Genomic DNA, 115,343 nt, shown 5'->3' on the forward strand with positions numbered 1-115,343 from the left:
CTGGATCTGCTGCATACCAGCCTGCTACAGTCAGACTCTCCCCATTAGCCAGACGAATCACAAAATCATTGCCGCTTCGTTCGCCGCCGTAGCCATTTCTGCCCACATTATAAAGATATAACGCATCTGCTCCGGCGCCGCTGCTGCGCCCGACTTCCTGTACTACATCATGTCCATCACCTTGGCCCCACCAGAAACCATTGCTGCCGCTGCCGCCAATCATACGGTCATCGCCGCCAGCCCCCCATAGTTGATTATTGCCACTACCGCCGTCAATCGCATTATTGCCGCCGTTACCGCGAAAGACATCATCCCCACTACCGCCCACAATATTGCGGCTCTGACTCCCGGTCAGATTCACGGTCTGCGGCATCGTAGTATCAGAAAAATTAAGTGTGACGTCCTGCGTTGGATCATGCGTAATGGATAACGTCTTGACTACACCGCTTGAAACAGATAGTCCATCTAAATCCGTAATGGTCACATAAAACATAACCTCGCGTGAATTAGCGTCAGCCTGCGGTATAAATTCAAGATTTGCCAAAAGAAGATTCACCTGAGGTACCGTAAGCAGGTTCTCGCAGGTATAAGTCCCAGTAGCACTGTCATAGTGATCAGAAATTCCTGCCAAACCAGCTGCATCCGCCACTTTCACCTGATCTCCTGGCAACAACTTTCCCATTAACGCTACAGTAACTGTGTCGCACCCCCCATTAGGATCGACCACATATAGCCCCTGGGAAAAAATATTCTTTATCTCGCTATCTTTCAAAGAATCCTCGGTTGAACCGCGTTGCGTAATCATCGGCCCAGCATCAACCGGCGGGTACTGAGCCGCTAGAACAAAACTTATGTTTTCGCCCATATCTAAATTTTGAAACATAAACTACGCCTCCCTGCACCGTCTATTCCCGGCTAACCAAAATGGGGCTGCGACATTAAGGAAATTTTCGCTTAGTGCCACAGCCCGATAAGATTTACCGTGAAATACATTCTCGTTTTAACATATCATAAATAGTTTAACTTGTACACTATCTATATGAATAGGGACTATTCTTACCTTGTTAGAATCTTACTTTGCTGACCAACTCTTGCCATCAGCCGCTACTTGATACATTTTACCGCCGATATTAAAAGAATTCAGCTGATAGCCGCCGCCCCTCGCCCAGTCTTGAATCGTCAGCGTGTCACTACTGCCATCTAGCGAAATAACTAGATCATTGCCGTTGAGCTGACTATGGATGCTACTTAGGGGTGTATTATAGAGCATCACGGCATCTTGACTATTATCAGAACGTCCCGTAATCACATCATGATCATCGCTCGATCCCCACCAGTACTCATCCTTGCCGCTGCCGCCAGTCATGACGTCACTCCCGGCGCCACCCCACATCTTACTGCCACCGGAACCTGCTGTCAAAACGTCAGAGCCGCTACTGCCGCGAAAGGTCATTGCACCGCTATCCGCCGCTGTAACTTGATGAATCCCATTTAAAGCATAGCAGGGATCTGATAATTCTACCGTCGCTGCCTGACCGTCATTCCAAGCTACGACCTCGCTGCCAAAGACCCAGCCTTGAATTCTCTCTTCCGGTTTAGCGCTATACCAGCCTTGTACTGTCAAAGTAGAGCCGTCGCCTGTTTTGATGACATAGTCATCGCCCTGCCGTTCGCCGCTGTAGCCGTTTCTTGCTACATTATAGAGATACAAGGCATCGCCGTCATTCACAGCCGCCTGACTGACCACATCCTGCCCATTGCCGCTGCCCCACCAGTAAGCCGTACTGCCGCTGCTGCCAGCCATACGGTCGTTGCCGCCAAGACCGCCCCAGAGCTGGCCCCCCATAGCGCCTTCCTCTAGTGTATCATCGCCATTTCCGCCGCGGACAATGCCTACTTGTCTGTCATCGACTACGACTTGATGAATATTTTCCTGCGCGTAAGCTGGCTGCGCCAATTCGACGGTAGCCGTTTGACCATCATTCCAGGCTACTACGGTATCGCCAAACACCCAGCCTTGAATTCGACTCGCCGGATCTGCTGCATACCAGCCTGTCACTGTCAAACTTTCCCCATTGGCCAGACTAATGACAAAATCATTGCCCTGTCGTTCGCCGCTATAGCCGTTCCGAACCACATTATAAAGATACAAGACATCGGCTCCAGCGCTACTGCTGCGTCCGCCTTCCTGCACCACATCATGACCATCGCCCTGGCCCCACCAGAAACCATTACTGCCGCTGCCGCCAATTAGCTTGTCGTCACCAGCCGCCGCCCAAAGTTGATTATTGCCGCTGCCGCCATCTAATACATTATTCCCGCTATTGCCGCGGAACACATCATCACCGGCGCCGCCTACAATATTGCGGTTCTCACTGCCTGTGAGATTCACTTCTTGCGCCGTCGTCGAACCAGAATAATTATCGGTCGGCGTAGAATCCGTTGAAGAGCCGCCGGAACCGCCGCTACCGCCACTACCGCCGGAATTTGCCGCTGCCATCGACACAATTACGTTAGCTACATTGGAAAGTTCATCCGATCCGTCTTCCATCTGTATTTTTACCGTTGCCGCACTAGTCTGCCCTGCCGCCGGCTGATAGACTAGTGAACGCAGGAGAGTCTGAGCGGCTGTAACCGTCATAGCATCCCAAGTATAGGTCGTCATCGCTGCCGCCCCAACACCGGTACTATTACTAGCACCTGCCGCTTGCGAAGCGCTTATCATGCCCTCACCCATTACAGTGACAGTAAGAGCTTCCGTCTCTTGAACGTCAGGATCAGTCAGTGTAGCCTGCGGACACAATGCTAAAGTTCCCGTATTCTGTACTGATTGCGTTGCAGTAATATTCCCTAGAACAGGCGTATCATCGACGGAAGTAATGGGTACCGTCATAATCTTGTACTGAAGTGGTGTATCACTTGAACTAAGAGTAATGGTATCAGTCGAAGTTCCAGTGACCGGCATCTGATTAGCTACAGGCGTAAATAAAATGTTTCCGATTTGCAAATCAGCTTGTATCTGGGCGCCTGTACCTTTAAGATGCAGCACACTCTGATTATCAATAGAAACCTGGGAGTGAAAAGATGCACCGCTTCTTAAGGAAAAAACGCCCTTTGAAAGATCAGGGTTAACAATAGTAAGCATGCTATTAGCCGAACCGCCGCTTAAGTGAACTCCAAAAAAGATATTGTTTTCTGGTACATTATCATATATTCCTAAAACATTTGTCATACTAGTAATCGTTAAGTCGTTCGTTGTATCGTGCGTGATAGAAAAACTTGCTACATTCGATTGCGTAACTGACTGGTTTTGTGAATCTGTAACAGTCACATCATAGGTAACAAGCCGCGAATTGGCGGAAGCTTGCGGCACAAATTCAAGATTGTTCAGAAGAGTCATTGCCTGAGCTGTCGTAAGATTACTGCAAGTATAAATTCCAGTAGTGCTGTCGTAGGTTCCAACATTTCCTGTCAACCCGCTCCCAGCAGCCAATTGCAGCTGATCTCCCGACAAGAAACCACTTAACCGTACCTGAACTGTTTCGGTATCGCCAGCGTCAGGGTCATTTACTGTCACGCCACCATTAAAAGGTTTCACTGTTTGACTATCTTGTAGCGATCGTGAAGTGTTGCCGCTAAAAGTTACCTGCGGCGCGTCATCTACAGGTGTAATCTTGACTGCCTGACTGGCCGTGGCAGTTCCGGGACCACTGTTGGTTGCCGAAATGTCGAAATAATCAATTTCTCTTGTACCAATAGAAATTGTATTCTCGGGAATCGACACTTGAATTTTGCTCCCCTGCAGATATGTCGTAATATCCTGACTAGTCCCAGTTAAAGTAATCGTGTTACTACTCGTCGTCTCGGTGCAGGAATTATCCGAATCAACCGCCTGAAAGCTGAAACCATGGGGAATGGTAAGTGTAACTGTCATCGCACCAGAGCCTGTAATCACTACATTGTGAAAAGGATCAATTATCCCTACGTTATCATTATAATCCAGTTCTGTATCCGTTCCTGAGATTCCTGGAGTGACATATGGCTCAGCAACCGAAATACTTGTTGTCACGACACCGCTTGCCAGCCCTAATGAGTCTGTAACAATTGCACTAATCGTTCGCGTGCCGAAACCAACGGCCGCTGCTGTAAAGGTTAGGTTTTCTAGTACAGTCCTAATTTGATCAGGCGTGCCTGAGTAAGTATAAGCATGCGTTGTAGAATTATAACTTCCCGCCGTACTTGCGATAACATCGCCGCTAGTAACATTACTGCCAATGGCAATATTCAGCGTATCGTTATCCCTATCAGAGATAGTATCATCAGTAAAATTCACATTATTAAATACTGAGGTCGCAGCACCACCTAAGATAAAAGTAGACGAGCCACCTATTCCGCTAAGACTTGGCGCCTGATTATTATGAATCGTAAGCTGATTTGACGCTGATTGCCCTGCCGCATCTGTTGCCCTAAGCGTAAGAACTGTATCTTGCGTCGAATCTACACTAATCGCCAAAGCTTGTAGCTGCGCTTGCACAGCAGACGCATTAGTGCCGCTCAAAGTAAGCGGCGTCGAACTATCCTTTGTATAAGTAGTACCATGATAAGTAAAGCCGCCAGAATTCACCGCAACAGTTACAATCATCGCATCATAATAGTTATTATCAGAAACAGCAGCCTGCCCCTGAGAAGAAAATACTTGATAAGTACTACCAGGATTTATTGCAATCTTGTTTGCCGCCAGTGTCAGAGTAGGAGCCGCCTCCGTCCACGTCGCCGTAGGTGAAATAGGTGTCTGCAGCCCTTGAGAGTCATATAAAGCACCATCGTAACTATCGCACTCGCCACCAGTTACCTGTAATGCTTGTGACAAAGATGTATTAGTATTATTCGTCCTTAGAAAGATCAATTGCTGCTGCAATAAATGATTCACAGCAGCAACCGTACCGACAAGTTGATACTCGGGAGCCCCCTGATTTGCAATGTAATATAATACAACACCAGTAGTATTTGTATCCCAAAGCGAAGTTTCATCCCCCCCATTGGCAATATCACTATATACAATTTTCCAATCCTCACTAAATCCACTATTAGCATTAGAAATAGTACAATAACTGCTAACAGGCTTCGTTGAAGTATCGAGCAGATTCCCACTAGAGTCAAGCACAGCCAAACTGCCAGCGCCATTTAACGCCCTCAGATCAATCTTAACTCCGACAAGATCATTTGGACCGTTATCATTAATTGAAACATTTCGAAAAGGATATTGAGCTGATAAATCAATCGGACTACCATTGGTAAGGTTTGTGAAACCCTGGAACATAATTACGCCTCCCTGTGTGATTTTCTCTTCCCTAGTTAAAAACTTTAGCTATCAAGACTGATATGATAGGCCCGCTATGACCTGAATATATTACTGGAACAATCCTATTTACCATATTGTCACTACTTTTTACCATATCATATTTAAAAATCGCGCACACTATCTAAAAGTATAGGATTAGGTCCCAATTCCATCAGGACTAAGGCCCTATTTTAAGTAAAGAAGCATCCCCTGCTACTATTAGCAAGGAATGATTCTTGTACTGTATCAAGCCCTAATCGCTTTACTTCGCTGACCAGCTCTTTCCGTCAGCTGCTACCTGATACATTTTACCGCCAATATTAAAGGAATTCAGCTGATAGCCGCCGCCCGCCGCCCAATCTTTAATCGTCAGCGTGTCACTGCTGCCCTCTAAGGAAATAACCAGATCATTGCCGCTCAGCTGGCTATGCACACTACTTAGCGATGTGTTGTACAGCATAATAGAGTCCTGGCTGTTGTCCGAGCGGCCGCTAATCACATCCTGCCCGTCTGTCTGGCCCCACCAGTACTCATCTTTGCCGCTGCCGCCAGTCATGACATCACTTCCGGCGCCGCCCCACATCTGACTGCCGCCGGAGCCTGCCGTCATAATATCATCGCCGCTGCTGCCCCGAAAGGTCATTTCACCGCTATCTGCCGCCGTAACTTGATGAATCCCATTTAAGGCATAGCAGGGATCTGATAATTCTACCGTTGCCGCCTGACCGTCATTCCACGCTACGACCTCGCTGCCAAAAACCCAGCCTTGAATTCGATCCTCTGACTTTGCACTGTACCAGCCTTGTACCGTCAAACTAGCCCCGTCGCCTGTCTTAATAACATAATCATCGCCCTGACGTTCACCGCTGTAGCCGTTTCTTGCCACATTATAAAGATACAAGGCATCGCCGCTGTTCACAGCCGCTTGATCAATGACATCCTGGCCATTACCAGAGCCCCACCAATAAGCTGTACTGCCGCTGCTGCCTACCATGCGGTCGTTGCCGCCAAGGCCGCCCCAGAGCTGACCGCCCATAGCGCCTTCCTCTAATGTATCATCGCCGCTGCCGCCGCGGACAATGCCGACTTGTCTGTCATCCACTACGACATGATGGATATTTTCCTGGGCATAAGCAGGCTGCGCCAGCTCGACGGTAGCCGTTTGACCATCATTCCAGGCTACTACTGTATCGCCAAAGACCCAGCCTTGAATCCGGCTCGCCGGATCTGCTGCATACCAGCCTGCCACTGTTACACTTTCCCCGTCAGGCAGACTAATCACAAAATCATTGCCGCTTTGTTCGCCGCTATAGCCATTTCTTGCCACATTATAAAGATACAAGGCATCGGCTCCAGCGCTGCTGCTGCGTCCGCCTTCCTGCACTACATCATGACCGTCTCCTTGGCCCCACCAATAGCCATTGCTACCGCTGCCGCCAATTAGCTTGTCATCGCCGGCAGCCGCCCAGAGCTGATTATTGCCGCTGCCGCCATCCAGTACATTATTGCCGCTGTTGCCGCGAAACACATCATCACCCGAGCCGCCCACAATATTGTGATTCTCGCTGCCTGTCAGATTCTCTTCCTGCGGCGTCGTCGAACTAGAATAATTATCGGTCGGCGTAGAATCCGTCGAAGACCCGCCGGAACTTGCCGCTGCCATCGACACTATTACGTTAGCCGGATTGGAAAGTACATCCGATCCGTCTTCCATCTGTATTTTTACCGTTGCCGCACTCGTCTGCCCGATCGCCGGCTGATAGACTAGTGAACGCAAGAGTGTCTGAGCGGCTATAACCGTCATAGCATCCCAAGTATAGGTCGTCATCGCTGCCGCCCCAACACCGGTACTATTACTAGCACCCGCCACTTGCGAAGCGCTTATCGTGCCCTCACCCATTACAGTGACAGTAAGAGCCTCCATTTCCTGAACGTCCGGATCAGTCAGCGTAACCTGCGGACACAATGCTAAAGTTCCCGTATTCTGTACTGATTGCGTTGCAGTAATATTCCCCAGAACAGGCGCATCATTGACGGAAGTAATTGTTACTGTCATGTTCTTCTGAGCTGATGTATCACTCGAAGTAAAGACAAGGGTATCACTCGAAGTCCCGGTGATCGGTACTAGATTGGCTACAGGCGTAAATATAATTTTACTGCTGTGCAAATCATCTTGTATCTGAGCTCCTGTACCAGTAAGATGCAGCGCCCCCTGAGCGTCAATAGAAACCTGGGACTGAAAAGAGGCACCACTCGCTAAGGAAAAAACGCCCTTTGTAGGATCATTGTTAGAAATAGTAAGCAAGCTATTAGCCGAACCGCCGCTTAATTGAACTTCAGAAAATATATCTCTTGCTGATGTATTATCATTTATTCCTAAAACAGCTGGCACGGCCTGAATCATCAAGGCATTATCTGCCACATGACTGACTGTAAAACTTGCTACATCCGATACCTGAAACGACTGTTTCTGCGAATCTGTTACTGTCATCTTAAAAGAAACATTTCGAGTACTGTCCGAAACTTGCGGTATAAATTCAAGATACTTCAAAAGAGTCGTTGCATCAATTGCTGTAAGGTGACTACAAGTATAGGTTCCAGTAGTGCTGTCGTAGGTTCCAACATCACCTGGCAAGCCACTTCCATCGGCTAACTTCAGTTTATCCCCTGGTAAAATATCACCTGAGCCTGCGCTGATCAACTGTACTGTAACTGTTTCTGTATCGCCTGCGTCTGGATCAGTCACGGTTACGCTGCTAGGAAAGAGGGGTACTGATTGACTATCTGATACCGTTTTTTCAGGGCTGACGCTATACGTTACCTGCGGCTTATCATCAACAGGCGTAATTTTTACGGTCAGACTACCTGTGGCATCATCGTCATTATCAAAATTTTTTACCAGTATTCCAAAAGTATCTGTTTGAGTTGTGCCAAGCGGAATTGTATTCTCTGGAATCATCACCAAAATACCATTATGCTGTAAATAGTCGGTAATATCCTGGCTAGTCCCAATTATCCTAACTCTAGTAAGATCTGTACTACTCTTTATCGAAAGTTTTTCATTGGTGGAAAAACTATAATGAAGGCCATTAGGAATGGTGATCGTAACAACAAGCTTATCAGAGCCAGTAATCTTCACTTTACCAAAAGGACTAATTCTCTTTACGGTATCCCTGACTTCGCTTTGTCCTATTCCTGTAATTCCCGGCTTGACATAAGCGTCGTCAACAGATAGATTTTGCGACAAACTCGCCTGCGGATTAATAGATAGCACTGTTACACTGGAAGAATCATCAGTACCAGAATTATAATTACACGTTGATAGAATACTTTCAGTAATATCGGTTGAGCCCTGGAACATAATTACGCCTCCCTGTGCGATTTTCTCTTCCCTAGTTAAAAACTCTAGCTATCAAGACTGATATGATAGGCCCGCTATGACCCGAATATATATAACTGAAACAATCTTATTTACTATATTGCCACTTTTTTTTACCATAGCATATTTTAAAATTATCCACACTATCTAAAAGTACAGGAAGCGGTCCTGATTTCATCGGGATTAAAGTCCCGATTTTCAATAAAAGAGCAGGTCACCTCCAGCTAGAATGCTGAAAGTGAACTGCCCTTTACTGTTATCTTGCCTGCAATTGTAGCAAATCCTCGGCCATAACCTTAAATACACTGTCCCATTGTCCCTCGTCGCTTTGACGATAGAGCTTCATGGTCGGATACCAGGGGGAATCGTTTCGATCGAGCAGCCAGCGCCATTCACTTTTCTTAGGCAACGCAAGCCAGGTTTGTCGTCCTAACGCGCCAGCAAGATGGGCTGCCGCCGTATCAACCGTAATAATAAGGTCCAAGTGCATCATCGCACCAGCCGTATCGGCAAAATCGGTCAGATTTGACGCTAAATCAATAATGCCGATTTGCGGCGATAAAGCTTGCAGTTCTTGTAGCTCGTGCCGTTCTTCGCCAAGCTGCAAGCTATAGAACGAAACCTCGTTCACTTGTAACAGAAGAAGCATATCCTGCAGTTGGCAAGAGCGATGGGCCATCGTTTCTTTTTTTCCTGACCAAACCAGTCCAACCTTATAGGAAGAGCCAGTAATTTTGCTGCGCCAAAAATCAATACAAGACTGCTCTGGTTTAATATAAGGAATCGGCGTTGGTATTGTGTTTAAGGTAGTACCAAAAATTCTCGGCAAACTCATAACAGAAACAGCTAGGTCAAAATCCTCTAAATTACAAGAATCAGCCACTGTGTCAGCACCCAAAACGGATTGTAACACCGTGACTAAGGGAGGATTACACAACACAAAGACAAAACCGCCCCGCGCCTTCACTTGCGGCAAATAGCGAATAAATTGTAATACATCGCCAAAGCCCTGTTCATAATGGACAAGGAGCTTCTTCCCATAAAAAAGCTCCCCTTGCCACGGCGTAATATGTTGAAAGGGTGCAAAAAACTCTCTAGCATAAGACAGTTCTTTGCGCCATTCGACTTTTTGAAACCCGCGATACAAATCACCTAAGCGCAAATAAATTTCCATAGCAGCACATTGCAAGGCAGGGTCCGTTGGATTATGCTGCAAACTTTGCTCATAAACGGCAAGAGCCTGCTCCAGCAGTCCCTGTTCCCGTAAAATACTACCTAAGGCAATGCAAGGTTCTATCGCGGCAGGACTGATTGCTAGCGCCTGTTGGTAAGCTGCCATGGCGTCTATCGGCTGGCCTATCTCTGCATATAAATCGCCAAGACCGTTGTATGCAAAAAAATGCTGCGCTTTATGAGCAATCGCTTGTTTAAAGTAAAGCTCACTGTGGGAAAACTCTTGCCTTTTTCTAGAAAGCACCGCTAAGTTATAGTAAAAATCAGCATTTGTTGCATCCATTTCGATAGTTTTACGAAAACAGACTAAGGCTTTATCAAGCTCACTCTGTTTATCATAATGAACGCCTAATTTTAGATAAAGCGAAATCGCCTGACCGCGCTTTCCAGCCTTCTCTAAAGCCATAGCCTGCAAAAACTCAGCATCCTGGAGCGTCACTTCCGCCATAAAGTTCCTCCTTAATTCCCATTATGCTAACCCTGCTTGTTATTCTTATCCCGCTACCTGCACTGGCGTAGCCTGTCGCAATTGGAACTCAGCCAAAGGATAACCAAAAGTTTCCGTAAAGGCCGCTTCCACGCCTGCTTGAACTGACAAACGGTAAAAAGCCAAAACCTTCGCAAAACCGTAATCATCCCAAAGCTGCAATACCATAAGCGCCGCCGTCCGATAGGTCACCTGCGCACCATAGTTCTGCAGCGCTTGCGCCCAGCCATCGCGACTAGCCATCATCGCCAGCGACGGCGAACCAGACTTAACCCCTGCTAGCATCGCCTGCCAGCGAGCTTTATATTGATCCACACTGCGCCGTCCCGTCTTTTCCGTAACATGAACAGCCACCGCATCAGCCATACCTTCAACTAACCAGACTGCATCCTTCGGAAAACCGATTTGATTTTGATATTGATGAACCATTTCATGCGACACAAGAAAAATTCGATCACTGTCACTATTGGCAGCGCCAGCATTCCGTAAAATCAAGTGCCCGCCTGACACCGCGTCTGTCGTTCGCGCCCACCGCGCCGCAGCCAGCTCATCCAAGTGAAAAGCTTGCTTTAGTTCCGCCATATATGCATTCTTATCCGTTACTAACAGCACCACAACAGGCTGAGCCAGAGAAAGGTCGAACAAATCGTCACAAAACTGATTTGTCATCTGAACTGCAACCGCTGTATCGTCAATCATTTCTTGACTCACACCTGGCTGCGCTTGCAGTGTATACTGCGCTCCAGCGGCAATCGCTAGGGAAGAAAGCAGAAATAATGAAATTATACAACCCCAAACGAATGACAAAGCTACTTTCTTCATACTCATATCTTTACCTCGCAAAATTCAGGTTCAAAAGGAAAAATCCACATCACCATTTTCATAATAATACCGCCGAATTAAATCATTAAATATCATCTTTTTTCGCATATTCCCTTGCTCGTCTTTCAACACAATCTCACCAGAAGAATGTATATCATATTCTCTATGACTTACACGCTCAGCAAATACTTCTGCCTGCGGATTGTATAACCAAGGTGCGTGAATAAGAACAAAATTGGCAACAGGGGAAAACCGCACATAATTATCAACATCAGTCCCATTTATACTTGTTTTCATAAGAGGAAACAAAATCGCGCCTGTAATCAGCAAATAGATTACGATACTTTTACGGATTTGAGAAAAGCCCATAAAAGAAAATGCTCGGTACGCGCCTATAATTAGCAAAGGCATAATCCATATGCAATATCGATTTATATACAGCATACCTGAGTTCCAATTTGCCTGACCGGCCATAGTTAAAGTAAGTGCTACAAGAAAAAGCAAGCATAATCCGGCGATAAAATCCTTTTTCATACAAGCTAAAAACAGCAGCACCATTAATACAGGAACATAAATAATAAAACCAAAATTCAGATCAAAAAACATGCTCCATACCTTATCTAAGGAAATAAATGCGGTATTATACAAGTTATACGTAGAAATCAAATTAAAAACATGAAAATGACTCCAATAAAAAGCAGGCTGAATAAAAACAAAACAACTGCATAAGCCTGCTTGCCACAAAGGCCGAACAGATCTTTCTGTGAAAAACATATATACTAAAATAGCAGGCGGAATAACCGCTAGAATAGCCGCCTGCATAGAAGCAATTGCGATATAAAGGCAGGCTAAAGCATATTTTTTTTCCAGTAATTCCAGTAATCCTGATAAGAAGAAGACAAAAATAAAAACTTCCGGGTGACTGGCAGGAATATAAAGTAGTGCTGGATTCACAAAACCAAATACCAAAAGAGCGATTTTACCAGTATGGTCACAAGAAGTTCTATATAAAATATTTCGAGCTAAAAAAGTCAGCAAAAGACAGTTAGTGAGCGCAAAGGCTCCTAAAACATCATAGTTAAATGAAGTTAAAATATGGTATGAAATTGCACACAACGCAGAATATGCACCAAAATGCCACGCATAGCGCTCTCCCGAATCAGTAGGGAAAAAGCCTAATGTCTCAAAGGTTTTATTGATAATATGTTCTACACCTATTTGATCCTCCGGTGTAAGTTGAAAAGACATATGATGAGCAACTGACAGGGTCATACCTAAATATTCCAAACCATCCCCAAACAACTGATACTTCACATTAAAGAAAATGCCCGTCAAAACAAAAATTACTGCCAATAATAAGCCACAGCAAAAATACCGGTTTAGAAAAAACAACTATATCACCTCACTCATCCAAATCGTTGTACTAAATAAGCCAGCAAAGCGCCTAGTACAAGCCCCCCCAACAGCTCATGATAAGAGTGTCCCATGCGTTCACGCAAAACAACAGTACCTTGTTCCTGCCTCATTTGAAGTCGATTCAGAATCTGTGCGTGCTGTCCTACTTTTTTCCGAAGACTGTGCGCATCAATAACGACTAGCAAAAGAATTCCCAGCCCCAAACCAAATACGGGAGTCTGAAATCCCTCCTGAAATCCGCAAAGAAATGTAACCGAAGAAATAATTGTCGTATGGGTACTGGGAAAGCCACCATAGCCAATTAAATTTTTAGCCTTCTTGCCAAATCGCAAATAATTAATAAGAAATTTTAAGCTACCAGAAAGAACCCAGGCCATAAACGGCAGTAGAATATATTTCATAACCCCGACTCCTGATGTTTTTTATAGTACTCATATGCTTCAAACAGCATATCTTCATCTGAAAATCCAGGCTTCCAACCCAATTCGGTTTCCGTAGCTTCAATATCAACAATATAATTTTCATCAGCAATTTCATATTGTTCTTTATATAGCAATTCTATTCCCAGCTTACCCAAGCAATATAAACTAAACTTAACAAAAGCCCCATTTGTTCTAACAAGACGAGAGTGAGATCCAATTCTTTTTATTACTTTTTGCAGTAAAAAATAGACATCTGGAGGATTCTTCGAGCCTAGATTAAATTCCTGGTTCGGAATCTGCCGTTCAACTGCCTTTAATATAGCTGAGACACAATCAAATACAGACACCATCTGGTAGCAATTATCGCCCCTGCCAATAAGAGGAACCGGCAACCCCAAATCCATCAATTTAAATAGTTTTTTTAGTACCCCCAACCGACCTGGGCCTAAAATCATTCTAGGTCTAAAAATGGTAATCTGAAAACCTTTACTGCGATACTCTCGGCATAAATCTTCTGATGCCTTTTTACTGGCGCCATATGGACCAAAAGGTTTCTGCTGATGGTGGGTATCAACAGGTAAATACTGCGGCTTGCCATAAGTCATATCAGTACTAAAATAAACTAAACGCCTCACACCTTTTTCCTGCATGACTTCCAGCAAGTTTCTCGTGCCTTCATAGTTCACATTAAAAAAATATTGCTCCCGCCCTTGGCGAGGAACCTTCGTATGATACTGGTTGGCAGCTAGATGAATCACCACATCTTCTGACGAAAAATTTATTTTTCTGATATCTTCAGGATTTCTGATATCTACCAATAAAAAATCAGCTTTTTGATAAATAGATATATCTGATTTTTCTATATCACAAATCAAAACCTTCTTATCCTGCTTTAATAATGCATCTGCCAGATATCTGCCGACAAAACCATTTCCTCCAACAATAACATATCGTTCCATCATTGTACCTCAAGAGTGATATAGTAAAACAATGCCCAAGCAAATCACTGTAATTCCGCTCATTTTATAAATACTCATACTCTCGCCAAAAAAATAATAGCCGATAAAAGCAGTCAAAATATACCCTATACTTAAAAAAGGATATGCATAACTGACTTCCACGCGAGATAAAACAATCAGCCAAATCAACACACTTACGACATAACAGGAAAGCCCTGTCCAAATATATAAATTCATAATTAATTTAGGAATAACCGCTATAAGCGCCTGATAATCAAGTTGAAGATTGCCTACTAACATCATACCTTTTTTTAAGCTTAACTGAGCTACTGCATTCAATAAAACCCCAATTAAAATCAAGATAAAATTCATAGTTTACTCCTTGTCAGCTTAGATATTCCGCATAAAAATAATTGCTGCTACATATAAAAAAACAGTGATTAAAATCGGCTTATCCTCTAACAAAACTTCTTCCGGCTTGCCACCAGCTTTCGTCATATGTACCAGATATAAATAACGAAACATTCCATAAACGACAAGCGGAATTGTAAAGACCATAAGCGGAACGCCTTGCCATGTCGTATCGGCATTTTCCTGCGAAGAAAAAACAGAGTAACTGGTAATCGCCATAGCAGTAACTACTGTAAGTAGTTGGTCGACTAACCGCAACGAATAAAATTGCAAAACCTTCCGTTGTAAAAGTTCGTTATCTTCAAATAGAAGCAATTCATGACGTCGCTTTGCCAACGCAAGAAAAAGCGAAAGCATAAAAATACAAAGAATAAACCAACTAGTCATGCCCACTTGCAGTACAACGGCACCGGCAAAGGCCCGTAAGACAAAACCAAAGGCAATCACCATAACATCAATAATCACCACATGCTTCAATCGCCAAGAATACAATACATTCATAATCAAATACGTACTAATCATTAAGGCAAAGTACAAATCTAATTGTAAAATTAGATAGACAACCAAACTAACTAAGAAAAACATTAAGCCAATTGCAGCAGAAATCGAAAGATCTCCTGCTGCAATTGGTCTTTTGCATTTTTCCGGATGCTGACGGTCTTTTTCAATATCTAAAATATCATTAAGAATATAGACAATGCTTGACGTAAAACAAAAAGCCAGAAAAGCCAAACTACTTTTCAAAAAAAGCGGCACACTAAATAACTTTCCCGCAAACAAAATAGCAGCAAAAACTAACGCATTCTTCGTGTATTGCCTGATGCGCATTTCTTTTATCATTGCACTGATCATCATAAGCAACGCAGCAACTTCTCCTTATAAAGAATCAATCAGGTCCAATAATTCTCTTGTTTTCTCTGCCATGAGAGCTTCATCGCCGCGACTTTCCACATTAAGGCGAAGTAGCGGCTCTGTATTGGACATACGGACATTAAACCGCCAGGTCTCATACTCGACGCTAAGACCATCCGTACGATCTACTGTAAGCGCTGCCGGAAGATACGTTGCTTCAATCTGGCGTAATACCGCCTTAGCATCCTTCACTTCCCGATTAATTTCGCCGCTTACAGGATAACGAGCAATCCGCTCTTTTACCAACGCCGACAGCGGCTGCCCACATAGAGACAAGCTCTCAACGATCAATAACCAGGGGATCATGCCGCTGTCACAGTAGAAAAAGTCTCTAAAATAATGATGCGCTGACATTTCACCGCCGTACACAGCATCTTCTGCGCGCATTCTTTCTTTAATAAAAGCATGCCCTGTCTTACTCTGCACCGGAGCCCCCCCTGCCTGCTGCACCAGTTCAATGGTATTCCAGGTCAGCCGGGGATCATGAATAATCTTGGCCTTAGGATAGCGGCGAAGAAAAGCCTCGCCTAAAAAACCGACTAGGTAATAGCCCTCAATAAAATGACCGGCTTCGTCAAAAAGAAAGCAACGGTCAAAATCACCGTCCCAAGCAATCCCTAGATCGGCCTTGTGAGCGCGAACGGCGTCGGCTGTCGCACTTTGATTTTCCTTTAACAGCGGATTCGGAATGCCATGAGGAAACGTTCCGTTCGGCTCATGATGTATTTTAATGAATTCAATCGGAAGCTCTTCTTGCAGCGCGTCAAGCACCGGACCGGCACAGCCATTGCCGCTATTGACGACAACCTTTAAAGGCCGTAGCGCCGTTTTATCAATATACCCAAGCAAATGAGCCACATAATCGCGCATAATATTTGTCTCAATGACCAGACCTTGCTGCTCTAACGGCAAAGGTTCCGCTAAAAAACGGCCTTGCACGACTCGATCTTCCAACTCGCGAAGACCCGTATCGCCGCTAATGGGCTTCGAATCTTTCCGTACCAGCTTCAGTCCATTATAATCCATGGGGTTATGACTCGCCGTAACCATAATGCCGCCGTCTAAGTGTAAGTGCGAAGTAGCAAAGTAAATCTGTTCCGTACCGCATAGACCAATATCAACAACATCACAGCCTGACTCAACGAGACCGCGGATCAACGCCTTGGCCAAAGGTTCGCTGGAAAGACGAACATCACGGCCTACCGCCACTTTCTTAGCGTCTAGAATCTCAGCAAAGACGCGACCAATTCGGTAGGTCATTGCTTCATTTAATTCAGCAGGCACGCGGCCTCGAATATCATAAGCCTTAAAGGCCTTACGCGAAAATTCCATCATATCCCCCTTATACCCGGCCATAACTGTCTTCAAAGCGAACAATATCATCTTCGCCTAAATAATCGCCATTTTGCACTTCAATAATCTCCAAAGGAATCTTCCCAGGATTCTCTAACCGATGCTTCGTCGAACATGGAATAAAGACGCTTTCATTCTTATGGACCATCTGCTCGGCTTCACCAACCGTTACCTTGGCGGTCCCGCCAATCACGACCCAGTGTTCGCTACGATGATAATGAAGTTGCAAACTCAGTTTCTGTCCTGGTGTTACAACAATCTTTTTCATCTTATAGCCAGGCCCTTCGCCCATGACAGTATAGCTGCCCCAGGGGCGATACATGGTCGTATGCTCTGTTGCTTCTTTGCGTTTTCGCTTTTTCAATTCCGTAACAAGATCCTTCACTTGCTGGGACTCCCCTTTACGGGCTACTAAAATCACATCATCGGTCTCTACTACCAGCAAATCCTCAAGACCAATTCCGGCAATCAGTCTGCTGCGAGACATCAGCAGCGAATTGGAACAATGCAGCGGCAGACAATCGCCCTTTATGGCATTTCCCGCTTCATCCTTCTCCATCACTTCATAGATCGCATCCCAGGAACCAATGTCATTCCAATAGGCCGTAAAAGGAATTACCACGACACGCTGTGATTTTTCGGCAACAGCATAGTCGATGGAAATATTCGGCATGTCCTCGAACCGATTCACAAGTTCGTCAAACGGTAGCGCCATTAGCGCCGAAATTTCCGTCTGATAAGTTTTAAATTCATCGCCAATGCAACTAGCGGAAAAAGCAAACATTCCTGAATTCCAAAAATAATTTCCTGACGCTACATAGGCTTTCGCTGTTTCACTGTCAGGCTTTTCCTTAAAGGCTTCCACCAAAAAAGCTTCGCCAAAAGCAGCGCCAGCTTGGACATAGCCATAACCCGTTTCCGGTTTATCAGGCCGAATACCAAAAGTTACAATTTTTCCTTGCTCTGCTAGCGTTTCAGCCTTCTGCACCGTTGCCAAGAAGCTCTTGGGCGAACGAATAATATGATCCGATGTGGAAATAAAAATCGTTTCATCCGCAGCAATCTTCAAAATATCAGTGCAGTAGCGTACTGCTAAGGCAATAGCTGGCGCCGTATTGCGAGCGACAGGCTCTAGCAAAACATGCGCTGCTTTCGCGTCACAGGCAGCCAGTTCAGACTGCACATGGTGCTGATAGGCGCTATTTGTGACAACTAAAAGATCTTCCGGTTGTACAATTTGCAAAAAGCGCTTTACTGTTTGAGCGAGCAGCGACTGCTCACTATCAATCTGCAAGAATTGCTTTGGATAGCATTCCCGCGATAAAGGGAAGAGGCGCGTACCGCCGCCTCCTGCCAAAATAACGACTTTCATAACCAACTGCCCCTTTTCAATGAATTATACCGTATGCTTACGCCACCATTGGAGCGTTTCTAACAGACTTTGCGAAAAATCATACTGGGCCTGCCAGCCAATAGTCTGACAGAGCTTTTGATTGTTTCCGACAAATAAAGGAACTTCCGAAGGACGAAACCGCTGTGAATCCACCTTGACCGTAATCGGCACAGTAGCATACGAAACAAGCTCTTGTAAAATGCTCTCAATGCTTCTGGCCTGACCGGAGCACACATTATAGATTCCCCGTGGCGCCGTCGTCTCTTCCACAAGGGCTATATACGCAGCAACGACATCACGTACATCAGAAAAATCCCGTTTCGCGCTTAAATCGCCCACATAGATCACAGGCTCTTTGCCGCGTTCAATCGCCGCAATTTGAGAACAAAAATCACTTACCACAAAGCCGAGCCGCTGCTTCGGTCCAAAATGATTAAAGGGACGCACATGAATCAGCGCTAAATCGTCCTTTTCCGCTAGCTTTACAGCAAGCTGGCCTGCTGCGAGCTTACTGATCGCATAAGGATTCTGCGGCAAACAAGGCGCCTCTTCCGTGAGGGCTTGGCCGCTTTTCGCGGTTAAGCCATATTCTTCACTTGTACCAATCGTTACAATTCGGCAGGCCGGACAAACGGCTTTCACGGCCATAACCAAATGAACCGTTCCTAAAGTATTCACAGCAAGCGTTGCCGCCGGCTTGTCCCAAGACAGCTTAACCATACTTTGCGCTGCCAGATGAATGATAGCATCAGGCTGAACCGTACGCAATGTCGTACAAAGCGAATCGTAGTCAGTAATATCAAAGAACAGAGATAGGGCCTCACCTAGCCCATTTTGTTCTTCGGCATCTTTTCCTGCCGCAAAAACCTGATGGCCTCGAGCCTGCAGACCTTGTACCAAATAATAGCCGACGAAGCCGCTTGCTCCCGTAACTAAAATTTTCATAATTCCTCCGCTATTCCTTGGCAACACGCGCCAGATCGGCATCAACCATCATATGAATCAACGCTTCGAGTGAAGTCTTAGCTTGCCAATTCAAAAGTTTATGAGCTTTTTCCGGATTTCCCAGCAATACTTCTACTTCCGCCGGACGATAGAATTTCGGATCAATTTTTACATACTCTTCATAATTTAGACCAACATGGTCAAACGCGATTTTGCACATATCGCGCACTGTTGTCGTTTTGCCTGTGGCCACAACATAATCATCAGCTTTTTCCTGCTGCAACATGAGCCACATTGCTTCAACATAATCACCGGCAAAGCCCCAGTCGCGTTTTGCATCAATATTGCCTAAACGTAGTTCATTCTGCTTGCCGAGCTTAATTCTAGCAACAGCATCAGTCACCTTACGCGTAACAAACTCAATACCGCGTAGTGGCGATTCATGGTTAAAGAGAATGCCTGTACACCCAAAAATATTGAAGCTTTCGCGATAATTAATCGTAATCCAATGACCATAGAGCTTGGCAACACCATAGGGGCTGCGCGGATAAAAAGGTGTTTTTTCACTTTGCATGGGTTCTTGAATCAAGCCAAAGAGTTCGCTGGTAGAAGCTTGGTAAAACTTAATGGAAGGATCGGTCAAACGAATCGCTTCCAACACATTGACCACGCCGACGCCAGTAACTTGAGCCGTTAAAATCGGCTGCTCCCAAGAAGTTCCCACGAAAGACTGCGCACCCAAATTATAAACTTCTGTCGGTTTTGCCATTTGAATCGCCCGAATCAGCGAAGATACATCCGTCAAATCGCCTTCAATTAATTCGACCTGATCGGCAACACCTAAAAATTGCAACCGCCAGTCAGACGGTGTACTGCGTCGCGCTACAAAGCCATAGACCTTATACCCTTTGTCTAATAATAACTTCGCCAAATAGGCGCCGTCTTGTCCCATAATTCCCGTAATTAACGCTGTTTTCATATAAACCGCTCCTCTACTATAGGTATTTTGACTTTTTCTCCGTAAAATTGTGCCATTTTTCTTCTACATAGCTTAAAAGTTCCGCATCAAACCGTTCAGGCCGAAACGATAATACATGGTCACGGCAGGTTTGCGGGTCAATGCGCTTGACTGCTTGCTCAAAATGAGCCACAGCTTCGATTAACGCCGGAACAGACTGTTCATAGAAAAAAAGACCTGTCGGCTTCGCTGTCGTAAGATCAGCCACAGTTTCCATCGCTCCACCCTTGCCAAAAGCAATAACTGGCGTGCCGCAAGCCTGCGCCTCTAAGGGAGCAATACCAAAGTCCTCTTCCGCAGCAAACACAAAAGCCTTCGCTCGTTGCAAATAGTCCTTTAATACGGCAAAAGGTTGATAGCCGAGCAAAGTTACATTTTTTCCTGCTTTTGCCTGTATTTTTTTATAATCAGGCCCTTCGCCAATCACGAAAAGCTGTTTATCAGGCATCTGTGAGAAAGCTTCTACAATTAAATCAATCTTTTTATAAGGAACCATGCGGGAAGCCGTCACATAGAACTCTTCCTTGGTCTCATACAAAGGAAAGTCCGCTACATTAACAGGCGGATAAATCACCGTAGCGGTCCGGCGATAGGCCTTATAAATCCGACGTTCAATAAAGTGTGAAATAGCAATAAACTCATCAACACCATTAGCAGTACGGACATCCCAATTTCGTATATAGTGCAAAATCCCTTTGGCAATCCAGCCCTTCAGCCCTTTATCAAGACCGCTTTCTCGCAGATACTGGTGCTGTAAATCCCAGGCATAACGGATCGGCGAATAGCAAAGACAGATATGCAGTTGGTCCGGGCCTGTTAAGATACCTTTGGCCACAGCATGGGAGCTGGAAATCACCAAATCATAACCTGACAAATCAAACTGCTCCACAGCCAGCGGCATGAGCGGCAAATATTGACGATACCGTCGTTTCGCCCCAGGCAGTTTTTGAATAAATGAGGTAACAACAGGCTTATTCTGAATAAAACCCCGCTTGTCTTTCGGTAGAAAGTCAACAAGACTATATAAATCGGCCGCCGGAAAGAGCTTTAACATTCGTTCTAAGACTCGCTCCGCGCCCGCGTAAGTTACCAACCAATCATGAATAATTGCAATACGCAAAGAAGAAGTCATTTTCCCCCTCCTTGCCAATCTGCTATATTCCGCCGATATATCTGGGCAGTAAGGTCAGCAGTCTTTTCCCAAGTAAAAGAATGAACTCGCTCTTTCCCTCTCGCCCGCAACTCCTGTTGCAAAGAATCATCAGCCAATAATTTCTGTATGGTTTGAAAAATTGCCTTTGGCTGATTCATATCAACTAAAAGTCCGGCATCGCCAACTACTTCCGGCAAAGAAGAAACGTCAGAAGCGATGACAGGAGTACCACAAGCCATAGCCTCCAATATAGGAAGGCCAAAGCCTTCATATCGCGAAGAAAAAACAAAAATTTTAGCCAGTTTATAAAAAGAAACCAGTTCTGCTTCACTGACTTTGCCAACAAAGTGCACGCGTGATCCGCTCTTATTGAGCTTTGTAAACGGAATATTTCGCCACATGCCGCCTACAACCACAAGATCACAAGCCATTGCCTCGGCAAACTCTTCATACATTTGCAATAAAGCCTGGACATTTTTCCGCGGCTCACTTCCGCCAATTGTCAAAATAAAAGGATTGTAAATCTTCCTGGCATTCACAATTGCCGCAGCCTGGTTTTGCGTAATATTAGCGCCGAAATTGGCATCGCCGCCTAAATAAACAACATCAATTTTTGATTTGACGCAAGGGAAAAATCTCACAATTTCATCACGGGAAAACTTAGAAATTGTTAAAATGTGATTCGATCGTTTCACAGCCATATTGATATAAAAATGATAATATAAGCGTTCCATTGGAGTAGGTAAATAATAGTTTGCCAAAACCAGCGGAATAATATCTTGAATCGTAGTCACGACAGGACAATCCATTTTATAGGGAATTCCATAATTCTTCGTACAATGAAACAATTTCACATCAAGATGATTCATTTGCTTCGGAAGTAAAACATTTTCCCACCACAATCGTTTGGCAGCTCTCCCCATTTTCGTAAAAAGGGACCGTCCGCCAAAATTACCCATTCCGTCATTTACCCTAACCATTTCGACATTAGGAAAATACTTAGGAACCCTTGTCGCTATTTCATGGGTATAGCGAGAAATGCCAGTATAGGGAATCGCTCGATCATCAATAGCAACTCTTACAAGACTATTGGGCAAAGTCATTACAAAACCCTTTCTCTTATTGCGCTTTTTTATAAAACAGTTCCATCACTGCTGATAAGTTCTTTAAAGTATTTTCCCAAAGCACCAAATCACTTAAATCTCGCTCCTGCTGCGATAAAGCAATGTTCGTATCTAGCTTTAATAAATCACGAACTCTGCATTTAAATGACAGCGGATCATCTTCAATAAAGACGTTAGGCAATGATAAATAAGACTCATAGCCGCGAAACGCCTTCGAGGTCGCAACAATCGGTTTGCCTGTAAGAATGGCTTCGGCTGTTTTTAAGTTAGATCCTTCGCCATGCGTAATCGGCAATACAATGACTTTTGCTAGAGCAAGCAAACTGCTAAGATCTTCCGGCTCTAACATTCCAACTAAGTCAAAGCTGCGTTGAAACATGCTCTGATAGCAGCTATATTTTTTATGGGACTGCAGTAAAGTTCCTACGCCGCCGCCAATAATAATTTTCATATCTGGTGCAAGATAGGCGCTGTGGGGTCCAAGCATAGTCATAAACCCTTCGGCATTAGGCGGAAACAGCGACCCGATAAAAAAGGCGCATCGATATTCGGCATACCGACTCTGCCATTGCAATAAATTCGCCGCTGGCGCCGGACGATGAATCCCATTAGGACATACAAACACAGAAACCTCTGGCCTAATTTGCCGAAAGTGATTGGCATTTTCATCGGTTACAGCAAGCAGCGCATCACAATGCTGCACAAAATCCGCTTCCATGGCCTGCGCTTTAGCATAAATTGCTTCGCAAAGCTTCTGTTCAGTGCCGTCAATCATCAAAACCATATGTAATAAGTCAGCTTCTATATTCTGCGAAGAATATACTAACGGGAGCGCTTGGAGCGAGGGATTTTCCTCGCGTACTTTTTTTATAAGCGGCCATAACCAGCACTGTTCAATCATAATCAAATCTGGTTTCAATTCCGTTAGCTGCCGCACAAACTGATTATAAGTTTTCTCGGAATAAGAAAAATACTCCGCACTATCCACATCAGTCGGCCTTAATCCCCGGCTTTGCGCCCACTCAAAATACTCTGGCGGAAGAATATAATCGCCGCTATCGGTCTTTCCGCCAGGATCAAAAAAATAAGGATAGACGGCAATATGCGTCACCTGATGACCGGACTTTCGTAATATATCCTGCATAGCCGCAACACGTAACTGTCCGCCATGCCTTGGCTTTCTTACTGGGTAAGTAGCTAAGTGAACAATATGCAACGGTTTCCCTCCTTAAAGAGCGCGAATATTTTCTATAAACTGCTGACAGCCTTCGTCCCATAAAAAAGGAACATATTCTTGCTTAATTCTTGCTTCTCGTTCTTTAAGAAGAGCGTCATCCTGCAAATAGCGTTCGAGAACCTCTACCCATTTCATCGTATCGACAGGATCTATAAACTCAGCAAAAGAAGCGCCAGCTTCCGTCAACGAAGCGGCATTCGATGAAATACATACCTTACCGTATGCTAAAGATTCGGCAACAGGAAGTCCCCACCCTTCATAGTGGGAAGGAAAAACGGTAAAGCGACAATTTTGATACAGCCAGCCTAATGCTTGATCAGATAACCCATGGCCCCAGCGAATATACTCTGGATATAACCGAAAGTCCAGTTCAATCCGTTTAAATAAATCATCAACAGTCCAGCCTTTCATTCCTACAAACACAACAGGCAGAAGACTGTCTTTACACTTACGATACAACTGACGCCAAGCTTGATAAATCAACTCATGGTTCTTTCGCGCTTCAATGGTGCTGACAAACAAAATAAATTTTCCAGGCTGTAAATCCTGAAACTGTGCAGGCAGTTCCTCTTGCGATCCGGCAGCTGTTGCCGCAATATCTGTTCCCAAGTGAATCCGTCGCAACACGCGTTGTTCAATTCCCATTTCCCGAATAAACTGATCAACATCTTTCAAGGTATGATCTGATATGCAATAAAGTTCATCAGATAGCCAGAGTAAATCCACTATCGAAGCTAAAAAAGTCTGATGCATGCCATTACAGAATTCAGGGATCAAGTAAGGAATTAAATCATAGACTACGCTACATACTTTAAAATGAAGTTTCTGTTTCTCTTGATATAATTTGCGAACAGGGAGAAAGTCCCACATCAAGCCAACATTAATATAAACATCGCCTTCTTGAAAGAAGTGCCAATGCTTTGATGGCTTGTGCGAAGCCTCAGTTTGTTGTTTGCTAGTAGTAAGCGGTGCTTGTTTTTTCTGCAAGCGATAGGTCTGAACCGCACGCAGAAATTGAACCGTCGTCAAAGCAAGCTGCTTAAAATGAGGCGCAATTTCCGGCGGAAGTTTATGATAAATCCGTTTCGCCGTAGCTTTCAGCGAGTATTTAATTCTACTTTTAAGCGATGGTTTCGCAAACTCAGGCACGCTCGCAGCCTGAGTAGGTTGCTTACCGGGAGTCTGACTTACGCCAATCGTCGATAGCACAAAGCGAATTTCATCGTGGCTTACTTTACAAAAACGCCCTTGGCCTATATCAAAACGGCAGAATTGAAAGTCTTCCATATTATGAGCTAAAAGGTATTTCGCTATCATATATTCTGTTCGTACAATTCCGACAGGCTGTCCGCCCTGAAAACGAAAGCAGGTAGTCACATCTAAATATTTTGTCGCCATTTACTAAATCCCTTTCCTCTGACTAACGGATGAACTTGCGGATGAATTGGCCCAATCTGCGAAGTGGGCGAGTCATGCGCCAAGAACGACTCATTGTCAGGCTATAATAATGATGATATACTTCGGCAGCAATTTTTTCGTTGCGCACTGCTCTTGCTTCCGCTTCCAGCGCTTTCGCTTCCACTCGATTGATATTTTCTTGCAAACGCATTTCCATCTGCAGCATTTTATTTGATAGACTTTCATCATAACGTTGCGCTAAAGCAAGGATCGACATACCATATTCTTTGGCAAAAAGGTCCTGCAACAGCGCCGTATCCTGGCCCTGCGAATCTTTTTGCGCAATAATTGCGCCATCAGGACTTACGCCAAGTAAAAAAGCCTGCAACGAAATATCTTCCCGTCCGACAATGGCTGGATCTTCCTGGAGCCGCAGCTCTTTGATCCGAGAAAAGCCACTATACGTTGCTAAAAATGTAAGTAACGATAACGGCAAGGGGCGCTGATGCGTCGGATCAAGATAAAAGCTATTCGTACCAACTAATAAATTTTCACAATTAGGGGTTTCCAAAATCAGCAAACCGCCAGGCTGCAACACCCGCAAAGCTTCCTTCATAAGAATCTGCAGTGATTCAAAAGAAATATGCTCGACAAAATGAAACGCCGAGATCACAATTCGGCTTGCATCAGGCTCTGCCTGCAAAAAAGCAATCGCATCAGCTTGCGAAACAGAATAAGACTTCTCCCGACAAGCTGCCAACATGCCTTCGTCCAGATCAACACCATGAGGCATAAAACCTTGCTCAAGCAGCAACTCCATCCATTCGCCTCGTCCGCAACCTAAGTCTAAAGCACTGCGACAAGAAGACAGTTCCGTCAGTTGCACTAGAAAAGGCAAATAAACGCTAAGACGTTTTTTGATAAGCTGTCGATCACCGCGATAAGTTTCTTCAAAAGCGCGATATATGGTCATGGCCTCTACCCCCGCTCAATGCGAAAAGCTGCATCTAAAAAATTAGTTCCAATAAAGGTATCTTTGTCAACATTCATTACATCAAAAACAATCAAATTATCAATCCACTCAAAATTACCTTCCAAGTGCGTATCGCCGCTAGTCAACGCCGCCGTAACCGAATAAGAACCTGGACCTAACGAGCAGGTAAAAGGAGTTTTAAATACAATCGTTTCCCCTGCTTTAGCATCCTCCACAACCTGCTTTGTATGCCAGGTATTCGTTCCCCAAACTACATGGCCCGTCCGATCTCGCAGCATATATCCCAAAACCAGGCGAGGAATATCTTCATTTATCTTCGCTTCTAATTCTAACATCACTTTTTCGCCGACAGGAACAGCTGCCATTTCTTCGCCATTTCGTACATTTAACAACCGAATCTTATGAATCACGGCTTGTAGCGTTCCCGAACGTGTTTGCAGCCAGCCATTCGAAGCAATGCGCTGTTCTACCGTAAAGCTTTCATTTTCCTTTTGGGCAAGTAGCGCATTATAGTAATCAACTACCTCATCAGGCTTACCATCCCGTAAAACCGTTCCCTTATCAAGTAAAATGACTCTGTCGCATAGTTCACGAACATCTCCCATATTGTGGGTAACAAATAAGATAGTGGAACCCGCTTGTTTAAACTGACGGATTCGGTTAAAGCTTTTATGTTGAAAATAGCTGTCGCCCACAGATAATACTTCGTCGACAATCAAAATATCAGGACGCATAGCTGTGGCCAAAGAGAAAGCCAATCTCGCCTGCATCCCGCTGGAATACGTTCGAAGCGGCTGGTCAAAATAACCGCCTAGTTCAGCAAAGTCTTCTATTTCCGGTAAAAGATCTGCTAACTGTTCGCGTGAAAACCCCATTAAACCGCCCGCTAAAAACACATTTTGCCGCCCTGTTAATTCCGAATTAAAGCCCATTCCTAGCTCTAAAATAGCACTGATTCTGCCGCAAAAAGAAATATTTCCCTTAGTGGGACGAACCGTTCCCGTGATTAATTTTAATAAAGTACTTTTTCCCGCACCATTTTGGCCAATTAAGGCTAAGGCCTCACCTTGCTGTAACGAAAAAGATACATCGCGAACCGCCCAATACTCTTTTTCTGGTGTAATAGCGACACCAAACCAATGCAAAAAACGATCGAGGGTGCGCTTATATTTACGATAAGCCTTACCAATATGATCTAACGTTAAAACTGTCGTACTCATAACTCATCCACCAATTCCGCGCTTGCCCGCCGAAATAAAAAGAACGCAAGCACAAACAAAAATATTGCCAAAAGAAATGGCATGACTAAGCCCTGCAGAGACGGCCAGCGATTAAATAAAAGAGCATCCTGATAAATGCCGACCAACGGAACCATCGGGTTTAAATGCATGAGCCATTGAAAGCGCGCTGGCACAACATCCGCTGTATAAACAATTGGCGTCGTCCAAAACCAGATTTGAAAAACAATGCCCATAACCTGACCAACATCGCGCCAAAATACATTTAAAATCCCTAAAATGACGCCTAAGCCAAATGCAAACAGCGAAATCAGTAAAACGCCCAAGAGCAAGGAAAGACAAGCTATTCCAGGAAAATGGCCAAAAAGCATAAAAATAAACGCCATCGCAATCAATAGCAAAATATGATTCATCAGCGCATTTCCCCATACAATAATGGGCAGACAAAGCCGAGGAAAAGAAATCTTCTTTAAGGTACCAGCATACTCCACGAAAATAGAAATACAGCGATTCGTAATTTCAGTAAACAATCCCCAGCCAGCACTCCCAGCCATCAAATAGATGGGATAAGCCGCCTTCGTCGCTGCACCGGGTATTTTTGCGCCTAATATTTCTGCCAAAACAACCGTAAAAATAGCGGCTTGGGCCAAAGGATGGAGTATACACCAAAATGTTCCTAATTTCGAACGGGCAAAGCGATTTTTTATTTCTCCGACAATGGATGCCGCAATAAAATGCCTGTAGGTCCACAACGACTTAAGCATAAATATAAATGATCCTCTTTTCTACAAATTCCCCATATTTATTGAAGCGTAAAATGAACGGCCCGAAACACTAAATTGCGCGTTTCGCCTGGAACAGCTAAAGGGTTCGCATCAGTTGAAAAAGAAACCCGATTGCTACCTGGTTGCAACTCAATTTTCTGTTGCCACAAAACAGGTGCTGCATCGATGGTCAAAACATCGTCTATCCCCGACCCCCAAAGTCGTAAATTTGCTTTTTCGGGGTTACCGGACACAAATTGAGCACGAAGAACCACGTCTTGTTCACGCGCCCCATGATTTACTAAGTAAAATTCACCTTGCTTGGCCAGCCATCGCCACTGCGTCTGACCGCCTTGCTCCGTATAAGATGCGCCGCTTTGCCAAAGCACGGTCACCGTGTCAGGCATTTGCTGCGCTCCCTCTGTAGTAATTGTCAAATGCTCTATACTAAACTTTTCAGTATTTTTATGATAATCATCCATGTAGTCAGGAGCCGCAAAAGAAAGTACATTCACTCCTGGCTGCAATACGATTTGCTTCGTATAGCCTGACCCGGCTTTGTCCACTAGCATTTGATCTACTGTGGACCCGGCAGTGATCGTCAAGTTTCTTGAGACAGCTTTAGTCGTAATAAATAAATCTACTAATACCGGCACATTCTGATTTGAAGGATTAAAAATATAGCAAGATCCCTGAGTAGCAAAACTATCTGCTCCGTCAGCAAAGTGACTGCTCCTCGCCTTAAATCCTTCACCCCAGCTAACCTGAAACGGCAGTGGTGATTCTACTTGACCAGCCACTGCTGGAAAGTGATTTTCTAACGAATAAAAAGCCAAATGCTTATCAGTGCTTTCCAGCGGTTTTTCTCCTAGAAAATTCGCGAGCTCTTTTTCTAAAGCAGCCGCTTTATCAGGATACGCTGAGCGATTAATATAAATACCGCCAAACCCCTGCTCTTTGATTGCTGCAACAAATTGTTCAACAGGCAACTGAACAACTTCCTTCTGCCATTTATCAGCCTCTCTACCGCGAAAAGCGCCATAGCTCCACCGCAGCGTCTTCGATTCCAAATAGGCTTTCAAATGATCATAGTCCTGCATTTCTCCAACCGGCAGACTTTCAAAAAAAGGAACATAGGGCAGCTGGAAAATCATAGTACCTTGTGGCACCGAAGCTTCTACCTCATGAATAAAATCAGCATAGACTTTTTGATTTTGAGCATAGGCTAAAGGCGAAAAACGCGGATTCTGATCCCAAATTCCGCCAACAAGTAAAATACATAAGACAAAATAAAACAAACTTTGCCGCCAAATAGAAACCGCATAGCGTCGATAGACAAAGTCCAGAAATAAAGCCACTGCCGTCAGTGAAAAGAAGCCAATCCACAGACTAATCCTATTATACCCCCGAATAAAAGGTGTTAGCAAGAGAGCAACCAATGAGCCAAATGAACCAATTTGCCCCAGAAAAAGCGCTGAAAATGTCAGCAAGGTCCAAAACCGGTATTTCTCCGGCAACGGATAACGAAGCATGCTGCGAAACAAAAGAAATAAGAGGCCGCAAAAACCAATACTCCCAATCAAGCCAAGTGACGCCATACCATTTTCATTATTTAAGGGATATAGTTTATTATAGCGTTCTCTGAGTTCCTTAAATGGCAAAAACCGATGATCTGTCACTGGTAACAACAGCTGGGCTAACTTTAAACCGTAAAGTTCTGAATCACCAGGGCTGCGTTGAAACACTTCAGAGTTTTTACCATAAACATGCTGATATACGACAGAGGGAACCACTTCTGCCGCAAAGCCTGTCGTAATAATAGCAAGCAAAATTGCCATAGAAACTAGAACTCGTTTTTCCCGCTTTTGAATAAAAGCAAACAGTCCAGTGACTAACAAGAAAAAGCAAGAAAAAAAACCGTTATAGCCTGACGTAGAAATAGCTAGGCAAATCAACACAGCAGCAATTTCCCGTTTTTTTCTGAAAGACCATCGCCAAGCCGCCTCACTTTTATCATAAACAAAGAACAGCGGCTTTTCCAGGAGCCAAAGCATTACCAATACAATGCATGGTACTAATTGATACGTCGAAAAAGCATAATGCAGCTCCCCGCGCAAAATATGAAAAGGCAAAAAAGCAAAGAGCAAACTTCCCACTAAGGCACACCCATAAGAAAGCTTTAGATAGCGAAATACATAAAGCGATGTCAGGGTAACCATGGGGAAGGTCAGCAAAAAATACAAATTCATGGCCACTGCATAATCGGGAACAGCATAGCCCAGCAGCTTAATCATAAACCAGTTGACAACATCAATAAATGGCAATTCATAAAAATAAGCACCAGTAGGCATGCCAATCGAAGGGTTATAAAGAAACCAGCCGTTTTCCAGCATGCTTTTAATCGTAGCCCCAATAAATAAGCCGTCCCAATAATAAGTAAAGGGGACCTTTAACGACAAATGGCGAAAATCAAAAACAAAAAACATCGCTCCAAAACAAAGAAATAGCGCAAAAAAATACTCTAGTCCCCTGCGCCGGGCCATAAAAAACTCCTTCATGCCAGCCTCCCGTAAAACAACTGCTTAAAATAAAAGCTTTACTATACTTAAATTATAAATTACTTACAGCAATACCAATCATAATGAATAAAACGCCAAGAATTTTATAAAGTGTTAACGATTCCTGAAAAAAGAAATAACTGCAGAATAAGATCAAAATAAAGGAACAACTCACATAAGGATAGGCTACACTCAGCGGCAACTTAGTCATCGCCGCCATCCATGATAGAGACGCAGCAAATGCGCCGACTACAGCCGCCAAAATCCAAGGATTTAAGAACTGCCGCAGTAAAAAAATAATTTTATCGATCGGTAGGATTGGCATAGGCCCAGCAAGACTCATCTGCCACTTGATAACAATCTGAGCAAAGACAGTGCACAACACAGTAATCAAAATATATACATAACTCACGGGACACGCTCCATCGCTTCTAATTCTTTTGCCAGACGAGAAAACCGCTCCTGCCAGCTTTCTTGTTGATGCTCCGCCCGCAGTAGCCGCATCGTTGGATACCAAGGTGAATCTTCGCGGTCTTGCAGCCAGCGCCATTCGCCAAGAGCTGAAAGCACTGTAATCACTGGCTTACCTAACGCGCCCGCCAAATGAGCTGTCGACGTATCGATCGAAATAATGAGATCCAGATTGAGCATAATCGCCGCTGTATCGGCAAAATCAGTAATCTCCCCTGATAAATTGATCATCGGAAGACCAGCCGGCTTCTCCGACCATTGCTGTTCCCCATCGCCCTTTTGCAAACTGTAAAGCTTCACATCAGGCCGTTTGGCAAAAGCAGTTAAGGGCGCCAAGTCCCGAATATGACAATCCTTATGGGAGTTTCCTGTCCAGATCACACCGACTTTCTTTTCCTGAATGCCACGAAACCGTGCTTGCCATTCGCCAACCAGCTCCCGGGGCGGATACATATAGGGAACCAGCGCCGGAATCGTAGTCAAAGTAGTTCCAAAAACATGAGGCAGTGTCATAAGCGCTACCGACAAATCATAATCTGTCACTGTCATGGTATTCACTACAGCATCAACACCAGGCAAGCTTTGAAAAAGTCTTACCAAGGGCTCCTGACAAGCTAACGTCACATGACCGCCGCGAGCCTTCACCAGCGGGAGGTAGCGAACAAAATGAAGTACATCGCCAAGCCCTTCTTCACAGTAGACAAGTAGTTTTTTCCCAGAAAAAATCTCTCCCTGCCAGGCGGGAATCACGTTAAACCGCTCATAGAATTCTTGACGCTGGGGCCGTTTTTTACGCCACTCCAATTCTTTGAACCCTTCCCATAGATCACCAGTATACAGTAGCGCCTCTAATAAAAATCCATGATAATCTACATTCTCCGGTTCCAAAACCAAGGCCTGTCGGAACAAGGAAATTGCCTCATCCAGGTCCTGATAATAGCGGCGAATATTGCCGAGTTCCGCATAAGGTTCCGCCAAATCTGGTTTCAGAATACTTACTTGATGAAAAATCGCTGTCGCTTGCTCATACTCTTTATGATCTTTGTACATTCTAGCTAAAAGCAGGCCGACTTCCCAATCTGTCGCATCTTGCTGCCAAACACGCTCTAATAAAGAGCGTCCTTTCGCGATATTTTCCCGGGAAATATAATAAATTCCCAAAATTCGGCATAACCTACTGTCCTGCGGCTGTAAGACAAGGGCCGCTTCATAAGACTTGATAGCAGCAGCTTTATCGCCAAGCGATTGATACAACAGACCCAAATTGGCATAAATGGTAAAGTCTTGGGGCTTGCTTGGCAAAATTTGTTTATAAAGTTGCAGCGCAGCTTGCTTGTTACCTGCCTGCTGCTGCTGAACAGCTCTCTGATATAATTTTTGCCAGTCCTTCATAAATCCTCCTAATACAGCGCCACAAAACCGCGATCACCGAGTTTATTCACAGGCTGCGGCACCAAAGCCTGACAAGCTGTAATCGCCCGCGAATCAATCTTTTGCTGGTCTTGCCATAGTTCGATCTGCAAAGCTTCCTGATCGTGTGAGAAAGGGAATTCGGCAAAATGGAAAATAAGCAGGGCCTTACCGGATTCCGGCAGTACCGTTAATTGAGGATTTTCCCGTCCACCAATGACCTTTCCTTGCCGATTGCGTACTAAGAGGTTACAGCTTTCTTGCTCACTCGCAACCGCTTCTAACCAATAAACAATCGTAAAGTTGAGCTTACAAGGAAACTGCGGCGACACAATTTTCGAAAAAATCCCGCGACAATCCAGTTGTTCTGTAAGCGTATTATATTCGGCTTGATCACAAAAAACACTATGCATAATTTTCATCTTTTTACCTCCTTAAGCGCGCAGCAAAGCCTGTAAAATCCGCTCTTGTTCTACGGGCGGCTTTTGCTGAAACATCCGATCAATTCGCTCCGTAAATGCACCAGAATGAATGAAAGCATTATCGAGATCGACAATGGCTCCAATTAATATATCTTCATTAAGCGGCTGCTTCAACACCGCACAATAGCCAACAGCAAAAAACTGTAGCGCCCCATACAAGAAGGCCATATTAAATAAAGCACCTTTCCAACCCATAAAATAAAAAGACTTCTTTAAAACATAATTGACAAAGTAATGCTCAAAAATATGATCCAGTTCCAGCAGCTTCGGCTCACAATAAGAGTTCCTCAGCAGCGCAAAGGTTTCTAAAGGGACTGTCATCTGCTCAACGTCACGGTGCGTTGCCTGCACCGCTTCCGCCATGGTCTGTGGTCGATTTTCTTCATGGATTGTGCGAAAAAAGAAGGTTATCATATTCTTAAGCCACGCCGTTTCCTTGGCACGTTCCTGACAAAACTGTAGCAACTCCTGTAAATAGCAAGCATAATCATGGTCAGGAACAGCGCTTGTTTGGCGGATACTAGCGGCAAAAACTGCCTCAATTTGCGCTTCGCTCTGTTTCTCACCTTGTTCCAATGCTGTTTTTCCAAGTCCAGTGAGAAAGTTCATCACCCGAAACAGCCGTGCCACAAAAGGAATATCCCTATCCTGCAATAACGCAATTAATTTCTCTTCGATCACATAGTAGTAGCGATTCAGATTCGAGCTCGGCAGACGTTCCGGCCAGTAATACTGGCTGCGCTTGGGTGCTAGAAAGGCGAACGAAGAATTTTGGAATTCTTCCACGGAAACCGTAATCTTATCTTTTTGTCGCAATAAATTGGCCGCGGCTTTACAAGAAAAATCGAGAGCAAATTCTAAGCCTCGCGGCGAAGCAAAAATCTTCCGCGGATAAACTTTGCACGTATCTGACAAAAAGTCTGCCCCTAATTCTTTTTGATAAGTACAAAGATTTTCTTCCGTCAAAGCGGCGCAGCGCTGATTGACGAATTTGACCACAGCATTACCATCTTTATTCACTTCCATCTTCTGCGCAAATTCTTCTTGTCTGTTTTGTGCTTCATAAGCCGTTCTTACTTTGCCATAAGTATCCTTATCAATATCAATGCGCCATTTTGCTAAGCAGCATTCACCACATTGCTGACACTGAAATTTAGCGACATAGCTTGGCACATGCCATAATTGATTGGTTAGTCTTCCCTTTTTTCCCTCCATGGTAAACTCCCTCCTGCGATCCCTACTCGAATCTAGGTTTCCTGTTTTATTTAGACTAGCGGCCCCAATAAGGCCCACGGCTCTGTTCCGCGTTCCTCGCGCAATGCCACAAACGTATCCATTTCACTAAAATTTTGTAAAACTTTAATATCTTCTATTGTGCGGCTTTTCGGCCAAACAAATTGGATCCGATGGGTTTTCTGAAAAACTTGTAGAAAGACATTTGTTAAATTTTCCTGTTGACGCGGCGGCAGCTTGCATAAAATATAAAGACCTTGCCAATCACCTTGCGGCATCGTTTGTAATAGCTGCGCCAACATCGCCGCTGTCCGAATGATTAGCACCCGCTGTCCTGTCTGATCTGACGTAAGCTGCTGAGCTGTCATCATTCCTTCTGTCACAGTAAGCCGATCAGCCACTTCATTTAGCGTCTTTAAATGATTGCTTGCCCTAAGACTATTCTTATCAGGTACAAAGGAAAGAATAGTTGCTTCAGGCCATAAGCGGGCCGCACCAACGGCTTCATAGCTATCGGTACTATCAGCAAAAATAAACTGATCCGCAAAGGAACACTGCTGCAGTAACTCTTGCAATTCCTGTTCATAAGTGCCGAGAATTTTCGGGCAGTAATGTTTATCCATCGGCTGTATAAAGTAAGTCATGTCTTTAAACGGACCGTGTTGTACCTTCTGCTGGCACTGCTCTAAAAGATACTTTTCAATAAACCGGCGGCGATATTCCAAGCCGATGGCAAAAAGTCCGTCAATCACCTGCGGTTGCTCCGCTGCCGCGCCTATTGGCAGATTTTTTACTTGAGCCATAAGATCCTGTAGACTATCAATCGGTAGGGTAAAGGCAGGTTCACGCTGCTGCAGTCGTTCCCAATCGTTCTGCCATTGGGCGTTATAAGGTGGTACAAGCTCTTGCAGAAGCTTTTGCAAACCTCGTACGGCTCGTTCCCACGTTAAGGACTGAACTGCCTCATAGCCTTGCTCAGCTAGCTGTTCCTGCAGCTTCCGATCTTCTAATAACCGGATCACCTGCTCGGCCAGTTCTTTCGGTGCATTCGGCGGCGAAACTAGGGCCGTCTGTTCATGGACCGCATATTCACGAATCCCCTTGCTATCTGTCGTAGCAAGAGCACAGCCGCAGGCCAAAGCTTCCGCGCCAGGCAGGCCAAAACCTTCATTGACACTAGAACTGATAAAGACAGACTGCTCATTATAAAGACGAACAAGCTCTTCTTGGGGCGGATTCTGCACATATTCAACCCACTCAGGCAATCCCTGTGGTTTTTCTTCGGTACTAATCAAGGTAGCCATTAGTTCCGGGAACCGCCGTTTGGCAATCTGCAGCGCCTGTAACCCGTCACGGCCGCCTTTCCAGGGCACAGAATGAAACATCATTCCTACCGCATAGGGGTTACGATCTTGCCGCGGTTTTATGCGGCGAAAACGAGAAAAGTCAATGCCATTGGGAATATAGTCAGCCACTGGGGCCGATTTTTCCTGCAAAAGTTCACCCAGCCATTTCGACACGACAATATTAGCCATACCCAGGCGATACGTATCATGAACAATTTGCGGCGGCGTACCGCCAATGGATTCCTCACCTTGAATCAAATACGCTTTCTTTCCTTTGCTGGCGGCAAGTTCGGCAACTGGCTTGGCCGTGGCCCAAGCAGTTGCAATCGTCACATCAGCATCACGAACATATTTATCTTGAATTTCCGGGATCACTTCACAGCGAAAAGCTGGCTTCTGGCTAAACCATTCCGGTAGAAAGGGCTGTGGCCAATCCTGGCGAAGAAAAGCAAATAAAAACGAAACAAGCTGCTCATTACTGAAGTTCCAGCCTGGCAATAATACGCTGTGATATACAGTCACATCATGACCACGCTTGGCCAATCTTTCGGCATATTCATAGACAATACGATAGCCGCCTGATGGTACAAGAAAGGGCCGCGGCAAAACAAATTGAATCTTCACAGTGTTTCCCCCTTAAGATGATATGCAAAACAAGCAGGCTCGCTGCAAAAAAGCGAAGGCCTGCTCGTCCAGTTACTTCTTGGCAGACAGCTGCGCCGCAACTGCTTCCAATAAGCCGATCTGCTCTGGCAGCAGACGGTCAAAACTATATTGTTCTACTACAAAATTCCGGGCATTTTTTCCAATCCGTTCCCGCAGCGCCCGATCTGTCAAGAGTCGTTCCGCGCTGTCGGCGATAGCTGTCGGCGAATATAAATCGGCTAGCAGCCCCGTTTGTTCATGAGCCATGACTTCCCGCACTGGCGCCGTATCGGAACCGACAATGGCGCAGCCGCAGGCCATCGCTTCTAATATCGACCACGACAGCACAAAGGGTTTTGTTAAATAAATATGAGCCATTGATGCCTGCAACACTTTAATATAATCGCCAAAAGGCAGCCAGTCAATAAAATGCAGGCGCGACAAATCAAGATCGAGCTGCTCCAAGCAATATTCCTTATAGGTTTTACCATCAGCTCGCTTCGGATCATACTCAATCGTATCACGGCCTACGACAATGCAGTGCAGTTTCGGCCGCCGCTTTTGCAGTATGGCCAGCGCCTCCATAAACTGCGGAAAGCCTCGCATGGGCTCCATGCCCCGCGTCGTATAAGTAAGAAGTTCAGCATCTTCCGGTAAAGCGACTGACAGCGCTGCTCTCACCGCTGCTTTATCGTCAGTGGGGCAGCAAGTGCTTGTATCAACTCCGTCATGAATGACGCGAATTTTATAGCCATATTCGGGCGGCAACAGGTTTGCCTGCCATTTTGTCGGTGTAATACCAAAATCACAGGAAAAAAGATCCTGCAGAAAAGCCGCATTGCCGGAACGAATTCTGAGCCGCTCTGTTTCATCGAGTTTTTCTGGTCCGGTAAAAGCAAACTGCGCTCCTTCGGCACGGTAAAACATTTCAAAATAAGACACGAGTGGCACTTTAGGCAACAAATCTTTCATATATAAGGTCGCGCCAAAACCCGAATGACCATAGATCAAATCAGGCATAAAACCGTGTTGCATAAGTTCCGCTACTTTCCGATAAGCTGCCTGCCCTTGAAGCACTGCCGCTTCGAAAGGATATAAGAAGGGATGAGTTGCCGGATTGACCGGCCTTGCCGCCTGAAACGCAATCCGTTTCACACCAGGAATGACCAGCTCTGGTTTGACTGGCAACGAGCCGAATACAACTTGATGGCCCCGCGCCGTAAGAGCGCGGGCGATATGAGGAAAATGGCCAGGAAAGGCATTATGAAGCAGTAAAATGTTCATGAAAAAAACCTCCCTTGATACGCTGCCACAACCGACTCTAAGAAACGATACTGACGATTCAACATGGTCGTGAGATCATAGCGATCTAAAATCGTCGCTCTCGCCCGAACCCCCAGAGCCTGACGTTGAAGCGGATCATTCAACAATTCTTCTACCCGATCCGCGACTTCTTGAGGTTTGAAAAAATCGGCCAAAATACCGTTCACGCCGTCATTAATCATTTCTGTAACAGGCTGCGTATTTGATGCTACTAAGGCGCAGCCAAAAGACATGGCTTCCATCATCGACCAGGACAAGACAAAGGGTCTTGTCAAATAAACATGTACCGTCGAAGCCTGCATAACTTGACGATACAGTGGATAATCAATCCGTCCCGTAAAATGCAGGCGCTTACGATCAAAATCGAAGCTTTCCAAGGCTACCTGCTTGTAGCTCTTGCCGCTCGGATGGGGTGCGCCATAGGCAATCCGCTCGGCGCCAACCACCACAATATGACAGTGCGGCCGCCGCTTTTGCAAGAGCGACGCCGTTTTCATAAACTCCAGAAACCCGCGGTAGGGGTCCATGCCCCGCCCGACATAGGTCACGATCTCCTGGGCTTCTGACAAGTCTAGCTTCAAATTGGGCAATACCAGTTTGGCGCCAGGCTTCGGCGTACAAACTTCCGTATCAATCCCGTCATGAATCACCTGGATCTTCCGCACATAAGGATGGGGAAACTGACTTTGCTGCCAATAGGTCGGCGAAACAGCCGCATCGGCTGTATAGAGGCCCTGCACAATCGCCATATTCTTCGTCCGCAAACGGCAAAGCTCATCAGGATCGAGCGGCTCAGTCCGGCCAAAATCGACATCACTGCCGTGAGACTGATAGAACCATTCAAAGTAGCCCACAAAAGGTACATTAGGATATAAATCCTTCAAATACATTTCAGCGCCCCAGCCCACATGAGCATAAATAATATCAGGCGTAAAACCTTCTTGTTTCAATTGTTTCGCCGCACGGTAGGCAGCTTCGCCTTGCCGCACCGATTGGTCAAGTGATAACAGATAAGGATGCGTTGCCGGTGAAGTTTTCCCTTTGTTTTGAAACAAGACTTTCCTCACACCAGGCAACTGCCCTTCTACCCGCTCTGTCAAATAGACAATTTCATGAGTTCCTTGCTGTGCTAACGTGTAAGCCAGCCGTCCAAACTGGGCCGGAAAGTTTTGATGAACAAATAAAATCCGCATGAAACCACTCACTTTTCTAGTAACAATCTCGCTTAAGCCTGCTGCTTATTTTGCTGCTCATAAAGCTTGGCGTATTCACCAGCTTGAGCTAAAAGCTCTGTATGACTGCCGGATTCTACAATCCGACCTTTATCCATCACAAAGATCACATCACAGCGTCTCACTGTAGATAAACGATGAGCAATCAGAATCGTGGTCCGACCTGCCGCCATCTCATCAAGATTTTCCATAATAATCCGTTCTGATTCATAGTCAAGAGCACTAGTGGCTTCATCAAAAATCAAGATTTTCGGATTGGTCAAGAGCGCTCTAGCGATAGCAATCCGCTGCCGCTGTCCGCCTGATAACAACGCGCCGCGTTCACCAACTGGCGTATCATAGCCTTGCGCTAATTCCTGAATAAATTCATGAGCGCCAGCCACCGTAGCCACACGAACCACATCTTCCATTGTTGCATTGGGATCAGCTACAGCAATATTTTCCTGAATGGTGCCGCCAAAGAGAAAATTCTCCTGCAACACTACGCCAATCTGGCGACGCAGCCAGGCAGGCTCTACCTGCACTAGGTCAACGCCGTCAATGAGAACCCGACCCGCTTCGGGAATATACAGCCTTTGAATGAGTTTCGTTAAAGTACTCTTACCAGAGCCGGAACGGCCGACAATCCCAACACGCATCCCTGGTTGAATCTTCATTTCTACCTGACGCAGCGTTTCACTGCCGTCAGACCGATACCGGAAGGTTACGCGATCCAGTACGATTTCACCAGCAATAGCTGGTAATGTCGTCCTAGCTGGGTTGAAAGCCGGTTCCGGCGTTTCATTCATAATATCGCCCAAACGATCCACCGAGACCATGGTCTGCTGAAACTGTTGCCACATATTGACGAGTCGCAGCATGGGGGCAATCACTTGTCCAGCCATCATCTGAAAAGCAATCAATTCGCCAATAGATAGTTTATTTTCCATAACGGCGTGAGCGCCAACCCAGAGAATCGTAATTGTAAAGAGATTCTGCAACAACGAACCAATATTCCCGGCAATATTACCCACATTGATCGCCGCAAAAGCCGTTTTCGCATAACGCGCCAAAAGGCCTTCATATTTATCAATAAATTCTTTTTCTACAGCCTGGGATTTCACGGTATTAATGCCTGTGACCGCCTCAATCAAAAAAGATTGATTTTCAGCGCCCGCCAAGAACTGACGGTTCAAGCGGGATCGAAGGACTGGCGTCACTAACACGCTCAATAAAATGTATAAAAAGACCGTCACAAAGGTCACAATACTTAAGATACCACTATACGAAACCATGACCGCTACATAAACGACGGCAAAAATAATATCAAGCACTAGCGTCAAGGCCGTACCGGTAATAAACTGGCGAATCGTATCAAGCTCTTTTACACGCGATACAATATCACCGACCTGCCAGGAATCAAAATATTTAATCGATAAAGCGCTGATTTGGCGAAAAAGCTGACTGCCTAGAGTGACATCAATTTTATTTGTCGTATGAGTAAACAGATAGGACCGCAGTGCTGTCATCCAGGATTGAAAGAAACTGACAAAGAACATACCAAGCAGCAATACGTCAAGCGTATTGGAGCTATGATGAACTAGCACCTTGTCGATAATCACCTGCGTAAATAAGGGACTTGCCAAGCCAAAAAGCTGCAGCAAAAAAGACAAGACAAGAACCTGAGCAAAAAAGCGCTTGTAACGCATCACGACAGGTAAGAACCAAGAAATACCGAAACTTCGCACCTTTTCCTTCAAGGCAAAGCGTTTGGCTAAAAGAACAATCTTGCCAGTCCAAACCGAGTAAAACTTTTCGATAGAAACGACAAAAGGCTGCGGCTGACAAGGATCAGCAATAACGACTTTCTCGCCGTCAGTTTGAATCGCCACAGCATACTGCCCATTAGTCAACTCGACAATGGCGGGAAGGGGCAGTTTCGGAAAGACGGTCCGGTCTAGTTGCAGTTCGCGCGCTTTAAGACTTAAATCCTTCGCCGCTCGCAGCAGCGTCACCATATCCATCCCGCTGGCTGATACGACATAAGCGCGGGCTAGCTGCTCTTTCTCTGCCGCTACGCCCAGAATTTTTGCCGCAATTACCAAAGATTCGAGGGCTGTGTCAATGCGGCGCTGTGTTTGTTGCTGTTGTTGTGCCACCACGATTATCTCTCCCTCAAAGCTTCACTCTGATACTTGCGGAACGGATCTAAGAAAAACTCAATAATCCGTTTCTGGCGAATCTTAATTTCTGCTGCTACAGCCATGCCCGGTCCAAGTGGAACCTTTTCATCACTGACCAGCACTTTATCTTTGTCTAACGTCAAAAGAACACGATACTTTTGATCTCGTTCCTTATCACGTTCATCACTAATCGCATCAGGACTGATGTCACTGACAACGCCTTGGAGCGTGCCATATTTTTGGAAGTTAAAGGTATCTACTTTCACTTCAGCTTCCTGACCTACCTTGATGAACCCAATATCCTTATTTGCAACCCAAGCTTCTACCGCCAGTGTAGCATCATCAGGCACAATAATCATTAAAGGCTGTGCCGCTGTAACTACGCCGCCGACAGTATGTACAGCAAGCTGGCCAACGCGCCCGTCAACCGGGGCAACAATATGGGCCAGACGATTTTTTTCATCGGCTTTTTTCAGTTCTTCTGTATATTGCAGTAGCTGTTTACGATCTTCTGTTAGCTTCGTATCAGCTTCCTTATCATAAGTAGCCGACGCATTCGCCGAGCTATTACGGCTCACTTCCAAGGCTGCTTGATTCTTGGCAATTTCACCGGTCTGCACAACAATGGACTGTTCGAGCTGCATCCGCTTTGCCCGATACTCTAAATACTGAAAATAAGAAACGGCATTTTGTCGATAGAGCGCTTCTGTTCTTACTTCCTGCTCTCTCGCAATTTGCAGTTGCTGATCATATTGATCGCGCATGGCGCGAGCTGCGGCCACGGAGGCGGCGCTTTGTTCAATATTCGACTGTGAAGCAGCTAAATGAGTCTGCCGCTCAACCAGCCAGCTCTGATACAGCGCTTGTTGCGCTGCTAAATCCTTCGGATCCAAATCAGGATTCGGCTGAACCACGAAGGGCTGACCAGTCTTTTGCGCTGTCAACCGAGCAATTTCGAGATTGAAAAAGGCAATTTGCTTACGAATATTAGCAAGATCGGCCTCGGAAATCGTACGGTCAAGATCAATGAGCACATCGCCCTTCTTAACGGTCTGACCTTCCTTGACATGAATCTCTTTCACAACACCTTTATCTTCGGCCTGAATCGTTTTAACCTGGCCGATTGGTATAATCTTGCCGTTGGCTACAGCCATTTCATCGACATGACCGAGGAACGACCATAATAACCCTACAGCTAATAACACCATAATAGAAATCATCACAACACGACCAACCGGCGACGGCGGTGTTTCCGTCACTTCCAGCACGGCCGGCAAAAACTCGGTTTCCGTGCTGCTCAATTGTTTTTCGTCGCTGGATGTAAACCACTTTTTCATATTTTCGATCATATTATCCCTCTTGTTGTAAATATAAGTAATGGTATAATCCCTGAGCAGCCATCAACTGTTCATGCGTTCCCGCCTCTACCATGCGACCATGATCAATCACAGCAATAGCATTGCAGCTTTGTACGGTTGATAAGCGATGGGCGATCATAAAGAGTGTCCGTCCGGCACAAATTTGATCCAAATTCTCCATAATAATCCGCTCGGACTCATAGTCAAGCGCACTTGTCGCTTCATCAAAAATCAAAATTCGAGGATTCGTAAGGAGCGCTCTGGCAATAGCTACCCGCTGGCGCTGTCCGCCAGAAAGAGCTGTTCCCCGCTCACCTACTTTTGTATCATACCCTTCTGGCAATTCCAAAATAAATTCATGAGCGCCAGCGACCTTCGCAACTTGAATAACTTCAGCCATAGACGCGCTCGGACGGCTTAAGGCAATGTTATCTCGCACACTAGAGTTAAACAGGTAATTTTCCTGTAAAACTACGCCGATTTGACTACGCAGCCAATGCGGCGGCACTTGCGTAATATCATGCCCGTCAATTAACACCCGGCCATTTTCCGGCGCATATAAGAACTGAATGAGCTTTGTTAAAGTACTCTTACCAGAACCAGACCGACCGACGATGCCAACCCGTGATCCCGGCGGCGCATGAAAAGAAATATCCTGCAGCACTGGCGGCAGATCAAGGCGATAGCGAAAGGACACTTTTTCAAAAGCCACATCGCCCTGCAAAGCCGGAGCATTAGGAGCAGCAGCCGCAAGAACCGGTTCGGCTCGCGTATTTAAAATATCGCCGATCCGTTCGAGCGCCAAAGCAGACTGTTGAAAATGCTGCCACATCCCAACCAGCGTCAAAATCGGTGAATTGGCCTGATTCGCCAACATTTGAAAAGCAATAAGCTGACCAAGAGTCATCGTGCCATCCATAACCATGTGGCCGCCCATCCACAAAATGCTAATCGAGGACAATACCTGCAGCACCGAAGCGCCGCTATTAACGCCAATGCCCAGCTTCGCACTATGGAAGGTTCGTCCAACATACCGAGCGAGAAGTTGCTCCCAACGATGCACGAACTGTGGCTCTAAAGCCAAAGCTTTTACAGTTTGCATCCCAGTAACGGCTTCGACTAAAAAGGCATTGTTTTCCGCGCCAGCCTCCCAAACAGCTTCAATGCGCTTTTGGAAAATCGGCGTTGCCCATAGATTCAATATAATATATAAGGGAATCACCGCTAGCGCCAACCATGTCAGCTTCACACTAAAGGTAAACATGACCGCAATAAAGACGACTGAGAAAAAAACATCAAGCACCACGGTAATGGCTGTGCCTGTCAAAAACTCGCGGATACTAGCCAACGAGCCAACACGCATCATCGTATCGCCGACGCGTCGATGCTCAAAATACGGCAGCGGTAATGCTGATAAATGACGAAATAACCTTGACCCTAAAATCACATCAAGCTTATTCGTCGTATGGGTTAAGAGATAGGTTCGCAAAACATTTAAGATACATTGAAAACCACTAAGACCTACCAGGACAATAGCCAGTACGTCAAGCGTTGATAGACCGCCGCTACCTAAGACCTTATCAATGATAACCTGCGTAAAGAGCGGCATCATCAAACCAAATAACTGCAGAAAAAAAGAAGCCGCTACTACTTCGATAAAGTAGCGCTTATAATGAAGGATAATCTGATAGAACCAGGCCAGATTGTATTTATGAACAATCCGCCGCCAATCAAAAGGCTGCGTAAACAGAAGCAGCTTACCAGTCCACTGAGCGCCAAACTCTTCCACTGGCATTGCATAAGGTTTTCCTACAGCTGGATCGGATAAAAATACATTTTGTTCATTATTCCAGCCGACCATGACATAACGTCCGTCTTTCATTTGGGCAATGGCCGGAACTGGCGTTTTCGGAAGATCTTCCAATTTCACGGCAGCTACGCGACTATTAAATTTATAGCGTTTTACAAGAGGTGCCAGATTTTCCAAAGATAGTGTCCCCGAAAAGCCCTGCTTAATTTCCTCTATTGTCACTGCCTGGCCCAAATGATTCAGTACCATTACCATACAGGCAAAAGCCGTTTCTTCCCGCGCTTTTGCATTCATTTCTTGTTCAGACATGCTTGTACCTCATTTTATCTTCGATTCAAACTCTTTTACTATTATGACAGAAAGCGGCAGGATGGTCAACGAATCCAACCAAAGTGTCAAAAAAAGATGGCCCAGTTTTTGCTGTGCCATCTTGTAAACAGACAGTAATTATATAGAAAAACTTATTTTTGAACCAGACTATAGGTCACGCCAGATGACATCGCACTACTCTGCACCTTATACACATTGCCGCTAATGACAAAGCTATTCACACTTGTCGTATCATTCCAGTTCATCAGCGTCAAATTGGCGCCGCCTACATTTAAGTTCAAATTGCCGGAAGCAAACGATACGCCAACAGACGACGCCATAAGACCGCTATCATAGAGCATGACCGAATCTGTCGCGCCTGAGAAAAAGACTTTATCATTGCCGTCATTTTTACCGAACCAGTATACATCAGAGTTGCCGGCTGCTATACCAAAAGCGCTCCCATCATTCATTCCCATTAAGGTATCATTGCCTGCTGCACCCCAAAGCTGATCACTGGCGCCACCTGCCTTTAGCACATTGTCGCCAGAGGTACCGCGCAGATAATCATGGCCATCGCCTCGCGCATTCTGTACGCCAACAAACTGCGTCGTATCATAGAGATTAATCGTTGTTGAATTAGATCCGCTACCAGCTTCGACCTCATTGCCACTGCCAATCAAATTGATTTGCCCCAGTTGCAGCGCATTGTCATAGGCAAGTACTGTATCATTGCCGCTGGCTTGTCCGCTAATAATAACACTACCTGCTTTTAATGATACAGCAACGGCTTGTCTAGTCACAGGATCAATCACTGAAACGTGGGTGTTATTGCCACCTTCATCTTTAAAAGTTAAATTAGCATAAGCATGATCTTTAATATAAAGACTATCGACACTATTGCCCTTCGTTGTGATCGTCAGATAATTATTGCTGTCAACAGTATATTCAAGATCGCGGGCATCCCAATTATATAGATTTACCGTATCATTCAAACTTACACCAAGCTGATCAATCACATCATGACCATCGCCGGAGCCAAACCAGAAAGTAACGGCATTACTTAGACCTATCGCACCATCACGCAGCGTATCATCACCAGTCGAGCCCCAGAGCTGATCGCCAGCTGCTGCCGTTAAAATATTATTACCGTTATTGCCGCGCACATAACCGTTGCCGCCGCCTGTAGCATTGTTCACGCCAATAAAGTGAGCTGTCTCAAAGAGATTGATCGTAGCTGCCGCACTACCAACAATTGTAGTTGTTGCATTATTTTCGGCAATGTAAATATTGTCCGGACTATAATTTGCGCCGCTGGAAGCGCCAGTAAGCGCATCATTATTTATCACATTGAATTTCTTACCATCAGCAGTCATAAACACCGGACCGGGATTATACATATGCCAATAACTCAAAGACCCTAGATTCAAAGAATCTGTCGTATCTCCAGCAAAGGTTACAAATAAATTACCGTCCTTTGTCGTTACCTGCACATCACTCTGATTCACGTTATATAGATTAATCGTATCATCAGTCCGCAAATTATAGGGCATTACCGCCCCGCTAATGCTCACATTAGTAACCGAATCCTGACCATCGCCGCGGCCAAACCATATCTTATTATAGCCATTCGTTACAGATAACGTATCATTGCCGCCAATCCCTCCCCAGAGATTGGTATTCCCCAGTGCAACAATCACATTATCCTGACTATCGCCACGCAAATAGCCACCGCCGCCGCTCGCATTATTACTGCCAATAATATTTTGAATCCCGCTAAACTGGGTCGTATCATAAAGATTGATCGTAACAGACTGACCGACACCTATAGCATTCACCGTATTATTGGTGCCGGAAACACTGACAATGCCTGTGGCGACTGTCGGATCATAAGGAATCATATTATTGCCACTGGGATTTGTCACAATAGGCGCTACAATGGTTCCATTCGCTAATTTAATTTTAGGTGCGCCAGTTTTACCGGAAGGGTCTGTAGCACTATTAAAATAGTCTTTAATCGTCACACTAGCTCCCGTTGTACCGACAGTAATCATCAAGTCAGTCCCCGAAGCGCCAGCCCTTGCATAGGTCACATTATCAGCCGTCGCATCATAAAGATAGACCACATCGCCGCCATTCACTTTATAATTAACAAAATCATTGCCGTCAGCGGAACCAAACCAATAGGTCGTGGAGCCAATTACAGTAGCTCCGCTCGCATCTAAGGTATCATTGCCAGCACCGCCCCACAGCTGATCGCCGGAAGTAGCGCCAGTAACTTGTATCAAGTTATCGCCGCTGTCGCCCCGTAAATAGTTACTGTTATAACCACTTTGATCAGTAATATTTTCAAAGCCGCTAAAGATCGGGCCTGTCAAATTAATGGACTGACCATTAGCATGCGCTGCATTAATTAAAGTATTAGGACCTGAGCCATCATCATCCTTGGCAATGACCTGCGTCGTACTGCTCGGATTGGCCAGATCGAACAAAGTATTTTGCTTCGTTCCCACGTTGATATAACCATCATGTACATTCCCCGCTGTGACATCATCATTAAAATACAATCGACCGCTTAACGTAGAACCATTCGAATCTGCTAGAGAAGACAAATCGAAGTAAAGATGGGCCACGCTAAGTGCCCCTGCTAGGTTGTATATATCTATGGACTGCCCCGCATTAGTCCCCGCATGAATGATTATATCATTGCCATTCGAAGAATAGGTGAGATCAGCAACATTCGTGTTAAATTGCAGTATCCCATCTACAAGTAAACCATTATAAATATACCAACCTGTAATGGTATCATTGCCATCGCCAGCACTAATGATGATTCTATCTCTACGAGCCGCGTCAACTTCGTTCATCCCGTTCAAGTAAAATACATCATTGCCGGCGCCGCCCACTAAAGTATCCGCAACTGGTTTTGAATAAATCACAGATGACACGTCAATCGTGTCATTGCCCTCGCCGCCATATAGAACAAGTCCAGGCTTATTAGCTGCCGTCGTGGTAGTTTCTTTCAACAAGTCATTACCAGTCCCGCCATAGACAGTCAGCATATGACCCGAAGCAGCGGCTGTATTATGATCAATAAAGGTATCACCGCCGTTGGTCAGATAAATTGTCTCCTCCATGGCAGCCGTAGCTCCTGCTGGTGCAGTCGCAATATCATAAGTATAGGTTCCCCCCGGCAGAGACGCCATATATATGCTCTTAGTCACATCAATATTTGCCATTTTCCGAATTCCTCCTTTGCTTCCCTTCCATTATAATCCTTTTAGTTTTTACGTGAATGAGAAATTATTCCTATTTATAAAAAAGTGCAATCCCGCAAGATTGCACCATCTTAAAAAAAGGTCTTATGCTATTAAAGCGTCTTATGCCTATTTTTGTACCAGACTATAGGTCACGCCAGATGACGTCGCACTACTCTGCACCTTATACACATTGCCGCCAATGACAAAGCTATTCACACTTGTCGTATCATTCCAGTTCATCAGCGTCAAATTGGCGCCGCCTACATTTAAGTTCAAATTGCCGGAAGCAAACGATACGCCAACAGACGACGCCATAAGACCGCTATCATAGAGCATGACCGAATCTGTCGCGCCTGAGAAAAAGACTTTATCATTGCCGTCATTTTTACCGAACCAGTATACATCAGAGTTGCCAATGCCGCCAACGCCCATTAAAGTATCATTTCCTGCCGCGCCCCAAAGCTGATCGCTCGCGCCGCCTGCCTTTAGCACATTATCGCCAGAGGTACCGCGGAGATAATCATGGCCATCGCCTCGCGCATTCTGTACGCCAACAAACTGCGTCGTATCATAGAGATTAATCGTTGTTGAATTAGATCCGCTACCAGCTTCGACCTCATTGCCACTGCCAATCAAATTGATTTGCCCCAGTTGCAGCGCATTGTCATAGCCAACTACTGTATCATTGCCACTAGCTTGTTCGCTAAAAACCAGAGTTCCCGCTTTTAGAAAAGCAGCATTTACACTGCTCGTCACAGGATCAACTGCTGCAATGCCAAAGAAAGCGCCATTCTTGTCTTCAAAAGTTAAGTGAGAATAATGCGTGTCCTTAATATAAAGGCTGTCGGAAATATTGCCCTTAGCAGTAACCGTCAAATAACCGCTACCATCAATAGCAGCGTTTAAATCACTGGCGTTCCAGTTATATAGATTCACTGTATCACTAGACAAAAACTGATCAATCACATCCTGGCCGTCACCGGAGCCAAACCAGAAAGTAGTAGAACCAGTTGAACTAAATAACGTATCATTGCCAGCTGCGCCCCAAAGTTGATCGCCGGGATTTGCTATTAAGATATTATCATTGCTATTGCCACGCACATACCCCTCCCCGCCGCCAGTAGCATTATTCACGCCCATAAAACGAGTCGTATCAAAGAGATTGATTGTTGCTGCAGCACTGCCAGCCACAAAAGCATTAGCGCTATCGTGGGCAATGTAAATACTGTCTGCACTATAATTGGCGCCGCCAGAAGTACCAGAAGTACCATCATCTGCAATCACATGAAAGCTCCTACCATCGGCAGTCGTAAACACAGGGCCGAGGCCATAACCTCTCCAATCACTTAAAGACCCCAGATTCAAAGAATCTGGCGTATCGCCAGCAAAGGTTACCAGTAGATTGCCGTCCTTGGTCGTGACTTGTACATCACTTCGATTGACATTATAGAGATTGATCGTATCAGTAGAATGTAAAACAGAACGAGCTGAAAAGCCATTAGGAAACGTTGCTGCCGCAACCGAATCTTGACCATCGCCGCGGCCAAACCAGATCCGGTTACTCCCCATGTCAACTACTAAAGTATCATTGCCGCCAACACCGCCCCAAAGATTCGTATTGCCCATTGCAACAATCGCATTATCCTGACTGTCACCGCGCAAATAACCGCCACCGCCAGATATAAGAAAATTGCCAATAATATTTTGAATTCCGCTAAACTGCGTCGTATCATAAAGATTAATCGTAACTGTTTGATTGGCACTTATAGCATTCACCGTGTTATTCGTGCCGGAAGCACTGATCAGACCTGTGGCAACTCTCGGATCATAAGCAATCACATTATTGCCGCCGCTACTTGGCAAAAGCGGCGACACGATAGCCCCATTCGCTAATTTAATTTGGGGTGCGCCAGTTTTACCAGCAGCATCTGTAGCACGATTAAAATAGTTGGTAATCGTCACACTGGCTCCCGTCGCGCCAACTGTAATCAGCAAATCAGTTCCGGAAGTACCTGATCTGGTGTAGGTCACATTATCCGCCGTGGCATCATAAAGATAGACCACATCGTTGCCATTTACCTTATAGTTGATAACATCATGGCCATCGCCGGAGCCGAACCAATAGGTCGTGGAACCAACAACAGCCGCCCCACTCGCATCTAAGGTATCATTGCCAGCACCGCCCCACAATTGATCGCCGGAAGTAGCGCCAGTAACTTGTATCAAGTTATCACCGCTGTCGCCGCGCAGATAGTTGCCTTTATGCCCGCTGTTATCGGTAATATTTTCAAAGCCGCTAAAAATCGAACCTGACAAATTGATGGACTGTCCATCAGCAGGCGCTCCGTTAATTAAAGTATTATTGTCAGAGTTAATATCACCAGCGATGACCTTCGTTGCACTGCTCGGATTGGCTAAATCAAAATAAGTATCCTGCCTAAACCCGGTATTGATATAACCATCATGTACATTTCCAAGCGTATGATCGTCATTAAAATACACGCGGCCATTTAAAAGAGAACCATTCGCATCTGTAATGGAAGATAAATTGAGATCATTGATGTGACCAAGCAACCCTCCCGCACCAGCAATAGTTACAGTCTGACCAGTACTCCCCACATGGATAATCAAATCATTACCATTCGATGAGTAACTCAAATCTGCAACACTCGTGTTAAATTGTAGTATCCCGTCGATTAGTAGCCCATTAGAATCGATAGTCCAAGCGACAATAGTATCATTGCCATCACCAGCATTAATGATGATTTTATCCCTACGTGCTTGATCAGCTATTCTCCCATTTGCCAAGTAAAATACATCATTTCCAGCACCGCCCACGAGAGTATCCGCGATGGGTTTCAAAAGATCCTCATGATACACGTCAAGCGTATCGGCGCCATCACCGCCATACATAATAATCCCTGGCGTATTAGCTCCCGTCGCAGTAGTTTCTGTAAGCCAGTCATTGCCAGTGCCGCCATAAACAATCAACGTATGGGCAGAAGCATTCGCCGTATTATTGTCAATAAAAGTATCGCTGCCGTTGGTTAGATAAATAGACTCTTGCATGGCAGCCGTAGCTCCTGCTGGTGCAGTCGCAATATCATAAGTATAGGTTCCCCCCGGCAGAGACGCCATATATATGCTCTTAGTCACATCAATATTTGCCATTTTCCGAATTCCTCCTTTGCTCCCCTTCCATTATAATCCTTTTAGTTTTTACGTGAATGAGAAATTATTCCTATTTATAAAAAAGTGCAATCCCGCAAGATTGCACCATCTTAAAAAAAGGTCTTATGCTATTAAAGCGTCTTATGCCTATTTTTGTACCAGACTATAGGTCACGCCAGATGACGTTGCACTACTTTGCACTTTATACACATTGCCGCCAATGACAAAGCTATTCACACTTGTCGTATCATTCCAGTTCATCAGCGTCAGATTGGCGCCGCCTACATTTAAGTTCAAATTGCCGGAAGCAAACGACACGCCGATAGCCGAGGCCGTGAGGCCGCTGTCATAAAGCATGACCGAATCGGTCACGCCAGAGAAGAATACTTTGTCATTGCCGTCATTTTTGCCGAACCAGTATACATCAGAGTTGCCTGCGGCCGTCGCCGGAGTCCCATCATTCATTCCCATTAAAGTATCATTGCCTGCTGCACCCCAAAGCTGATCACTGGCGCCACCTGCCTTTAGCACATTATCGCCAGAGGTACCGCGGAGATAATCATGGCCATTGCCAATTGCATTCTGCACGCCGCTAAACACCGTCGTATCATAAAGATTGATCGTCGTTGAAACAAGAGCGCCAGTACCTACCGTAGACACCGTATTGCCGCTGCCAGTCAGATCGATCTTGCCAAGCTGCAAGGCATTATCATAGCCAACTACTGTATCATTGCCACTAGCTTGTTCGCTAAAAACCAGAGTTCCCGCTTTTAGACCAGCAACATTTACACTGCTAGTCACAGGATCAACTGCTGTAATGCCGAAAAAGTTACCATTCTTGTCCTCTAACGTCAGAGCGGAATAGTTCGTATCCTTAATATAAAGGCTATCGGCACTATTGCCCTTGGCAGTAATCGTCAGATACCCATTGCTATCAACGGCATACTGCAAGTCACTAGCATTCCAGTTATATAGATTGACTGTGTCTGTGGCCGCAATGCCACTAATTACATCCTGCCCATCGCCAGTACCAAACCAGAACGTTTCACTAGCAAAACCGCCACCAAGTAACGTATCATTGCCAGCAGCGCCCCAAAGTTGATCGCCAGCAGCTGCGGTTAGTATATTATCAGAGCTATTGCCACGCACATAGCCGTTCCCGCCGCCAGTAGCATTGTTTACGCCCATAAAGTGTGCCGTATCAAAGAGATTAATTGTGGCTGCAGCACTGCCAGCAACTGTGGCAGCGGCACGATCCTGGGCAATATAAATATTGTCCGCGCTGTAATTGGCGCCGCCAGAAGTGCCAGAAGTACCATCATCTGCAATCACATGAAAGCTCTTGCCATCGACAGTCGTAAACACAGGGCCAAGGCCATGACCCCTCCAGCTACTTAAAGACCCCAGATTCAAAGAATCTGTCGTATCGCCAGCAAAGGTTACCAGTACATTGCCATACTTTGTCGTGACTTGTACATCACTTCGATTGACATTATAGAGATTAATCGTGTCAAGAGAATTTAATGCAGGCGTAACAGACCCCCAATTAGGAATCGTTGCCGTCGCCGCCGAATCCTGACCATCGCCGCGGCCAAACCAAATCCGTACAGGACCTCCCCCTGCAGTTAATGTATCATTACCGCCAATGCCTCCCCAGAGATCGGCAGGCCCCATAGCAATAATAATATTATCCTGACTGTCGCCACGTAGGTAATCTCTACCTGAACCACTGCCACTGCCAAGAATATTTTGAATTCCGCTAAATTGCGTCGTATCATAAAGATTAATCGTAACAGACTGGCCAGCGCTGTTAGCATTCACCGTGTTATTCGTGCCGGAGGCACTGATCAGACCTGTGGCGACTTTCGGATCATAAGCAATCACATTATTGCCGCCGCTACTTGGCAAAAGCGGCGACACGATAGCCCCATTCGCTAATTTAATTTTGGGCGCACCCGTTTTACCAGCAGCATCTGTAGCACGATTAAAATAGTTGGTAATCGTCACACTAGCTCCCGTCGCGCCAACTGTAATCAGCAAATCAGTTCCGGAAGTACCTGATCTGATGTAGGTCACATTATCCGCCGTGGCATCATAAAGATAGACCACATCGTTGCCATTTACTTTATAGTTAATAACATCGTGGCCATCGCCGGAGCCGAACCAATAGGTCGTGGAACCAACAACAGCCGCCACGCTCGCATCTAAGGTATCATCGCCAGCACCGCCCCATAGCTGATCGCCGGAAGTAGCGCCAGTAACTTGTATCAAGTTATTGCCGCTGTCGCCGCGCAGATAGTTGCCTTTATGCCCGCTGTTATCAGTAATATTTTCAAAGCCGCTAAAGATCGATCCTGACAAATTGATGGACTGTCCATCAGCAGGCGCTTTATTGATCAACGTATTATTGTCAGAGTTAATATCACCAGCGATGACCTTCGTTGCACTGCTCGGATTGGCCAAGTCTAATAACGTATTTTGCCTGAGACCTACATTAATATAGCCATCTATTATATTCTGCAACATTCTAGTGCCATCATCATTGACGGCTACGTAACCGCTTAAAGCTGTTCCCGTCGCGTCATTAAGGGTTGACAAATTAAACGATTTAGCAGCGAGATATTCGTATCTCGCGATACCGGCAAGCGCTACGGTCTGACCCGTAGCCCCGACATGAATAATGAGGTCCTCGCCATTTGACGAATAAGTAAGATCCTCAGCCTTTACATTGATTTGAATGACATTACTTGGAATACCCCCATCTGGGGCAACAGCTATTGTACCACCTATCGTATCATTGCCATCACCGGCATTTATGATAATCTTGTCTCTGCCGGCTCGGTCAGCAACGTTCCCAGCCGCCAGTATATATAAATCATTGCCAAGACCGCCCACCAAGGTATCGCCAATTGTCTGTCCTGAAAGCGAAGCGCTTGAAACCAAGGTATCAGCGCCATCGCCGCCATAAATAATCAACGTCGAGTAATTATCTATGTAAAATTCTCTAAAGTAGTCATTGCCAGCACCACCGTAGACAGTGAGCGTTCGTCCCGAAAGACCACCTGAATTGGTAACATAAAAGGTATCGCCGCCGTTGGTTAGATAAATAGACTCTTGCATGGCAACCGTAGCTCCTGCTGGTGCATTCCTAAAATTATAAGTATAAGTTCCCCCTGGCAGAGTTGCCGTATATACACTCTTCGTTACATCAATATTAGCCATTTACCCAAACACACTCCCTTATTTTCTCTTCTATTATAACTGGTTATTTATTTCTGAACCAGACTATAGGTCGTACTGGAACCTGTCCCAAAGCTTTGCACTTTGTAGGCACTGCCGCCAATCAGGAAAGTATTGACGCTTGTCGTCACATCCCAGTTTGCAATTGTCAGCGTAGCGTCGCCGATACGTAAGGACAAATTTCCCACAGCAAAGGAAACTCCAACAGACGCAGCCGTGAGACCACTGTCATAGAGCATAACAGAATCGGTTTTACCAGAGTAATATACCGTATCATTGTTATCGGCTTTACCGAACCAGTATACATCATAGTCCCCATTGACCATACCAGCTAAAGTACCATCGTTTCTACCAACTAAAGAATCACTTCCTGCTGCTCCCCACAGCTGATCATCAGTACCGCCAGCTGTCAGAACGTTATCGCCGATAGTACCACGTAAGTAATCGCCGCCATCGCCTTTAGCATTTTGCACGCCGCTAAACGCTGTCGTATCATAGAGGTTAATAGTCGTAGACACAGTAGCGCCTCTGCCAGCATCGACTTCGTTGCCAGTACCAGTAAGGCTAATTTTGCCAAGCTTATATACATTATCATAGCCAGTTACGGTATCGTTGCCGCTAGATTGACCGCTGATAATAACACTGCCTGCTGCTAAATCAGCAGCACTTACTGTACGAGCTCCAGGATTCACCTCTTGAATCGTGAAGCTAACGCCGCTTTTATCTTGAAAAATCATACTATTATAGCTCGCAGCTTCAATATACAGGCTGTCGGCGTTATTGCCGTTTGCCCTAATTGTCAGAAAGCCGCTGCTGTCAATTGCATAATTTAGCTCACTCACATCCCAATTATACAAATTGATCGTATCATTACTCCCATGAACCACAACCACATCATGGTCGTCGCCGGAACCAAACCAAAAAGTATTCGCCGAGTCAGTTCCGACTAGCGTATCATTGCCTTCACCACCCCAAAGTTGATCGCCAACGCCAGAAGAATTACCGGCAGTCAAGACATTATCAGCGCTATTGCCACGAAGATAGCCGCCACCGCCGCCTGCAGCATTATTTATATCAATAAAATGCGTCGTATCATAAAGATCTACCGTTGCATCGGCTTGGCTGGCGATGGTAGCTGTAGCACTATTTTGCGCCACATAAATATTATCACTTGCATAATTTATGCCGCCTGCAGCGTCCGTCACAACATCATCCGCGATAATACGGAATAATTTTCCATCAGCAGTTAAAAACTGAGGACTCGCCGCCAAAGCCGCCCAGTCAGTCAAAGAACCAAGATTTAAAGTATCCTCTGTCTCATCAGTAAAACCTATCACTAAATTGCCGCCGCTAATCATTGGCTTGACGCTACTTCGGTTCACATTATAGAGTTGAATCGTATCACTTGCGTCAAAAGCATTCGTAAAGACGCCGCCATTTACAATCATAGCTGTAGCAATCGAATCTTGCCCATCGCCGCGACCAAACCAAATTACATTCTGAGTCCCGCTTACAGTAAGAGTATCATTGCCGCCAGCGCCGCCCCAAAGATTTGCCCTTCCTGTGCCAATGATCGCATTGTCATGACTGTCACCGCGTAAATAATCCCCCTCGCCGCTGGCCCCATTACTGCCAATTACATTCTGGATGCCACTGAATTTTGTCGTATCATAAAGATTAATTGTAACAGTCTTATTAGCCGCCGCCGCATTTAAGGTGTTATTGACGCCATTCACCCGAAGCAAACCGGAATTCACCTGTGGATCATAGGGAATGAGATTATTACCGCCGTTATTTGTCAGAATCGGCATTACAAAGGCTCCGTCAGATAACTTAATACGAGGACTACTAGGGTTGCCGGAAATTGCAGTAGAGCTGTCAAAATAGCCTTTAATAGTCAAGGCTGCTCCCATCACTCCCACGGTAATCACCAAATCCGTACCAAAGCTACCGCCTTTGGCATACGTTACATCTGATGTCGTAGCATCATAAAGATATACCACATCATGACCGCCAGCCTTAAACATCACCACGTCATTGCCATCGCCAGAGCCAAACCAGTAAGTTGTAGAACCTGCAGCGGCACTCGCATCTAGTGTGTCATTGCCAGCACCGCCCCAAAGCTGCTCATTTGTATTTATCCCAGTAACTTTAAGAGAGTTATTGCCGCTATCACCGCGCAAATAATTGCCGTTTCTACCACTATCATCAATAATATTTTTAAAACCGCTGAAAATAGATCCTGACAAGTTAATCGACTGCCCATCAGCCGTTGCTGTTGAACCATAAAGGATTGTACTGTTCACTTCATCATGGTTAGCAATCACTTTTGTCAAAGGACTAGGATTTGCTTTATCAAAATACGCGAAAGATTGAGTGGCAATGTTAATCGCCCCATCCATGAACGGGCTATTCATAAACCCATTATTGCAAACTACATTACCGCTTAAGGCTGTTCCACTGGCATCGCGTAAGGAGGACAAGTTAAACTTCTTGTAAGTCGCATCAATCGCAGCATAATCAATTTGTATTGTCTGTCCTGTCGTGCCTACCTGAATCACCAAACCTCTAGAATTGCTATAATAGCTTAAATCAGCAGCATTGGCCAAAATCTTTATTACAGCATTATTAGCGATACCAGTCGTGTCGTTTAAACAAAGACCATAAATTGTATCGTTGCCATCGCCAGCACTGATTACGATTTGATCCAAAACAGCGCTAGTAGTATTAAGTTTATAAAGGTCATCACCAGTTCCACCCAACAAAGTATCCGAATTAACTCGGCCAGACTCAACTGTAGAAAGATCAAGGATATCATCTCCCGCACCAGCTTGAATCAGTAAAGCTGGTGCTTGCGCTGCTATATCAGTCATTTCTTTAAAAATATCATTTCCCGCACCACCATAGACAGTTAGGATGGTATTGGATGCATCTGCTGTATTGTCATCTAAGAAGGTGTTCCCTCTATTCGTTAGATATATGGATTCTTTTGTTGCCGCCATACCGTTTCCAGCATTTGCAACATCATAAGTATAGGTTTCTAGTGGCTCTGTAGCCACATACTTACTTGCGGTAACATCAATAGTAGCCATATCAAAAATACCCCTTTCGCATCTCATTTACCTTTTTTATCCTTATTACCCTTAAAATTCAAAAAATTATTATGAATTAGTTTACTATATATAGTGGCGACACACGAGGGGTTATCCTGCTGTTTTTCAAGGGTTATCCTGCTGTCTTTTCAGGTCCAAGTTTTTTAAGCTTTGAAAAACAAATAGCAGTGAGACTAATATAAGCTCACTGCTACAAGACTATGATGTTTGCTTTATTCTTTTACTCCAAACATTTGAATTGAATTACAAAAAAGGTGCAATCTCGAAAGACTGCACCTTTTTATAAGTTGTCTTAATTTTTAAGCAAGGCTTATTTCTGAACCAAGCTGTAAGTTGTACCAGTGGAACCACTAGTTGTTTTAACTTTATAAAGATTTCCACTAATATTGAAGGTATTTACACCAGTCGTATCATTCCAGTTTTGGATACTTAACGTGCCGCCGCCAATCGTCAAGTTCAGAGCGCCGTTTGTATCAACAGCTACACCAACACTAGATGCACTCAGGCCAGCATCATAAAGCATAACCGAATCTGCCGAAGTAGCATTGAATACTTTATCGCTACCGTCATTAGTTCCGAACCAGTATGTTACGGCTTTCGTATTATCATTAGTACCCACCAAAGTATCATTTCCTGCAGCGCCCCACAATTGGTCACCAGCATCGCCAGCAGTCAAGACATTGCTGTTAGCATCGCCGCGAACATAAGAAGTACCTGCACCTTTAGCATTCTGTACACCTGAGAATTGAGTCGTATCATAAAGATTGATCGTTGTGCCTGCTACACCAGCAACTACAGTATTGCCTGTACCGCCAAGAGCAATTTTTCCTAATTGCGTACTATTTTTATAACCAGTTACAGTATGGTTGCCTGCACCGCCAACAACAACGGAATTCTGCAATGCGCCAGTTACATTGATAGCTGCTGTTGAAGTGTCATCAGCTACAAAAGCATTAAATAATTTACCAGTCTGATCAACGAAGGTCAGATTGCTATAAGTACCGCCAGTTATAGTCAAGCTATCAGCAGTATCGCCAGCAATTGTTAATTTCAGATTACCAGTCGCAGCATCAAGCGCATAGTTTAATTGACTAGCATTTGCATTATAAAGATTGATCGTATTAGTCGTAAGTGCCGTAGCACCAGTAATTTTATCATTGCCATCGCCTTGACCAAACCAGAACGTATCTGCTCCAGCACCGACACCAGTAGAAGCAATCAAAGTATCGTTACCAGCACCGCCCCAAAGTTGATCACCTTTACCAGAAGTTAAGATATTATCAGCACTGTTGCCGCGAACATAACCAGTGCCATTACCTAAAGCATTATTGATATTAATAAACTGTGTCGTATCATAAAGGTTTACAGTAGTCACTCCTTTAATAGCAGCGCCACTTACTGTACCAACCGCTAAATCACCAGCAACAACAGTACTTTCGGCTCCAACAGTACCCGTAACATTGTCGATATTGAAGACTTTGCCATCAGCTGATTTGAATTTAGGAGCAACGCCAGTACCAGGAACGATAGTCAAAGAATCAACAGAATCGTTTTTAATACCTACAACAACATTACCGCCAGATACTGTAGCCGTTACATCACCGCGATTTACATTATAAAGACTAACTACGTCATTAGCTTTAGTGTTTTTAACTACATCATTAGAGTCGCCTTTGCCGAACCAGTATACGTTATTATCTTTCAAGTTACCATCTAACGTATCATTTCCGCCTGCACCGCCCCAGATATTTGCATAGCCGGCATTACCAGCAGTAATTGTGTTACTAGCGCTATCGCCACGCAGATAATCGCCAGCATTTGCAGTACCTACAGTATTGCTACCTAAAATTTTCTGAATGCCTGTAAATTTCGTTGTATCATAAAGATTAATCGTGACAGGCTGACCCGCTGCACTTGCATCAAGTACATTGCCAGTACCTTGCCCAGCAATTACACCATAGTTTTTCGTAGGATCATACTTGTAAGTAGCATTACCAGCTGCATTAGAAAGAACTGGAGTTACAACAGTGCCATTAGCTAATTTAATTTGCGGTGCAGAAGTATCACCAGTCGTAGCATTTGAATCGTGGAAATAATTAGAAACTGTTAAAGTAGCGCCAGTGGAACCCACAGTGATAAGAAGATCCGTTCCGCTCGTACCAGTTCTCTGGTAAGAAACATTGCTAGACGTACCGTCATATAAGAAAACAGTATCACTTGCAGCTGTACCTTTTACAAGATCATTGCCATCGCCTGTGCCAAACCAATAAATTTCGCCTGTTTTGCCCGCACCGTCTAATGTATCATTGCCAGCGCCACCCCAAAGTTGGTCGTTTATGCCACCTGTAATCGAGTTGTTTTTGCTATCGCCACGCAAATAATTGGAGCCAGCAGTAGAAAGACTGTCATCGATATTTACAAAACCACTGAAAATCGAACCAGACAAATTGACTGATTTACCAGTCAAACCAGTAGCACCGAGAATAATACTATCCGATTTGCCAGTGCCAACAACTTTAGTTGCTGTCGTATCAAGGGTACCATCATAAGTAACATCTTTATCTAAAGCAATATTTGTATTTTTTGTAGTAAGCGTATCTGCAGTAAATGAGATTGTGCCAGTTAAAGCGTTGCCATTTATATCTAGAATGCGAGAAAGACTGAAAGTTTTAGCATCAACTGCTGCGTTTTTCAGTACGACTGTCTGACCAGAAGTACCAACATTGATAATTAAGTTAGCACCATCAACAGAATAAGTTAAATCGCTAGCAGCCGCATTAATGCGAAGAAGCGTACCAGTATTAGCAGTTGCACCAGTGTTATCAATACCGACGATAGTATCATTGCCATCGCCAGCATTAATTATAATCTGGTCAGCTAAAGTACCAGAAGCAAGTAGTGTGTAGGTATCATTACCAGCACCACCAACTAAAGTATCAAGAGCAACTCTACCCGCTGAGTTAATATTAAACGAATCATTACCAGCACCGCCGTAAGCTACAATGCTAGCTGCTTTAGCGCCAGCAGATTCAGTAAAGGTATCGTTACCAGCACCGCCATAGATAGTCAAAGCATTGGCAGAAGCATCGGAAGTTGATGCATCCTCAAAACCATTACCACCATCAGTTAAATAAATGCTTTCTTTGGTTACCGCACCTGTAACAGCAGTATCATACTTATAAGTATAAGTATCGCCCGGTGTTGTTGCTGTGTATGCATTTTTAGTAATATCAACAGTTGCCATTAAAAAAGACCTCCTCAGATTTTGTTCTTTTTTTATAAACTCTTTTGTTCTTATGAGAATTTAGTATGAATCCATACTTTAAAACCTTTTTTCTGTAAACATTCCCCCTTGAACAAAAGCGAAGTTTCGTTTGCAGATACCCGTGGAAAAACATGCTACAGATACAAGTATACTATACCTGTACAAGAAAATAAAGTTAAAAATCCTCATTTTTCCACAGTTTTTGCAAAATGAGCCTTGCTTGTCCGCTACAATTCCGCATATTTGCACACTATCAGATCCCCGGCTGAGAGTGGGCAAATCCTAGTGGCATTGGCGTTAGGATAATATTTCTACATGAAGCTAAATTTTCCTCTTTTGGTTTACATTTTTTTTGTGTTTTTTTTCATTTTACGCATTTCTTTTCTTCTCGCCAACCCCAAATAAAATAAGGTGCGTCAGGCCCTGTCTGGAACAACAGGTCAATAATACTCACATAATGGTCGAAGGGCGGATAAAACTGATCATATTCGGGATAGCCTGAATAATCCTTATAAATGAGTTCTACGCCGCGTTTGTCGAATTCAGCAGGATCAATGTAATCCTGCGCCGCTGGACCGGATACATATACAGAGGCTTGTGATTTATCCATAAGATCAAGAAGCTTTTCCAGCTTCTTGCCTTGTAGATCATAATCACGCACATGTTTATATTCTACGGAAATGCCGAGAAACTCTTTGGCAATATGGCGAATCAAGTATTGGTCAAGCTCTGACAGATACGTCCACTTTGCTTCGCAGTAAACATATTCAAAAAAGTCTTTGTAACGAGAAAAGTAGGGGGCTTTCCGATAGGCTTGGCAGATTTTCGCCCAGTGATTGGCCTGCCAGCTATCGTCTTTTAGCTTGACTTCATCAATGGCTCGCGTCAAATCATAACCTACCGGCAGCGTAATCCAGGACGCTCCCCGTTCCATCTTAATTTTGTTACGGTTACGCCAGTCATTTTTCGTATATTGCACATCGTCATAGACGACAAGAAGATCCACATCGTGGATCATATCAAAATAGCCTTTCCAAGGCAGATAATCCGATTGGAGAGCAACAAGTTTCATGAGTACGAAATAGCTCCTTTCTCTTTTGCTGAGGTTCAGGCCTTCATAAGCCGCGCTAGGCCCGCTTCTAAAGTAACCGTCGGCTGCCAGCCCAGCTTCGCTTTCGCCAGAGAAATATCTAAGATATTGACAGGCACATCTTGTCGCCTTCCTGGCGTAAAACGCACCTGCGCTTTCAAATCAGCGACTGTTTCTAGAAGGCTCAGGAGTTCACGCAGCGAGCAACCAGCTCCACTGCCAATATTAAAGATTTTCTCAGGCCCCTCATACTGCATCATCGCCAGGGCCGCCTTGGCTACATCATCGGCATAGACGAAGTCTCTGACGACAGAGCCGTCGCCCCAAATTTCAATGGGCTGACCTGCTAGTAGCCGCGCTGCAAAAGCAGCGACTGCGCCTTGAGGTTTCGCTGGATTTTGCCCTTCGCCATAGGGATTAGCCAAACGCATACAAGCATAGTCAAGACCATAGAGATGATGGTAGAGCTGAAGATATTTTTCAATAGCCAGCTTATGAACGCCATAGGCGCAGATTGGATTGGTGGGCGCTGTCTCAGCGATTGGCTCATCACCGGAAAGACCGTAAACGGAACCGCCTGATGACACAAAAAAGACCTTCTTTACGCCCTGCTGTCGGCACGCTTCCAATAACTGCAACGTGGGAACTACATTGTCTATAATCTGTTTGGCCCCATCTTCATCAGCAGGCAAAGCCGTGCAGATCAAGTGAAAGACCCAGTCAAAACCAGCTACTAGGGAAGAAAAATCAGCTTCTGCCGTGAAATCGCCTTGCAGATACTGAATCGGACTGTTTTTTTGGTAGCTGCGGCGGAGCTGCGGCGCAGTTCGTTCATACGTTGCCACAACATGGCCGCTTCGCAGCAGTTCGGCTACAATGGCAGAGCCGACAAAGCCGCTGCCGCCTAATACAAGACATTGCAAAAACAGCTACCCCCTTTCCTGATAGGAAAGCACTGCAGCTGTCAGTTGAGCAACACTAGCAAGGGCCGTCACTTCTTCATCGCTGAATTCGATGGTGAAGGCTTCTTCCAGTCCAGCAATAATGCGTAGCTGCGCTAGTGAGTCCCAAGCGGCTTCGGTGTCGGAGCTAGCCTGTACCGTAAGCTCGGCTACTGATTTTTGCAATGCTGCCGCCACGATTTGCCGAACCTCTTTCTCTACGGATTCCTGATTGATCGCCTTCATGATTTTCCTCCCTCGTCTTCCCACTGAAGCAAAATATGGGGAATTGCTTCTTTCTTCCGTTGCGCACTGGTCAAACTGAAACTACCATCACCCGATGCGTTAAAGCCTTGCTTTGGCCAAAAATCAGCAACCTGACTATTTTTCGCGGTAGGCGCATAGGCTGCTTCCCAGTCGGTCACGAGCCAATCGGTTTCGATTCGCTGCGCCGCGGCCTGCCACAAGGCCGTTTCCACTTGGCGTCCCAAGACACGACAGCTTAGCAAAAAGTTTAGAATTTTCGCCTTGTTTCCGTCTCGCTCGACTAACAAAACGCCAGTTAGACCTAGATCGCCAAAGCAGTCAGCCACGCGGCCATATAAAACAAAATAGCGGTCAGGATCGTTGATAAAGCCGAGAATCTCGCTTTCCGCATACCGTTTTGTCGTCAAGTTAAATTGATTTGTCTTTTGCGTGAGCTGAGCAATGCGCGCCGCCTGTTCGGCTGTAGCTCGTCCCAGGGTCAGCGTCGTTTGCAGTGATAAGAGGTATTCGCTAAGATCCTGATAGCGCTGTTTTTTCGCCTGTCGCGCCTGTTCGGCTTGATAGAGCTTGGCCCGATTTTGATCTTCCTGACTTACGGCAAAGTTCGTAAACAAATGATCTTTCTGTAATAGCGCTGGGTAAGCGGCCAATTTCTTCGGCACTTGCAGTGTCAACACTTCCGGACAAAGCTCGGCCACTAGGGAACATTCGACAGGATTATCGTCGACAAAGACACAACTAGCCAGACCAATATTGAGCTGCTCGGCTAGGCGCTTCACATTAGTCGCCTTATCCTCCCAGTTGATCTGCCAGGCTGCTAGATGTTCTCGCTTAATCAAGCAGTATGGGTGATTGTCCAGAACCTCCCAGACATCGGCCGCGTTATTTTTACTGCAAAGAGCCAGCATAACGCCTCGTTTCGCCAGAGCGAGTACTGTCTTTTGAAATTCATAGTAGGCCTTGCCAGGATAGGTATTGCGGTCAAGGGCTATGCCGCTCAGGCCCTCTTCCCCTACAACGCCGCCCCAGAGCGTATTATCGCAGTCAAGGATGAGGCATTTTTTGGCCCGTCCTGTCAGAGCCTTAATAAAGGGAGCAATCTCGCTAGCATATTCAGCTAAAAAAGCGGGACGCAGTGGCGAAGCAAACATAAGCCAGTTCCGTTCATCAATGGCCGCCTGCCAGCCCGTGCGCCGAACCAAGCGATTCCAATCAATCAAATAAAACTGGGCGCTGTGCTGGGCTACATAGTCTTTAAGAAGAGCATTCAGCCCTTCAATTTTTTCGGTTAAGGAGAGTTCTCCCTTCAGCGGGACAGACTCTTCATCAGGCGGCAGTAAAAACGTATGAATAAGGACAGGCGCTGTGGTCTGCTCCTTAATCGCCGCAAGAACATTTTCGAGGTAATCTTGGACGCCGCGGCTATCCCAGCCGGGAAGATTCCAGTCACTGTCAATCTGATCAAGCAAGAGCGTTAATACGACAATTTCTTTTTCGCCCGCAGGAACAGGCTCCCAGCCTGCCAAAATATCCTGGGGCAATGAATTATAGCCGCTTAGGGTGACAACAGGACGTAGCTCCACAGAATACAGTTGATAGGCTAAAAAATCTTCCAGACTTTCGATCGTATAATTGCGCAGCAGCCGGATATGAACAGGCGGGAAAGCCGCCGCTGTCTCCTTTTGACTACGCAGGGTTTCTAACATTTCCTGATAAGTGGGCTGCACGCGTCTCCCTCCTTTATAAAAAGTTTTTTGCCAAGCGACTGCTAAAAGGCGCCGCCGTATTGCCAACGGCCGTATAGACGCTCCCTTTAGCGGGGGCTTCCAACACGAGAGCGCCAGCGCCGATGAGCGCGTCATCGCCCACAGTGAGTCGATGCTTAATGGTAGAATTCATGCCTAAAAACACACGATTTCCCACAACTACATGGCCGCCGATCACAGCGTGAGACGCCATAAATACATAGTTGCCAAGCGTAGAGTGATGACTCACATTAGCGCCAGAGCAGAGAATCACACCATTGCCCATGGTGGCAAAGGGTTGAATCACAGCCTGCTCCATAATCAGGCAGTTGTCGCCAGGGACAAACCCCTGCCAAACAACAGCGCTGGGCGCCACATAGGAGGCCAGACGATAGCCTTTTGCTCTCGCTGCGGCGCATTTAGCCTCACGGCCTTTATTCAAATTTTGAAAGCCAATGGCAATAAAGAGATCAACGGAATCTGGCGGATAGATTGTTTCAAGGTCTTTAAAAGCAATGACAGGCTTTCCCTGAAAGGAGTCTGTCGTTACATAAGCGCGGTCCACCGTAAAGGCCACGACTTCATACTCTTCACTTTGCGTGAAAAAATAGGCAGCCAATTCCGCAAAATCGTGAATGCCGAAAATAACGAGAGGCCGTTTGCCATTCATAGCTGCCGCCTCCTAAAGCTGTGCTTCCAGATACAAGCTATTTGAAAGCTCAGGATAGGCAATCCCCGTCGTAAAAAACGCCTTGATAATCTCTTCCGAAAAAGCGAGTTCCTTCATCTGGCCTGTCGTAATCGGTTTTAGTAAGATGCCTTCAGTCGTTTTAACCGTAAGGCCGGCCGCTTCGACGAGCGAACGAATCGCCGCTAAATCAAAATAACGTCGGTGACCAAAACCGCGGTCATAGTCGCTGAGCTGGTATAAGTCAGGCAACAGTCCCGCTTCATGGCCAATCTGCCGATGGAGCGAAGTGGCATTTGGCACGGCAATAAAGAGAGTGCCTCCTGGCGCTAAAAAGTTCACATAGCGCTTTACCAGAGCCAAAGGATCTTCCACATGTTCTAAGATAAAGCCCATTTCGATGGCGTCGACCTTCTGCCCAGGATCAAACTCTTCAAACCAAGCGTGAACTGTTGTCATGGTATCGGCTAGCGTCACTTCCTGACGCACCTTTTCCAGCATTTGCTCCGAGCCGTCAACAATCCAATATTTTTCTAATTTCTTGCCTAACTTGGCGACAACAGACTGATTGACTGCCGTATAACCTACGCCAAGACTCACTAGCGTCTTATAGTCTTTGGCTAAAAACCGCGCCATCATGCGCTCCGAAAACCATTGGCAAGTGCGCATGCATTCATCATAATAAGGACCAGCTGCGCCGTAGGCGCCGCAGAGTGCATCAAGTTCATTCATGAGAATCACCTCGCTGATAGATTTTGCGAATCAAATACTGGGGTCTGCCTTTTGTCTCGGCAAAAACCTTGGCAAGATAGAGTCCCACAATTCCCACAAAGAGAATAATCAATCCGCCTAAAAACCATAAAGAAACCATAATCGACGCATAGCCGATCAAAATATAGTCAGGATAAAGCAGCTTGCGAACAAGCATCGCCGTCCCCATCACGCCAGCCAGCGCTGATATCATCATCCCCAGCGTAAAGATGAGCTGCAATGGATAGGCCGTAAAGGAAGTAATAGCATTAATGAGCAAACTCACTTTCTTAGTCAGCGTATAGCTTGATACAGTTCGCATTCTTTCCTTCGTAACAAAAAAAGCTTCCTGACGAAAGCCGGTCCAGGCATAATTGCCTGCCAGAAATAAATTGTTATCAGTCAGAGTGCCAAGGGCCGTCACGTAATCAGCTGTCATCAGCCGGACTGTGCAAATATTGGCGGGAATTTTCACTTCTGACATTTTATTAAACAGTCGGTAAAATAAACCGCCGGAGACGCGCCGTCCTACCGTACCGGCCCGCTCCTCCTGAACGCCGTAGACCACATCGACTTGCTTTTCCTGCAGGCGCTCATAAAAAGGCAGCAGCCATTCCGGCGAGTCTTCTAAGTCAACATCAATCAAGAAAATGAGACGGCCTTTCGCGGTGCGTAGCCCCGCTAAAGCAGCCGGATGATGGCCGAAGTTTCGCGACAGTTCTACCAGCTTGACCTTGGGATCGCGAGCTACTAGCTCTTTCGCTAAAGCGCCAGATTCATCAGGCGAGCCGTCATCGACAAAAATAAGCTCATAGTTGTCCGTGAGCTGCTGTACAGTTGCAGTCATGCGTTGGTAAAACTCACCGATAAATTTGGCTGACGCATAGAGAGTCGTCACAATGCTAATGGCAGGAACTGCAGCAAATTCAGTATCTCTGTCGCGATCAGTTGTCATGTGCTATAGCCCCCTCAATGGCTAAATAGGCTTTGAGCGCTTCTTGCCAAGAGCGCATTTCTCGCCCTAATACCAGTGGCAGCATGTAGCCGCCAAGCGGCGAGTATGCCGGACGCGGTGCTGGGCGACCTAGTTCGGCTGTCGTCTGTGGGAGCACTGTTACCTGAGTTTGACCTGCTATCGCAAAAATTGTTTTTGCAAAATCGTGCCAAGTAGTGATCCCCTGATTGACACAATGATAAATGCCGTAGGCTTCTGTCGCCGCTAGCTGCAAGATTGCCGCCGCCAGATCCTGCGCATAAGTGGGACAACCATATTGATCATTGACAATAGTGAGGGTTTGCCGCTCCTTGGCGAGCTTTAGCATGGTGCGGACAAAGTTCGGACCATCGCCATAGAGCCAGGAAGTGCGCACAATAAAAAGCTTATTTACAACCTGCTTCGCCAGAAGTTCTCCAGCCAGCTTTGTTCTGCCATAAATGCTCTGCGGATTCGTCTGATCGAATTCTGTATAGGGGACAGTGGCTTGTCCGTCAAAAACATAATCGGTACTCACATAGATCAATTTTGCGCCGCAAGACAGCGCCGCCGCTGCGATATTCTGCGTTCCCACAGCATTTAGCCGATAGGCTGCTTCTCTATCGCTTTCCGCGCCGTCTACATTTGTATAGGCAGCGCCATGAATGATGACATCAGGTTGATAGGAACGTACACGTTCTTGCACCTGCTCCGCCTGCGTTATATCAAGTTCTTGCCGCGAGGCGGCCCAAAAAGTTTGGCCAACCAGCTCTTTTGCCAGAGCCTTGCCAAGCTGCCCGGCGCCGCCTGTAATCAGTATTTTCATTTTGATCTCCTAACGATTGGTATACATGGCTTCATAATAAGCAGCATATTCGCCTGACTTAATTTTTTGCCACCATGGTTCATGAGATAGATACCACTCAACCGTTTCCTTAATGCCTGTCTCAAAGGTATAGATAGGCTGCCAGCCCAGCTCGCTTTCCAGCTTCGTCGCATCAATTGCGTATCTGCGATCATGGCCGAGCCGATCCGTCACATAAGAAATGAGCGCTTCACTTTTACCAAGCTGCTGCAAAATGGTTTGCACAATATAAAGATTGGTCCGCTCATTATGTCCGCCAATATTATAGACTTCACCAGGCCGGCCATCTTGTAGTACTAAGTCGATTGCCCGACAATGATCGATTACATGAAGCCAGTCGCGAATCTGCAGCCCATCGCCATAGACAGGAATAGCTTTTCCCTCTAAGGCATTCGTAATGACAAGGGGAATCAACTTTTCGGGAAAATGGTAAGGACCATAGTTATTAGAGCAGCGCGTAATATTGACAGGTAGCCCATAGGTTTCATGATAAGCTCTGACAAGAAGATCGGCGCTGGCTTTGCTAGCGGAATAAGGACTGTTCGGCGCTAGTGGCGTCGTTTCCGTAAAAAAGCCAGTAGACCCTAAGGAACCATAGACTTCATCAGTCGAAATCTGTACGTACTTTTTAATGTGATACTGCCTCGCAGCCTGTAAGAGATTCAGCGTACCCATTACATTGGTCCGTAAGAATAGACCAGGGTCATGAATACTACGATCGACATGAGATTCGGCAGCAAAATTCACAATCGTGTCAATGCCTTGCGCCATGGCCTGTTCAATCGCCGCTGGATCGGTAATATCCCCTTTTAAAAAGGTATAATTAGGATTCTTGGCTACATCGGCCAGATTCTCCAGATTGCCTGCATAGGTCAGAGCGTCTAGATTGACAATATGGCAGTCGCTATGACTGTGCAGCATATAACGGATAAAATTACTGCCAATAAATCCAGCGCCGCCGGTCACTAAAATATGCATTACCTATTTCGCCTCGCTTTCACCTGCTATTGCTATTTTTCTGTAGCGTTGCGCCGTTTCCTAACGATTCTCTGTCGTCCAATCAAAGCCAATAGTGGGATCATTCCAGGCCAGTCGCTTTTCATCTGGCGCTTTCGGGTCATAAGACTCTGTCGTATAGTAGACGATACAGGCTGGTTCATTGCCTAGGACGCGATAGCCATGAGCTACGCCTGCCGGAATGACTACAACGAGCGGATTATCTTCCCCCATATAAAAGACATCGGTTTGTCCTGTTGTCGGCGAATCGGGCCGTAAGTCATGAAGCACAACTTGGGCATTGCCGACAGGGAAAAACCAGATGTCATCTTGTATTTCGTGATAATGAAACGCTTTAATCACACCGGGATACGATTTCGACATGGAAGATTGACCGAATTTTTTGATCATAGCTTCATCATCGCGCAAAATTTCCATAAAGAAACCGCGGTCGTCACTGCGACGAACCAGCTTCTTAACTTTTACATCCTGAATCATATTGTAACCTCCAACCGCTTTATAAAGAAGTTATAATCAAGTCTAAAATCCTTTGGCTACTTGCAGCAAATATTGCCCATAGCCATTTTTCTGCAGCGGCTCAGCCAGTTCGGCCAGCTGTGCTGCATCAATATAGCCCATGCGATAGGCGATTTCTTCGGGACAGGCAACCTTGAGGCCCTGCCGCTGTTCAATGGTCTGAACAAAATTCGATGCCTGCAATAGCGAATCATGGGTCCCTGTATCAAGCCAGGCATAGCCGCGGCTGAGTTTTTCTACTTTGAGCTGTCCTTGCGCCAAATAAGCTTTATTTACATCGGTAATTTCTAATTCGCCTCGCGCAGAAGGCTGCAAAGCGGCCGCAATGTCAACCACCTGATTATCATAAAAATAAAGCCCCGTCACGGCGTAATTTGATTTCGGTACTTTAGGTTTTTCCTCCAAGTCAATGGCCTTACCGCTTTCGTCAAAAGCGACAACGCCATAGCTCTCAGGATTTTTCACCCAATAAGAAAAGACCGTGGCGCCTTGTTCCTGCGCTGCCGCTTTCTGCACATGCTTCGCTAGCTGATTGCCATAAAAAATATTGTCGCCTAAAATGAGCGAACAGCCATCGCGGCCAATAAACTGGCGGCCAATTATAAACGCCTGCGCTAGTCCTTCGGGCTGCGGCTGCACGGCGTACTGTAAATTAAGACCCCATTGACTGCCGTCAGCAAGCAAGGCCTGAAATAACGCGGAATCCTGGGGTGTCGTAATAATCAAGATATCACGAATTCCCGCCAGCATCAGTGTGCTCAGCGGGTAATAGATCATGGGTTTATCATAAATCGGCATGAGCTGTTTGCTAACAACCCGTGTCAAGGGATGCAGCCGTGTTCCCGAGCCGCCAGCTAAAATAATTCCCTTTGTAATCAAAAAATCCTCTCCCCTCAGCGGATTTATTTGGTTTCATGATACTCTTCTTCTGTATTTACAGCCCATATTGCATCTTTGGTCAAGCGATTTTCCCGAATCGCCGCAACGGCGGCCATAGCCGATAACATCGAATGATCCATATTATTATAACGATGCATGCCATTACGCCCAATTAAGAACAGATTTGAAATTGGATCAACAAACTGACGAATCGAAGAAAGTTCATTATACGTTCCAAAATAGGCAGGATAGGCTTTCGGCACTTTGATCACCGTATGATCAAGTACATCGGCCTTGTCGATGATACCAATCTTCGCTAACTCTGCTACAGCGAAATCAGCAAAATCTGATTCGGGCTGCTGCCAAAGCTCGTCGCCTTCATTACAAAAATACTCCATTCCCAACCACACTGTATCCATATCATCAACAAGATAGGGGCTCCAATTATTAAAAATTTGCAATCGACCAACCTTTACATCTCTTTCCTGAATATAAATCCAATTATCCGGCACAAGCTGTCCAATCGTTTTAAATGCCGTGTCATTCGTAATCTTTAATTTTTTGAGCAAAACACCGACTGTAATAAAATCGCGATATACAAGCCCCTGGGCTACTTGCTGCACTTTTTCCGGTACAGCCTTGCCCATGGCACTGATAAGATCTTTGATGGGCATCGTCGAAATAAAGTAATCAGCGCGATGAACCATTACTTCGCCTGTTACCTTATTGCGTACAGTCACTGACTGAATCTGTTCTTTCTCCCAGCTAATCTCACAGACTTCACAGGAGCGAAAAATTTTGCCGCCCATGGCTTCGACCTCATTAGCCGTCCTTTCCCAAAGCTGACCAGGACCAAACTTTGGATACAAAAACGCTTCGATCAGACTCGTTTCCGTTTCTTTTAACTTTTCACCGCCGCACACCATTTGACGAAGCGCATGCAAGACTGCTTTATAAATTGACAAACCCTTTACCCGCTGCGCCCCCCACTCTGGCTGAATCGCCGAACAAGGTACGCCCCAAACTTTTTCCGTGTAATCGCGAAAAAAAGTATTATAAAGTTCTTTGCCAAAGCGGTTAATAAAGAAATCTTCCAAACTCTTCTCAGGTCGAATTGGCAATAGCGAAGACTTGACATAACTAACACCTGTTCTAAGAACACGCCAAAAGCCAAGATTGCCTAACGTCGTAAGGCTCAGCGAAATAGGATAAGAAAAGAACTTTCGCAAAAAGAAGATTCGCGATAAGCGCCGCCGCACAAGCATCACTTCATCTTGCTGCTCTGGGTCGCTACTATCCTTGCCTAAAAGATGATCAAAGCTGCCTACCTTGTCGCGCCCTAACTGCAGATCATCTTTTGCTGGCGCCGTTTGCAACGGCAGTCGTTTAAGCCACCAATCCATTACTTTTTCGGAGCGGGAAAAAAAGCGATGGCCGCCAATGTCCATGCAATTCCCTTTATATTTTACGGTTCTTGATATACCGCCGACAGAGTCTGTCGCTTCAAAAATAAGCGGCTCAATGTCCGTATGTTGCAGTAATTCATGTGCTGCTGTTAATCCGGCAGGCCCTGCACCGATAATAATCGCCACTTTTTTTCCCATGAACTTTCTCCTTTGCTAACCATAGTAAATAGTACAACGGCAGATATCAACGAAACAACAGATATTTTCTGCCAAAAAAATTCCACAAATAAACCAGAATTGCCGAAAACACTTTTGATCCCATATAGTAAATATGACCAAGGGTCGTAAACAGCCAGAGAAGCAGTTCGTTCAGCCCCAGGCCAATCACTCCGACAACAGTAAATAAAGCAAACTCCATATAACGATTTTCAATATTGCGCTGGTCAAAGACCCATAAGGTGCTTAATGTATAATTCACGATCAATCCTGCCGCAAAAGCAATGGCAGCCGAAAGCAAATAATAGAGGGAAAACTTTTCCGTTAAAATATATAAGAGCGAAAAATCAAGCATAAATGCAATTCCACCAACAATGGTATAACGAAAAAACTGCTTTGTAAAATTCCCCTTCCCTGGTAACCCCAATTTGAAACCTCCCCATTGCTACCCGAACTAATTCCATAAATATATGGCTAGCCAAAGAATCGGCAATAAATAATTCGCTGTTTGCACCACATTACGTCCATAAGGCGATAAAAAAATCCAGCTCCCTTCTGTCAGCAAAAAAATAATCGGCAGTAAACTCAAATAAACATGCCGTCCAATAAAAGTATCAATCCTAGTTGTAACAGCACCTGACACGATCGAAAACACATTCAGAATAAGCAATATAGCAAAAAACAAGCCAAGCTGGTCTTTCCGTCCATTTTTCACCTTGTGCACTACCGTCAAAGCTAACAGTGCCGCTAGCGAGTTCGCCATTATAGCCGACAAAGCATGAAAGGCCCCAAGATTATTTTCATGGGCAAACCAAAAGCTCCAGACAAATTCGCCGCTTTCACTAAGTAATTGCTTTAAGGTAATCGGTTGGTTCTCAGGATTCACAAACTTCTTTATAAGTACTAAATGATCCGCCAAGGGCACGATACTATGATAATGCTTATAGTTAAAATAAAGCCACGGCAATACTAAAAGAAAAAACGGGATGGCAAATAGGCCAATTCGCGCAATTTGTTTTTTCAGCGGCGCTTTTCTACCAACATAGCAAAAAACAAGAAAGGCCACTGCTGCAACGAAATAGGAAGAAATCTTGGTAACGACACAAAGCGCCCCAAGCAATCCAAGCTTAAGACCCATCTTGCCTAATGCAACGCCTGTCGCATCATTTTGTGGATCCGAAACTACTAGTCTTGACAAATATCCCAAGAAGATCGTCGTAATAAGAACAAGTAATGGTTCATTACTCGCGGTAGTCGATCTGACGATCGGCCCAGTTGATAAAAGAACCAGAAAAGAAAAACTCATAAATAAACTTTGTTTATCCTGACAAGGGAAAAACCGCTGTGAGAAACGCAATAAAAAGAAGGCCGTCGCCGCAAGGAAGAAACCGCCAAGTAAACGAATGACATAAAGCCGAACCTTCATGTCCTCAATCCAAAAGGTTAACGCTGCCGTGAGCGTATAATACAAGGGCGGTTGCACGACTTCGTATTGCGGAATAGACTGGGCGAAAACAATGGCTTTCGGATCTGCTGGGTTCATGAGACGATTCATTTCATTATAGTTTATAATTTCTTGAAATAGCGGAAGGCGCTGATTGTTAATTAAACTATTGATATAAGCAAAATGCGCCGACTCGTCAATCGGCGAATAAATCGTATTATAAAATGAAAACACCACTACTACTACGGCGACACAAAGCGGCAAAAAAGCCTTTGAGAAACGCCGCTTACCTATATAGAGTCCTAGCATGAGTAAAAGAAAACAAGGAGTCCATAGCCTTTGATAATTTTTTTCCCGGACGAAGATTTTACCAAGAAGAATTTGGTCGGTGCTAATCCCGTCGACAGTCAGCACTTGCTGGTTATCGCGATCGCTCTTTAGCCGATTCGCCTGCCACAACGACAGCCCATGAGGCGGCTCAAGGGGATCACTACTTAGAGTCAGCTTATAACTATGCCCCTTCACAGAAATCTGCTCAGGAAAAGCAAATCGATAATATTTATCTACTGGTAAACTCGCTACGCTTACTCGCTGACTAGCAACAATGCTTCCCGCGGTTTCATCAGCAAGCGTAAAAATGACATAGCCGCTTCGTGGCTGAGCTGTTTCATGAAAAAAGACTTCCAAAGCAAAAAAATGATCATCCAGACATTGAAACGTCTGACTTAAAGTTTCGCCTGGCAAAACATTTACTTGCATTTCTCCATTTACAGAAGCCCAAAAGAAACCTTTTTCTTGAATCGGAGCCTTCCAAACGGCAACCCCAATATATAGTATCAGCAAAATAGAAGCAACTACAGCCAGTAGCCTTGGCATGCCGCCGCTTTGCAGTTTTATATTGATTGCACCCACTTTAATATGCTCCCTTTCGTCCGAGTACCACGCCAATCGTTCTCACTAAAAAGACCATATCAAGCCAAAGCGACCAATTCCGTACATACCAGGCATCTAAGCGAACTCTTTGTTCAAAACTAAGCTCATTGCGACCACTAACCTGCCACAAGCCGGTAATCCCCGGGCGGGCGTAATGAATGACCTGGCGAAAATCCTTCATCTGATGACGTTCTCGCGGTAGATAAGGGCGTGGCCCTACTAAACTCATGTCGCCAAGAAAAACATTTAAAATCTGCGGCAATTCATCGAGGCTATAGCGGCGCAGCCAAGCGCCGGCTCGCGTTACCCGCGGATCATCGCCTTTGATTTTCGCATAAGTCTCCCATTCTTCTTTCGCTTCGGGATTTTCTTCTAAGAACTCTTGAAAAGCCTCTTGGTGCTCTTCATACATGGTGCGGAATTTATAGCAACAAAAAACCTTACTGCCCCGTCCCATGCGGCTGGCCTTGTGTAAAATGGGTCCTGGCGAATCAAAGACAAGCCAGAGCGAAATACACGCCATAATCGGCAGCAGTAACGGCAATAGACAAAAGCTCGCCGTCAAATCAAAAAGTCGTTTTATGAACAAATTATAACGATTGGATAGGTTATTACAGACCTTTAAGAGCACCATTTTTTCATGGAAAAGCGTCTCGACTTCCATGCCTTGTACAGGTATGCCAAAGAGATCCGGCACAAAAGTTACATTATCCACAAAAGGCTGCACACGATTTACGAGCGAAATGAGTTCTTCGCGACTCAGTCCTGGCGCCGTAATCAAGGCGTCCTTGACTTTTGCGTGCTGCAGAATCACTTCCGCTTCACAAAATCCGCCTAAGACGGGATAGCCCTTATAACACGAACCGGCAGGTAGACTGTCCTCAATGATACCAACAATACGGTAGCCCATATTCTGCTGCTTTTCAAAAGCGGCAAGCATCAATTCCAACGTTTTCCCGGCTCCAAAAACAATGACTGGCGCTTGCAGAAAATTGCACTTACTTAATAGACTCTGCACAATACTCCGACTGACAGTAAGGTAAATAAAGGTGACGAGCCAGGACAAGAACATGAATAGTCGGGAAATTTCAGCGATCGAGCCTGTAGCATAAAGCACCACAAGAATCAGCAACATTGAATAGGTACAGGCACGAAATATCTTCTCCGTCTGCTGCCAAAAGGGTAGCCACTTTTGATACAGTTTGTCGTAATGTAAAAACAGCAGAAAAGCGAGGGGAATTACCACATACATGTAGGTTGAAGGAATAAATACAAGAGGCTTGCCGTCTACCCCCACTAAGACCTCCCGCATGAAATAGACACTAAATAAAGCCGCAATAATGGCAATATAATCATTCAGCAACAAGAGAAGCGGAAAAAGCCAAGTGCGGCTCATTCGCTCCACTTGACTACACATTAACAAAGATTGATCTAGTTTCGGTAAATTCTTTGTTTTTTCCATAGATAAAACTCCTGTGCCTAAAAGTCAAGCGCATTTATACGCTCGGCCTATATTTCGCCGCTTTGCCGCAGAAGTCCTCTCTCGCCTACTAGGAAAGTCTACGTTCCACTTTTTTCCGCACTGTTTCGACGTCAATTTCTTTCATACATTCATGACCGCCGCAGCTGTGCTGACCGCAAGCCAAACAATCACGCGCACTAACTATTACAGCGTCATGCTGCTGATAAGGTGCATAGCGTACTGGATCGGACGGACCAAAGAGTGCTATCACCGGCACTTTTTGCGCTACGGCAATATGCATCGGTCCTGAATCGCCTGTAACCAGAACGCGGCACTTTTGCACTAACGCCGCCATTTCAAGGAGTGTCGTTTTTCCCGTAAAAATCGCCAGTCGCTTCGAATCAGCATGATTCATTAAGCCTACGATCGCCATGACATCATCAAAATCCATGGGACCACCGAAGAAGGCGACGCCATGACCTGTTTCGAGCAACCGATCCGCCAGAGCAGCAAACCCCTCTTTCGTCCAGCGCTTCGTCGGCCAACTGCCGCCTGTATTAAGTCCCACCACGGAAAACCGTGGCAGTTCCTGCGGAAAGACCCGATGCCACAACTGGTCCGCTCGTGCTGTCGCTGCCTCATCAAGCTGCATTTCCAAGCCTTCGTTCTCGATGGGAATCCCCACAGCCTGCAGCACTTCTAAATAAGCATCGACTTGATGAATATCGGTTCTCTCGGCGACAACCTGATCAAAGAAGAAATGAAACCCTGGCTTACTAAAGCCGATAATCTTTTTCCCGCCGCTAAAGGCCGCTAATGCAGAAGATCGTTCATTGCGATGAAGATTAATCACTAAGTCAAATTTTCTTTGTCTTAGTTCCTGAATCAGTTCCATAAAGTTTGATAACTTGGCATGGTAGCCTTTTTTATCAATCTCAATCAACTCTGATATGTGAGGGTTATAGCGAACCACTGCGGCATTTTTCTTATCAGCTAAAAGGGTAATATTGGCCTCAGGAAAAGCGGCCCGCAAGCTACGCAGTGTTGGCGTAGCAAAAAGTAAATCCCCAATATACATGAGATTAATAACTAGAATATTTTGCATAAGCCATTCCCCTTTCCGTGTGCAGACCGATTCCGACTAAAAACCAAAAATAACTCATAATACTAAGCTGATCAAAGCTGTAATCCAGCATACTCTGCAATAAAAAAGCGATTGTCAACAAAAAAGCAGCTAAAGCAAGTTCACTGCTACTGGTGCGGTAGCGCTGATAAGTGTGCCACAACAAATAGCTAAATACTAAAATGAGTGGAATTACACCGACAATCCCGCTCTCACACCAATGTTTCAAAATAAGATTGTGGGGATGCCGATGAATGCCTATTTCATGGGCCAATGGCGAAATGTAGATCTGATTATAATAATCAAAATAACGATCTGGACCAATTCCTAGCCAAGGATAATCACGAATCATAGCTATAGCACTTTGCCACATCAAGATTCGTTCCGAATTGGACACAAAGGCGGGATCAAAAAAAGTCATAAATCGCGCTGCCAAATCGGTCGAGAAAAAGAGAACCAGAAAAATCCCTAAGCTACCACAGGAGAAATAAACTAAAAGGCGCTTATATTTAGGCGGTGTCAACGCAATGCCTAAAGCAATAGCGACAATGAGCGCCAACCAAGCTGCCCGCGTACCATTAAATAACAAAGCAATAAGTGATAAAACGAGCACAAAAAAAACAAGAAGACCCATTCGCCGCGAAAGGCGGGAGCCAAGTAGTAGGCAGCCGAAAAAGATCATATAAAAAACAAGATGATAACCAAGTACAAAGGGACTGTCTTGCCCAAAACCATTGGCGCGAAAATTTCCATGGAGGCCTTGCCAAATAGCATAGGAAGCGTCAACGCCTGTCGCTAGCGTCATTGCGACAAAAATTCGGTTTAAGCGCTGCCGCGTCATTGCATAAGAAACAAGCACTAGCGGCAAAAACTGTACACCAAGTCTTAGAATATAAGCTATACTATGTTCCGGTTGCTCTGAAAGAAGACTGACCAAAAGCCATACTCCCAGCATTGCAGCAAGCCGCATAATCAGTCCCCACGCAATGGTTGGCGCCGTATTTCTGTTTCGATACTGGTATACTATGAGACAAGCGGCGAGAATCGCAAACAATTCCATACCATCACGCGCTCCCTTGAGCGAGAACCCCCATAGAAAGCTATATACTACTAAAAAAGCGGCGATTAGACTCTCCAAATGATATTCCCAGTTTCTTTTGCTTTCTAGCACTAAACCTCTTCTCCTTACCGCTGCTTCCCTGCCTGCTTTATCGGCACTTCCCGGCCTACTTCTTACTTTATTAACTGCTTATTAACTGTTTCTTCGTTGCTGCTTAGCTAATTCAGTTACTGCAGCAACGCTAACGCAGCAAAGCTTCTATTTGCTCGATTACCATCTCTGGCGTAATGCGGCGCAGACAAAGCTTATCATAAGGGCAATTGCCATCAGGTGTCGCGCAAAAATCCATGCGTGGCAAGCTTTCATCGCGACAGTCCACTGCAGCTCTTACCACGCGGCACTGTTTATAAGCGGCCCAACGCGTCGGCGAGGTTTTGCCATACAAAGCCAAAATTGGCGTCTGTGTTGTTGCTGCCAAATGCAGCGCAAAAGTACAGCCGCAAAGCATCAGCCGCGCTCGCGAGATTATATAGGCAGACTGTTGCGGCGATAACCCTTGTAGATAAAGAGCCCCCGGAAACTTAGCTGCTTTAGTTGATAGTTCATTACCGCCGATCAGGACCGTTCGATAACCAGCTCTAGCCATAGCCGCAATCACGGCATTATAAGACTCTTCCGGCCAATCTTTATAGTAATCGAGCGAATAAGGCGCCATGGTAATCAACGGTGTTTGTGCCGCTATTCCAGCTTTTGCTAAGGAGGCTTCTACAGCCTTCTGCTCACTACTAGTGCAAGAGCCTAAAAACAGTTCTGTCTTATCAACGCGATCGATTCCCATGAGTCGTGTCAAATCAAAATAACACTCTGACTGATAGCGCTGGCCATCTTCTCGTTTGGGTATATGCTGAGTCAAAAAACGTTTTCGCTTTTCGCCAAACCCCAGTCGTTCTTTCACTTGCGCCAACCACATAAGCTGTCTAGTCCGGCTCGTATTGTCAAAGAGAAAGGCGGCGTCAGCGCGCCAGACGCTACGCAGTATAGGCAAAACGGAATCTCCCTTGCGATAACCGATCACTTGGTCAGCATCAGGATTCCCCTTAAAGAGGAAAGCTGCCGCTGGCGCGACTAAAACGACAGTGCGGCTATTCGGATAAGTTTCCTTGATCGCTCTAAGTACTGGCGTCATAAGCAGCGTGTCGCCCAGACCGCCCAAATAACTGACAACAAACTTGTTCACTGTTTTATCCTTTCTCACTTGCCTGCCACTGTTTCTGACAGGCAGCAAAAACTTCTGCCACAGTAATATTGTTCATGCATTGCTGATACACTGCATGGGAACATTCAAAGCCAATCGCATCACAAGGCGTACAGGCAAGCGGATGCTCTACCAGAATCGTCCGGTTCTTTGGCGCCCAATGTTTGGAGGAAGTGGCGCCATAGAGAGCGACAATGGGCACTTTTGTTGCTGCGGCAATATGAATCGGGCCACTACAATGGCCAATCAAGAACCGCGAGCGGCGAAAAATCTCCGCCATTTCCGTTAACTTTGTACGACCAAGCCAATTTTCGACGCCCCTTAGGCCTGCCGCCCGCTCGGCATCGCCCTTGGAGCCAAGCAGCAGAATGCGACAGTCATAGGCCGCTTTAAGTCGATCAATCAACTCTTGCAGTTTGACCAAAGGCCAGTTTTTCGCATTAGCGGAACTAAAGGGGACGATGGAAATCACGGGCATCTCTGGCGTAATTTGGCTAGCGGCAAACAATTCGTCTACTTTGGCCAAATCAGCTGGAGTCGCTGGCGAAACATCCAATTCCGTGAAATCCCCTTGCAGCGTTAAGCCGAGACTGCGTTCAATAATTCCGGCATAATTGTAAGTTTCGTACATGTCTTCCTGTTCTATGGCTCTAGCTACAGGCCGATTGAGAAAGAAGCCGCGTTTATGGCGCAGTCCCGCTCGAACTGGAATCATCGCTAAAAAGGCCATGAGAGCGCTTCGATAGGTAAAATCAATGCAAATAGCCAAGTCATAGCGCCAAATTTGTTTTACAATGCTCCAAGTGCTGTCCTGATCTCGTTCATACGTAATAATTTCGTCAATATAGTCAAGACCTGTTAATAGATCATATACATTCGTTCCTACAAGCAGCGCAATATGGCTCTTAGGATAACGCTCTTTCAACGCTTTCAAGATGGGGGTTGATAAAACAACATCGCCGATCCCGGCTCGGTTTGTAACTAGGATTTTTTGCGGTCCAGCCATTGGCATGCTCCTTCGTAGATTTCATCCACGGAAATCCCTGTTAAACAACGTTTTTCATAAAGACAGCCATCTTCCGGCACTTGACAGGGACAGCAGGGAACGTCGTTATGGTAAGTTATCACTTGATCCGATAAAGGCTTCCAGCGCGGCGGCGGATAGCAGCCGAACATGACCTGCATCGGCACCGAAGTCGTTGCCGCCACATGAGCGGCGCCCGTGTCAACAGTAACAAATAAATCAGACGCATCAAGCAGCGCTGCTAAATCGATTAGACTGGTCTTGCCGCAAAAATTATGAATTGGCACAGCCGAAAGGGCAATGACCGAATCAGCATAGGCTTTGTCACCAGGAGCGCCAATAATATAGAAATTAGCATCATAACGTTTGTTTAATTTTTCTACGAGACGAGCAAAGTATTCTTTCGGCCAATTCTTTAGTTCAAAGGTTCCTTTTACACATAACGCAATCGCATACTTTTTAGGCGGCAAAGCAGCTAATAGTTCCTTAGCCTTTTGGTGATTTGCTTCGGTAAGAGAAGCCATGACAGGTTTTTCCCAGCCTTCCTGACCCGTAAACCCTTTGACAATAGCTTGAAAGGTATAAGCCTGCGGCGTTACAGCCAGATCATGGGTAATGGGAATGGTATGAGTAAAAGTCACAGTAGACCAACTGAATTTATCATCAAAGATCTTTTGACCGCCCACCCGTACCGGAATACCAGCTAGCCAAGTTAACAGACAGGAACGGGTTTTGCCGTCAAAGGCAAAACAAAGATCAAATTTTTTGCTTTTTAATTTTTTTACTTGGTCCCACAAAGAACGCAAGGATCGCTCTTTGGAACGATAGGTATATATATAGACTTCATCAATAAGGGGATTATTTTCCATAATCGGCGCTGATTCAGGCCGTACCATAGCTGTGATCCGCGCCTTGGGATAGGCTTTACGGACTAAGGCAATGGCGCTTGTCGTAAGCAATACATCACCAATATTGACCAAAGAGTAGACGAGAATATTTTGGGGAGTTTTCAATCTGCTTCGCTCCTGTCTTTCAACTTTACTTAAGTATTTCGATTGTCTTCGCCAGTACCATATCCGCCGTAATTTCGCGCATACAAGCTACTGTCGGACACTGCCGAGCCACTGCATCACTGCAGGGAGAACAAGGCATGTTTAGCGTAATGACTGAACAATGATACCGTGGCGCCCAGCGTGACGGCAAATCCTTTGAAAACATTGCAATCAGCGGCGTATTAACAGCACCGGCGATATGCATAGGCCCGCTGTCAGGTCCAATAAACAACGCTGCTCGCCGAATGAGCGCAACCATTTCTAATATAGAAGTTTTACCGACAAGGCTTTTTACATCAAGTCCGGCAGCGGCCTCCGCCTTGCCTGGCGGTCCAATCAGTACCACTGGCAGCGAAGCGCCGTAACGGTCTTTTACTTTTTTAATAAAATCGCTCACATGTTCTAGCGGCCAGTTTCGCTCCTCCATCCCGGTAAAAGGGGCTAGGCAAATAAATGGAGTCATAGGCGAAAGTCCCACTTCTACGAGCAGCTTATCCACAGCAGCTTCGTCACGTTCCGTCGGCTGCGATATATCGTAGTGCGTCATATCGCCATCCAGCGTAATATCAAGCGCTTCCGAAAAAATCAGGGCATTCGTGACCGCAGCATAATCAGGTGTTTCCAGGACATGGCGGCGAAGCTCCTTCGTAAAATAGCGATTCAAGGAATGGCCTGGCTTAGGAATGCCGATCCGCCGTTTGACGCCGAACAGATAGGAAGCAACAAGTAGTTGCGGCTGCCAATCCGTAAAGATCACATAGTCCTGCTGCAACAGAACAGGTAACAAACGCAAACGGCCAAAGAGCTTTTTGCGCTGAATTGTGACAACCTTATCAATATAAGACAGACCGCTCAGAACGTCTTTATGCGGCTGATTCGTCATAAAAGTAATCTGGCAGCTCGGATACATTTCCTTGATACGGCGCAGAGCTGGTGTAAACATGAGCAGATCGCCCAAACCAGCGCAGCTGCTAATTAAGATTTTCTTGCCATTTAACAATCGCTTCGCCTCCTTCCGTCATTTTAGGTCAAAAAGTAGGATTCATCGTGATGTGTGTCTTCACAAAGTCATAGAGATTGCCGTTATGTTCGGCGGCTTTAAAGAAATATCCCGTAACCCCGGCATTCGCGGCGGCTTCCATATCGCTTTGTTTATCACCAATCATAAAAGAGTTCGCCCTATCTAGCCCCAAATCTGCGGTAGCTTGTAGCAGCATACCCGGTTGCGGTTTGCGACAATTACAGTCCTCTCGATAACGAGCTACTTCTCCTTGAACGTGATGGGGGCAATAATAGAAAGCATCAATATGAGCCTGCTGCTTGGCCAGTTCTTCATTCATCCAGGCGTGAAGCTTCTTAACGTCTGCTTCTTCATAATAAGCGCGAGCAATACCGCTTTGATTTGTCACAACAATTACAGCATAGCCTAGTTCATTACAGCGCCGGATCGTTTCGATCGCGCCTGGCATCCACACAAATTCTTCCTGCTTATAGACATAGCCTTTATCAATATTCAATACGCCGTCGCGGTCAAAAAAAGCGGCCTTTCTTAGCATAATTCGTAGTATCCCTCATTCTGATCAAGTTGCTTCACATAGTCAGCGACAGCCGCTTCCAGTGAAGTAAATTCTTCCGTATAACCAGCAGCTCGCAAATTTGCCAAATCCGCTTGGGTATAACACTGGTATTTTCCTTTTAAGGAATCGGGGAAAGGAATATATTCGATGCGACCACGCTGTTGCGTTGCCATAACAGCTTTAGCCATATCATTAAAGGAACGGGCGCGGCCTGTACCGCAGTTGTAAATTCCGCTCGTCAGTTTTTGCTCATAGAACGAAAGATTAACTTTCACAACATCTTTCACATAGACAAAATCGCGGCGCTGCTCACCATTTTCATAACCGCCGTAAGCAGAAAAGAGACGTACTGTGTCACCTTGCTTCAGTTGATTGTAGAAATGGAAAGCCGTCGAGGCCATCTTGCCTTTGTGATTTTCTTGCGGTCCAAAAACATTAAAATATTTTAAGCCAACGATCTGACTCGTCGCTGACGGCATAACTTGACGGACATAGCGATCAAAGAGCAGTTTCGAAAAAGCGTAGGTGTTCAGAGCGCCTTCACAGACATCGCCTTCCGTAAAGCCTTTCGCACCACTACCATACGTAGAAGCTGACGACGCATAAAAGAAGGGAATATTGCGATGCATCGCATATTGCAACAGCGTCTTACTATACTCGTAATTATTGGCCATCATATAGTTGGCATTATACTCCATCGTATCAGAGCAAGCGCCTTGATGAAAAATCGCCTCTACGGGTTCATCACCCCAGCGTCCCTGTTTAATTGATTCCAGAAAATCCTCTTTATGCATATAATCATGAAACCGAATTCCAATTAAATTTTTATATTTTTCACTCTGTCCGAGGTTGTCAACAATAATAATATCGTGGCAGCCTTTTTCATTCAAGCCTTTGACTAAATTGCTGCCGATAAATCCGGCACCGCCTGTTACAATAATCATTTTACTTCCTCCTTTACTTCAACTGCCTGCTGCAAAGCTGCAACGAACTCTCGTTGGGAAATCGCATAAGTTCCCACTTTGCCGACAACAACGCCTGCTGCTAGATTGGCCGCATAAGCCGCTTCATAGAGTGGCAAATTGCCGGCCAGAGCAGCGCCGAATACGGCGATTACCGTGTCACCTGCCCCTGAGACATCAAAGACTTCCTGGGCTAGTGTAGGAATGTGAAAGACCGTAGCTTCGCCCGCATAGCTTAAACCATGCTCAGAACGTGTCGCAATGACTGCGCCGAGGGAAAATCGTTTGCGCAAAGTCTGCGCGGCTTTCAGCACCTCGCCATCTTCATTGGCCACTTTTTTCTTCAGTGCTTCGCCCACTTCTTTCAAATTCGGCGTAATATAAGACGCCCCTTGATACTTTTGCCACTTGTCGCCTTTTGGGTCAACAATGACGGGTACGTTCCCCTCACTCGCTATGCGTATGACCTGACGGCAGAGCCGCGGCGTACACAAGCCTTTACCATAATCAGAAAGAATGATTACAGCTGCGCCTTGGTCCAGGCTTTGTTGTACTTTTTCCAGTATTTTATCTTCCAAGCGCCGAGAGATCGGCGCTGTTTCTTCAAAGTCAATTCGCATCATCTGCTGATGTCCGCCAATCACACGCAGCTTTGTCGTGGTAGGACGGCTGCTTTCGACTAAGCTGTCTGTATGCATCCCGCTGGCCGCCATAAGTTCTGTCAAAGCGCCACGAGCCTCATCGGCCCCAACAAGTCCGACTAGATCGACCTGACAGCCCAAGCGACGTAAATTATGCGCTACATTGCCAGCGCCGCCTAATACGCCAGTCTGTTTTAAAACACGCGTTACCGGCACTGGCGCTTCTGGCGAAATCCGTTTTACTTCGCCAAAGTAATACCGATCCAGCATAATATCGCCGAGAACAAGAATCCGACTCTTACGAATCGTCTGACCAAAATAGTCTAAAAGCATTTCTTTATGGGCAATCATGACACACCTCATCAATATGCTGGCAAAGAATATGGCCGATTAAAATATGAGCTTCCTGGACGCGTGCGGTTACTGGCGCTGGTACAGCCAGACATAAATCAGCGCAGCCAGCCAGCTTGCCGCCGCCTTGACCAGTAAGCGCCAGTGTCCGAGCGCCACGCCGCTTTGCTTCTTCCATGGCGCGCACAATACTCGGGCTGTTGCCTGAAGTAGAGATGCCAATTACGAGATCATTCTTCTGCACAAAAGCCTGTACCTGCCGCAGAAAAATAGCGTCATAGCCGTAGTCATTACCGACAGCTGTTAAGATAGAGGTATCCGTTGTAAAAGCGACGGCAGGTAATGGGTTTCTTTCTACCTGAAATCGGCCGACAAATTCAGCGGCAATATGCTGACTGTCAGCGGCACTACCGCCATTTCCCATTAAATAAATCCGCTGACCGCACTTAATCGTTTCGCTGCACATCCGAGCAGCTGTGGCAATATCTGACTCTAACGCTTTCAATTTTTCAATCGTCGCCAGATGTTCTTCTATCACTTCACGAATCATGTCGCATACGCTCCTTTGTCGTCTCTGTTAAAATTTGCACTACTCCTTGCACAAAACGATTCGGTGCAAAGTCAACAGCAGCCCGCTCTAATTCCTCAGTATAGGTAGATTCTTGTTCGTCAAAGGTATTTACAAATTCCGTCAAGGCTTGTTTTAGCGCTGCAGGATCCGTCGCATCAAAGGCTAAACCAATCTCATAGCTATCAAGCACCTCTGGATTAATATCATCCGATAACAACACCGGCCTTTGAAAACCAATCGCCGTAAAGAGCATGCCGCCCCAATGATAACGGTAACGCGGCGCAGCATAGGGCATAACAAGAGCGTCAATGGCCAAAATGGCTTCTTGCCACTCACGGCCGAATAAGCCTTTATGAATAAACTGAAATTCTTTATAGCTGCCATATTTAGCAATCAGTCGATCAAAATCGTCTCGGTCCGCCGGATCGACTGTAGCGCCTTGAATCACGCACTTGACGGACCTGGTAAAGCGGCAGTCCAAAAAGAGCTGCAAAAAAGCTTCCAGATTCTTCTCGCGACGATACTGGCCAAAAAAGCCCAGAATCAATTCGTCTTGCCCCGTGGCGCCTTTCGCCTTTTGCCGCGCCGCCGCTGCTTCAATGGCCAGATCGCGCGGCTTATAGGTCGGTGGCTTGATTGTTTGGATCTGTTTATTAGCAGCCGGAAACAGACGTCCGCCGCAGTGAATTACAGCCACTTGGATCTGGGGCTGCGCCACGAAAGCACTGAGCGCGGCCTTGACCTTCGGCTTTTCCGTCGGATTGATGCCATGCATGACAAAGAGCACTGGCACAGGCGAATTCTTCAAGGGACTGCGCTTTAATCCTTTGAGATAGCGATATGTCGAGGTAGGAATGATGATCGCATCAAATTTTCCAGCCGCCGCTTCCCGATACAGCTGCGTAAACCACTGATAACGACGATATTCTCTCACAAGGCTGAGCCAATTCTTTTTAAGACCCGTCACGCCGGCATAAGAAACGCCGCACCCCTGTAAGTAATGAATCGGAATTGTATAGTCATGCTGAAAGGGGAATTTTTCCGGTACATATAAGATCGGCTCGTGGCCGCAAGCAACGAGTTCTTCTATTAAAAGACGGTCAAAATCCACTTCGTGGCCGCCTGTCGTAATAATCGATTCAAACACAGCGATTCTCATAACTATTTCTCCTGCTCTTCGGCCAGACTGTCTAGCTTCACATATTTCGCCATCGTATAGGTCAGATGAAACGAAGCTAAAATAAAGCCGATCTTCCCATCACGCCAGCCGCCTTGTAAGAGATACATCTTCACAAAAGCAAATAAGGGCCGAGCCACGATATCGCGCCAAAACGAACAGCGCTTGCCCTTACCATAATTTTTTTCAGCAGCAAGCCGCGTGTAGTTGTTCAGTTTGTTAAAGTACTGTTCCCAACTGCTATAGGTATAATGAATAATATGGTTCTTGAGTTTGCGTGACTGATACGGATGGATGAATTGGGGATGAACAAAGCCTTCCACATGAAAATCTTCGCGCGGCATTAAATGAAAGCCATAGTCAGGATACCAGCCGCCATGATAAAGGGGCTTGCCCATGGCATGATTCAGCCTTGGTACGAGATAGGCATATTTTTCATTTCTGTCAACAGCGGTTCTCACTTCCTCAGCCAAAGGCGCAGGAATCCGTTCATCGGCATCAAGGAAAAAAATCCAATCGGTCTTCGCTTGTTCAATCGCGTAAGTTTGCTGGGCGCCCCAGTTGCCGTTCATACTATGCTGATAGATTGTCGCCCCTAGCTGTTTCGCTAGTTCTACAGTCCGATCCGTGCTGAAATCGTCGATGACAATGACCTCGTCGGCAAACAAGGCGCTTTGAATACAAGCTTCAATATTTTTCTCTTCATTCTTTGCTAATATAATAACAGATACACTCATAGAGTCGCTCCATTTCGCAACTGTTCTCGGGCTGCAGCAATAACAGCCGCCGCATCATGGTTCATACACTGCTGCTCGCGGCATTCGCCCTTTCCCCAACAGGGAGAACAGTCCTCGTGTCGATAAAAAACTCGGTCTCTTGGCCCGCGCGGTCCCCAGATAGCAGGATCGGTCGGACCAAATAAAGCTAGTACGGGCGTCCCTACAGCCTGCGCTAAGTGAAGCGGTCCCGTATCGACTGTGACAAGCAGTTGGCACTGTTCTAAGAGAGCAGCCAGTTCTCCAAGCGAAAGGCTTCCCGCCAAAGCTAACGCTTTATCACCGCTTGCCGCTACTAGTGCTGCCAAGGCTGGCGCTTCTTTATGGCCGCCAAGCAGTAAAACCTCATGATCTTTTGCTAAATCAGCAATGACAGACAAATAGCCTGCCTCATCCCAACTCTTTCGAGCATAACTTCCAACCGGGCATAAAGCAATGATGGGTTTTACCGGCTTAGAGGTCGCCGGAAACAGGTCAGGATATTTTTCTGCCAGACTGGTCCTATCTTCAGGTCGTACAGCAAGTTTTAAGGCAGTATCAAGCGGTGCTTTCGGCGCGCTAATTCCTAATGGTTGCAGCAAATCGAGGTAATTTTCCGTTTCATGACGCACAAGCGGCCGCTGAGCGCTCACCGTCTGCGTTAAAAATACCCCAGCATGTTGCGCATCATAGCCAATACGCTGCGGAATGCGCGCCGCCCAAGCTAACATCGCGCCGCGGGCGGCAAAATTCGTCGAAATTGCCAAGTCATAGTGGCGGCTTTTTACAGTTTGAATCAGTTTCATTAGCTCAAGCCACGCTTTATGTTTGCCCCGCTTATCATAGACAAGCGTTTCCGTTACATACGGGTGACGCGATGCAATTGGTTCGGTCAAAGGAATGACCATACAGTCAATTTGCGCGGCAGGATAGGCCTCATGCAAAGCCGTAATCAAAGGCGATGACAACAATACATCACCAATAAAAGCGAGATTTATGACTAGAATGCGCTGAGCCTGGTTCGGCATAGAAATCATGCTTTTCCCTCCCTGCCCTGCGCCAGGAGAATACGAAAGGATTCCATCACAGCCTCTGGCGATATTTGCGCCAGACAATCTAAGCGCTTGGGGCAGCTACGCTGCCAACAGCCAGCGCAATCTAAAGCGATGACATGGGTCCGATGGCCTGCGCCATAGGGACCGTTTCGGTTGGTATCAGTCGGTCCGAACAAACCGATGACTGGCGTACCAAGACCCGCTGCTAAATGCATCGGCCCAGTGTCGCCCCCTAAAAAAACACGCGCTTTTAAAATCAGCGCTGCCAATTCAATTAAAGAAGTTTTCCCTGTTATATCAAAAAACGGTCGGTTGGCGAAGCTCTTTACAGCTTCTAACAGTGGCTGATCGCCAGGCCCGCCGATATAGACAGGCGCAACGCCTTGCAGCGATAACCAATCACTGACTGCCGCTAAATGTTTTGCTGGCCAACGTTTATTCGGCCAATTGGCCCCCAGCGTTAATAAAACATAAGGTGCATCTAACGAAAATCCTGCTGCTATAGCAATTTTTTCAGCCTTTTCCTGCTCTTCTGCTTTAATTTCTAAAGGAAAACGAACATTTTGCACTTTGCAGCCAATCGCTCTGGCCACATCCAGATAGCGTTCAATCACATGGCCTTGTTGATGGGCGCCGCAAACAGGACGGCTGATCAAAGAACTACCTTCGCGCATATTGCAAAATCCGAAGGCCGCTTTCGCTTTACTTAAATAAACAATTACAGCACTTTTAAAGAGCCCCTGTAGATCTAGCGCCACATCATAGGGTCTTGCCGTAAGCTTCGCTTTTAAGGGCGGAATATTACGAATAAGGCCTGGGAGACTGCGAAAATCCTTCTTAGGAAAAGAAATAATTTCATCGACATAAGGATTATGCTCAATGAGTTCACGACAGCCTGTTTCCACAACCCAAGTTAAATGACTATTAGGATAGGTCTCTTTGATCGCATAAGCTACAGGCATCGCATGAATGACATCACCGATAGCGCTCATTTTTACGACTAAAATGTTTTGCGGACGGCCTGATTCTGTCATACTACTTCCCCTGCTCTGCAATTTTAGCAATGACTCGCGTTGTAGATCGCCCTTGGACTTCCGGCACCAGGACAGTTTTTCCACCGTAGGCAGCTACAATCGTCGCTTCCGGCAGTTTATCTAAGGAGTAATCTCCGCCTTTTACATAAATGGCTGGTTTCAGTTCCGCCACAAGCGGTTCCGCCGTTTGTTCCGAGAAAATGACGACATAATCTACGGCATAAAGACCGGCCAATACTTCTGCCCGGTCCGCTTCCTGATTAATCGGCCGCGATGGGCCTTTAAGACGTTGTACCGAAGCATCGCTATTTAAACCGACGATCAAACAATCGCCCAAAGTTCTCGCTTCATTGAGATAGCGAACATGCCCGGCATGCAAAATATCAAAACAGCCGTTTGTAAATACCACTTGTTTGCCTTGTTGGCGCAGCATTTCTCCCAACTTCATTAAATGATCTCGTTCAATGACTTTCATGATTTTCGTTTCCTCCATCAGTGCTGACAATCGCCGCTTTTAATTCATCAGGTGTTGTCGTTGCAGTTCCTGATTTTCTTACTACAATTCCTGCCGCATAGTTAGCAATCCGAGCCGCTGTCGAATAGTCCGCGCCCGCCGCAATCGCCAGCATCATCGTCACAACCACTGTATCACCGGCGCCACTTACATCATAAACTTCACTTACATTCGATACAGGAATATGCGTCGACTGGCCATTAGACTCAACCAGAGTCATTCCCTGGGCCCCCTGCGTAATTAAGACACCTTTTGCCTGTAGACGACGGCACAATTCTTTAGCTGCGGCACTAAACCCGTCAGCAGCAATCTCGGCTAGGCCTAAAGCCGCCGCTGCCTCTGCCTCATTTTGTTTCACTAGCGTTACCTGCGGATAGGCGAGAATATCGTAACGGGAATCGACCATACAAGGAATATTATGTCTATTACACAAATCAATCACCGTCGTTCGGAGCTTTGACGTCACAGTCTGGCTGCCATAGTCACTGAGCACAACGGCTTCCATATTAGAAAGTTCTATTTCTATATACTGTAGCAAAGCAGCCTCTGTTTCTGGCAACAGCGGCTCCTTGCTTTCTCTGTCAATACGTACAACCTGCTGCCGCACGGTTGCCAAACCGCCAGCCATAATTCGTTGTTTACTAATGGTAGGACGGTCGCCTTCCTTGATCAGCCCCGCCGTTTCAACGCCCACGCTCTGCAACTTAGCGGTCAGCAGTTCACCAACCGTATCTTCACCAATTACACCGACAGCATAGACGTGGCCGCCAAGCGTAGCGGCATTATGCACCACATTAGCAGCGCCGCCTGGCACAACTTTCTCGCCCTTGTGTTCCAAGATGAGTACAGGCGCTTCCCGTGAAATACGCGAAATGACGCCTTCTAAATAGGAGTCGGCCACCATATCACCAATGACCATAATTTTCTTATCTTTCATCAAGTCAATCCAGCGTAATAAATCGGATTGCTTTTCTGTAGAATTCATTTGCATAACGATTCCTCTTCTTTACCAGTCACTTTTCTTACCAGCGAGCTAAGGAAACATCCCATTTCCATTCATGGCGTTTTGCTCGATACGTCAACGTAAGCTGCCAGCAATGCAGATCGCGATACCAGGTGTAATCCTGATCATATACGTGCTTATTCTTTAAGTCATAGCTTTGACTAAAGCCAATGGCATTTTTCTTATCAAACCGATAGGTAAAACCGGTATCAAGTTCGCGGCCCATATCGGCCCGATTGAATGCAAACAAACTGTTTTGGCTCTTCGTAAAGTGATAGCCCACCCAGCTATACCATTTATCATCAAAAGTATGGCCGACAGTCGCGTCATATTTAAAGTTATGAATGATTGAATTATCAACACTTTCTTTAATGAAACCTACGCCAGTTCCCATATCTAAGGTAGTTTTCGGATCTAAATGGATTTGATCTCGCGTAAAATACAAGTTATATTCTTCATGCCAGCTTGTTCGCTTAGAATCAGTCCATTTCCCATACGTGGCGTCAAAAGTATAGGTAATCGGCAGATCGCCAATGCGATGCGATTTATAGTGGAAATCATATTCTGGCCACTTTTTCACCCAGTTGGCGTCGCTGTCGCGATAGTAACCGGCCTTAGCTTCAATCCAATAATCTTTTTGGTCCCAATTAATACCACTATTATTTTTAAAGGAAAGTTTGCCGTAATAGTTTAGTTCTGTATAAGCTGTCAAATTGTCAGTAATACTGTGCGTCAACTTTTGCTTTATATGAATTCCATCACGATTACTATAACTAATAGATGGATAAGCCGTTTGTTCCGCATTCGGATCCAGGGATTGCGTATAGGTCGGCATTGTATACAGCAGAATTGACCCAATCCACACCTTGGCATTATAAGCGATCATTTTATCGCCTGGCCAAATTTCAATTTTATCAGCGCTCATATGATAATCAGGTACCTTCGCAGGGCAACGCGTCATGGTACCGTCATGTATAATAATTTCACCATTTAAGGTCAACGCTTCATGGCCTGTTACAATATCTCGGCCCACATGACCTTTAATCTGATCGAGCGTGCCTTCCTTGGTCTGATAATTATAACGAAGGCCTTCTGTATTCAGTTTCGTATTTGTTAAGGAATCACTAAATACAGCTTGACCATTTACCCAAACTTCCTGCTGTTTCGTATTCCCATTCACAAGATCTGTGGTCATCAGCTGTGTTGCCTGCAGGATATTTACATTCCCTTTAGCATAAACATCGCCATTGGCATCGTTCACATAAAGTTCATCCGCTGTAATGGTAATGGGTTCTTTCGGTTTAGCCACAGCCGCAGTCTTCTTATGTTGGCCTTTGTCAGCCTTGTCAGCCTTGTCAGCTTTATCAACTTTATTGGCTTTACTGATTGTATCGCCTTTATCAACCTTTTCAATCTGATCACCCTTGCTAACCGTACTCGCTTCTTCCGGTTTAGCAGCAACCTTGCTATCTGCCTGTGCACCTTCTGCCGTATCCGCAACCTGCGAATCGTTTACTGCGTTGTTTGACTGATTGGCTGTCGTTTCGTTCTGCACACTTTCCTGATTGACCGTCAAAGGCGCTGCCTGCAACGAATCCATAGAATGAACGCCGTAACCGCCATAAACAAGACTATAAGCTACCAAAAAACGCAACAGACGCTGCGATGATTTCTTCATAATATACTCCTCTATTCTACTCTAACAATGATCTAACCAAACCGAAGCCGTAGTCTAAATAAAAATCGATGAAGGATTTTTTCATAAACATAACTATTGTATCATGTTTCTACAGGAAAAGCTCTTTTCCTGCCGTTTTTCCTGTGGCAATCTCCGGCAGACAAGAGAAAAACCGGTCTTGGTAAAGGACCGGTTTCAAGCTGTTTCTGTCGCTTCATTGTCTTAACGAATTTTCACACCATATATGCGTGTATCCGATTTTGTTTGGATGTAAATTTCTGAACCAGCAGGCATATCATTATCTTTTCCATGAACAAAAGCACCACCAAGAATACCAATCGGTCCAAGTAAGATCATCCCAGCCATAGAAGCTCCGGCAACCTTTGCAACACTGTTTGTTTTCTCCTTGGCCTTGTCACCAAGAACCGTAGCAAGCTCCGAGCCGTCTACCGCTTCAATGGAGTTGAACTCAACCTGCAATTTTCCGTCACGTCCTAAATTTCCCGCGCGATCTACGGCTTTCACCGTGCCATGACCAACGGCCCCTTTCGTCACAATCAGTACACCGTTATCAAAAATATCTTCCGCTGCGATGAAACTTACCGTATCGCCGGGACGACTATCTTTACTGGTCAGTGGCGTCAACAACTTAATTTTAACGAGCGTATCCTGTTTCACTGCCGCCTCAGCCAAATCAATTTGCCCATCCGTAAAGGCAAGTCTCATTAATTTCGTCAGCCGCGTATCAAACGCGCCAGTAGTCGGACTGCCGGAAAGAGTCGTTTCTAGGCTTTCTAACCGCGCCTTCGCCGCATTATTAGTCACGTTATGCAACAAATTCCACTCAGCTGCATTTAACCTTAAAATAAAGGAAGGACTGCCAATCGAAGATAATTTCGTGTAGGCATAAAGACGATCAATACGCGTCATGATCGGATCTTTTTCACTAGCGCCAAAAATGTCTTTTTCTAACTTTTTCGTACGATCAATCAAGGAACCCGTCTGCTCGCTACCATAATATATATTCTCGGTAACACTAAGTTTTTCGAGCGCCGTCATATCAGAGCTTACTCCTTGAGCAAAGCCCAGAGAAGCAAAGGAAAAGCTGAGACAAATAACTAGAACCAAAGCAATAATTTTTCGATTCATAAGGATATACCCTCCTAATTCCAAATGCTTACTATTTCGGGAAGCAAAAGAAAAAATCCTGCCAATGAAGGCAGGATTTTCGTCTCTATTCTAATGGTAAGATTAGAAGTTGTAGTTAACAGTTGCACGGAAGGATTTGTCTTTAATGTTGTCATTTTTAACATTTTTAGAATCTTTATAGAATACGTTTACGTTCACAGCTTTGGTGAAAGTATGAGTATAGCTGTAGTACATGCCTTTTTCACCAGTGTCAAACGTCGTGTTACCGTTCAAATCACCATTAGCTTCGACTTTATAGTAAGTAGCGGAAGCTTTGTTTTTGTCATCAAACTGATAGCCTACGCCATATTGATAAGCTTTGTTATCATTGGAGTTGTTCGTTTTGCCATATTCAGCATAAACGTTAGCAGCACCGAAGCTATAACCAAGATTCATAGCATAAGCATTTACAGTTTGTTTATCGCCCAATTTAAAGCTGGAATCTTTATACTTGTAGTTTGCATAAGTAGCGCCAACAGTGAAGTCAGGAGTTGCAGCATAATCAACATGAGCAGCATACATTTTGTTTTTCGATGCTTGACCGTCGCCACGGCTTCTATCTTCCTGAGCAGCAACTACCTGATAGGAAAGCGCATCGGCTTTACCAGTCCAAGTTACACCATCAAGTAAGCTGTGACGGCCAAGTTTACCAGTGATATCATAGAACAGACCGCTACCAAGAATCAAATCTTGACGACCAATTTTTACTGTGCTGGTATCGCCAGTATATTGGAAACCAAATTGATTTAAACCTGCAGCAAATTCTTTATCGTTCGTATAAACATCGCTCTGGAAATCTTTACCGCCATTAGCGCCTTGTGCTGCAAACTGGCTGTAAACGCTCCAGTTTCCGCCCAAGTCACCTTTTACATTTAAGAAAACTGCTGTTTTGTTAATCCGTTTGTCGCCAGCTGCAGTAGAGCCGCTGTTGTTACGGTATTGGTAGTAAGCGTTACCGTCAACGGTAATGTCGCCAGGTGCTGCCATAGCTACCGAAGTGGAAAGTACTACGGCTGCTGCCATAGCTGATGCAAGAAGAGATTTTTTCATGTGTAAATTCCTCCCTAAATGGATTTAATTTTTGGCATTTAGTGAAGAATCTTTGTAAATTCCAAGTTAAGTGTCCACGTTTCCTTAGCTTTTTCTTTACGCCAATTCCTTACTGTCTGCCAACTTTGAAATGTCTACTAATTTTATACAATTTCAAAGTTTGATTTTAGTATAATGTTAATTTTAGATTAACGCAATAGAAAAAACGAAAAAAAGAAGCAAAAAGCAGTCATGTTTATGACTTTTTTTGCTTCCCTAGTGAAATTACCATTTTTGACTTAGCAGTCATAATAATTTTATTCTACTTTTCTAACACAACGGCTGATTTTTGAATAAAACCGCTTGCTGCGTTCGCTGCTAAAATGCGATCACCATCTTCATTGCTGATTACGATATTGCGATTATTATCGCGAAGTCCAACAGCTCTGATAACGAAAGGATTGGCGCCAGCACGAGACTGACCGTTTGCTGCTGCCTGCAAATCCTCTTCTGTAAAGGCATAGTCCGCTAAGCCACGGGAAACCTGCGTATTCGCATCAACATACTGATTCCCGTAAATTACGCGGCCTGATTGGTCAAATACTTTTGGCGCCATAACCGGATCTAAATCAAGACCTCTAGCATCGACGATCAACCCCGTGTAGTTTGCTGGCACGTCATACCGAACGCTAGGCTGCGGAATTGCTACAGGCTGTACATTTGCCGCATCAGTTACGATGCCGCTCAAGCTGTTATCGCCATACAAATTGATGGCCATAATTACTTGATAGCCGCCATTTTCCATAGGCTGTTCCTTCAAAATTCTAGCACCTTGAATTAAGGCAGAGACGCGAACGCGAACTGTATCATTGGCTGTTTGATAGTTCAAGACAGTCGACTCTGCGTCAACTTGAACACCACGAATTGTTTCTGCTAAATTACGGTAAGCATCGACAATCGCTGCCCGCCGCGCCATAATTTTCGCCTGTGCCATAGTAGAATATTGTGATGGCGCAACGCCAAAGCCCTTCACTTGAATTAGTCCCTGTCGCCAATCAATGGCGCCATTGCCTTCGGCCATCGATTCCACGCCAGGAGCAATATGGTCAAAGTCAGTAACCGTAATATTCACCGTTGTTGCCGCAAAAGCCAGCGATGAAACAGAAAGTACCATCATGCAAGCCAGGACAAGACTTACTATTTTTTTCTGCAAATAAAACGCCTCCTTGTAGTTATAAATTTGCACAGTCATTCTAACTTATTTCAAATTCGCCTAACAAATAGAAAAATCCTGCCGTTTTAGGCAGGATTTGGCGATAAAAAAAGAACTCGGGAAAATCCCGAGTTCTTTTGACCGTTTCTTAGAAGAATACTTCCAATTGGCCGATGTAGGCTTTTTTAGGAGTATTGAAGCTGCTGTAATTAGCAGTAGAGGTAGTCTTGTAGTTTTCATATTTGAAGCTCAAGACACCATTTTTGAATGGTACGTATTCAATACCATATTCCTGACCTTTAAGACCAGTAAGCGTCAAAGCACTAATTTGTTTAACGCTCATATCAGTCGTAGTGAAGTCAGCAGGATCGAAGCCAGCATCAAATTTATTGAATGCTACCCAAGTGCCCCAAGTGTTAACAGCTTTTTTGTCAGCACCTTTGTATTTCAGCTGTACCTGGTAAGCTTTAGCAGCGGAACCGTTCTGGAGGAACTTAGCATTTTTGGATTTATTTTGTGCATATTCGCCGCTCAGCGTGAAGTTCTGGAGACCAGTGTATTTCAAGCCAGCGCCCCAAGTTTTGTACCATTCATCTTTATTATCTTTCAAATAAGATGCATCAAAAGCAAGAGTGTCCGTAATCGGAGCAGTCAAACCAGCATAATTGATGTTCATGGTGTTAGTAGAGCTATTATACGGTTTGTAAGTACGACCAATACCATAGAAGGCATTAACGGAACCAAAGTTTTTGCCGATTACTAATGAATCAGGCGAAGTGTTTCCGTTAGAACCTTTGATATCAGCGATGAAGCCCTGACCCAACCATACAGGTACACGACCAACGGAGATCTGGTCTAAGCCAAGACCTTTACCAGTTGCATACAAAGATGCAAACTGCATGCTGCCGTTATCATTAGCGCTAGTACCGTCATTCAAGAGACTTTCTCTCGAATCCCACTGTAAACGACCTTTAACAGTCCAGTCGTCGTTCAAAGGAGCGGTGATGTTCAAACGCAGACGAGTTCTGCCAGTAGTATCTTTAACGTTATTGTTGGAGCCAGCAGGAGTCTGCTCCATGCGGAACCGTGCATAGCCGTCCCATTTAATGTTGCCGACTTTGTTTTCGAGGTTCGTTACACGAACGCCGAGGTTCTGCAGTTCAGTGGAATATTCAGCAGCCAATTTGTCGATCATAGCTTTCTGCTGAGCGTCAGCTTTGTCAACTTTAGCCATAGCGCGAGCAACAATAGTAGCCATTTCATAACGAGTCATGGTTTTGTCGCCTTTGAAAGTGCCATCGTTGAAACCATCAACGATACCAGCTTTTGCAAGCTGCTGTACTGCATTGTAGGACCAGTGTTTGGAAGGTACATCAGAGAAAGGATTTGCAGGAGCAGCCATTGCGGTTGCACCCACGCTAGTAGCCATAGCTACTGCAAGAGCAAGAGAAACTTTCTTTTTCATGAAGTTGTTTCCTCCTTAAGGAAATTTGTTTTTTTGAGCCTTTTCGGAGGATGCAAATGAGAGTTGCCACGTTTCCTCGCATAATTCTCCCCTTATTGACTCTAAACAATATATTCTACATGAGGAAAGTTATTCCTTCTTTCGCTAAAAAAAATTTATCTCTTTAAAAATTTTTCTGCTAAGAGCACTGCAACATAGTCATCAACAGGCACCGGCGGTACTTGAAAGGATGTAGGCAGTAAACGTCGCCAACCGCGAGGCGGTTTTTCCTGCCAATAGCGAACCCGAGCTGCTTCTGTCGTTTTATATTCATCGACTATATGAAGCGTCAGATTTTTTTCTCTACTTTGATATTTTTTGAGTTCCTCCACTCTCTCCTTGGAACTCGTTCCATTGCCAATAATTAAATCAGTAACCGAAAACTTCTCCCGCCAAGCTGCGATCACCGACAAAAAAGTCGCCGTATCAATTACTTCCTGACAAAGCACCTCACCATTTTCTCTTAGCACCGCCAGACCGCATTTTTCCCGTCCCGGATCAATTGCCAACACAACCATAGTAATCCCCGCCTCATCGTTTCTATAGCCCCATTATACCATAACCGCTCCGGTCTATTTGCTACCCAGTGACGCACTGCACCTTTGCGCCTTAGATAAGAAGTGAGTGCTTCATATTACACAAGCGGAAGTCAAGTGATAACGTTGACGCGTTGTAATATAAAGTACTCACTTCGATGAACATAGCAAAAGGCGAGGACATCCGTCCCCGCCCTTCACAAAGCGTTATTAGAATTTCACGTTCACAGCCGCACTTGTGCGATTGTTCAACTTGTTGCCGTTTTGATCTTTGAAATCTTGATATTTCACAGTCAGTGTAGCATTTTTATCAAGGTTCGTATCATATTGGTATTCCATACCTTTGAAACCGTTGAAGCCTGATGCCGGGAATTGAATGTTCGCCGGAGTTGCTTCGAGGCCCGAGAAGGAAGTAAAGGCGTTCTGGCCTACGTTACGGTAAGTGGCGCTTAAACCAATATTATTAAATTTCACGCCGAAAGCTTTTGAAGTATTGCTTTCAGAAGCTGCCGTGTTGCGATAGTATTCGGCATTAGCAGTTACGCCATCCATGATTCCAAAAGAAGTATTCACACCGTAAATGCTATTTTTTTGTGTTTGATCTTTCAAGTAATCTGCAGTGACTTTCGCACCGGCAACGTTCGTATTGTATTCAGCACCATAAACGCGATCCCAGTTAGCAATTGCCAAATTGGAGAAAGCGGTACCGCCAAAGAGTTTCAAGTCGCCGAATTTAGCCGAAGCACCATTCATTTGCGTATCAGCCAAAAATCCAGAACCAAGTTTTAAATCTTGACGACCCACTGTTGTATTAAGGCCTAAGAAGTTACCTGTTACGTTTGCTGTGTCGAGACGCATGTTGTTTGTGCCGCCGTCAGCATTCACGTTACCGCTGGATAAACGAGCATTGAATTTCAAATTATCGCTGATTTTGCCGTCAAAAGAAACACGGGCTCTGAAATCTGTAGCATCATGGGAACCTGACATTTCGCCGTAACGAACACGAGCATCGCCAGAGATTTTCACTTGATTATCAAGTTGTTTTTGCATACCATCGATTTTCACACCAAGCGTACCAAGTTCTACGCCAAATTCCAACGCCAGCTTGTCCACAATAGCTTTTTGGCTTGCTGTCATCGTTTTGTTCATAGCTTTGGCTACCATTTGAGCCATTTCATAACGAGTCACTGTTTTGTCGCCTTTGAAAGTACCATCATTATAACCAGTAACAATTCCTTCTTTGGCTAATTGATTAACAGCGCCATAAGCCCAGCTGTTTGTCGGTACATCGGCAAAAGGATTCGCAAAAACCGGTACTGCGAAAGCAACAGCCAATGCGGTAGTTACAGCTACTTTTAAGAGTCTTTTGTTCACGATTTACGTCCCCCTAAGAAATTTTGTTTTGCGAGAGACTGATCAGTCACCTTTAGACATGACGCCATAGATTTTTTGAGTTGCCATGTTTCCTCAAAAACAAACTTCGTCACTTGCCCATCAGTTCTAATCGCCTTCTCTAGTTTACATAATTCTATAAACTATTCTTATCTCCTGCTTTTATCGCCACTGTAAATTTTGGCAATATCAGCACAACACATGGGTTTTATCTGTAAAAACCCTCATGGAGATCATAACATTTTAATTTACATAATACAATTTGTATATTCAGGAAAAAGAAAAGAAAGGAAGGCGTCTGAATTCTCCGTGTCACCGCGTCAACGTTAGCACTTGACTTCCGCTTATGACACGGAGAATTCAGACGCAAAGATGGGAGGGACGGGAAAAACAGACAAAGAAAACAACCACCAAATAAAAAAAGACTGTTGTATTAAGTATCTACTTAATACAACAGCCAACAAAACTTACGCTTTAAAATAAAAAGGTTTTCAGTAAGATGAAACCGCCGAGGAGCCAGCAATAAAAGGCAAAAGGCTTCATGGCGCTAATTTCGTTCGTATGGAACCATTTCATGAGCGCCCATACGCTGATAAACGCTGCTACGCCTGATAAGGCACCGCCAATCAGTGAAATTTGAAAAAGGCCTTCCGTTTGAGTATGTAACAATTTCGGTACTTCCAACAAGGCTGCGCCGACAATAACCGGTGTTGCAAGCAGCAAGGAAAAGCGGGCTGACGCTTCATGCTTTAAGCCCATCCAAAATCCAGCGGTCATACTAGCGCCACTGCGGGAAAAGCCGGGAATTAAGGCTAGCGACTGGAAAAAACCAATAATTGCCGCTTCCCCTAGCGATAAATCTTCGATTTCCTTACGGCCTCGATTTCTTAGGCGTTCGCCCCAATAGAGCAGAAAGCCGTTGACGATCAAAAATGCCGCGGCATTGGTCACATCGCTGAACATGTGACGAATCAATTTTTCAAAGCTCAGACCAATGACTGCCGCTGGCAAGGTGCCGACAATAATTAACAACAACAGACGACGATATTTTCGATTCCCTGTAAAGAGCGATTTGATGATACTAAGCCACTCACTGCCGAAGAAGAGTAAGAGTGCTACAGCTGTACCTAGATGCAGCATAACGACAAAAGGCATGAAATGTTCTTTTAAAAATTCCGGGTCCATATTCCAGCCGAAAATATAAGGAGTTAATACGCCATGGGCTACGCTGCTCACAGGGAAAAGTTCTGTAATCCCCTGGATCAGAGCAAAAACGATGGTTTGAAAAACAGTCACTTCTGGTCTCCACCTTTTTCATTGAATTAGGAAGGGGAATCAGGCTTAGCCTAATTCCCCCCTGGGTCTATTGTGAACCGAAACTGGGCTGTACTTTAATTTCAATCTTGAGCGGTCCAGCAGAATAAATGGGTTCCACTGTCACTGCCTTCAGCTCAACTGGACCGGTATAGCGTTTTACTTTATTCACAGCCTCAAATAGCTGTGAGCCGCTAATCGTCCCGACCGTGCCTTGCAGTGGGTCAGGTAAGATGCCTTGCTTGCGAGCTTGTTCGTTCACACGCCGCAAAAAGGCCAGCACCGTTTCTTCGGCCTGTTGGGCATTCGCAATTGGTGAAATCACCTCGCTATGAACCACCGTACCAGTACTGTAAATCAGCTTGTTCGGATAAAGTTCAAAATGACCGATGACGGGTTCCCCGTACACGGTATTATCAGCCGCTACAATCCGCACAATCGCATCCTGCTCAGATTGTAGTATGGCATCAATAATCTGATTAAATTCGCCTTGAGGAATCCACAGGACTTGAACGGATGTATCAGCAATCTGCAGCTTATCAAGCATGCTTTGATTTAAATCATAAATGTCCCCCTGCAAGCTAGCTATTGTTTCTTCGCGATTTTTGCCGCCAGCAACTACAAAATTACCAATGACCTCACCAGACCGATAAATAACCGTTCCTTCACGCACAGTCTGCAGGCCCGCACGTAATTTAGCCGTAACGTCCTTAAGCTGCGTCACATCTTTTTCCAGATTGGTTTTATCTGCTTCGAGGGTTTTCATTGTTTTACCTAAAGAAACAAGCTTTGCTTCGAGTCCCTGTTTTGTCTGTTGCAAAGCTGCTATTTCACTGTGAGCCATTTGCAAATTTCCTTCGGCAGCAGTAAGTTCTTCATTGACTGCGGCAAGAGCCGCTAAAGTCTTATCGCGTTCTGCCGTCACTGCAGTAAGCTGTTCTGTCGCTGCGCTCAGTTTAGCAGCTACGTCAGCCACCTTATCGCTCATCGCACTATATTCGGCGGTCTTATCGGCTAAGGCCTGACGACTGCTTTCCAGCTCCTGTTTTTGCCTGGACACAGACGTTGATAAATCAGTTAACTGGGCTTTCAGTGCTTCCATGCCAAATAAGGCCGTCCGGACATTTTGCGATGTCAGAGCTAAAATCCCGAGAGTAGAGGCAGAAATCAAGATTCCCGTAATAATTGTTACAACAATCGAAGTATGCTTCGGCCTAAGGCCAAAAATCGAAAGTTTCTTTTTACCGACTTTTGTTCCTAGTTTATCCCCAATATAGGCAATTAAACCGCCCATAATGGCGATAATTAGTACAAGGGTAATCCCGAACATGGTATTCCCTCCCTAGCGCGACGCTTTGCGTACCAGGTAAATCCCGGCAAGAAGGCCAATGAAATTCGGTATCCAGGCCGCTGCAACGGGTAGAATTGCTCCACCCTGGCCAAGCGCTGTCGCTACAGTCATAATCGCATAATAGATAAAAATAATGATAATACTGATGCCAAGGCCAATAGAGGAACTCGAACGGTGAGGCTGAAGCCCTAGCGGCGTACCAATCATGGCAAAAATAAAGCTAGCCATGGGGATTGCCAGACGCTGATGGAGTTCTACTTCATAGTTATTTGTATTAACATACTGACCTTTTAACAGCTTAATTTCCTGCTTTAACTCTTTAATCGTCATTTCTTCCATTTTCTTTTGATCGCGAGAAATGGCTTTGGGATCTTTATTTAACGGCAAAACTTGTTCCTGGAACTGCATCACCCGAATCGCTGTGGAGTTCTCCTGGGGCGTTAAATCATGAATTGTACCATGATACATAATCCATTTGTCGCTAAACCATTTGGCTTTTTCAGCATTTTCCACTCGGACAAGTTCGCCATTATCAAAATCTTGTACAGTGACGCCGATCATTTCATTCGTAGCGGCTTCAAACCGTTTGGCGTAAGTTAAACGTTGCAACGCGCCGTCCTTAATATCTTTGATAATGACATGTTCCTGCGACTTGGGAGCCGTATTTTGTTCAATATCATAACGTACAATATTATTATAGGCTTCATTAGCCCGCGGTACAACTAGTTCATTAAAAGCTACCGCAAAGACACTCACACCAAAAGCCACGATAAACACCGGCAAAGTGAGCCGATAAAAACTAAGGCCGCCAGAACGCATGGCTGTAATTTCGCTTGACCCTGACAATCGTCCAAAGGATAAAAGTGATGCTAGCAGCATACTCATCGGAAAAGTCAAGACGACAATGCTGGGAAGACTAAAAACAAAGAGCTTCGTCACAACCCAAAGAGACGCCCCGTATTTCGTAATATACTGAGCAATTTTAAAGAGAGTGCCTGTGCCGATAAAGACACTGGAAAAAGCGGCAATCCCAAAGATAAAGGGTCCTAATAGTTCACGAACAATATATTTATCGAGAATACGCATACAAATCTCCTACAAGCTGAAATTCTCGCCAAGATAAAATTTCCTGGCCACTTCGCTTTCCGCGATTGTCGTTGAGTCGCCGGAAATGAGAATCTGCCCTTCATTTAAGATATAAGCTTTATCGACAATGCTTAAGGTTTCCCGCACATTATGATCCGTAATGAGTACGCCAATGCCGCGTTCTTTTAAATAACTGATAATACCTTGAATATCGGCCACAGCAATGGGATCAACACCGGCAAAAGGCTCATCAAGCAGAATAAAGTAAGGATCTGTGGCCAAGCTGCGAGCAATTTCCACACGCCGCCGTTCGCCGCCGGATAATTCCGAACCAAGCCGTTTTCGCACATGCGTAACATGAAATTCTTCTAACAGCGATTCCTGCTTATCACGCCGTTCCCCTTTCGACAGCTTGGTCGTTTCTAAAATGGCCATCAAATTATCTTCTACTGTTAACTTACGAAAAATGGATGCTTCCTGAGGTAAATAGCCAATGCCAAAACGCGATCTTTGATACATGGGCATAGAAGTGACGTTTTCGCCATTCACCGAAATGGATCCCTGATTGGGTCGTTCTAAGCCGACAATCATATAAAAAGTGGTTGTTTTCCCAGCGCCGTTGGGTCCCAAAAGCCCCACAATCGATCCTTGGTCAACACGCAGACTGACGCCGTTGACCACATTGCGCTGTTTATAGGTTTTTACTAACCCGCTTGTCTCAATATACATAGCTTTTTATCCTTTTCATTCCTTCGGAGTAATCACAAGCTTCGTCCGGCCCTTCGCATCAGCAGTTTGGCTATCCATATGGATGGTCAGCGTATCGCCTGTGATCAGATTGCCTTCCTGCAAAGCTCTGGCATTGCCTGTAAGCACAGCCCGCCCCTTGCCTGCTGTCTGCAAGCCATAATAGTCTAGATGATCGCCTGTCGCATCGACTTGACGACTTTCACTGACTAAATGAACAGCACCTTCGCCAACAGCCCGATCTTCTTGATAGAACGCTTCAATTTTATTCGCTGTCATCACCCCATCAGCGCTCTCTAATCTTGCCTCTGAGGGAATTAAAGCATACTGCTTTTCTGAATCATATTCAATGGTCGAACCTGTCGCTTTCGACTGTCCTTTTACGAGGATGGGCGAACCGGTGGCAACCATGCGTGTATTGTTATAAGTCTTTACTTCGCTAGCTGTCAAGGTTGCGTCATCTTTTACGGCATGAACGCCGCCCGTAATGAGCCCTTCCATGCTCTTCATATTATAATGAACTTCACTGCCAGTAATGGTCGCATTTGTCTGTTTCATTACTACATTGCCGCTAGCATGAACCTGGCCCTGCGCCGCATCATAGTCAATGACATCAGCCGATACTTCTACTGGCTGCCCTGGCGCTGCGCCAACGGGGCTTGTCCAAGCCCAAACTGCCATTGAGACAGCAAAAAATCCAATCATCCATTGTTTCTTCACGGCTCCCGGCCTCCTTTACTTACCATATGGGCATGGCCTGTAACTTTCACTGTTTTTAAGAGTGTTTCACTTTCCATTTCGTCGCCTGTCAGAACGGTATCATCTTTGACGACACGAATACCGCCACTGGCATAAAACTTCTTCGCCTGATCCTGCCATTCACTACGTGGTGCCGTAAATTCACCGCCATCACTGGAAGTTCCTTTCACATCACCAGACAAAACAATATTTTTGGTTTTGGAATCATAGGTTCCATCTTGACTAACGATTTTCAATATCTTGCCATCCGCACTGTAAAAGGCTCCCTGCACTTTTTTCAGTGTTATATTTTGTGTATTCGGATCTACAGCAATCGCTTCTGCCGTGAGCTCCCAAATGCGTCGACCATTTTCCTCTTCGACAATCTGATTGCCGGCAAAGGTTAGCGATTCTTTGGGTGCAGCCGTTGTTGCCTGACGCGGCGGAGCTGCTGGCATCTCATCTTTCAAAAAATAATAAAGACCGCCGCCAAGTACGAGACAGATACTAGCGCCGATTACCCAAGCTTTCGGGTTCAAAGGGATTCCCCTTTCTTATTGGCAGAGTCCATTGCAACCTGGCTGTTTATACCGATTGATCAGGCTGTCCCACTTGCTCTGCGCTTTTAAAATCATTTCAATCACTTCACGTACAGCTCCCTCGCCGCCTTGACGCTGCGTAATAAAATGAGCTGCTTCTTTGGCTTCGACCGCACCATTTGGCACAGTACAAGCCAAGCCTACACTTAATAGCAGGGGCAGATCATTAATATCATCGCCAACGTAGCAAATTTCTTCGATTGAGAGCTTAGCTTCTTCCAGCAAGTTTGTCAACGCTGTCACTTTATCGCTAACGCCCTGATATAAATGCCCAATCTTCAATTCATCGCTACGCCGCTCTACAATTTGACTGGAACGGCCCGTAATGATCGCCGTTTCGAGTCCTGCTTCCCGACTTAACGCTAAACCCATGCCGTCAAGAACATGGAACGCCTTTAAAACTTCACCGTCGGCGCTAAAGAAAAGACGACCATCAGTCAATACACCATCTACATCAAGTACAATTGCTTTAATGCGACGCGCGCGTTCTTTTAAGCTGAGAGTTTCTCCTTGTGCCATTATACCACTCCTTGCCGCAATAAGTCAGTAAGGTGAATCATGCCAATCGCTTTATTTTCGCTATCGACAACAGGAAGCACTGTAATCGGACGCGGTTTATGCTTTTCCATCCGATGCAAGGCTTGCGCCGCGAGTTTCTCAGCCGTAATGACCGCAGGTTGCTTGGTCATAAATTCAGCTACAGGTGCGCTTAAAAATTCATAGCCTTTTTCCAGGCAACGGCGAATATCGCCGTCAGTAAGGAGTCCTAATAAAACACCGTCATGATCAACAATGGATACAGCGCCAAGACCTTTATCCGTAATTAAGAAGAGAGCTTCTTTGACCGACTTATCGCCAGTAATCAGCGGATTTTCGCTGCCGCCATGCATCACGTCCGCTACCGTTAAGAGCAGACGCCGTCCCAGGGACCCGCCGGGATGAAAGAGAGCAAAATCTTCAGCAGTAAATTTACGTTCGGACAGCAAGGCAATTGCTAAGGCATCGCCCATAGCTAAAGCTGCGGTAGTACTAGCCGTCGGCGCCAGCCCTAATGGACAGGCTTCTCTGGCAACAGAGGCATCTAGAAAAAAATCAGCATTTCTCACTAGCGTCGAATCAGCAGCGCCGCATAAAGCAATCACTGGCGTACCAATTCGTTTAAAAACAGGTAAAATGGCTAAGATTTCGCCTGTCTCGCCACTATTAGAGAGAGCTAATACCATATCGTTTTCAGTAACCATACCAAGATCGCCGTGAATGCCTTCCGCTGGATGTAAAAAAAGCGACGGTGTTCCCGTCGAAGCCAGCGTCGCCGCAATCTTCCGGCCAATATGGCCGGATTTCCCCATACCTGTTACAATGACGCGGCCAGGGCAGGCAAGAATGGCCTGTACGGCCTGGGTAAACTCAACATTCAGTCGAGGAACTAAAGCAAGAATCGCTTCGGCTTCGATCGCTAAGGCCGCTTTGGCCTGTTCTAACATTTCCATGGACTCACCGCCTTATTTATGTCTGCGCACGATGGCGTCAATTGCCACCGCATCAGCTAAAAGGGATTCAAGTCCAGCAAAATCAAGCATGTTCGGACCGTCTGACAAAGCTTCTTTCGGGTTATCATGGACTTCTAAAAATAAAGCATCTACGCCTGCCGCTACAGCCGCACGAGTCAAATAAGGAACAAATTCACTCTTCCCGCCCGACGTGGTACCAGCACCGCCGGGAAGCTGTACGCTATGAGTGCCGTCAAATACGACAGGGTAACCGAAAGCGCGCATAATCGGTAGTGACCGCATATCAGCAACCAAGTTATGATAACCAAAGCTGGCGCCGCGTTCCGTGAGCAGCAAATTCTGATTTCCCGCTTCTTCCACCTTAGTAACTACATTTTGCATATCTTCAGGCGCTAAAAACTGGCCTTTTTTTACACTGATGGGCTTACCCGTCTTGGCTGCCGCATAGATCAGATCGGTCTGACGGCATAAAAAGGCCGGAATTTGTAGCAAATCAAGCACTTCAGCTGCCGGTTCTACCTGTTCAATGGAATGAATATCACTGACAATAGGCACCTGAAGTTCGGTTTTGATGGCACGAAGAATCGCCAAGCCTTCCGTTAATCCAGGCCCCCGAAAAGAATGAATGGACGAACGGTTCGCCTTATCAAACGAGGCTTTAAAGATATATGGAATAGCAAATTTCTCGGCAATCGCCTTGATGGCTTTCCCAATCTTGAGACTCCGTTCATAGCCTTCAAGCACACAAGGACCGGCAATCAATACAAGGGGCTGCTCACCGCCGATTTTCACATTACTTACTTGGATAGTTCTCATCAAAAACACCTCCGGCAAATAGTTTGTTTACATAGAGGAGATCTTCCGGCGTATCGACGCCGATCAACTGCTGGTCTGTCGTAAGAACTCGGATTTTATAGCCGTGTTCCAAAGCGCGAAGCTGTTCTAACGATTCGCTGACTTCTAGCGGTGTTTGCGGTAGTTTTGCATATTCTAACAAAAAATCACGGCGATAGGCATACATACCAATATGCTTATACACAGTTGCTTTCGGCTCGCTGCGATGAAAGGGAATCTGTGAACGAGAAAAATACAGCGCATAGCCTTTTAAATCGGTTACGACTTTTACGACGCTGTCAACCTGATACTCAGTCGCATCAAGCGGCGTTTTCAGTGTCGCCATGGCTAGCGCCGGATCTTCCCTAAATACGGCAGCCAGATCATCAATAAGCTGCGGATCAATAAGCGGCTCATCGCCCTGCACATTGACAATCACATCGACATCGGGATACTTAGTCGCAACCTCCGCTAAGCGATCGGTCCCAGTCTTATGGTCTGGTGATGTCATGATCACTTTACCGCCAAAAGCTTCTACAGCGGCAAAAACCGCTTCATGATCGGTAGCCACAAGCACTTCTTGCGGCAACTTCGCACTTGCCGCCCGCTCATAGACACGCTGAATCATGGGTTTGCCCGCAATTTGCGCCAGTGGTTTGCCCGGCAGACGCGTCGAAGCATAGCGGGCTGGAATAATACATAATATGTTCATAAGACAAATTTCCTCTTTTCATTGGTCATCTTGGCAACAAGCTCCATAAATTCTTGTTCGCCGCTTGTCATCTGCACTTCAATGCCTAAAACGTAGAGAGGTACTGGTCTATCAGAATAAATGAACTCAGTCGGAATCTTGACCGCGTCTTTTTCTGTCGTAATGACAGCCTCGACTTCTTTCTCGACGGCCAAGTCCATGACTGACTGCATTTCAATCATTGTATAATTGTAGTGATCAGGATATCGTACGCCTTCCACAACAGCAGCACCGAGATCTTTAATGGTCTGCTCAAAAGAAGAAGGATTACCAAGAGCGCAAAATGCCAGCAGTTTCTTATTCGCAACCTCGCTCAAGGGCAGGCTCTTGCCGCGCGGCCGACGATACCATTCTTGAATTTCCATAAAACAATGCGGCGCGTGAACACTTTCCATAATAAGCGCGTCCGTATTGTAATGACGTAATACCTCGCTAATATTATCTTTCGCGCCCTGAGCTGACTGGTCCACACGAGTTAAGAGAAATACGTCGGCGCGACGCAGATTGGTTAACGGTTCACGTAACGTGCCCCGCGGCAACAAAAAATGATTGCCAAACATATTGATTGCATCAATGAGCACAATATCAAGATCGCGATGCAGCGGCCAATGCTGATAACCGTCATCTAAAATAAGCACATCCGCCTTTAATTTATCAAAGGCAAACTCGCTTGTCAAACTACGATTTTTGCCGATCACCACAGCGGCTCCTGGCACATTTTTCGCCAGCAGATAAGCTTCGTCGCCAGCTTCGCTGACGGTCATATAAATATTGCGGCCATCAGAAACTGTACCGACAGGCTCCTTCCAGCCAGCACGGTAACCGCGATTTAAAATCGCGACCTTATAGCCCATATCGCGAATAATCGCCGCTAGTTTTTGCGCCGTAGGCGTTTTACCGGTACCGCCTACAGTAATATTGCCAAGACTAATAACGAGGCAAGGCAGACGAAATTTATGGAGAATACCGATTTTATACAGAAAAAGCTTAAAAAAAACGCCAAAGCCATAAACCCAAGACAAAATCTCTAGTATATGTAAAATAATTTGATCACGCCAGCTATGGCGGTCATTATGAACTAAGGCATACAAATATTGCTGCAGCCGATCAAAAAAATGCATAATTTTCTCCTCGTCCCCTAGCCAGTTACTCCACATAGCGTTTCATATACTCCACACTTTTTTGGGCCGCTCCACGATTTTCTGTCATAATCTGCGACGCTGCTAACCCCATCGCCTGAGCCTGTAGCGGATTTACACAAAGAGCCAGGATTTTCTCACCGAGATCTTTACCATCTTTGACCGTAGCGCAGGCATTGCGGCTAGAAAGCAGTGCATAAGAGTCCTTGAAATTAAACATATGCGGTCCGACAAAAATCGGCTTGCCATGGGCTGCAGGCTCTAGTACATTGTGCCCCCCCTGAGCAATGAGACTGCCGCCAACAAAAATAATATCGCCAAGACTATAAAGGCGACCCAGTTCGCCAATTGTATCAAGTAAAATCACGGCTGCACCGCTCGATTTCCCCTGCATTTTACTGCGGCGACAAACAGTGAGCTGCCGCTCACGCACCAAGTCTTCTAGCATCTCGGCGCGGCGGATATCACGAGGCGCCAAAATAAGCCGGGCCTTGCTATACACAGCCACAAGCGCCTGGAAGGCTGTTAAAATCATTTCTTCTTCGCCTTCATGGGTACTGCCGGCAATAATCACCGGAGCGCTCAGGGAAGGGTCCCCCAACTGAAAAAGCTCACACCATTTTTGCTTTTCGTCTTCACTGACTTCACTATAAACTTGATCAAATTTAGTATTTCCGGTAACAACGATCTTCTTAGGATCAGCTCCGAGGCGTTCCACATAAATACGGTCAAGATCGGACTGCATACAAAAGAGACTGACTGTAGCCAGCATTTCCCGCAGAAGTGAACGAAGATGTTTATAGCGATTGACACTTTTATCACTGATACGTCCGTTGACCATCACTACAGGCACACTGCGGCGGGCAATAGCCTGCAAAAAGTTCGGCCATAACTCGGTTTCTACTAAGACGAATAAATCCGGTGCGACTCGATTCACCACACTAGCACTGAGCCAGGGCAGATCCAGGGGGAAAAAGAGGATCGCCGCTGCATCAGGCATAATTTTTTGCGCCATTTCGTGGCCTGTTGCTGTTACTGTCGTAACAAGAATAGGCCGAGCTGGAAAGGCTTTATGCATCTCTTTCACAATCGGACTTGCCGCTACAATTTCCCCCACCGACGCGGCATGAATCCATAAACACTGCTTATGGGCGACAGCGTCTAGCTCTGCTTGCGGCAAAAAGCCAAACATTTGCTTCATTCGTTTGCCAAAACCAGCTTCGCGGCTCCATCGCCATAAAAACACCGGCATGGCCAGTACAGCAATGAGCAAAGCTGCGATGTTATATAACAAGCGCACCAAATTTACCCCTTTCGCGCTCTGACCGCTGGCAGTTTACTTTTGGGAAGAAAACTGAACTTGGTAGAGTTTATAATAAAGTCCCTGACGCTCTAGAAGTTCCTGGTGGGCGCCACGCTCTACAATACGGCCTCGTTCCATAACAAGAATCATATCAGCCCGTTGCACCGTAGACAAACGATGGGCAATGACAAAAGAGGTCCGACCAACCATCAATTGATCCAGAGCTTCCTGTACAAGTTGTTCGCTTTCTGTATCGAGTGCAGAAGTGGCCTCATCAAGAATTAACACTTGCGGGTTTTTCAAAATAGCTCTAGCAATGGCAATACGCTGACGTTGACCGCCAGAAAGCTTAGAGCCCCTTTCCCCAATCATCGTGTCATAACCAAGGGCCATACTTGTAATAAACTGATGCGCATTAGCTGCTTGCGCCGCAGCAATCACCTGCTCTTTGGTTGCCGTTAAATCGCCATAAAGAATATTATCGTAGACAGTCCCATTAAAGAGAACCGTTTCTTGCGGTACAATGCCGATCTGCTCCCTTACACTGTTTAGCGTCACTGCACTGACATCATAATCATCAATGGTAATTTTGCCGCTAGTCGGATCATAAAAACGAGGAATTAAATTCGCAATCGTTGTTTTACCGGCACCGCTCGGTCCGACGATAGCAATCATCTGACCTGGTTCGGCCACGAGCGTAATATGATCTAAAGCGACTTCGCCCTCATTGTACTCAAAGGTTACGTCATGAAAAGCTACTTTGCCTGTAATCGGCGGCAAGGGCTTGGCCCCTGGCTGATCGGCAATCTCTGGCTTCGTATCAAGCACTTCAAATACGCGGTCAGCCGCTGCTAAAGCTCTTTGAATATTGCCATAAACACGACTTAATCGTTTTACCGGATTTGATAAATTGACAACATAAATCAAAAAGGCGATCAGTGAACCGGATGTCAGATCACCGTTAATAACTTCGCGCCCGCCATACCAAATAATAACCGTGACGCCGATGGCTGCAAGAAATTCAATAATTGGCGTAAGAGTAGCCATGAGCTGCGACGTTTTCATTTGCGCTCGAAAGTTAAAATAGTTTTCCCGATTAAACCGGGAAATCTCGTAGTCTTCCCGTACAAAGGATTTTACAACTCGGACAGCCGAAAGTGTTTCCTGTAGCACCGCCGTAATATCGGCCGCTCTTTCCTGCATATTCGTACTAGCTGACCGCAGTTTGCGGCCAAAAACCTCAATCGTTTTCGCTACAAGCGGCATCGTAATTAAGGTGAGCAACGATAACTGCCAGTGGATATAAAACATGGCGACAAGAGAACCAATCAGAGTGACTCCCTCCGTAACCATTTCGATTACATTTTCCACCATGGCGCTTTGCAACGCTGACACGTCATTGGTAATATAGCTCATAATCGTCCCAGTCTGGCGCTTTTCAAAATAAGACAGAGACAATCGCTGCAAATGACGATAAACAGCCTCACGAATATCAATAATTACTTTTTGACCAATATAGCTCATTAAGTAGGTCTGGCCATAAAAGAAAATGCCGCGAAAAAAATAAACAATCACAATGCCCACGGCAATATAATTGAGCATCATCATATTGCGGCTTGTAAGTACATCGTCAATTACATCTTTAATAATCCATGGCACATATAAATTAGCGCTCGAAGCAAAAACAATGCAAAGAATTGCCACGACAACGCGCTTTAAATAAGGTTTGACATAATTTAAAAGGCGAAGATAGGTGTTCATTACTTTCCTCCACTCTGTGCGGCCACTTCCAAGATGACGGCAGCCGCCCGTTTGACGGCGCCAGGCTCGCCCAGCTTATGACGTACGTCCGCTAAATCGGCTGCAATATGATCCCAAGGACTTTCCTTACGTAGTATGGCCAGACTTTCAGCCACAATAGCCGTAACCGTCACTTCATCCTGCAATAATTCTGGCACAACTTTACGACCAGCCACAATATTAGGCAGTCCAATATGAGGTATCTTAACCAAAGGCTTGCCTAAAAAGTAGGTTAACTTATTGACCCGATACATAATGACTACAGGCAGACCCATTAAGGCCGCTTCCAAGGTAGCCGTGCCGGAGGTAGCAATAGCAAGATCCGTAATATTCATAATATCATAAGTATGATCTCGCGTGATCGTCACAGCTAGACCAGCTGATTGAATCATGCCTTCCAGTTCGTCTGCTGCTATGGTCGAGGCTAGCGGCAAGAAAAATTGCGTGTCTGGTATTTGCCGCTCAAGTTCCTTAGCGGCCGCTAACATGACGGGAAACAATTTATGAATTTCCTGCTGTCTGCTGCCAGGCATAAGCAATATGCGTTTTTTCTTTGGATCCGCCTGAAAATAACGAAAAGCTTCTTCTTTGGACAAAGCAGGCTTAACGATATCTAAGAGCGGATGGCCCACAAAAGAAACATGGGCGCCCGCTTCTTCGTATACCTTAGCTTCAAAAGGGAAAATGGCCGCAACGCGATCCACTATTTTCGCCGTACTTTTCGCTCGACCTTTGCCCCAGGCCCAAGCCGACGGGCTAATATAAGAAACGACGGGAATATTCAGTTCCTTCGCTTTTTTCGCCAGCCTCATGTTAAAACCAGGGTAGTCAATCACGACTAACACATCCGGTCTTTCGCGACGCATGGTCTCCACTAAAAAATCGCGTAGGGCAAAGAGTCGCCGCAAATTTTTCAAGATTTCAATGATGCCGATGACGCCAAGTCCCGCAATATCATAGACAATATTGACGCCCGCTTTACGCATAGCGTCGCCGCCCATACCAAGTAGGGAAACGCCCGGGCAAAGCTCTTGTAAGGCCTGCGCTACCCTAGCGCCATGCAAATCGCCTGACGCTTCACCGACTGAAATCATTATTTTCATAAAGCACCTCTTTTATCCGAAAAAGCCACAGAAGCATAGAAGCACAGAGAAGACAAACCACCTCAGTGAATCGATGAATCTGCGGCCTCTTAATTACATGGCAACAATCACAATATGATGTTCTTCGGCCAAGGCTAGTACGGCTGCTTTATCGACTAGAAGCGTCTTTCCGGCTTCAATAACAAGGCCTGCCGCCTTCGCTTCAATCATTGACTGAAGCGTCTTTACACCAATACCAGGCATATCAAACCGAATGTCTTGCTGTGGTTTGGCCGCTTTGGCAACAATCACGCCTTGACGTCCCAACGCACCACCGCGTAAAATAGCGGCGTCAGTACCTTCAATGGCTTCTACAGCCAGAACGGCTTGATCTTTCACAACAACAGTTTGCCCAATATCGAGCCCGCCTATTGCTTTTGCCATAGAAAAACCAAATTTCATGTCGGCAAGTTGCGCTTCGGTCGGTTGCAACTTCGTCAAAACACCAGGCTGCGGCAGAAGTTGCTGGATCAGTTTCGTCTGATCGAGTACGCCAATCCCCGCGCCAGCCAATTCCTTAACAAAAGCCAGCATGAGCGTATCATCATTTTTATCAGGCAAACTCTGTAACAGCTTGATCATGCGCATATCCGGCGGAATTTGACCAGAAAAGAGAAATTCCTTCGTGACCTTGCCGAGAAAAGTAACTTGCTTGACTTGCTCCGCTTCTAATGTAGTAATAATCTTATCAAGCTGTCCTACAGGTATATCAACTACTTTATCGCAATGGGCCGAAAGTTCGCTGTCCGTGCCAGGCACTAAGGTGATAGCAAGCACGGCAAAGCCCATGCCGCGAGCGGCACGGGCAAATTCAACAGGCAATCTTCCGACACCGGCCAATAGACCGATTGTGTTCATCTGATTACTCCTCACTTTCATCTCGCCGACCGCGGCAAATACCGCGTTCTGCATTCCGTAAAAATCGTAAAAAATGTTCTACTTCTTCACAAGAATCAAGTTCCTGCTCCATAACAGCAATCGCCTGCGGCAAACTGAGATTGGAGCGGTACAAATATTTATAAGCTTTCTTCAAATTGCGTCGCGACATCGGATTCACTCCGGCGCGAGACATGCCCACATTATTAAGTCCCCGTACGCGAGCAGGATGACCGTCAACAATGACATATGGCGGAATATCCTGAACCACTTTCGTCGCACCGCCGATCATAGCATTGCGACCAATTTTCACAAATTGATGCACGCCAGCAAGGCCGCCGATGACAGCTCTGTCTTCCACTACAACGTGGCCTGCCAGAGTCGCTGCGTTCGACATAATTACATTATTGCCAACGATGCAGTTATGAGCTACATGGGTATAGGCCATCATTAGGCAGTTCGAACCAATCCGTGTTTCTTCGCCTTCCCCTGTCGCCCGATTTACTGTAGCAAATTCTCGAATCTTGGTCTGGTCGCCAATAAATACATAGCTTTTTTCACCACGAAACTTTAAGTCCTGCGGTTCCGCGCCAATAGAAGCGCTAGGATAAATCACACATTCCCGTCCGATACTCGTCCAGCCATCAATCACGACATGAGCCATGATTTTTGTTCCGTCGCCGATTACAACATTTTCACCAATTACAGCGTAGGGACCGATCTCTACATCTTTGCCGATACGAGCTGCCGGATGAATGACTGCCGTTTCATGTATCTTACGGATGGGTATGACTGCTGATTCTACTTTCATCCGCATTTCAACTCCTTTTTATTTTCAACTATTTGAACGATGTCAGAATCGTTTATTACTTTATTTTA

The 115,343-nt window shown here is 45.5% G+C and carries 91 protein-coding genes (1 of these 91 only partly in view); all 91 read right to left on the reverse strand.

All coding sequences use genetic code 11. The annotated features are described in order from the left end of the window. On the reverse strand, positions 1 to 883 hold the 5' portion of the coding sequence (locus tag AC0MXB_RS07575) for a calcium-binding protein (protein ID WP_474039050.1). The gene continues 518 nt to the left of window position 1, outside the view; the window shows 883 of its 1,401 coding nt (coding positions 1–883); it begins with the start codon at positions 881 to 883; its stop codon lies beyond the left edge, outside the window. A 189-nt stretch (positions 884 to 1,072) separates the two neighbouring features. After that, a complete protein-coding gene (locus tag AC0MXB_RS07580; RefSeq protein WP_474039051.1) occupies positions 1,073 to 5,320 on the reverse strand; it encodes a hypothetical protein in 4,248 nt (1,415 codons plus the stop codon). 283 nt (positions 5,321 to 5,603) lie between these two features. Next, positions 5,604 to 8,702 carry a calcium-binding protein gene (locus AC0MXB_RS07585; RefSeq protein WP_474039052.1) on the reverse strand — a complete coding sequence of 1,033 codons (3,099 nt, stop codon included), beginning with the start codon at positions 8,700 to 8,702 and terminating at the stop codon, positions 5,604 to 5,606. Positions 8,703 to 8,976: 274 nt separating this feature from the next. Beyond that, complete coding sequence (locus AC0MXB_RS07590; RefSeq protein WP_474039053.1) at positions 8,977 to 10,401, reverse strand: tetratricopeptide repeat protein; 1,425 nt, start codon at positions 10,399 to 10,401, stop codon at positions 8,977 to 8,979. 45 nt (positions 10,402 to 10,446) lie between these two features. Continuing rightward, positions 10,447 to 11,268 carry a hypothetical protein gene (locus tag AC0MXB_RS07595; RefSeq protein WP_474039054.1) on the reverse strand — a complete coding sequence of 274 codons (822 nt, stop codon included), beginning with the start codon at positions 11,266 to 11,268 and terminating at the stop codon, positions 10,447 to 10,449. A gap of 24 nt (positions 11,269 to 11,292) precedes the next feature. Next, positions 11,293 to 12,615: a hypothetical protein gene (locus tag AC0MXB_RS07600; protein WP_474039055.1), complete on the reverse strand. Its 1,323-nt coding sequence runs from the start codon at positions 12,613 to 12,615 to the stop codon at positions 11,293 to 11,295. Positions 12,616 to 12,668: 53 nt separating this feature from the next. After that, positions 12,669 to 13,079, reverse strand: coding sequence for a divergent PAP2 family protein (locus AC0MXB_RS07605; RefSeq protein ID WP_474039056.1), 411 nt, complete (start codon positions 13,077 to 13,079; stop codon positions 12,669 to 12,671). Then, positions 13,076 to 14,062 (reverse strand): NAD-dependent epimerase/dehydratase family protein, encoded by a 987-nt coding sequence (locus AC0MXB_RS07610; protein ID WP_474039057.1) that lies wholly within the window; start codon positions 14,060 to 14,062, stop codon positions 13,076 to 13,078. Before AC0MXB_RS07610 ends, AC0MXB_RS07605 begins: the two co-directional genes overlap by 4 nt. Positions 14,063 to 14,068: 6 nt before the next feature. Further along, a complete protein-coding gene (locus AC0MXB_RS07615; RefSeq protein ID WP_474039058.1) occupies positions 14,069 to 14,431 on the reverse strand; it encodes a DMT family transporter in 363 nt (120 codons plus the stop codon). 18 nt (positions 14,432 to 14,449) lie between these two features. After that, positions 14,450 to 15,325, reverse strand: a complete 876-nt coding sequence (locus AC0MXB_RS07620; protein WP_474039301.1) for a decaprenyl-phosphate phosphoribosyltransferase — start codon at positions 15,323 to 15,325, stop codon at positions 14,450 to 14,452. 21 nt (positions 15,326 to 15,346) lie between these two features. Next, positions 15,347 to 16,714 carry a phosphohexomutase domain-containing protein gene (locus tag AC0MXB_RS07625; RefSeq protein WP_474039302.1) on the reverse strand — a complete coding sequence of 456 codons (1,368 nt, stop codon included), beginning with the start codon at positions 16,712 to 16,714 and terminating at the stop codon, positions 15,347 to 15,349. Between the two features lie 10 nt (positions 16,715 to 16,724). Then, positions 16,725 to 18,107, reverse strand: coding sequence for a mannose-1-phosphate guanylyltransferase/mannose-6-phosphate isomerase (locus AC0MXB_RS07630; protein WP_474039059.1), 1,383 nt, complete (start codon positions 18,105 to 18,107; stop codon positions 16,725 to 16,727). A 24-nt stretch (positions 18,108 to 18,131) separates the two neighbouring features. Then, complete coding sequence (locus AC0MXB_RS07635; RefSeq protein ID WP_474039060.1) at positions 18,132 to 19,073, reverse strand: GDP-mannose 4,6-dehydratase; 942 nt, start codon at positions 19,071 to 19,073, stop codon at positions 18,132 to 18,134. Between the two features lie 10 nt (positions 19,074 to 19,083). Continuing rightward, positions 19,084 to 20,052, reverse strand: a complete 969-nt coding sequence (gmd, locus tag AC0MXB_RS07640) for a GDP-mannose 4,6-dehydratase (RefSeq protein WP_474039061.1) — start codon at positions 20,050 to 20,052, stop codon at positions 19,084 to 19,086. Positions 20,053 to 20,068: 16 nt separating this feature from the next. After that, on the reverse strand, positions 20,069 to 21,223 hold the full coding sequence (locus tag AC0MXB_RS07645; protein WP_474039062.1) for a glycosyltransferase family 4 protein: 1,155 nt from the start codon (positions 21,221 to 21,223) through the stop codon (positions 20,069 to 20,071). Beyond that, complete coding sequence (locus tag AC0MXB_RS07650) at positions 21,220 to 22,347, reverse strand: glycosyltransferase family 4 protein (protein ID WP_474039063.1); 1,128 nt, start codon at positions 22,345 to 22,347, stop codon at positions 21,220 to 21,222. The genes AC0MXB_RS07645 and AC0MXB_RS07650 overlap by 4 nt, the downstream gene beginning before the upstream one ends. Before the next feature lie 16 nt (positions 22,348 to 22,363). Continuing rightward, complete coding sequence (locus AC0MXB_RS07655) at positions 22,364 to 23,584, reverse strand: glycosyltransferase (RefSeq protein ID WP_474039064.1); 1,221 nt, start codon at positions 23,582 to 23,584, stop codon at positions 22,364 to 22,366. Positions 23,585 to 23,596: 12 nt separating this feature from the next. Further along, positions 23,597 to 25,003: a glycosyltransferase family 4 protein gene (locus AC0MXB_RS07660; RefSeq protein WP_474039065.1), complete on the reverse strand. Its 1,407-nt coding sequence runs from the start codon at positions 25,001 to 25,003 to the stop codon at positions 23,597 to 23,599. A 22-nt stretch (positions 25,004 to 25,025) separates the two neighbouring features. Further along, positions 25,026 to 25,976, reverse strand: coding sequence for a class I SAM-dependent methyltransferase (locus AC0MXB_RS07665; RefSeq protein WP_474039066.1), 951 nt, complete (start codon positions 25,974 to 25,976; stop codon positions 25,026 to 25,028). 5 nt (positions 25,977 to 25,981) lie between these two features. After that, a complete protein-coding gene (locus tag AC0MXB_RS07670) occupies positions 25,982 to 27,217 on the reverse strand; it encodes an ABC transporter ATP-binding protein (protein ID WP_474039067.1) in 1,236 nt (411 codons plus the stop codon). Then, positions 27,214 to 27,999, reverse strand: a complete 786-nt coding sequence (locus tag AC0MXB_RS07675; RefSeq protein WP_474039068.1) for an ABC transporter permease — start codon at positions 27,997 to 27,999, stop codon at positions 27,214 to 27,216. Before AC0MXB_RS07675 ends, AC0MXB_RS07670 begins: the two co-directional genes overlap by 4 nt. A 38-nt stretch (positions 28,000 to 28,037) precedes the next feature. Further along, on the reverse strand, positions 28,038 to 30,557 hold the full coding sequence (locus tag AC0MXB_RS07680) for a hypothetical protein (protein ID WP_474039069.1): 2,520 nt from the start codon (positions 30,555 to 30,557) through the stop codon (positions 28,038 to 28,040). Positions 30,558 to 30,609: 52 nt separating this feature from the next. Further along, entirely contained in the window at positions 30,610 to 30,969 is a 360-nt protein-coding gene (locus AC0MXB_RS07685) for an EamA family transporter (protein WP_474039070.1), read from the reverse strand. Beyond that, positions 30,966 to 32,420: a tetratricopeptide repeat protein gene (locus AC0MXB_RS07690; RefSeq protein WP_474039071.1), complete on the reverse strand. Its 1,455-nt coding sequence runs from the start codon at positions 32,418 to 32,420 to the stop codon at positions 30,966 to 30,968. Before AC0MXB_RS07690 ends, AC0MXB_RS07685 begins: the two co-directional genes overlap by 4 nt. Before the next feature lie 8 nt (positions 32,421 to 32,428). Further along, positions 32,429 to 32,860 carry a DUF6941 family protein gene (locus tag AC0MXB_RS07695; protein WP_474039072.1) on the reverse strand — a complete coding sequence of 144 codons (432 nt, stop codon included), beginning with the start codon at positions 32,858 to 32,860 and terminating at the stop codon, positions 32,429 to 32,431. A 12-nt stretch (positions 32,861 to 32,872) separates the two neighbouring features. After that, the gene (gene fliB / locus AC0MXB_RS07700) at positions 32,873 to 34,135 is read right to left on the reverse strand and encodes a flagellin lysine-N-methylase (protein WP_474039073.1); all 1,263 of its coding nucleotides are present in this window, start codon (positions 34,133 to 34,135) and stop codon (positions 32,873 to 32,875) included. 50 nt (positions 34,136 to 34,185) lie between these two features. Then, positions 34,186 to 36,123: a glycosyltransferase family 4 protein gene (locus AC0MXB_RS07705; RefSeq protein WP_474039074.1), complete on the reverse strand. Its 1,938-nt coding sequence runs from the start codon at positions 36,121 to 36,123 to the stop codon at positions 34,186 to 34,188. Between the two features lie 72 nt (positions 36,124 to 36,195). Next, positions 36,196 to 37,428, reverse strand: a complete 1,233-nt coding sequence (locus AC0MXB_RS07710) for a glycosyltransferase (protein ID WP_474039075.1) — start codon at positions 37,426 to 37,428, stop codon at positions 36,196 to 36,198. Further along, positions 37,425 to 38,660, reverse strand: coding sequence for a glycosyltransferase (locus tag AC0MXB_RS07715; protein WP_474039076.1), 1,236 nt, complete (start codon positions 38,658 to 38,660; stop codon positions 37,425 to 37,427). The genes AC0MXB_RS07710 and AC0MXB_RS07715 overlap by 4 nt, the downstream gene beginning before the upstream one ends. A gap of 32 nt (positions 38,661 to 38,692) precedes the next feature. Beyond that, positions 38,693 to 40,840 carry a peptidase domain-containing ABC transporter gene (locus tag AC0MXB_RS07720; RefSeq protein WP_474039077.1) on the reverse strand — a complete coding sequence of 716 codons (2,148 nt, stop codon included), beginning with the start codon at positions 40,838 to 40,840 and terminating at the stop codon, positions 38,693 to 38,695. Between the two features lie 2 nt (positions 40,841 to 40,842). Continuing rightward, positions 40,843 to 42,210 carry an HlyD family type I secretion periplasmic adaptor subunit gene (locus tag AC0MXB_RS07725; protein ID WP_474039078.1) on the reverse strand — a complete coding sequence of 456 codons (1,368 nt, stop codon included), beginning with the start codon at positions 42,208 to 42,210 and terminating at the stop codon, positions 40,843 to 40,845. Position 42,211: 1 nt separating this feature from the next. After that, the gene (locus AC0MXB_RS07730; protein WP_474039079.1) at positions 42,212 to 44,338 is read right to left on the reverse strand and encodes a peptidase domain-containing ABC transporter; all 2,127 of its coding nucleotides are present in this window, start codon (positions 44,336 to 44,338) and stop codon (positions 42,212 to 42,214) included. A gap of 152 nt (positions 44,339 to 44,490) precedes the next feature. Next, a complete protein-coding gene (locus tag AC0MXB_RS07735; protein ID WP_474039080.1) occupies positions 44,491 to 47,577 on the reverse strand; it encodes a calcium-binding protein in 3,087 nt (1,028 codons plus the stop codon). A gap of 147 nt (positions 47,578 to 47,724) precedes the next feature. Next, a complete protein-coding gene (locus tag AC0MXB_RS07740) occupies positions 47,725 to 50,769 on the reverse strand; it encodes a beta strand repeat-containing protein (RefSeq protein WP_474039081.1) in 3,045 nt (1,014 codons plus the stop codon). Positions 50,770 to 50,916: 147 nt separating this feature from the next. Beyond that, entirely contained in the window at positions 50,917 to 53,991 is a 3,075-nt protein-coding gene (locus tag AC0MXB_RS07745) for a beta strand repeat-containing protein (RefSeq protein ID WP_474039082.1), read from the reverse strand. Positions 53,992 to 54,038: 47 nt separating this feature from the next. Continuing rightward, a complete protein-coding gene (locus AC0MXB_RS07750) occupies positions 54,039 to 57,101 on the reverse strand; it encodes a beta strand repeat-containing protein (protein WP_474039083.1) in 3,063 nt (1,020 codons plus the stop codon). Between the two features lie 331 nt (positions 57,102 to 57,432). Then, on the reverse strand, positions 57,433 to 60,366 hold the full coding sequence (locus tag AC0MXB_RS07755; RefSeq protein WP_474039084.1) for a beta strand repeat-containing protein: 2,934 nt from the start codon (positions 60,364 to 60,366) through the stop codon (positions 57,433 to 57,435). 385 nt (positions 60,367 to 60,751) lie between these two features. Then, on the reverse strand, positions 60,752 to 61,459 hold the full coding sequence (locus tag AC0MXB_RS07760; RefSeq protein ID WP_474039085.1) for a WbqC family protein: 708 nt from the start codon (positions 61,457 to 61,459) through the stop codon (positions 60,752 to 60,754). A 35-nt stretch (positions 61,460 to 61,494) separates the two neighbouring features. Beyond that, a complete protein-coding gene (locus AC0MXB_RS07765; protein WP_474039086.1) occupies positions 61,495 to 62,400 on the reverse strand; it encodes an NAD-dependent epimerase/dehydratase family protein in 906 nt (301 codons plus the stop codon). A gap of 6 nt (positions 62,401 to 62,406) precedes the next feature. Beyond that, entirely contained in the window at positions 62,407 to 62,664 is a 258-nt protein-coding gene (locus tag AC0MXB_RS07770; RefSeq protein ID WP_474039087.1) for an acyl carrier protein, read from the reverse strand. Then, positions 62,661 to 64,412, reverse strand: coding sequence for an HAD-IIIC family phosphatase (locus tag AC0MXB_RS07775; protein WP_474039088.1), 1,752 nt, complete (start codon positions 64,410 to 64,412; stop codon positions 62,661 to 62,663). Before AC0MXB_RS07775 ends, AC0MXB_RS07770 begins: the two co-directional genes overlap by 4 nt. Positions 64,413 to 64,425: 13 nt before the next feature. Beyond that, positions 64,426 to 65,100, reverse strand: a complete 675-nt coding sequence (locus AC0MXB_RS07780; RefSeq protein ID WP_474039089.1) for an acetyltransferase — start codon at positions 65,098 to 65,100, stop codon at positions 64,426 to 64,428. Between the two features lie 12 nt (positions 65,101 to 65,112). Continuing rightward, positions 65,113 to 65,850: a class I SAM-dependent methyltransferase gene (locus AC0MXB_RS07785; protein ID WP_474039090.1), complete on the reverse strand. Its 738-nt coding sequence runs from the start codon at positions 65,848 to 65,850 to the stop codon at positions 65,113 to 65,115. After that, a complete protein-coding gene (locus tag AC0MXB_RS07790) occupies positions 65,843 to 66,823 on the reverse strand; it encodes a glycosyltransferase family 2 protein (RefSeq protein ID WP_474039091.1) in 981 nt (326 codons plus the stop codon). Before AC0MXB_RS07790 ends, AC0MXB_RS07785 begins: the two co-directional genes overlap by 8 nt. Next, complete coding sequence (gene rfbD / locus AC0MXB_RS07795) at positions 66,813 to 67,667, reverse strand: dTDP-4-dehydrorhamnose reductase (protein WP_474039092.1); 855 nt, start codon at positions 67,665 to 67,667, stop codon at positions 66,813 to 66,815. The genes AC0MXB_RS07790 and rfbD overlap by 11 nt, the downstream gene beginning before the upstream one ends. Before the next feature lie 9 nt (positions 67,668 to 67,676). After that, positions 67,677 to 68,684 (reverse strand): dTDP-glucose 4,6-dehydratase, encoded by a 1,008-nt coding sequence (rfbB, locus tag AC0MXB_RS07800; RefSeq protein ID WP_474039093.1) that lies wholly within the window; start codon positions 68,682 to 68,684, stop codon positions 67,677 to 67,679. Between the two features lie 60 nt (positions 68,685 to 68,744). Next, entirely contained in the window at positions 68,745 to 69,200 is a 456-nt protein-coding gene (locus AC0MXB_RS07805) for a dTDP-4-dehydrorhamnose 3,5-epimerase family protein (protein WP_474039094.1), read from the reverse strand. A gap of 42 nt (positions 69,201 to 69,242) precedes the next feature. Continuing rightward, positions 69,243 to 70,118, reverse strand: a complete 876-nt coding sequence (gene rfbA, locus AC0MXB_RS07810; protein WP_474039095.1) for a glucose-1-phosphate thymidylyltransferase RfbA — start codon at positions 70,116 to 70,118, stop codon at positions 69,243 to 69,245. 23 nt (positions 70,119 to 70,141) lie between these two features. After that, on the reverse strand, positions 70,142 to 71,722 hold the full coding sequence (locus AC0MXB_RS07815) for an NAD(P)/FAD-dependent oxidoreductase (RefSeq protein WP_474039096.1): 1,581 nt from the start codon (positions 71,720 to 71,722) through the stop codon (positions 70,142 to 70,144). 46 nt (positions 71,723 to 71,768) lie between these two features. Continuing rightward, positions 71,769 to 72,167, reverse strand: a complete 399-nt coding sequence (locus AC0MXB_RS07820; protein WP_474039097.1) for a GtrA family protein — start codon at positions 72,165 to 72,167, stop codon at positions 71,769 to 71,771. 27 nt (positions 72,168 to 72,194) lie between these two features. Beyond that, positions 72,195 to 74,096, reverse strand: coding sequence for a hypothetical protein (locus AC0MXB_RS07825; RefSeq protein WP_474039098.1), 1,902 nt, complete (start codon positions 74,094 to 74,096; stop codon positions 72,195 to 72,197). Between the two features lies 1 nt (position 74,097). Then, on the reverse strand, positions 74,098 to 75,579 hold the full coding sequence (wbaP, locus tag AC0MXB_RS07830) for an undecaprenyl-phosphate galactose phosphotransferase WbaP (RefSeq protein ID WP_474039099.1): 1,482 nt from the start codon (positions 75,577 to 75,579) through the stop codon (positions 74,098 to 74,100). Positions 75,580 to 75,667: 88 nt separating this feature from the next. Further along, positions 75,668 to 76,684 (reverse strand): glycosyltransferase family 9 protein, encoded by a 1,017-nt coding sequence (locus AC0MXB_RS07835; protein WP_474039100.1) that lies wholly within the window; start codon positions 76,682 to 76,684, stop codon positions 75,668 to 75,670. Then, complete coding sequence (locus tag AC0MXB_RS07840; protein ID WP_474039101.1) at positions 76,662 to 77,873, reverse strand: O-antigen ligase family protein; 1,212 nt, start codon at positions 77,871 to 77,873, stop codon at positions 76,662 to 76,664. The genes AC0MXB_RS07835 and AC0MXB_RS07840 overlap by 23 nt, the downstream gene beginning before the upstream one ends. Positions 77,874 to 78,003: 130 nt before the next feature. Then, a complete protein-coding gene (locus AC0MXB_RS07845; RefSeq protein WP_474039102.1) occupies positions 78,004 to 78,999 on the reverse strand; it encodes a glycosyltransferase family 9 protein in 996 nt (331 codons plus the stop codon). Positions 79,000 to 79,003: 4 nt separating this feature from the next. Continuing rightward, positions 79,004 to 80,023, reverse strand: a complete 1,020-nt coding sequence (locus tag AC0MXB_RS07850; protein ID WP_474039103.1) for a glycosyltransferase family 9 protein — start codon at positions 80,021 to 80,023, stop codon at positions 79,004 to 79,006. Further along, entirely contained in the window at positions 79,999 to 81,054 is a 1,056-nt protein-coding gene (locus AC0MXB_RS07855) for a glycosyltransferase family 9 protein (RefSeq protein ID WP_474039104.1), read from the reverse strand. The genes AC0MXB_RS07850 and AC0MXB_RS07855 overlap by 25 nt, the downstream gene beginning before the upstream one ends. Before the next feature lie 25 nt (positions 81,055 to 81,079). Next, positions 81,080 to 82,093: a glycosyltransferase family 9 protein gene (locus tag AC0MXB_RS07860; RefSeq protein ID WP_474039105.1), complete on the reverse strand. Its 1,014-nt coding sequence runs from the start codon at positions 82,091 to 82,093 to the stop codon at positions 81,080 to 81,082. A gap of 28 nt (positions 82,094 to 82,121) precedes the next feature. Next, complete coding sequence (gene gmhB, locus AC0MXB_RS07865) at positions 82,122 to 82,649, reverse strand: D-glycero-beta-D-manno-heptose 1,7-bisphosphate 7-phosphatase (RefSeq protein WP_474039106.1); 528 nt, start codon at positions 82,647 to 82,649, stop codon at positions 82,122 to 82,124. Beyond that, positions 82,643 to 83,614 carry an ADP-glyceromanno-heptose 6-epimerase gene (gene rfaD, locus AC0MXB_RS07870; protein ID WP_474039107.1) on the reverse strand — a complete coding sequence of 324 codons (972 nt, stop codon included), beginning with the start codon at positions 83,612 to 83,614 and terminating at the stop codon, positions 82,643 to 82,645. The genes gmhB and rfaD overlap by 7 nt, the downstream gene beginning before the upstream one ends. Next, positions 83,611 to 84,624 carry a D-glycero-beta-D-manno-heptose-7-phosphate kinase gene (rfaE1, locus tag AC0MXB_RS07875; protein ID WP_474039108.1) on the reverse strand — a complete coding sequence of 338 codons (1,014 nt, stop codon included), beginning with the start codon at positions 84,622 to 84,624 and terminating at the stop codon, positions 83,611 to 83,613. Before rfaE1 ends, rfaD begins: the two co-directional genes overlap by 4 nt. Then, positions 84,611 to 85,174: a D-sedoheptulose 7-phosphate isomerase gene (locus tag AC0MXB_RS07880; protein WP_474039109.1), complete on the reverse strand. Its 564-nt coding sequence runs from the start codon at positions 85,172 to 85,174 to the stop codon at positions 84,611 to 84,613. Before AC0MXB_RS07880 ends, rfaE1 begins: the two co-directional genes overlap by 14 nt. Next, positions 85,164 to 86,354, reverse strand: a complete 1,191-nt coding sequence (locus AC0MXB_RS07885) for a glycosyltransferase (protein WP_474039110.1) — start codon at positions 86,352 to 86,354, stop codon at positions 85,164 to 85,166. The genes AC0MXB_RS07880 and AC0MXB_RS07885 overlap by 11 nt, the downstream gene beginning before the upstream one ends. 2 nt (positions 86,355 to 86,356) lie before the next feature. After that, positions 86,357 to 87,109 carry a glycosyltransferase family 2 protein gene (locus AC0MXB_RS07890; RefSeq protein WP_474039111.1) on the reverse strand — a complete coding sequence of 251 codons (753 nt, stop codon included), beginning with the start codon at positions 87,107 to 87,109 and terminating at the stop codon, positions 86,357 to 86,359. Beyond that, positions 87,106 to 88,164: a lipopolysaccharide heptosyltransferase II gene (gene waaF / locus AC0MXB_RS07895; RefSeq protein WP_474039112.1), complete on the reverse strand. Its 1,059-nt coding sequence runs from the start codon at positions 88,162 to 88,164 to the stop codon at positions 87,106 to 87,108. Before waaF ends, AC0MXB_RS07890 begins: the two co-directional genes overlap by 4 nt. Continuing rightward, entirely contained in the window at positions 88,161 to 89,216 is a 1,056-nt protein-coding gene (locus tag AC0MXB_RS07900; protein WP_474039113.1) for a glycosyltransferase family 9 protein, read from the reverse strand. The genes waaF and AC0MXB_RS07900 overlap by 4 nt, the downstream gene beginning before the upstream one ends. Before the next feature lies 1 nt (position 89,217). Beyond that, a complete protein-coding gene (rfaE2, locus tag AC0MXB_RS07905) occupies positions 89,218 to 89,691 on the reverse strand; it encodes a D-glycero-beta-D-manno-heptose 1-phosphate adenylyltransferase (RefSeq protein ID WP_474039114.1) in 474 nt (157 codons plus the stop codon). After that, positions 89,678 to 90,721: a bifunctional heptose 7-phosphate kinase/heptose 1-phosphate adenyltransferase gene (locus tag AC0MXB_RS07910; protein WP_474039115.1), complete on the reverse strand. Its 1,044-nt coding sequence runs from the start codon at positions 90,719 to 90,721 to the stop codon at positions 89,678 to 89,680. Before AC0MXB_RS07910 ends, rfaE2 begins: the two co-directional genes overlap by 14 nt. A 31-nt stretch (positions 90,722 to 90,752) precedes the next feature. After that, on the reverse strand, positions 90,753 to 92,411 hold the full coding sequence (locus AC0MXB_RS07915) for an LptA/OstA family protein (RefSeq protein WP_474039116.1): 1,659 nt from the start codon (positions 92,409 to 92,411) through the stop codon (positions 90,753 to 90,755). Between the two features lie 222 nt (positions 92,412 to 92,633). After that, positions 92,634 to 93,560 carry a hypothetical protein gene (locus tag AC0MXB_RS07920; RefSeq protein WP_474039117.1) on the reverse strand — a complete coding sequence of 309 codons (927 nt, stop codon included), beginning with the start codon at positions 93,558 to 93,560 and terminating at the stop codon, positions 92,634 to 92,636. 102 nt (positions 93,561 to 93,662) lie between these two features. Next, positions 93,663 to 94,649, reverse strand: coding sequence for a porin (locus tag AC0MXB_RS07925; RefSeq protein WP_474039118.1), 987 nt, complete (start codon positions 94,647 to 94,649; stop codon positions 93,663 to 93,665). Between the two features lie 301 nt (positions 94,650 to 94,950). Then, positions 94,951 to 95,841, reverse strand: coding sequence for an LPP20 family lipoprotein (locus AC0MXB_RS07930; RefSeq protein WP_474039119.1), 891 nt, complete (start codon positions 95,839 to 95,841; stop codon positions 94,951 to 94,953). 148 nt (positions 95,842 to 95,989) lie between these two features. Further along, positions 95,990 to 97,306 (reverse strand): S-layer homology domain-containing protein, encoded by a 1,317-nt coding sequence (locus AC0MXB_RS07935; protein WP_474039120.1) that lies wholly within the window; start codon positions 97,304 to 97,306, stop codon positions 95,990 to 95,992. A 155-nt stretch (positions 97,307 to 97,461) separates the two neighbouring features. Further along, complete coding sequence (locus AC0MXB_RS07940) at positions 97,462 to 97,863, reverse strand: RuvC family protein (protein WP_474039121.1); 402 nt, start codon at positions 97,861 to 97,863, stop codon at positions 97,462 to 97,464. A 228-nt stretch (positions 97,864 to 98,091) separates the two neighbouring features. After that, positions 98,092 to 99,255 (reverse strand): S-layer homology domain-containing protein, encoded by a 1,164-nt coding sequence (locus AC0MXB_RS07945; RefSeq protein ID WP_474039122.1) that lies wholly within the window; start codon positions 99,253 to 99,255, stop codon positions 98,092 to 98,094. A 492-nt stretch (positions 99,256 to 99,747) separates the two neighbouring features. Beyond that, positions 99,748 to 100,569 carry an undecaprenyl-diphosphate phosphatase gene (locus AC0MXB_RS07950; protein ID WP_474039123.1) on the reverse strand — a complete coding sequence of 274 codons (822 nt, stop codon included), beginning with the start codon at positions 100,567 to 100,569 and terminating at the stop codon, positions 99,748 to 99,750. A 67-nt stretch (positions 100,570 to 100,636) separates the two neighbouring features. Then, on the reverse strand, positions 100,637 to 101,917 hold the full coding sequence (locus AC0MXB_RS07955; protein WP_474039124.1) for a DUF3084 domain-containing protein: 1,281 nt from the start codon (positions 101,915 to 101,917) through the stop codon (positions 100,637 to 100,639). A gap of 12 nt (positions 101,918 to 101,929) precedes the next feature. After that, positions 101,930 to 103,024, reverse strand: coding sequence for an LptF/LptG family permease (locus AC0MXB_RS07960; protein ID WP_474039125.1), 1,095 nt, complete (start codon positions 103,022 to 103,024; stop codon positions 101,930 to 101,932). A 9-nt stretch (positions 103,025 to 103,033) separates the two neighbouring features. Beyond that, positions 103,034 to 103,753 (reverse strand): LPS export ABC transporter ATP-binding protein, encoded by a 720-nt coding sequence (lptB, locus tag AC0MXB_RS07965; protein ID WP_474039126.1) that lies wholly within the window; start codon positions 103,751 to 103,753, stop codon positions 103,034 to 103,036. A gap of 15 nt (positions 103,754 to 103,768) precedes the next feature. Next, entirely contained in the window at positions 103,769 to 104,491 is a 723-nt protein-coding gene (locus AC0MXB_RS07970; protein ID WP_474039127.1) for an LptA/OstA family protein, read from the reverse strand. Beyond that, complete coding sequence (gene lptC / locus AC0MXB_RS07975) at positions 104,488 to 105,048, reverse strand: LPS export ABC transporter periplasmic protein LptC (RefSeq protein ID WP_474039128.1); 561 nt, start codon at positions 105,046 to 105,048, stop codon at positions 104,488 to 104,490. Before lptC ends, AC0MXB_RS07970 begins: the two co-directional genes overlap by 4 nt. A 15-nt stretch (positions 105,049 to 105,063) precedes the next feature. Then, positions 105,064 to 105,627: a KdsC family phosphatase gene (locus tag AC0MXB_RS07980; RefSeq protein WP_474039129.1), complete on the reverse strand. Its 564-nt coding sequence runs from the start codon at positions 105,625 to 105,627 to the stop codon at positions 105,064 to 105,066. Further along, entirely contained in the window at positions 105,627 to 106,592 is a 966-nt protein-coding gene (locus tag AC0MXB_RS07985; protein WP_474039303.1) for a KpsF/GutQ family sugar-phosphate isomerase, read from the reverse strand. The genes AC0MXB_RS07980 and AC0MXB_RS07985 overlap by 1 nt, the downstream gene beginning before the upstream one ends. 18 nt (positions 106,593 to 106,610) lie before the next feature. Beyond that, a complete protein-coding gene (gene kdsA / locus AC0MXB_RS07990; protein ID WP_474039130.1) occupies positions 106,611 to 107,435 on the reverse strand; it encodes a 3-deoxy-8-phosphooctulonate synthase in 825 nt (274 codons plus the stop codon). Continuing rightward, positions 107,413 to 108,165: a 3-deoxy-manno-octulosonate cytidylyltransferase gene (gene kdsB / locus AC0MXB_RS07995; RefSeq protein ID WP_474039131.1), complete on the reverse strand. Its 753-nt coding sequence runs from the start codon at positions 108,163 to 108,165 to the stop codon at positions 107,413 to 107,415. Before kdsB ends, kdsA begins: the two co-directional genes overlap by 23 nt. Next, positions 108,162 to 109,325, reverse strand: a complete 1,164-nt coding sequence (gene lpxK / locus AC0MXB_RS08000) for a tetraacyldisaccharide 4'-kinase (RefSeq protein ID WP_474039132.1) — start codon at positions 109,323 to 109,325, stop codon at positions 108,162 to 108,164. Before lpxK ends, kdsB begins: the two co-directional genes overlap by 4 nt. Positions 109,326 to 109,350: 25 nt before the next feature. Next, positions 109,351 to 110,643, reverse strand: a complete 1,293-nt coding sequence (locus AC0MXB_RS08005) for a 3-deoxy-D-manno-octulosonic acid transferase (protein WP_474039133.1) — start codon at positions 110,641 to 110,643, stop codon at positions 109,351 to 109,353. A gap of 36 nt (positions 110,644 to 110,679) precedes the next feature. After that, positions 110,680 to 112,407, reverse strand: a complete 1,728-nt coding sequence (gene msbA, locus AC0MXB_RS08010; RefSeq protein ID WP_474039134.1) for a lipid A export permease/ATP-binding protein MsbA — start codon at positions 112,405 to 112,407, stop codon at positions 110,680 to 110,682. After that, positions 112,407 to 113,549, reverse strand: a complete 1,143-nt coding sequence (lpxB, locus tag AC0MXB_RS08015) for a lipid-A-disaccharide synthase (RefSeq protein ID WP_474039135.1) — start codon at positions 113,547 to 113,549, stop codon at positions 112,407 to 112,409. Before lpxB ends, msbA begins: the two co-directional genes overlap by 1 nt. Positions 113,550 to 113,642: 93 nt before the next feature. Then, on the reverse strand, positions 113,643 to 114,446 hold the full coding sequence (locus AC0MXB_RS08020) for an LpxI family protein (RefSeq protein ID WP_474039136.1): 804 nt from the start codon (positions 114,444 to 114,446) through the stop codon (positions 113,643 to 113,645). 4 nt (positions 114,447 to 114,450) lie between these two features. Next, on the reverse strand, positions 114,451 to 115,275 hold the full coding sequence (gene lpxA, locus AC0MXB_RS08025; protein WP_474039304.1) for an acyl-ACP--UDP-N-acetylglucosamine O-acyltransferase: 825 nt from the start codon (positions 115,273 to 115,275) through the stop codon (positions 114,451 to 114,453). Positions 115,276 to 115,343 lie beyond the last annotated feature (68 nt).

Source organism: Pelorhabdus sp. sgz311001 (assembly GCF_055901755.1).

Excerpts from the sequence above, each read along its gene's own strand:
- AC0MXB_RS07615 (WP_474039058.1), bottom strand. The coding sequence starts at position 14,431 with ATGAATTTTATCTTGATTTTAATTGGGGTTTTATTGAATGCAGTAGCT.
- lptB (WP_474039126.1), bottom strand. The coding sequence starts at position 103,753 with ATGTATATTGAGACAAGCGGGTTAGTAAAAACCTATAAACAGCGCAAT.
- rfbD (WP_474039092.1), bottom strand. The coding sequence starts at position 67,667 with ATGAAAATACTGATTACAGGCGGCGCCGGGCAGCTTGGCAAGGCTCTG.
- rfaD (WP_474039107.1), bottom strand. The coding sequence starts at position 83,614 with ATGATTATTGTAACAGGCGGTGCCGGATTTATCGGCAGCAATTTAGTC.
- AC0MXB_RS07780 (WP_474039089.1), bottom strand. The coding sequence starts at position 65,100 with ATGAATGGCAAACGGCCTCTCGTTATTTTCGGCATTCACGATTTTGCG.
- lpxA (WP_474039304.1), bottom strand. The coding sequence starts at position 115,275 with ATGAAAGTAGAATCAGCAGTCATACCCATCCGTAAGATACATGAAACG.
- AC0MXB_RS07715 (WP_474039076.1), bottom strand. The coding sequence starts at position 38,660 with ATGCGGATTTTATTTGTTCATCAAAACTTTCCGGCCCAGTTTGGACGG.
- AC0MXB_RS07695 (WP_474039072.1), bottom strand. The coding sequence starts at position 32,860 with ATGAAAATTATGCATAGTGTTTTTTGTGATCAAGCCGAATATAATACG.
- gmd (WP_474039061.1), bottom strand. The coding sequence starts at position 20,052 with ATGAAAACAGCGTTAATTACGGGAATTATGGGACAAGACGGCGCCTAT.
- AC0MXB_RS07955 (WP_474039124.1), bottom strand. The coding sequence starts at position 101,917 with ATGTTCGGGATTACCCTTGTACTAATTATCGCCATTATGGGCGGTTTA.
- AC0MXB_RS08020 (WP_474039136.1), bottom strand. The coding sequence starts at position 114,446 with ATGAACACAATCGGTCTATTGGCCGGTGTCGGAAGATTGCCTGTTGAA.
- AC0MXB_RS07595 (WP_474039054.1), bottom strand. The coding sequence starts at position 11,268 with ATGAGTATGAAGAAAGTAGCTTTGTCATTCGTTTGGGGTTGTATAATT.
- rfaE1 (WP_474039108.1), bottom strand. The coding sequence starts at position 84,624 with ATGATTGCCCATAAAGAAATGCTTTTAGACTATTTTGGTCAGACGATT.
- AC0MXB_RS07710 (WP_474039075.1), bottom strand. The coding sequence starts at position 37,428 with ATGAACATTTTACTGCTTCATAATGCCTTTCCTGGCCATTTTCCTCAT.
- AC0MXB_RS07635 (WP_474039060.1), bottom strand. The coding sequence starts at position 19,073 with ATGAAAATTTTAGTTACGGGAGCAAGCGGCTTCGTCGGCTATTATTTG.
- AC0MXB_RS07850 (WP_474039103.1), bottom strand. The coding sequence starts at position 80,023 with ATGGCTGGACCGCAAAAAATCCTAGTTACAAACCGAGCCGGGATCGGC.
- AC0MXB_RS07835 (WP_474039100.1), bottom strand. The coding sequence starts at position 76,684 with ATGCAAAATATTCTAGTTATTAATCTCATGTATATTGGGGATTTACTT.
- AC0MXB_RS07690 (WP_474039071.1), bottom strand. The coding sequence starts at position 32,420 with ATGAAGGACTGGCAAAAATTATATCAGAGAGCTGTTCAGCAGCAGCAG.
- AC0MXB_RS07750 (WP_474039083.1), bottom strand. The coding sequence starts at position 57,101 with ATGGCTACTATTGATGTTACCGCAAGTAAGTATGTGGCTACAGAGCCA.
- AC0MXB_RS07590 (WP_474039053.1), bottom strand. The coding sequence starts at position 10,401 with ATGGCGGAAGTGACGCTCCAGGATGCTGAGTTTTTGCAGGCTATGGCT.
- AC0MXB_RS07960 (WP_474039125.1), bottom strand. The coding sequence starts at position 103,024 with ATGCGTATTCTCGATAAATATATTGTTCGTGAACTATTAGGACCCTTT.
- AC0MXB_RS07630 (WP_474039059.1), bottom strand. The coding sequence starts at position 18,107 with ATGAAAGTCGTTATTTTGGCAGGAGGCGGCGGTACGCGCCTCTTCCCT.
- AC0MXB_RS07755 (WP_474039084.1), bottom strand. The coding sequence starts at position 60,366 with ATGGCAACTGTTGATATTACTAAAAATGCATACACAGCAACAACACCG.
- AC0MXB_RS07770 (WP_474039087.1), bottom strand. The coding sequence starts at position 62,664 with ATGAAGGCGATCAATCAGGAATCCGTAGAGAAAGAGGTTCGGCAAATC.
- AC0MXB_RS07650 (WP_474039063.1), bottom strand. The coding sequence starts at position 22,347 with ATGACTTTGCCCAATAGTCTTGTAAGAGTTGCTATTGATGATCGAGCG.
- AC0MXB_RS07730 (WP_474039079.1), bottom strand. The coding sequence starts at position 44,338 with ATGTCTGAACAAGAAATGAATGCAAAAGCGCGGGAAGAAACGGCTTTT.
- AC0MXB_RS07880 (WP_474039109.1), bottom strand. The coding sequence starts at position 85,174 with ATGATTCGTGAAGTGATAGAAGAACATCTGGCGACGATTGAAAAATTG.
- AC0MXB_RS07645 (WP_474039062.1), bottom strand. The coding sequence starts at position 21,223 with ATGACTTCTTCTTTGCGTATTGCAATTATTCATGATTGGTTGGTAACT.
- AC0MXB_RS07985 (WP_474039303.1), bottom strand. The coding sequence starts at position 106,592 with ATGTTAGAACAGGCCAAAGCGGCCTTAGCGATCGAAGCCGAAGCGATT.
- AC0MXB_RS07890 (WP_474039111.1), bottom strand. The coding sequence starts at position 87,109 with ATGAGTGTATCTGTTATTATATTAGCAAAGAATGAAGAGAAAAATATT.
- AC0MXB_RS07605 (WP_474039056.1), bottom strand. The coding sequence starts at position 13,079 with ATGAAATATATTCTACTGCCGTTTATGGCCTGGGTTCTTTCTGGTAGC.
- AC0MXB_RS07585 (WP_474039052.1), bottom strand. The coding sequence starts at position 8,702 with ATGTTCCAGGGCTCAACCGATATTACTGAAAGTATTCTATCAACGTGT.
- AC0MXB_RS07925 (WP_474039118.1), bottom strand. The coding sequence starts at position 94,649 with ATGAAAAAATCTCTTCTTGCATCAGCTATGGCAGCAGCCGTAGTACTT.
- AC0MXB_RS07675 (WP_474039068.1), bottom strand. The coding sequence starts at position 27,999 with ATGCTTAAGTCGTTGTGGACCTACAGGCATTTTATTGCGGCATCCATT.
- lpxK (WP_474039132.1), bottom strand. The coding sequence starts at position 109,325 with ATGCATTTTTTTGATCGGCTGCAGCAATATTTGTATGCCTTAGTTCAT.
- AC0MXB_RS07980 (WP_474039129.1), bottom strand. The coding sequence starts at position 105,627 with ATGGCACAAGGAGAAACTCTCAGCTTAAAAGAACGCGCGCGTCGCATT.
- fliB (WP_474039073.1), bottom strand. The coding sequence starts at position 34,135 with ATGGAGGGAAAAAAGGGAAGACTAACCAATCAATTATGGCATGTGCCA.
- AC0MXB_RS07760 (WP_474039085.1), bottom strand. The coding sequence starts at position 61,459 with ATGAAACTTGTTGCTCTCCAATCGGATTATCTGCCTTGGAAAGGCTAT.
- kdsA (WP_474039130.1), bottom strand. The coding sequence starts at position 107,435 with ATGAGAACTATCCAAGTAAGTAATGTGAAAATCGGCGGTGAGCAGCCC.
- lpxB (WP_474039135.1), bottom strand. The coding sequence starts at position 113,549 with ATGAAAATAATGATTTCAGTCGGTGAAGCGTCAGGCGATTTGCATGGC.
- wbaP (WP_474039099.1), bottom strand. The coding sequence starts at position 75,579 with ATGGAAAAAACAAAGAATTTACCGAAACTAGATCAATCTTTGTTAATG.
- AC0MXB_RS07660 (WP_474039065.1), bottom strand. The coding sequence starts at position 25,003 with ATGGCGACAAAATATTTAGATGTGACTACCTGCTTTCGTTTTCAGGGC.
- AC0MXB_RS07940 (WP_474039121.1), bottom strand. The coding sequence starts at position 97,863 with ATGGTTGTGTTGGCAATTGATCCGGGACGGGAAAAATGCGGTCTGGCG.
- AC0MXB_RS07725 (WP_474039078.1), bottom strand. The coding sequence starts at position 42,210 with ATGATCGAAAATATGAAAAAGTGGTTTACATCCAGCGACGAAAAACAA.
- AC0MXB_RS07610 (WP_474039057.1), bottom strand. The coding sequence starts at position 14,062 with ATGATGGAACGATATGTTATTGTTGGAGGAAATGGTTTTGTCGGCAGA.
- AC0MXB_RS07910 (WP_474039115.1), bottom strand. The coding sequence starts at position 90,721 with ATGCAAATGAATTCTACAGAAAAGCAATCCGATTTATTACGCTGGATT.
- AC0MXB_RS07680 (WP_474039069.1), bottom strand. The coding sequence starts at position 30,557 with ATGAAGGAGTTTTTTATGGCCCGGCGCAGGGGACTAGAGTATTTTTTT.
- AC0MXB_RS07735 (WP_474039080.1), bottom strand. The coding sequence starts at position 47,577 with ATGGCAAATATTGATGTGACTAAGAGCATATATATGGCGTCTCTGCCG.
- AC0MXB_RS07620 (WP_474039301.1), bottom strand. The coding sequence starts at position 15,325 with ATGATGATCAGTGCAATGATAAAAGAAATGCGCATCAGGCAATACACG.
- AC0MXB_RS07785 (WP_474039090.1), bottom strand. The coding sequence starts at position 65,850 with ATGAATGAACTTGATGCACTCTGCGGCGCCTACGGCGCAGCTGGTCCT.
- AC0MXB_RS07885 (WP_474039110.1), bottom strand. The coding sequence starts at position 86,354 with ATGAGAATCGCTGTGTTTGAATCGATTATTACGACAGGCGGCCACGAA.
- AC0MXB_RS07745 (WP_474039082.1), bottom strand. The coding sequence starts at position 53,991 with ATGGCTAATATTGATGTAACGAAGAGTGTATATACGGCAACTCTGCCA.
- AC0MXB_RS07790 (WP_474039091.1), bottom strand. The coding sequence starts at position 66,823 with ATGACAACTGATCGCGACAGAGATACTGAATTTGCTGCAGTTCCTGCC.
- AC0MXB_RS07805 (WP_474039094.1), bottom strand. The coding sequence starts at position 69,200 with ATGATTCAGGATGTAAAAGTTAAGAAGCTGGTTCGTCGCAGTGACGAC.
- rfbB (WP_474039093.1), bottom strand. The coding sequence starts at position 68,684 with ATGCATATTTTAGTGACCGGCGGCGCTGGATTTATTGGCAGTAATTTT.
- AC0MXB_RS07665 (WP_474039066.1), bottom strand. The coding sequence starts at position 25,976 with ATGACCATATATCGCGCTTTTGAAGAAACTTATCGCGGTGATCGACAG.
- waaF (WP_474039112.1), bottom strand. The coding sequence starts at position 88,164 with ATGATTTCTATGCCGAACCAGGCTCAGCGCATTCTAGTCATAAATCTC.
- AC0MXB_RS07915 (WP_474039116.1), bottom strand. The coding sequence starts at position 92,411 with ATGAAGAAATCATCGCAGCGTCTGTTGCGTTTTTTGGTAGCTTATAGT.
- AC0MXB_RS07935 (WP_474039120.1), bottom strand. The coding sequence starts at position 97,306 with ATGAAAAAGAAAGTTTCTCTTGCTCTTGCAGTAGCTATGGCTACTAGC.
- AC0MXB_RS07580 (WP_474039051.1), bottom strand. The coding sequence starts at position 5,320 with ATGTTCCAGGGTTTCACAAACCTTACCAATGGTAGTCCGATTGATTTA.
- gmhB (WP_474039106.1), bottom strand. The coding sequence starts at position 82,649 with ATGCTAAGAAAGGCCGCTTTTTTTGACCGCGACGGCGTATTGAATATT.
- AC0MXB_RS07740 (WP_474039081.1), bottom strand. The coding sequence starts at position 50,769 with ATGGCAAATATTGATGTGACTAAGAGCATATATATGGCGTCTCTGCCG.
- kdsB (WP_474039131.1), bottom strand. The coding sequence starts at position 108,165 with ATGAACATATTATGTATTATTCCAGCCCGCTATGCTTCGACGCGTCTG.
- AC0MXB_RS07815 (WP_474039096.1), bottom strand. The coding sequence starts at position 71,722 with ATGGGAAAAAAAGTGGCGATTATTATCGGTGCAGGGCCTGCCGGATTA.
- AC0MXB_RS07670 (WP_474039067.1), bottom strand. The coding sequence starts at position 27,217 with ATGAGTACGACAGTTTTAACGTTAGATCATATTGGTAAGGCTTATCGT.
- msbA (WP_474039134.1), bottom strand. The coding sequence starts at position 112,407 with ATGAACACCTATCTTCGCCTTTTAAATTATGTCAAACCTTATTTAAAG.
- AC0MXB_RS07625 (WP_474039302.1), bottom strand. The coding sequence starts at position 16,714 with ATGGAATTTTCGCGTAAGGCCTTTAAGGCTTATGATATTCGAGGCCGC.
- rfaE2 (WP_474039114.1), bottom strand. The coding sequence starts at position 89,691 with ATGAAAGTCATTGAACGAGATCATTTAATGAAGTTGGGAGAAATGCTG.
- AC0MXB_RS07900 (WP_474039113.1), bottom strand. The coding sequence starts at position 89,216 with ATGACAGAATCAGGCCGTCCGCAAAACATTTTAGTCGTAAAAATGAGC.
- AC0MXB_RS07920 (WP_474039117.1), bottom strand. The coding sequence starts at position 93,560 with ATGAATCGAAAAATTATTGCTTTGGTTCTAGTTATTTGTCTCAGCTTT.